The sequence below is a fragment of the Paraburkholderia sp. 35.1 genome (assembly GCF_050436525.1).
GTDB classification, from domain to species: Bacteria; Pseudomonadota; Gammaproteobacteria; order Burkholderiales; family Burkholderiaceae; genus Paraburkholderia; species Paraburkholderia tuberum.
Genome location: NZ_JBNDMJ010000001.1, coordinates 970,393 through 1,085,735, shown reverse-complemented (window position 1 = coordinate 1,085,735; position 115,343 = coordinate 970,393). Strand labels below are relative to the sequence as shown.

Sequence of the window (115,343 nt, the reverse complement as noted above, 5' to 3'; positions counted from 1 at the left end):
TGCGGCACCCATTGCCGCGTGATCGCGTCGAAACGGAACGCACAGCGCGCGAGATCGGCAAGCTGGGTTTCCGGCCGCAGGTGATAGCCGAGACCGACCGCGTCGCATTCGACCTGCGCGACGTTGCCGCGCGCATCGCGAAAGCGTACGCCAAGCACGCCGTCGTCCGGAGTGCCGAGAATTTCGAGCGGCTCGATGCCGTTTTCCACCCGCACGCCTGAGCGCTTCAACGCGCTCACGAGCGCGCGGCCCTTGCGCAATACGTCGACGCGCGCCAGCAATTTGGGCAGCGCGCGCAAGCGCGCACCGGTCTTCGACGTGTCGAGTACTGCCGCTACCCTGGCACCCGCCTGCACATACTGGTTCGCGACCAGATACAGCAATGGGCCGGTACCCATGAAAACGACCTGACGGCCAATCGCGCAGGCCTGCGACTTCAGCGCGATCTGCGCGGCACCGAGGCTGTAGGTACCGGCGAACTGCCAGCCTTTGACCGGCATCAACCGGTCGGTCGCGCCGGGGCACAGGATCAGCGCGTCGTAGCGCAACACGCTCGCGTGTCCTTCATGCACGATATGCAACTTGCCTTGCGCGACGTTCCACGCCAGCGTCTGCGGACGGTAATCGATCTGCGGGCGCAGTCGCTCGAAAGTTTGATGGAGGTTCTCCGCGCGCGCGGCTTCCGTGCCGTACAGCTTCGAATACGGCCGCGTGAAGCCATCGGGCTGACGCCGGTAGATCTGGCCGCCATCGCGCCTGCCTTCGTCGACGACGATCGGGCGGATGCCGGCCGCCAGCAGCGTTTGCGCGCAGCGCACCCCTGCAGGCCCTGCGCCGACGATTACGATGCGAGGTTCGGCCATTGCGCCTCCGGTTGCGTCGTGACGACGCGCATGCCTGCTTCGACCACCGTGGTGCAGGCGCGCAGCCGCTCGCCGTCCGCGGTCCATACCCAGCAGTCCTGACACGCGCCCATCAGGCAAAAGCCCGCGCGTTGTTCCGCGCCGAACTCGGACTGCCGCACATGCCGCACCGAGCACAGCATCGCAGTGAGCAGCGTGTCGCCGGCCAGCGCTTCGACCGGCGCGCCGTTGATCGTCAGTTCGACTTTGGCGCGAACCGTCTCGCCTACGCGTACGAATCTGCCGTTCATGCCGCGGCTCCTGCCATACCGTCGGGCGCGACATGAGCGTCGCTGCGATTGGTCAGCACGTGGCGCAGGAACTCGCGGGTGCGCGCCTCGCGCGGCGAGCCCAGCACCTGCTGCGCCGTGCCCTCCTCGATGATGAGTCCCGCGTGCAGAAAACACACCCGGTCTGCCACCTCACGCGCAAAGCCCATTTCGTGGGTGACCACCAGCATCGTCATGCCTTCCCGTGCGAGGGTGCGCATCACGCCGAGCACTTCGCCGACCAGTTCTGGATCGAGCGCCGAGGTCGGCTCGTCGAACAGGATCGCCTTCGGCTTCATCGCGAGCGAGCGCGCAATCGCCACCCGTTGCTGCTGCCCGCCCGAAAGCTGATGAGGATAGGCGTGCAGCTTGTGGCCGAGCCCCACCTTGTCGAGCAGTTCAGACGCTTCGCGTTGCGCGTCCGCGCGCGCGAGGCGCTTGACGTGCACCGGCCCTTCCATCACGTTCTCGAGCGCCGTACGGTGCGGGAACAGGTTGAAGCGCTGAAACACCATGCCGACCTGGGTGCGCAACTGGTTGATGTTACGCGCGCGCTGTTCGACGCGCTCGCCGAGCAGACGAATTTCGCCTTCGTCGTATGACTCCAGCGCGTTAATGCAGCGCAGCAGGGTTGACTTTCCCGAGCCCGACGCACCGATCAGGCAGACCACTTCGCCCTGGCGGACGTTGAGCGAAATGCCCTTGAGAACGGGTACGGTGCCAAAGCTCTTGTGCACATTCGTGATTTCGATCATCGCATCCTCACTTCGCACTTATCTCGCCCTGTGCCGACCGAAACGTCGTTCAAGCGTGCGGGTCATGCTCATCAGCGGCAAGCTCATCGCGAGATAGCCGAGCGCGACGAGCGTATATACCGTCAGATTCTGAAACGTCGACGACGCGATCAGTTGGCCTTCGCGCGTCATTTCGGCGACCGTGATGGTCGACGCGAGCGATGAATCCTTCAGCATCATCACGAGCGTGTTGCTGTACGGCGGCAGCGCGACCTTGATCGCCTGCGGCAGGATCACCCGTATCATCGTCTTCACGCGGCCCATGCCGATCGACTGCGCGGCTTCGTACTGGCCCGGATCGACTGCCTCGATACCCGCCCGGAAAATTTCCGCGACGTAAGTCGAGTAACCGAAACCAAGCCCAATGATGCTGGCTTGCAGCGCCGACACCTGGATGTGGATTTCCGGCAGCACGAAGTAGATGTAGAACAGCAGCACGATCATCGGCAGGCCGCGCACGACGTTGATCATCGTGCTCACACCGCGTACGACGAGGGGATAGCGCGACATCTTCAGCAATGCCCAGGTCAGGCCGAGCACGGTGCTCAACACCAGACAACCCAGCGTGATGACGATGCTCATCACCGCGCCTTGCAGCAAAATCGGTACAAAGTCGGCTATATCTTGCCAGTGCATGTCGTGCCTTCCATTGCTCTTCGTATTCGTTCAGTCCGCCGCGCCGCTGCGCGACGGACCTGGCAGAACGAGTCCCGCGTCGCCGCGGGCACGGCTCTTTTCACGCGAAGCCAATCAGCTCACCAGGTGCCACTTTTTGAGGATCGCGTCGAGCGTGCCGTCGGCCTTCATTTTCGTCAGCGCGTCGTTGATCTTCGCCATCAGCGCGCTGTTGCCCTTCTTCACCGCGATCGCGATGTCGAACTTTTCCATCGGCACATACGCGTCGTCTACCCGCGTCCCCGCCATCGCGCCCGCTGCTTCCTGGGCCTTCAGGATCGGATAGTCGTTGAAGCCCGCGACGATGCGGCCAAGCGCGACATCGCGCGTCATGTCGGCGGGGCTGTCGTACATCTTCACTTCGGTGAAGATGCCGAGTTTCTTCAACTGATCGCCGTAGTCGGTACCGGTCGGCGCCCCGACCGTCATGCCCTTCAGGTCCTGCACCGAGTGATAGACCGCCTTGTTCGTGTCCTTCACGATGATGCCTTCGCCAAACGCCGTCACCGGCTGCGAGAAATCGACCACTTCGGCGCGCTTCGGCGTCGGCGTCATGCCGGCAACGATGATGTCGATCTTGCCCGATACCACCGACTGGATCAGCGCCGAGAACGGCACCGCGTCGTACGACACGTTAAAATTTTCGCGCTTGCCGATCTCCTTGACGACATCCGGCATCAGGCCTTCGATCTGCTGTGTCTTCACGTTCATGAACGTGGTCGGCGCGCTCGACGGCGGCGAGCCGGCGGTGAGCGTCGCCGTTTCCGCAGCGTGGGCGGCGCCGAACATCATCGTCATCGCGAGGCCCGCGCCGGCGGCAAAGCGCTGCACAGTGTTGAAGCGGACGGCGGCTGCAGGCTGGAACATGAAACGCAACATGGGGATTTCCTCTGGGAATAGTGATTTTCAATCTATGCGCTGCCCGACCATCTAACGGTAGCGATCAGTCGATCCATTCAATGCAGTACATCCTGCAACCTGTAATACGCGCCGACGAGCGGCAGAAACCACGCGCGTCCAAAATGTCCTGGAATCGCGGGCCATTCGAGCGTTCGCCACGGATTGCGCGAGGCGGCGCCGAACATCACGTCGGCCATCAGACGACCCATGTGCACGGACATCTGCACACCGTGGCCGCTGTAGCCCATTGAATAGAACAGTCCTTCATGCTGGCCTGCGCGCGGCAGCCGGTCGGCCGTCATGTCGACGAGGCCGCCCCAGCAATAATCGATGCGCACGTCGGCCAGTTGCGGGAAATAGCGCGCGAGGCCATCACGCAGAATCCGCCCGCTTTTCTCGTCCGAACGCGGATTCGACATCGCGAAGCGCGCGCGGCCGCCGAACAGCAGACGCTCGTCCGGCGTCGCACGAAAATAGTTGCCGATGTTCAGCGTCGTCACATACGAGCGGCGCGTCGGCAACACCGCATCGAGGCGCGCCTTGCCCAGCGGCTCGGTTGCGACGATGAAGCTGCCGACGGGCGCGATGCGGCGCCGGAACCATTGCAGCGGACCGACCTGCGACGCACCGGTGGCAATCAGCACGCGCTCGGCGCGTACCGTCCCGAGCGGACACTGCACGTCGAACGCGTTGCCGCCGAGCGGCTTGAGGTTCGTCACCGGCGTGTTCTCGTAGATCTGCGCCCCACGCCGTGCGGCTGCCGTGCCGAGACCCACGCCGAATTTGCCCATGTGCATCTGCATGCCGTTGTGTTGCACGAGGCCGCCGAAAAAGCTGTCCGACCCGATCTCGTTGCGAATCTGCTCGGGCGGCACGAGTTCGACATCGGAATCGACTTCGCGCCGCAACACCTCGTACGACTTCGCGAGCGACGCGAAATGCTGCGGTTTCGCGGCGAGTTTGATCTTCCCGGAGTGGCGCAGATCGCAATCGATCTGCTCCTCCCCGATGATCGTTTTCACCGTTTCGACGGCGCCGGCATACGCACGGTAGAACTCGGACGCGCGTTCGCTGCCGATGCGCGCGGACAACGCGGCGTAGTCCTGCGCGACGCCCGTATTGCAATGGCCGCCGTTACGGCCCGATGCCTGCGCCGCGAGTCGGCCCGCCTCGAACACGATCACCGACATGCCACGTTTGGCCAGCTCCAACGCAGCCGACAGCCCGGTGAAGCCGCCGCCGACCACCGCAACGTCCACCCGCTGCGGTAGCGGACCCTGGGCGCCGCCGGTAAAGCGTGGCGCAGTGTCGAGCCAGTAGGAGTCGAGCTTCATCGTGATGCGTTCCTGTCGGTTGGTTGCGCCGCTTTCAGCGGCGCGCGGGAAGCGATGTCGTGAGAAGGCCGGACGTACGAATCAGAGGCCGAGCAGCGATGCCAGTTGCGGGATGCCCGACACTTCGTTGACGCCGTAATACGGGTTCAGCGGCTCGTGACTGCGGTTGACGAACGCCTTGTGTTTGATGCCCATGTCGTACGCGGTCATCAGGTCATAGCGGAAGCTCGACGACACATGCAGCACGTCTTCCGGATTGCAGTCCAGTTGCGAGAACATGTACTCGAAGGCTTTCTGCAGCGGCTTGTACGCCTGTGCCTGCTGGGCGGTGTAGACCTTGTGGAACGGCGCGCCGAGCTTGTCGACGTTGCTGTGGATCTGGTCGTTCGACGCATTCGACAGGATCACGAGCTTGTACTTCGAGGCCAGTCGCGACAGCCCTTCCGGCACGTCCGCGTGCGGGCCCCAGCTCGGCACGGCCTCGTAGATCTTCAGTGCGGTCGCTTCGTCGAACGGCACGCCGGTGCGTTCGCAGGTGCGGCGCACCGAGTTCACGACCACGTCGCGATAGGGCTTCCATGCGCCCAGCACTTCGTCGAGGCGGTAGCCACGGAAGAACTCGACAAACTCATCCATCTTCGCCTTGTCCAGCTTGTCGCCGTAAAGCTCGCGCGCGGTCTGGCCCATCTGGAAGTTGGTCAGCGTGCCATAGCAGTCGAAAGTGATGTACTTCGGCTCGAAATCGATCATGGTCAACATCCTGTCGTCGTGGCGAACCTGGTTGCAGGCTCGGGGTTCAGTTTCGGGTTGAATCAGTGCGGTTGATGCTTGCGTATATCAGGTGTAAAGCCGTGTTTCACAGCGTTTCGAAATCGATCAGCACGCTCTTGTGCCGCATGCTCGCCACCATCGCTTCGCGGCCGAGATCCTTGCCGATACCGGACTGGCCGAAGCCGCCCGTCGGAATGATCATGTCGCCGCTGCGGCCGTAACGGTTGATCCAGATGGTGCCCGCGGCGATGCGGCGCATCGCCCGCAGCGCCTGACCGATGTCGCTGCTATGGACCCCCGCCGCGAGACCGTAGATCGGATGCGCGGCGAGCGCGATGCCCTCTTCCTCGTCGGCGAATGTCTGTACCGTCAGCACCGGGCCGAATAGTTCCTCGCGCACGGCGGGGGTCTCTGAAGTCACATTGGCGAGCAGCGTCGGGCGGTGGAAATAGCCTGCGTCGGTGCCTTCGAAAAAGCCGCCGCCGAAGATCACTTCCGCGCCACTCTCGCGGCTCTGCCCGATCAGCGCTTCGATGCGTCGCGCCTGGGCGCCACTGATGATCGGCGAATAAGCGGTGCGGCTGTCCCACAGCGGGCCGGGCTCGATCGGCTGCAGTTGCCGTTGAATGGCGGCGATCAGCGGCTCGGCAATGCGCTCGTGCACGATCAGCCGCGTGCCGGCCACGCAGGCCTGGCCGCCGTTGGCCGTAAAGCCGCGGGCGACACAGCGCGCCGTATGCTCGAGGTCCCGCACATGTTCGAACACCAGTTGCGGGCTCTTGCCGCCGAGTTCCAGCGTGACGGGCTTGGTGCCGTGCATCGCGGCGTCGCTCATGATCGCGGCGCCCGTGCGGGTCGAACCGGTGAAGCTCATCTTCGAGATGCCTGGGTGACGCGTCAGCGCGGCGCCCGCCGTCGCTCCACGGCCATTCACCACGTTGAAGATGCCCGGAGGAATGCCGGCTTCGATGGCGAGTTCCGCGAGACGCAGCGTCGAGAACGGCGTCATTTCCGACGGTTTCATCACGACCGCGTTGCCCGCCGCGAGCGCGGGACCGCACTTCCATGAACACATCGACAGCGGAAAATTCCACGGTGTAATCGCACCGATCACACCGTACGGCTCCGATGCAACAAAACCGAGACTGTCGCGGCGCGTGGCCGCGATATCGCCACCGAGCTTGTCGGCCAGCTCCGCGAAGAAGCGGATCGCCTCCGCGGTGAACGGCACATCTGATGTATAGCTTTCCGTCACCGGACGCGTCGAGCTGACCGTTTCGAGTTGGGCGAGGCTCACCGCATCGCGATCGATCAGATCGGCCCAGCGGCTCAACACCTTCGCGCGCTCGCGCGGAGGGCGGGTGCCCCAGCCGCTCGTCTTCCATGCCGCTAGCGCATTGCTGACTGCGTGATCGACGGTGGCGTCCGAGGCGTCCGGCACATGGCCAAGCAGCGCGCCGTCCGACGGCCGGTGAACGGCGATCTGCGCTTCGCCCGCCGAATAGTACGCACCGCCAATGAAATGCCCCTGCGGCAACGGCACGGCTGAAGGATCGAAATCGAGTGACGGAGTGGACATGTCCGGCCTGATCAGTAGGTTCAAGTGTGTGGTGCCGCGTGCGCATACGCACTGATGACTGCGGCACCACTCGGCACTGCTGTTCGCCATCGCGACCGCCGAATGAACGAACATCGGATGAAGTTCATTTTAATGAACACGAAATGAAATACTAGTGGTCAAAAATAAACTGTGTGAAAAGTTCGTTGTGCGCTGCAATACATTGCGTGCCTCGGAGAGCACACCGCCGCACTGGTGGGCACGGGCCGCAAGCCCGCACGGCTGGGGCGCGCACGAGCGAGGCGACGCGACACGCCCGTTCCGTCGTGCAACGCAAAACCGAAAAGTGAATGAGAGAAAGGCGTTGACGTCAGCCGCCGTCCGTGCGAACCGGACGCGACGCGTCAGAGCGAGCGGGGAAAAGAGAGGGAAGACAGCGCCGCTTGCCACACGACATGCGGCTCCGGTACAACAAACAGATCAAAGATGAATGACGGGCGGCTGCGTGTTCATGATCCACAGCAAACGAGCAGTCTCTTCCTGCTTTCGTTACGCACGCTATGCGGCACCGTGCTCTTGAACTGGAAGCTGTCTCCCGCGCGCAGTTCGGAGCGCCGGTCGCCGACATTCAGCACGACCGTGCCTTCCAGCACCAGGCCCGCCTTCTCGCCGATGCCCACCAGCACCTCTTCGGAACCGGAGCCGGCCGGCAGCATGATGATCATCATCTGCAAATCGTGATCGCCATGCGGCGACAGCAATTCTTTCTGCATGCCGTTCTTGCCGACTTCGAACAGCGGCCGCTCGGCCGCCTTGCGCACGAAATCGCCGGTGATCGGGTCCGAGACCGCGTCGTCTTCTTCGAGCAGCGCGGTCAGCGGAACCTCCAACGCCAGGCGCAGGCGCTCGAGAATACGCACCGACGGATTGGCCTTGTTGCGCTCGACCTGACTGACGGTGCCGACCGACACGCCCGCGCGCATCGCCAGTTCGTTGATCGACAGACCCTGCGCGACGCGCAGCGCGCGCAGACGAGCGCCGACGTCGCCGGGACCGGGGTCGGCCGTGCGCTTCTTGCTGAGCTCGGTTCGCTGCATGTGTCTCCCGTTGATGACGCTGCGGCCGGCTGCCCATGTGCCGCCGGTGCGGTTGTTGTGCTGGGCGCGCACGGTCGCATCCGATGAGGCGCCAGCCGCTTCGTTACAATGAACGCCCGTTCAATTTTCAGCATTATATTGAATATAGCACCCGCGGGGTGAACGCCAAAAATACCTGTGCAATTGCGTTGCGCGTCGCTGCCGCCGTGAAGCAGACCCGACCACACACCGGCCCGAATAACAAAAAGATCGTCCTATGAAGCAGGCACCGGGAATGCCACAGTCTAGGCTGATCATGCCGCCAGCAGGAGTTTGCAGTGTCCGAATCAACCGTGAAGAAATCACTGACCTATCGCCGCTTCACTGCCGATGACATCGCCGCCGCGCACGGCCTCTCGGTTGCGGTGCGCTGGCCGCACCGCGCCGATGACTGGCGCTTCATGTACGACGCCGGCACCGGCTTCGTCGCCGAGGACAATGGCGCCGTGATCGGCACCGCGCTCTGCTGGAAATTCGGCGCGGACCGCGGCACGCTCGGCCTCGTGATCGTCTCGCCGGACGAACAGGGCCGCGGCATTGGCCGCAAGCTGATGGAACTGGTGCTCGAAGAACTGGGCAACCGCGTGACCTTCCTGCACGCAACGGTCGCGGGCAAGCCGCTTTACGAAAAGCTCGGCTTCGTCAGCTGCGGCGGACTCACCCAGCATCAGGGCGCGCTCGGCAGCGTGGCCGCTGTCGCGCCGCCGGCCGGCGAACAGTTGCGTGCCGCGAGGCCGGACGACACGCCGAAGCTGATCGAACTCGCGTCGCGCGCGAGCGGCTTCGACCGCAGCGCGACGATACCGGCGCTGCTCGAGTTCGCGCAAGCCGTGGTTCTCGAACGTGACGGCGAAGTGGTCGGTTTATCGCTGTTCCGTCCGTTCGGACGCGGCTACTCGGTTGGACCGGTGGTCGCGCAGCATGGGTCCGACGATCTGCGTGCCCGCGCACTGATTTCGTACTGGCTCGCGCAGCACGCCGGCGACTTCGTGCGGATCGACGTGCCGGACGACGCCGGCATCAACGATTGGTTGACCCATGTCGGCATGCCGCGCGTCGACTCGGTCGAAAAGATGGTGCGCAACGCGCCCGCCGACTTGCGCGAGGTGGCCCCCGACCCGGGTTGGCGCGCGTTCGGCATCATCAATCAGGCGATGGCGTAACCGCCGATGACCGTCCTCTACAAGGCCGATCCGGTGCGTGGAGCGCTATGGGCCGAGCGCTTCGCGCAGCTGGCGCCCAACGTGCCGTTCCGGGTGTGGCCGGACATCGGCGATCCCACGGCCGTGCGCTATCTGGTCGCGTGGCAACCGGGAGACCTCGCGCTCACGCTGCCGAATCTCGAAGTGGTGTTTTCGGTCGGTGCGGGAGTCGATCAACTGGATCTGTCGCAGATTCCGGCGCATCTGCCGGTGGTGCGGATGCTCGAGCCGGGCATCGTCGAAGGCATGGTCGAATATGTCACCGAGGCGGTGCTGGCGATTCACCGCGATCTGTTCGATTACGGGTTGCAGCAGCGGGCGCGCGTCTGGCAGCCGATGCCGTTGCGCGCCGCCGCGTCGCGTCGAATCGGCGTGCTCGGCCTCGGCATGCTTGGCCGCTCGGTACTGGAGCGTTTGCGGCTGTTCGGCTTCGCCTGCGCGGGCTGGAGCCGCTCGAAGCACGAGCTCGAAGGGATCGACTGCTATGCGGGCGAGGCCGGGCTCGATGAGTTGCTTGCCCGTGCCGACATCCTGATCTGTTTGCTGCCGCTCACGGACGCCACGCGCGGCCTGCTCAGCCGGCGGGTATTCGACATGCTGCCGCGAGGCGCGTCGCTGGTTCACGTCGGCCGCGGACCGCAACTCGTCGGCGCCGATCTGCTCGACGCGCTGCAACGCGGGCAGATTCACAGCGCGGTGCTCGATGTCACCGACCCGGAGCCGTTGCCCGCCGACCATCCGCTGTGGGCGCAACCGCGCGTGCGCATCACGCCGCATATCGCGAGCGCGACGCGGCCCGAACCGGCCGTCGATGCGGTACTGGAAAACCTGCGCCGCTATCGCAGCGGCGAGCGGATGAACGGCTTGATCGACCGGACGCGCGGCTACTGATACCCATGCGCGGCCCGCCCCCCGAACGCAACCCCATTTCGCCATCCGCGCGGCGTCAGCAGACGGCGCGCGATCACGGCAAGGAGAGAGATGTATGACCCGCAAATACCGCATTGCCGTGATTCCCGGCGACGGCATCGGCACCGAAGTGATGCCCGAAGGCCTGCGCGTGCTGGACGCCGCATGCAAACGCTTCGACATCGGCATCGACTACCGCCATATCGAATGGGCGTCGTGCGACTACTACGCGCAACACGGCCAGATGATGCCCGAGAACTGGAAGGCGCAACTGCAGGACTGCGATGCGATTCTGTTCGGCGCGGTCGGCTGGCCCGACAAGGTGCCCGACCATATTTCGCTGTGGGGCTCGCTCCTGAAGTTCCGCCGCGAATTCGACCAGTACGTGAACCTGCGCCCCGCGCGGCTGTTCGAAGGCGTGCCCTGCCCGCTCGCTAACCGCAAGCCGGGCGATATCGACTTCATGATCGTGCGCGAAAACACCGAAGGCGAGTATTCGTCGGTGGGCGGCACGATGTTCGAGGGCACCGAGCGCGAAGTCGTGATGCAGCAGTCGATCTTCACGCGCCACGGCACCGAGCGCGTGATGAAGTTCGCGTTCGACCTTGCACAGCGTCGAGCGAAGAAACTCACGGTTGCAACGAAGAGCAACGGTATCGCGATCAGCATGCCGTGGTGGGACGCCCGCGCCGATGAAATGGCCGCCCGCTACCCGGATGTGAAGATGGACCGTCAGCACATCGACATCCTGTGCGCGCGCTTCGTGCTGAACCCGGATCGCTTCGACGTGGTGGTCGCATCGAACCTGTTCGGCGACATCCTTTCCGATCTCGGGCCGGCGTGCACGGGGACGATCGGCATCGCGCCGTCGGGCAACCTGAATCCCGATCGGCGCTTTCCGTCGCTGTTCGAGCCGGTGCATGGCTCGGCGCCCGACATCGCCGGCAAGGGCATTGCCAATCCGGTCGCGATGATCTGGTCGGCCGCGATGATGCTCGACTTTCTCGGCCACGGCGCGGGTGTCGAGCGCGATGCGCACGACACCATCGTCGCCGCGATCACGCGGGTACTGAAGGAAGGCCCGCGCACGGGCGACCTGGGCGGCAGCGCATCGACCACGGAGGTCGGCGCGGCGATCGCGGCTCGGGTCGCCAAACCGTCCTGATCACTCACAGAGCAGGCTGCACTGACTGCCCGGCGCGCGTCGGGCGCTCTGCCGTCGCATGCCAACCGGCACGGAGACCTCATATGAGCACGAATCTCGAACAACAGGCCCGCGCGCTGATCCGCACGGAGAACTTCATCAACGGCGAGTGGGTCGCCGCCGCGAGCGGTCGGCGTTTCGCGGTCACTGATCCGGCGACCGGCAAGCTGATCGAGGAAGTTGCCGACAGCGGCCCCAGCGACGCGCGAGCGGCCACGGACGCCGCCGCTAAAGCGCTGCCCGCGTGGCGCGCGAGGCTGGCCAGCGAACGCGCGGCGGTACTGCACCGCTGGCACGCGTTGATCGTCGCGAATCGCGACGCCCTCGGTGCGTTGATCTCACTCGAACAAGGCAAGCCGCTCGCCGAAGGACGCGCCGAGGTGAACTATGGCGCGTCGTACGTCGCGTGGTTCGCCGACGAAGCCACCCGCATTTACGGCGACCTGATTCCGCAGCAGCAGCGCGGCAAACGGATGAGCGCGGTCAAGGAACCGATCGGGGTCGTCGCGGCCATCACGCCCTGGAATTTTCCGCTTGCAATGATCGCGCGCAAGATCGCACCCGCGCTCGCGGCGGGCTGCACGGTGGTCGCGAAACCCGCGGAAGACACGCCGCTCACCGCGATCGCACTGGTGATGCTGGCGCACGAGGCGGGCGTACCGAACGGCGTGCTCAACCTGATCTCGGCTTCGCGCGCGGCGGCGGCCGAGACGGTCGGCGACTGGCTCGCCGACAGCCGTGTCCGCAAGATCACGTTCACCGGATCGACACCCGTCGGCAAGCATCTCGCGCGCGAATCGGCGGGCACGCTGAAGAAGCTCTCGCTGGAGCTCGGCGGCAATGCGCCGTTCATCGTATTCGACGACGCCGACCTCGATGCCGCGGTCAATGGCCTGCTGGCCGCGAAATTCCGCAATGGCGGGCAGACCTGCGTGTGTCCGAACCGCGTCTTCGTGCAGCGCGGCGTATACGAACGTTTCTCCGCGCTGCTAAGCGCGAAAGTGGCCGAACTGCGGGTCGGACCCGCCAGCGACCCCGCCTCGCAGATCGGGCCCATGATCAATGAGCGCGCTGTGGACAAGATCGCTCGTCATGTCGAGGACGCGCTCGAGAACGGCGCGCTCGTGTTGACGGGCGGACGACGGCTCACCGAGCTGGGACCGCACTACTACGCGCCCACGGTGCTGGGTAACGCCACGTCGTCGATGGTGTTGTGCGGCGAGGAAACCTTCGGCCCGCTCGTGCCGCTGTTCCCATTCGACAGCGAGCAGGAAGCGGTGCAGGCCGCCAACGACACGCCGTTCGGGCTCGCCTCGTACTTCTACAGCGAGAACATGCGCCGTATCGAGCGTGTCTCGCGCGCGCTGGAAGCTGGCATCGTCGGTATCAACGAAGGCGCGCTCGCTTCAGAAGCGGCGCCGTTCGGCGGTGTGAAGGAATCCGGCTACGGTCGCGAAGGATCGAAGTATGGTCTCGATGACTATCTGTCGATCAAGTATCTGTGTCAGGGAGGTCTGGAGTAAACATGGAAGCCTATCCTATCGAAGTCGAATTTCCGGACCTCTCGGCGCACGCCGACGGCAATACCGGCATTGCATACGTGCACTCGTTCGACTCCGGCCAAGCCGGGCCGCACGTAATGATCAATGCGCTCACGCATGGCAACGAAGTGTGCGGCGCGATCACCGTCGACGCGTTGTTGCGCAGCGGCCTGCGCCCGCGCCGCGGCAAGCTCACGCTGTCGTTCGCGAACGTCGCCGCGTATGCGCGGTTCGATCCCGCGACACCAGACAAAGCGCGTTTCGTCGATCAGGACTTCAACCGCGTCTGGACCGCCGCGAAGCTCGACGATCTGGCGACCCGCTCGTCGGAACTCGATCGTGCGCGCGCGATGCGGCCGGTGATCGACACGGTGGATCTGCTGCTCGACCTGCATTCGATGCATGAAAAAAGCGCGCCGCTGATCGTCGCAGGGCCGCTGCACAAGGGGGCCGAACTGGCCGAGCGGCTCGGCACGCCCGCCACCGTGATTCAGGACGAAGGCCATCCCGAAGGCCGCCGGATGCGCGACTACGAGGGTTTCGGCGACGACACGAGTCCGAAGAATGCCCTGTTGATCGAATGCGGCCAGCACTGGGAAGCCAACGCGGTGACGGTTGCGCGCGACTGCACCGCGCGCTTTCTGTTGCTGTCGGGCATCGTCGACGCAGCCGACCTGCCGCCCGGCTGGATCGCGCCATTGCCCGACGAAATGCGCATCGTGCGCGTGACCGAACCGGTCGTCGCAAAGAGCATGGATTTCCGTTTCGCGGGTCCTTACACCGGCCTCGAGACGTTCGACAAGGCCGGCACCGTGATCGCATGGTCCGACGGTCAGCCGGTCTCGACTCCGTACGATGACTGCATGCTGGTGATGCCCTCGCTGCGCCAGTTGCGCGCCGGTGTCACCGTGGTCCGGCTAGGCCGGATCGAACGACGTATCGACCTCCGCTCACGACAACAGGAAACAGCGCAATGAAAGTTCAGCAGATCAGGCAAGCCGCGGAAGTCTCCGCACTGGAGGATTGGGGAACCGCGGGCCTGCCCGGTACCGAACCGTCGCGCGTATCGGGACGCCAGTACGTCATTCCCGGTCACGAAGCAATCGATACCGGCGTGTTCGAGTGCTCGCCCGGCACCTATCGGCGCTCCGTCAAGCAGGCGGAGGTGATGCATTTCATCAAGGGCAGCGGCACCTTCACGCCCGACGGAGAAGACACGGTCCGCTTCGCCGCCGGCGACACGCTATTTTTCCAAGCCAACACGGAAGGACTCTGGAACATCGATGAAACGCTGCGGAAGATCTATGTGATCTTCTGACAGCGTACGCACCCGGTATCCGGCTGCTCATGTCAATCATGGTTGCTCAAACATGCTAAGAATCGACGAAGTCCCGAATAGCGAGGGGTTCCCCGATCGCTGCGACGTAGCCGTGATCGGCGGCGGCATTATCGGCGTCAGCACCGCTTACGAGCTGGCACGGCGCGGCGTATCGGTCGTGCTGCTCGAAAAGGGCATCATTGGCGCGGAGCAGTCGGGGCGTAACTGGGGTTGGGTGCGTCAGCAGAACCGCGACCTTTACGAGTTGCCGCTCGCGATGCAGAGCCTGAAGCGTTGGGGCGAGTTGAGCGACGAACTTGGTGAGGACATCGGTTTTCGGCGCAGCGGCATTCTGTGCGGAAGCGAGCAGTCTGCCGATGTCGCCCAGTGGGAGGCATGGCTCGGCAAGGCGCGCGCGCTCGGCTTCGACAGTCAGCTGCTGTCGGCTCGAGAACTGGCCGCGCGCGTTCCGCATAGTCGGGCAAAGTGGGCGGGTGGCGTGTGGTCGCATTCCGATGGACGCGCGGAGCCGTCGCGAGCAGCGCCCGCCATCGCAAGAGGCGCGCAACGACTCGGCGCGCGCGTGCATCAGACCTGTGCGGTTCGCGGACTCGATAGCAGCGCGGGTCGAATCTCCGGCGTATGGACCGAGCGCGGCCGGATTGGCGCGAGCAGCGTCGTGCTGGCCGGCGGCGCGTGGAGCGCCCTGTTCTGCCGGCACCATGGGATCGATCTGCCGGCGGTCAATGTGATCGGCACCGCGCTGCGCACGGCGGAAGCGCCGGCCGTGATAGACGGGTGCTTCTCCGGCCCGAACTTCGCGATGCGGCGGCGGCTGGACGGCGGCTACACGATCGCGGTGCCAGGCTATGGACGCATGGAGATCGCGCCACAGAACCTGCGGCACGCGGTCAAGTTTCGCCAGATGTTCCGCAGCAAACTCAACAAGAAGCTCAAATTCCGGATCGCGCAACCTTTCTTCGGCGGCCCCGAAGGAAGTGCGGACTGGCGCCACGACGACATCTCTCCGTTCGAGGTGACGCGGGTTCTCAATCCTGCGCCCGATGCCGAGTGGCCGACCCGTGCACTGCAAAACGTTGCGACGGTCTTTCCCGAACTGTCGGGATTGCGTATCGCTCATGCGTGGGCTGGCGCGATCGACACGATGCCCGATCTGGTGCCGGTGATGTCACGCGTGGAGAGCAACCCGGGCCTTGTGATCGCTTCGGGGTTCAGCGGTCATGGATTCGGGCTGGGACCGGGAGCCGGCATGCTGGTTAGCCGCATCGTGACGGACGACGCGACTGGGATCGAGACACAGCCATATCGATTGACGCGCTTTAGCGATGGCACCCGGCTGGCGAAACCCGAGATGATGTAACGCCTGACGTCGCCCCGCGAAATCTCATGTTCCCGGCCCGATCGCGGGAAGATGCAGTTTCGACCGTTTCACCGCCATTCCTCAACCCCGGATAAGGCGAAGCGGCTTCCGTGCCAAACGACACTGCCAGTCGTTATGCTGTCGTACCTGCTTGCAGTCGAGAAACTCTAAGGCTTGCGATCGATGAACGATTGATCGCGCAATCGTGGCAAACACTGACCATCAGACCATTGCAGTTGAGTGCCGACCACGCTTGATCCAATCTGCGCCAGCGCATGACCGATGACACGCGGGAATCGGCTTGTAATATCCTGCTAAAAAGGTCATCCGCGAGCGGCTTTGGGCAACCCCAATCGACCTCGACGGAGCCCATGGGGGGAACAGCATGAAGGGCTTCCTTCTGGCGTTGGCTTGCGCGTGTGTGCTGTCGGCCGCCGCCGCGCAGGATTTATTGCCAGGCCCTGCGCCCGGAGCCCCGCTCGCCGCGACGGACTTCCTGGCCCTGGCCAGGCGAGTGGTCGACGCCGCTTCGCGTCCCGCTGCACCCTGGAACGGGCCACGCAAGGGGCCACCCGCGCAATCTGGAAAACACATCGCGGTCGTCGCCGAGGATTTGCGCAACGGCGGCATCCTCGGTGTGGTCGATGGTGTGCTGGAGGCGGCCAAGGTGATCGGCTGGCACGTGAGGATCTTCGATTCCGCGGGTGCGGCCGACCTGCGTCTGAAGATGCTCGCGAATGCGCTGGCAAGCCACCCCGACGGTCTGATCCTCGCCGGGGGCGACGCACGCGCGCTGCTCCCCGCACTGCGGCCGTTTGCCGAGAACAACATCCCGATCGTCGGCTGGCATGTCGCGGCCCGGGCCGGACCGGTGCCCGGCACGCCCGTGGCGATGAACGTGTCGACGGATCCGCTCGAGGTCGCGCGTGTGACCGCGCTGGCGGCCATCGTGCAGTCCGGCGGGCATGCGGGCGTCGTCATCTTCACCGATTCCAATTTCCGAATTGCGCACGGCAAGGCGGATGAAATGGCTGCCGTCGTTCGCGCGTGCAGTGGCTGTACCCTGCTTGAAGTGCGCGACGTGGCGATTTCGCGCAGCCGGGAACTGGTGCCGGGGACGACCCGCGCCCTGCTCGCGCGTTACGGCCCGCGCTGGAACTGTGCGCTGGCGATCAACGACATCTACTTCGACTACGCCGCCCCGGTGTTGACTCAGGCGGGAATGCCGAACGCTGCAATGATCATGCTGTCGGCTGGCGACGGCAGCGAGTCCGCCTTCCTGCGCATCCGCACCGGCACGTTCCAGACCGGCACCGTGGCCGAACCCCTGAATCTGCACGGCTGGCAACTGGTCGACGAAATGAACCGACTTTTCGCGGGCGTCGGCGTCACGGGTTACGTGACGCCGGTGCATCTCGTGACGGCGGACAACGTCGCCGCGGACGGCGGCGATCGTCTACTCTACGACCCTGACAACGGCTATCGCGACATTTATCGTCAGATCTGGCAACGACCGTGAAACTGCCTTTCCCACAATCGCTCACCGCTCAATTTGCGCTCGTTGTTTCGTGCCTGGCCGCGCTGGTGGTCGTCGTCGGAGCCACGACGATTTACTCGTTGACCGGTTCGGCCCAATCGATCCGTCAGCTGGCCGAAGAGCGGCTCACGCGCCTCGCGGATGCGCAGGATCTGGTACAGCACACGCTGACGATCGAACGCCTCGCGTTGCAGTTGTCTCGCGACGATACGATCGATGCCGTGCGCGAGACCCATCGGCATGTGCTCGAACAGCTGGCATCGTTCGACCGCCTGGTTGACCGCCTGGCCTCCGCGAGCGCAAGCGACGACCCAGGGGTCGACGCGCTGACGCTTTACCGGTCGAGCCAACGCTTTCGCAACATCGCCAACATCGAGGCGCAGGTGCGCGAGACCGCGCTCGGCCCCCGGGGTGCGCCGGCGGATGGGCAGCGGCCGGGCGTGTCGCTGACCAGCCTGGACAAGGACCTGCGCGGCGCGGCCGAGGCTCTGGCCGTCGCGGCGCAACGGCAGTCCGATTTTTTGACGCGCGACTACCGCGAAGCAGTCCAGGATCTGGCCGTTCGCGCAGATCGCACACGCAAATGGGTAGCGGGTGGAGTCGCGGTGAGCCTGCTGCTCACCTGGCTAATCGCCCGCGAATTCCTCGGGCGCCATGTCGTGGCGCGCCTGCGCCGCGTCAGTCACTTTCTGCGGCACGGCGATGCCGGACGCACGCAAGCCGGAGTCCCCGTGCACGGCGGCGACGAGATTGCCGATATGGCGCGCGCAGTCGAGCAGTTCCTTGAAGACCGGCGCCGGCGCCGCCAGGCCGAGGATGCGTTGAAGGAGCTCAACGCCGGACTCGAGGCGCGCGTCGCACAGCGCACGGCCGAACTCAGTACGGCGCTTGCGGGTCAGGCGGCCGAGATCGCCGAACGTCAGCACGCCGAAGATGCCGTCCGGGAAAGCGAGAACTTTCTTAACAGCATCGTCGAAAACATCCCGGACGCGATCTTCGTCAAGGAGGCCGCGACCTTGCGCTTCGTGCGCTGCAACAAGGCGGCGGAGCAACTTCTCGGCTACCGGCGCGAGGAGCTCCTCGGCCGGTCCGTCCACGATCTGTTTCCCGCGGAGGAGGCTGAATTCTTCGCGCTCAAGGATCGGGCCGTGCTGGAGTCGCATCACATGATCGACATACAGGAAGAGCCGGTTCATACGCGACATGGCGTGCGTCTGGTGCACACGATGAAGATCCCGATCGCCGATGTGCGCGGCGTGCCGCAGTTCCTGCTCGGCATCTCACGCGACATCACGGAGCACAAGCATGCCGAAGCGGAATTGCGGCGCTATCGCGAGCACCTCGAAGACATGATCCGCGAACGGACAGCGGAACTCGCCGTGGCCAAGGAACATGCAGATACGGCCAACCAGGCAAAAAGCGATTTTCTCGCGCACATGAGCCACGAACTGCGTACGCCGCTGAACGCGATTCTTGGTTACGCTCAGATCCTCACACGCGACACGACTCTCGATCAACAACAGATCGACGGACTCGCGGTCATCCAGCGCAGCGGCGAACACCTGCTGACGCTCATCGACGACATCCTGGATATAGCCAAGATCGAAGCTGGAAGAATGGAACTCAATCTTTCCGACGTTCCGCTCGAACAGTTCGTCTGCTTTGTCGCCGAGACGATGCGGGTCAAGGCAACGGAAAAGGGACTCGCCTTCGATTGCGACATGCCGCCCGATCTGCCCGCGGCTGTCCGGGTGGACGAAATACGGCTGCGTCAGGCGCTGCTCAACCTGCTTTCCAATGCGATCAGATTTACCGAGCAGGGGAGCGTGCATCTGAGCGTCGCTTTTACGCCGCCCGCGCGACTATGTTTCAAAGTGCAGGACACCGGCATTGGGATAGATGAAGGGCGCCTGGAGGAAATCTTCAGGCCTTTCGAGCAAGTGAGCGACGACCGGCATCGCTTTGGCGGCACGGGGCTCGGGCTCGCCATCAGCCGGCAACTCGTACGCCTGATGGGCGGCGAGATCCATATCGAGAGTCGCCGCGATATTGGCAGCGTCTTCTCGATCGAACTGGATGTCCAGGTGGTGGCGCCCCCGGCGGCTGTCGCCGCGTCCGGACGGATCGTGAGCGGCTACAAGGGGCCGCGCAAGGCTATCCTGGTCGCGGATGACGTGGCGGAGAACCGTGCCGTGATGGTCGATATGCTGGGTCCGCTCGGATTCGACATGGCGGAGGCTGGCAACGGATCCGAAGCTCTGGAGAAAGCCCGCACCCTGCATCCTGCGCTGGTCCTGATGGATGTGGTCATGCCCGGGATGGACGGGCTCGAAGCCACGCGTTGCCTGCGCCAGATGCCCGAGTTCCGGGATCTGCCCATCGTCGCAGTCTCCGCAAGCGCCTCGGGGACCGATGCGGCGCACAGTCTCGCGGCCGGCGCAAACGCTTTTCTTGCCAAACCGATCGAATTCGGCCGGCTATTGTCCCATGTCGCGTCGCTCATGAATGTCGAGTGGATCGACGAAGCGAGCAAGGCGCAAGTCACTGGCGCGGACCACACGGCTGTACCCGCTGCCGCTCCTTTTACCGCGCCCTTGATGGCACCGCCGCAGGGGGAGATCGAAGCGCTGCACTACCTGGCGCGACTCGGCGACATGCGTGCCATCGTGCAACACGCCCAACACTTGAGCGAGCTCGACGAGCGCTATCGACCCTTCGCGGACCACCTTTGCCGGTTGGCGAAGGCTTACCGGTCCAAGGCGATCCTCAGCTTCGTCGAGCAATATCTGGAAAGGAGGCTACCGCGGTGATTCGCGCCTCAGAACCTGCACCGCATCATCCTTCGTTTTCTACTCGACGATCATTCCGTGCCGGATCGCGTACCGGATCACCTCAGCGTTGTTGGAAAGCCCGAGTTTCTGCATCAACCGCATCTTGTGTGTACTGATCGTTTTCGCGCTGAGGGCACATGCCTGGGCAATTTCATTGATGCTCCTGCCTGCCGCGAGCATCTGCAGGACCTGGAATTCGCGGTCCGACAGTACTTCATGCGGCGGGACGTCGCCGCGCTGTGTATCGAACACCATCGCATCGACGAGCTTCGGATCGATGAAACGGCCGCCGTCCGCGAGCTTGCGGATTGCCGCGAGCAGCACCTCCGGGTCACTGTCCTTGGTCAGATATCCCGTTGCTCCCGCGCGCAGCGCGCGCGACGCGACCTGAGCCTCGTCGTGAATGCTCAGCACCAGCACCGGCAACGAAGGATGTTCCGCCCGTACCCTGCGGATCAGAGCGACGCCGCTGATGCCGGGCATCGTCATGTCGAGCAATAGAAGATCGAGCGCGCACGAGCGCAGCTTGTCGATCACTTCCGCTCCTTGCGCCGCTTCCGCCGCAACGACGATATCGCTCGTGGTCGCGATGATCTGTCTGAGTCCGCCACGGACTATCGCATGATCGTCCGCAATGAGTATCCTGATCATGTTCGAGCTCCGCCATCGAGCGGAATATGAATCGAAACCATGGTGCCCGCGCCCGGCGAGCTGTCGATCGAAAGCGATCCGCCGATCAGCCGCGCGCGCTCGTTCATGCCGAGCAGGCCATATGAATAGTTGCGACTCACCACTTGCTGATCGAAGCCGCATCCGTCGTCACGCACCTGCAGCAAGAGCTGTGAAGCCGTCGAAACAAGCGTCACCTCGACACGTGTGGCGGCGGCATGACGCGCGACGTTTGTCAGCGAAGCCTGGGCAATGCGGAACAGGGCCGTCGCATGGGCGTCGGACAGCGCGGGTTCGCCGCCTTCGATGCGCAATTCACACGCAATCGCATTGCGGCGGTTGAACTCGTCGACAAGCCATTCGAGCGCAGACACGATGCCGAAGTTAAGCGCCGCGGGCCGCAGGTGGCTCGCGACATTGCGCACCATCGAGATCGTGCCTTCGACCAGTTGGCGCATATCGTCGGCTTTTTTTGTCGCTTCCGCGTCGTGCGCGATGCGCATTTTGAGCAGAGACACGTCCATCTTGAGCGCGGTCAGCAATTGCCCCAGCTCGTCGTGAATTTCCATCGCAATGCGCTTTCTCTCCTCCTCGCGTATCGCCTCCATGTACGCGGACAGTTCGCGCTGCTGCTCGCGCGATTCGACGAGTTCCTGTTCCATCTGCTTGCGCCCCGTAATGTCATTCAGGCCCACATAGATCGCGGGAGAATCGTCGTAAGTCGCGGCGCGCGCCGTCGCCATCGCCCAGAACCGGGTACCGTCCTGGCGCCGGAACTGTATCTCCGTGTTGCGCAAGCCACCCTTGGTCCGCAGATGTTCGATCAGACGCTCGCGCTCGCCCCGCTCGGCGTAGAAATCCGCGATATTGGCGGACAAGCCTTCGTCCATGCCGAAGAGTTCGCGCAGCGGCGGGTTCGTGTACAGGATGTGCCCATCCGGCATCGAGGTGATGCATAGCGGCACGGGACTCGTTTCGACAATCGCGCGAAAGCGAGCCTCGCTTGCCTGCAGGCGCGCGTCCGCGCGCCGCCGCTCGTCGATCTGCGCCCGCAAGTTGGCGTTGGCGCGCGCCAGCTCTTCGGTGCGCAATGCGACACGTCGCTCCAGATCGTCGCGCGCTTGCGATAGCGCGGCCTCCGTTTCCTTGCGCACGGCGACTTCCGCCAGCAGTTGCCGGTTCTGCGCGAGAACCTGCTTGTGCATCACCCGCAGCTCGACGTGCACGCCAACGCGCGCGACCATCTCATCGACGCGCAATGGCTTGGTCACATAATCGACACCGCCCACCAGAAAGCCTTCGACGCGGTCCTCGTTGTCCATCAGCGAGGTCATGAATATGACGGCGATATCGCGCGTGCGCTCATCGCGCTTGAGGCGCCGACAGGTCTCGAAGCCGTCGATGCCCGGCATCTTCACGTCGAGCAGGATCACATCGGGCTGCGAGAAGGCTGCGCGCTCCAACGCTTCGATACCGTCGAGCGCCACCAGCACGCGAATGCCGCGCGCCTCGAGACTGTCGACAACCACGCCAAGATTCCCCGGCGTATCGTCGACGATCAGAATCGTGCCCGTATACGCGACCGGAGCGGCGAGATGGCTCATGATGCGGTGTTCCCTTCGAGATACCGCTCAGCGGGTTGCAGGATTCCGCTCCACCATGCGTCGAAAATGTCGAGCGCCATATATCCCCGCGAGTGCCGCCGTTGTGGTCGTCCTATTCTGCACTCGATGCCGGCGCCTGGTCCATCACGCCCGCTCCGGGTTTCAAACGTCCGATGAAACGGCGCGCCCCCTGGCCTCACAGCCGCCGCATGCGTGCCTGTAAGCAGTTGCGCGCCTGGCCGGCGTTGCCGTTCGCTAGTGCGACACCTCGCCCGCCACCGCGATCAGTCGGACCGTGCGCGGCAAGGTCAGTTCGTCGATGAGGTCGGCCACCTCGCACAGCGCGCGAAAGTCATACTCGTCGATCTGGTCCACGTGATTGCGCCGCAACTCGCGCATGGTTTCGCCCAGGCGCCTGAGCGCGTTGGTCGTGCTGTCTATCAACGGCCAGCAGTGCATCAAATACGCAAGCGATGTCACGCTGCGCGTCTCGCACCAGGTGTCGAACAGTCGCAGACATATCACGTCGATTTGCTCGATGACGTTTTCCCGTTCCGATAGATAGCCGATCATGTTGCATCAATTCGACATTGCATTTCGATGGCTCATCATCTACGAGCAGAAAGTGTGTCGCATTCAGCGCAGGCTGGAAAATCAGGGTGTGACTTCCTGATTCGCGTGTCAGGAAATCCTTAGTGTCATTCATGGCGAAAGCCCCCGCAGATGGGCAAGGACCCTTAAATGCCGTTCTACATGCTGCTCCGGTTCAGGAAGTCCTGACGGCTGAAACCAGTGATTCCTGAAACGACATTCCGGCCGGCGCCGATTGGACGCACGCACCGATCGCCATAGCATCGAATCATCGTGCATCGCGGGGAAAATCATGGCGGGCAACAGATCGCTGCGTTCTCAGGTCGAAAAACTCGTTGGCCCGACGGGGGGCCGAGGGGCGCGCGTGCGTCTGCTGAACCGCTCGCGCTCGGGTGAAACATGCCGGGTTTGCATTCAAATCGATCTGCCGACCGGGGCGTTTTCACTCTTCTTCTTTCGCCATGCCGACGGCGCATGGCACGTGTTTCCGCCGGGCCAGCGCCGTCCGGAAATGGGGATAGGCCGCATGGCGGCCTGAACGTTCAGCCAGCCGGGGAAACGCACATGCACGACGATGCTTCGAACACACTGCCGCAGGACGTGATAGAGCTGCGCGCTTGGCTCAACGACTGGTACGACCATGCATTCGCCGTAGGCTACGTCCATCCGCCCTTCACGCTCGATGAAGCGACAGCCGACCGGCTCGAAGGCTACTTCAAGGCGGGCCTGACGCCGGCCGAAGGCGCAATTTTGTTCTTTGGCGTCGTGCATTGAGAGGCGAGCGATGAAGGCGAAAGACGGTGAAGTCAATCAATGAAACATCACATTGTCGGGCGTTATCGCGGATTCGTCATCGAAGCGCACATGGAGCCGCGGACGGCCCGTTTGTCCGTTGGAATCGCGCTGACCTATCGCGTCACGTGGTCGTTGCGTAGAAGGACACGAAAACAGCACGTCACCGGTGACTTAGCCGATGTCGTTACCTACGAGTCGGAAAGTGTTGCTCTCACGTGCGTCGACCGCAAGGCTCGCGCTCTTATCGATGCCATGCTGGCGAATCAGGAAGCGTTAAAAACCGTGGGGCTGTAACCCTGATGCCTGGAAGGCCCGCGCCTCGCGCAGCGTCACGCGGACTCGAACGGTCATGCAAGAAAAACGGCTCGACTAGCCGCGGACATCCCTGCCGAGATACGCAGCGACCGCGCCTGTCACGGCGAAGCCAGGCAATTGCTCCGGCGACGCCAGATGCGCGGCGACGATCTCGCGATTATCGAGCCGCAGTTCGGGTCCCGGATACTGCCGCCCGGAAACCCCCATTCGGCGCGGTACGACGACTTCAGCAGCAACAGCGACTGACCGACGTAGATTGGGCGGATTCAACCGGTCGATGCAACGCAATGAACGCCGGATGAGCGGCTCTCGGTGCAGAGGAAAACATGAGCGGACCTACGAGTAGGCGATGGACCTGCTCATGGCCGCGGACTTCGATGTGAGAGCTAGTCAGGAAGATTGGAAAGCAATTGGTCGCGCTGGCCAAACGTATCGTTGCAGCTCGCTCCGACCGGTCGGCGAGTTACGATCCACATACGTTTTCGCCCCGGCGCCCGCGTACGAGAGAAAGGGCAGCTTCATCATCGGTTGTGAGCAGGTTTGCTCCCACGAGCCTTTCCCTACACACGGCTTTAGCCAGGCTCTGACCTCGCTTCTGCATGAGCCATCGGATAGGCCACACCCGCGCGGTCTGATCCGCGGACGCAGTTACCACCCGCTGGCCGTCCGGGCTGAAGGTGGCGGAGAAAACCGGTCCCTGATGTCCGGTGAGCTTCGCGATCACCTCGCCGGTCGCCGCGTCCCACACCCGCGCGGTCCCGTCCGCGGACGCGGTCACCACGCGCTGGCCGTCCGGGCTGAAGGCAGCGGAGAAAACCGGTCCCTGATGTCCGGTGAGCTTTGCGATCACCTCGCCGGTCGCCGCGTCCCACACCCGCGCGGTCCCGTCCGCGGACGCGGTCACCACGCGCTGGCCGTCCGGGCTGAAGGCGGCAGAGAAAACCGGTCCCTCATGCCCACCGAGCTGGGCGATCTGTTTGCCGGTGGCCGCGTCCCACACCCGCGCGGTCCTATCCGCGGACGCGGTCACCGCGCGCCGACCGTCCGGGCTGAAGGCGGCGGAATAAACCAGATCCTGGTGCCCGCTGAGCTGCGCGATCTGTTTGCCCGTGCTCGCGTCCCACACCCGCGCGGTCCCGTCCCGGGACGCGGTCACCACCCGCTGGCCGTCCGGGCTGTAGGCGACGGAATCAACCGGGCCCTGATGACCGCTGAGGAGCAAGATCTGTTTGCCGGTGGCCGCGTCCCACACCCGCGCGGTCCCATCCCACGACACGGTCACCAACCGCTGGCGGTCCGGGCTGAAGGCGGCGGAATCAACCGGGCCCTGATGACCGCTGAGGAGCAAGATCTGTTTGCCGGTGGCCGCGTCCCACACCCGCGCGGTCCCATCCGCGGACGCGGTCACCGCGCGCCGACCGTCCGGGCTGAAGGCGGCGGAATAAACCAGATCCTGGTGCCCGCTGAGCTGCGCGATCTGTTTGCCGGTGGCCGCGTCCCACACCCGCGCGGTCCGATCACGGGACGCGGTCACCACCCGCTGGCCGTCCGGGCTGAAGGCGGCGGAAATAACTGACCCTTGATGCCCTCTGAGCAGCAAGATGCCCATCGCCGCGTCCCATGCGCGCGCGGTCCTGTCACGGGACGCAGTCACCACCCGCTGACCGTCCGGGCTGAAGGCGGCGGAATTCACCGGCCCCTCGTGTCCGGTGAGCTGCACGATCACCTGGCCGGTCGCCACATCCCACACCCGCGCGGTCTTGTCATCGGACACGGTCACCACGCGCTGGCCGTCCGGGCTGAAGGCGGCGGCGCTCACCGGTCCGCGATGCCCAGTGAGCTGCACGATCGCCTGGCCGGTCGCCGCGTTCCACACCCGCGCGGTGTTGTCATCGGACGCTGTCGCCACGCGCTGGCCGTCCGGGCTGAAGGCGGCGGAGAAAACCGGTCCACGATGCCCTCTGAGCTGCGCGATGACCTGGCCGGTCGACGCATCCCACACCCGTGCGGTCTTGTCATCGGACGCGGTCACCACGCGCCGGCCGTCCGGGCTGAAGACCGCGGAGCTTACCGGTTCCCGATGCCCGGTGAGCTGTGCGATCACGTGCCCGGTCGCCGCATTCCACACCCGCGCTGTCCTGTCCGCGGACGCGGTCACCACGCGCCGGCCGTCCGGGCTGAAGGCGGCGGAGAAAACCGGTTTCAGATGCCCGCTGAGCTGCGCAATCTGTTTGCCCGTAGCCGCGTCCCACACCCGCGCGGTCCTGTCCGCGGACGCAGTCACCACGCGCCGGCCGTGCGGGCTGAAGGCGGCGGAATAAACCAGATCCTGATGCCCGCTGAGCTGCGCAATCTGTTTGCCCGTAGCCGCGTCCCATACCCGCGCGGTCCTGTCCGCGGACGCAGTCACCACCCGCTGGCCGTCCGGGCTGAAGGCGGCAGAATAGACAAGATTCTGATGGCCACTGAGCTGCGCAATCTGTTTACCCGTGGCCAGGTCCCACACCCGCGCTGTCCCATCCCAGGACGCGGTCACCACCCGCTTACCGTCCGGGCTGAAGACGGCGGAATCAACCGCATTCTGATGGCCGCCGAGCAACGCAATCTGCACTGATGCTTGCGCGCCACGCATAAGCTCAAGCTCTGCTTCTGCCGATCCCGGCGAGAGCCAACCGTTGCCCATCGCCAGCATCGCGAAGCGCATTGCGCGGTCATAATTTCCCGCGTCGTTCGCCGTTGTCGCGGCCGACGCCAACGCCAGGGAAGTCTGGCGTGCGACCGTCCGAGTCTGGTGAATGATCCACCCGGCAGTCACAACTAGAATGAATACGATTGCGCCAATCAGTACCTGGATGCGTCGCTGCGCGCCCTGTCCGTGCCCGCTCTTCGTTGACATGGGCTTGATCCTCAACGATTTGTTGCAACTGCGACTCGCGCTCCGCGCGTGCCACCTCGTTGCGCCCGCAGCAAGTCCATCGATAGGTAAGGTCGTCCGCGCCCAGCCGAAAGCAATTCGCACATGTCCAATTCGCAAAGAAATCGCTGGCCCGCACCGTCGCCCAGACGTCTGGGGGCTCCCGGTCGCATCGTCTCACGCCACACCACGCACTCGATTCCAGGAAACAGCACATCAGTGCGCACCAGTGTCCGCTGACAGGGGGGCGGATTCAACCGGTCGATGCAATAGTTCGATGAAATCGTTCAGCCGGTGTTTCGTAATCCAGGGTCTTCCTTGGGCGCTCGTTCCGCCTTGCAGGAGACGTCACTGATGAAATTGCTAAATGATCGCGTTAAACCATATGTTCGGTATCGCGCATGTTTCAGGTCCGGGTAAAGCACACTTCCGAGACAGCGAACGTCTATGATCACCGCAACCCAAAGAGGAGAAGCCTCGCGAAGCGAAACGCGTCGTAGTTGAGCAAGGCCAACGAATAATCGCCACATAGGCTCGGGTTGTTCGGAAAAGCGTGCACGACTCGCACCCCCAATCCCGTGCGGAGACAACTGATAGTTGTGGGCATGAACCCGGCAGCGCGGAAAGACTTCGTGCGCTTCCGGGTCATTCCGCTACGCAACGAAACGACACTCCGACGCTGGTGTACGTGTATCCATGTTCCTTCCGCGGTTCATATGGTCATCGATTTCAGCCGCGCAACCGAGCATGCGAGGGTAAAGAAAGATGGTAAAGGCGGCCGTCTCCAAAGCGTTGCGCGAATACGTTCCGTCACGATACGGCTGCCAGAGCATCTTGAGCAGTAACGCGGCAATCACCGCATCGACGTTGACGCAGTAAACGTTTCGCGAAACCCCCGCGTCGAACAGGCTTTGGACCAACGTCCGGTAAAAGTCGTGGAAGATGTTGTATTCGTCGCGCTCGGCGAACAATTGCCGCACGAACATTTCACGCGGGTCGTGATTGACGGGTTTATCCTTAAACACCGGATGATTCACGCCAGGGATTTTCTGGATGTCCAGGCTGCCGCTCGTTTTCTTGCTCGATTTGTATTTGGCGTAACTTTCGACGTACGTCATCGCTAGTGCTTTCAAATCCAGCCCGTGCGCAGGATTGCCCGGGTCAGTCAGTCCGCTATGCGCGAACTGGTCTAGCAGAAACGCAATTCCCTCAAATCCATTGCCGCCATGCGTGTAACCACTGTGCGTAAGGAAGCCGATTAACGCCTTGTTGAGTTGGACGCGCTCGGGGTCTTCGGGACCATCGGCAGAGACCGCACCTTTTGCACCCTGCGCGGAAATCGTTCCGGGTCCATTTGACAGCAGCAGACCGACCAGCAATTGGAAGGAAAACAAGTCGCTCGTGCCTGGCGACAATCCAAACAACGCGCTGAAGGCGGTTTCACCAAGCGAACGCTCCTCCAGGACTGTCTTCGTTTCGACGCCGCAGAAGCTGTCCGGACCGTGCTGGTCCGAGGGCACTGAAGCGCCTATCAGGGAGCCGAAAAGTTGTATCCACCACGGAAGGCTCTCAGCCGAAAGGCGTGAAATGCGTTTGCGCATGAGCGGTCCCCATGCGAGCGTCGCGCAAATGGCTGCCAATACGCCATCGGTAGTCGGCTCGCCGGGCAGGCTTTCAACATATTGCACGAATGTCGACTTCACGTCGCGAGCTTTGAGTCCCGCCAGGATTGCGCGGGCCCGCAAATCCGGTTCACTGCCGACGAACAGGTTGAGGTCGGTGACTTCGGCGCGCGAAAAGTCGAAACTCTCATCCATCGCGTTCTCGAGCTTCACCGGGGCAAAGGCGTCGATTAGAGCGCGGACCGCCTGGCGAGGCCCGGCTTGCCCTCGGGGCCCGATGATACTCGCCGCCGCTGCAAGGACAGTGTTTGGTGCATTACCGGCATCCCGTGCCGCCTGGGCAGCCCCAAGTGCGGGATGTCCATACAGGTTCAGGAACGCACTCACAGCGACATTGATTAGCGCGCGGTCGTTCATCCCGCCGGGTTCGTGGAGCAGCGCGAGGCTTACGTTTGTCTCAAGGGGGTACTGCGCCGCATCAAGCATCGAAACGCCGTAGAGACTGGTCACCTGCGACTTTGGGTCCATCTGCGACGCGCCAGAAGCATCCTTCATCGACTGTCGCGGTGGTACAGCTCCAACCTGTTTGTCGAGCGCGGCAATCTGGGCATCGTATGGGGCCGTGGCCTGCACGACAGGCAAATCGAGCGCCTGCGGCAGGCTCAATCCGCGGTGACTGCTAAACCACGGTTTTAATGCGAGGTTACCTTCCGGCTCGAAATCTGGCCTGCAGGCGTTTTCACGCATCACAGCCGTGAGTGCTGCGGGTATGTGCGCGATGTTCGTGACAAGCGCACCCTTTGCCGACACGGCCGGATTGTCCGGTGTGAACACGCTTGACACCCCGAATTTATCGAGAAACCATTGTTCTTTCGATGCGGCGTCGTCCGCGCCTCCGGACATAGCACCCGCGTGTCCGACAGCACGGGTCAGCTTTGACTTCCAGCGACCCACGACGCACGCAACCACCGGCTTCGTAAAGTTGGCGTCGAGCTCGTAGTAGCCGCCCGGTTCGACATAGAGAACGGCCGCCTTGCTTCGCGCGTCGTTTGCCAGGGCCGCAGCGAACTCGGGCGCCGCGAATTGAATGTAGACGTCTTTGCCACTTGAGATGGCTGTAGTCGTGCCCCATCCGGCCATCCGCAGGTAGGTTGCGATGGTAGTCGTGAAGTTGCCCGAGTTGGAAAACAAAGCAATCGAGCCACGCCGCAATGCCTCTTCAGGGTGGTCGCCGCCCAGCGCTCCCCCGATACGCACCTGGTTCCAGGCGTCAGCCACGCCGAGGCTGTTGCCGCCAAAAATGTCGACCCCGTTGGACTGACCCATCGCGCGGATTTCGCGCGAGTCACTGACGGCCAGCTTTTCGGTAACGATGAAAATCTTCTTCAGTTCCGGATTGACACGGATTAGCTCAGCCACGCCGTCCCGTGCAGCGGAAGGCGGCAGATAGATGACGCCGCAGTTGAACCGGTGACCATCGTTCAGGCCTTCAAGGACATTGTTGTAGACCGGCACGCTTCCAAGTGCCGTTTCCAGTACCTGTCCGCGCTTTCCCGGAGCCGTACCAAACACCACATTGCCACCGGAATAGGCATGACCGACGGGCGTGACATCGCTCGACTCGCCGCCCAGAATGTTGAGCACGCAAACGCGGTCGTCCTTTGTTGCAACTTGGGATAACGAACTAATTCCTACGAAGTATTTAAAATCGCCAATGCCCTGCTTGTACATAATGATTCTCCTCAGTCGATGAGATGCTCAGGCAGCCTGTTTGACCGCAATTCCCAGCTTCGCGGCAATCTGCTCACGGCCGCCTGCTTTCATCCATTGGTCAACCTGCTTCGCGTACAGGACCACCTCGCTCATGTCCGAGTCAAAGCCGAAGAAGGTGTACGGCAATCCCAGCGAATCGAGCGTGTCGCGCAATGCTCCCATTCCGCGAACCAGATTCGGACCGCCACGGCCGACCACCACATAGAGCGGCGTCGGGCCGTGCTGACTGAAGTGCTCGCGTAACGCGTCGGCCATTGCGCGAAATGTTTCGAAAATATCCGTGTTGTTCGACTTTCCACCAATGATGAACAGCACATTGCTCTGCTCAATCCAGTGCTTGAAGCAGATGCGGGCGACTTCCTTCATCTTTTCGTAGGGTGGGTTGCCGCCGAAGTCTGACGAGATGATGGCGTCGTCTCCGAGCATTTGCGTGACAAGGGAGTTCGCGCCGCCACCGAACGTCGGAGCGAGAATGCTGCCCTTCGCGTTAATGACGTAGACGTCGCTCTGCCCCTGATACGTGCGAAGCTGGTTGATTTCCTGTTCGAAGTCTGAATAGTCGACTGCGAAGAGATGCGCGGGCAGGTCAAGGCGCTGCCAGCGCGGGTCATCACGGTCGAAGCCGCATTTGAAGTCACAGGCGACGGGTGTCAGCCGTCCCTTGCTATCCTCGCGCATCCGGATTGGATTGAGTTCGAGGGTCGTCATTCCGAACCCGTGGTAGAGCTCCCATAACTTGGGGAGGTGCTGTACAAGCGGCGAGATAATCTGTTTGGGTGCGCCCAGCGTCGAAAGCGCGTTCGCCACGACGAACGCCTTGAGCCCGGTGAGCGGGTCAAACGGAATCTGCACGACTTGCGACTTGTCCAGTTCCTCGATGTCGACGCCACCGTGATGTGTGAGCGTCATCGTCGGTGCGCGGAAGTGTGTCGAGTCGGTAATCGAGAAATAGACCTCGTACTCGGCCGGCACACCCGCCTCAAAGGTCACACCGTTGGCTTTCGACACAGTATTGGCAACGTGATGTTCGACGAAGTAAAGACGCTCCTTCTCCTTCAAGGCGGTCGTCAGGTCAGTCGCGCGGCCAATCAGACCGGCCTTGCCCTTCTTGCCAACACCGCCCTTGAAAACCGGCTTGATGAAAATCATGCCGTGCTTTTTCAGCATCGCTCGAATCTGTTCTTCGCTAGCGTCCGGACCCAGAATCTCGGGCGTCGGAAAGCCCACGAACTGCAGCAATCTGGCGCCGTGCAACATACCGGTGACTTGCATGATGACCTCAGGAAGTGAGTTGGGAAGTCGGTGTCGTCGGGACAATATCCCTCACGGGGTCTTTGTCGAACCCGTAAAACGAGTGCGGGGTTGAGCACAGGATTGCCTCGACAATCGCGGGCGCAAGATGTAAGTCCAGCAACGCGGCAAGCGTCTGGCTGTAGTCCGTCGCATGTTCAAACTGCGTGTGTGGCCAGTCGCTACCCCACATCAGACGTTCGGCGCCAAATGCGTCTATGAGTTGGTCCGTGGCATCGCGCATGAAACTCGAGTCCGGCTCCGAGCACCGATAGGCGCCCGAAATCTTGACCCACACGCGGCCAGATGGGCCAAACTCCAACAGGTCGTTGAAGCCCGGGTCGCGTGTGCCGCTGTCCGGGTCAGGGCGGCCAAAATGGTCAACGACGACTGGCAAGCCCACATCCAGCAAAGTGTTGACGAGCGGCGCCAGGTCCGACCCCTCCCTGTGCAACTCAACATGCCAGCCTAGTTTTGATAACTGCCGCCAAAGCGTTACATATGGCGCCGAGCCCAGCTTGGGGAGCGTCTGTCCGACAAGGTTGAGACGCACGCCCGTCACACCCTGACAGTTCAGCCGCACCAGGTCGTCTTCTGAAATTTCGGGGGACACGACTGCTACACCTCGCAGCCGGCTAATGTCGCTGGTCAGCGCCTGTAAAAGATGGCTGTTATCGGTGCCGAGAAAGCTGGGCTGGACAAGGACGGCATTGCCAATATCGTTCTCGTCCAGAAGCTTCCGGTAGGCGTCCAGCGTTGCGTCATAGTCGGGTGCGTAGCGCCGTCCGTCCGCCAGCGGCAGAGTCCTGGCAAACACGTGCGCGTGCGTGTCAACGCGCGGCAGCCGTGGCCGCGCGATGGATGGGGCCTGAGTCATCGCTGGCTCCGGTGATGGTCAAGCGCTAATTCGGCGTCGGCGACCAGTTGTGAAGCCTGCTCGACGCCAGACGGCCGCAAGCGCTTGCCGCGCGTTTCGGGAAGCAACAACACGGCAACCATCGCCAGCCCGTACGCAATTGCGGCATCGATACCAATCGCTGCTCCCAGCGACATCGAATGACTCATGTACCCGACCAGCACCGGGAAACCCGCCGAGGCGATGCGACCGAAGTTGTAGCAAAAGCCGACGCCTGTCCCGCGCATGTCCGCAGGATAGAGTTCGTTGAAAAGTGCGCCCAGGCTGGCCGGGATGCCGGCGGCGAAAAAGCCTAGCGGGAAGCCCAGAACAAGCATCTGCGTGTTGCTCAAGGGAAGCATCACGTAGGCGAGCACGGTGACGATGCAAGAAAATGCAAAGAATGCGATGTTGCGACGCCGTCCGATACGGTCGAGCAGGTAAGCGCTCGCCATACAGCCGCACCAGAAAGCCACGATAACAACCGCAAGATACCCACCGGTGTTGAGGACCGACAGATGTCTTTCCTTGGAGAGGAAGGTCGGCAGCCAGGTCATGATGGCGTAGTACCCGCCGTGTGCGCCTGTGCCCAGAATCGCCCCGATAACGGTGGTCTTGATGACGCGCGGCTGGAATACTTGCGCGATTTGCCCCCACACAGAAACCACTGGTTCAGCGCGAGACGGCTCAACGCGCACAGGTTCGCGGAGATTGCGGCGGACGTAAAGGACGAGAAGCGCGGGCAGCAGGCCAGCACCGAACATGACACGCCACGCCGTGTCTGACGGCAACCACGAAAAAGCTGCGGCATACAACAGCACTGCGCCGGCCCAGCCGACAGCCCAGGCGCTCTGTACCGCGCCCATGGCCTTGCCGCGGTGTTCCGTCCGGATGGTCTCAGCCATCAACACGGCGCCTGCAGCCCACTCTCCGCCGAACCCGAACCCTTGCAGGGCCTTCAGGACCAGTAGTTGAGGAAAACTCTGGGCGAAGGCACAAAGGAAAGTGAATCCTGCAAACCAGAGAATCGTAATCTGCAGCGTCCGCACCCGACCAATCCTGTCGGACAAGGCGCCCGCCAGCCAGCCGCCCATCGCCGATGACACCAGTGTCACGCCGCTGATCGCGCCCGCCTGCGTGTGGTCGATGCCGTACGCTGCGATGATTGCGGGGATTGCCAGGGTAAACATCTGCACATCAAGGGCATCGAGGCCCCAACCCGCGAAACATCCCCAGAAGGTGTTTCGTTCGAGAGGTGTGCCTTGCTTGTACCAGGTGAACATCGCCGTCTCCAGGGTAAATTCATATATTCATGTATATGACTATATGTTTAGTTTAGGCGCTTCGACGAAGAAGTCATTGGGGATTTACCCTTGTTCCGGCAGATGTTGTACAGTGACTATTCCTGTGAACAACTATATGAATCATGGATATGCAGTCGTTCTCGGCCAGGCCAGACAGTCGATTGCCCCGATACCAGCAGCTACGCGATGACCTGGTGCGCCGCATCGCGGAGGGCGAATGGGCGCCAGAAAAGGCAATCGACACAGAGGCGGAGCTCAGCCTGTTTTATAACGTGTCGACCGGCACACTTCGGAAAGCCATTGATTTGCTGGTGGCCGACGGGGTGCTCACCCGCACCCAGGGAAAGGGGACCTTTGTCCGGCGCCCGCGCTTTGATTCGTCGTTGTTCCGCTTCTTCCGATTCAAGTCAGCTGACGGGAAGCCGGTCCGACCGACGGCGAAGGTGCTCAGCCGCGAGGTCGTCAAGCCAAACGAGACGATTCGCTCAACCTTGCAGATGAAGGCGACGGAGAAGGCTGTTCATCTCTCGCGGGTACGATTGATTGACGGACAACCCGTTTTGTCGGAAGAAATATGGCTACCTCGAAGCCGTTTCGAAGCGCTGGCGACTCTGCCCCTTGGTGGCTTCGAGGATTTGCTTTATCCGCTTTACGAGCGGCTTTGCCGCCAAATCGTCGCATCCGCAACCGAGATTCTGAACGTCGAACAGGCGACGGACGCTGATGCGGCGCTCCTGCATATCGACGTCGGCAGCCCGGTAATCCTTGTGCACCGTGTGGCATCCGATTTCGCCGGGACGCCTATTGAATGGCGCACCACGCGTGGTGCTGCTGCAGCGTTCCAGTATCAGGTCGATATTCGCTGACAACGCGACTTCCTCGCCGCGTTTGGTGCTGTCATAGGGACCGACAACGCGAACTGACTTTCTGTCACCCGGCAGGTCGCATTTTTCCTGCGACTTTCAGGCTCTACACCTCGTTCGCCGAATACATCACTGGTCGCCAGTTGCGGCCGCAGCTCGCTTGCGTGCGCTCGTCCGGGTTATACCTCATTGCAGCCCGACCTCAAACATACAAACATATACATGACTATATCAATCTGCTTGTTTTCGTCTGACTGACCGTTTTCGAAACGCCAGTCGAGCGGCAGCGGGCATGGAACTTGGAGCGAACATGTCTACGTCCGTAACACGTGAGCAGCAGGTAATGAAGAAAATGGCATGGCGGCTGATGCCGCTGCTGATTGTCATGTTTCTCATCGCATTCATCGACCGGCAGAACGTCGGCTTCGCGAAATTGGAAATGGTTCAGGCACTCGGCATGACGGAAGCCGCGTATGGCCTTGGAGCATCGCTGTTTTTCATTGGCTACCTGCTGTTCGAGGTGCCCAGCACACTGGCGCTACATCGGTTTGGGGCCCGGACGTGGCTCGCTCGCATCATGATTACGTGGGGCGTCGTTACAGTGCTAATGGCGTTCACCAGGTCCCTGCCAGCTTTTTACTCGTTTCGGTTTGCGCTGGGTGTTGCTGAAGCCGGGTTTTATCCAGGCGTCATTTACTACCTGACGCAGTGGTTTCCTCAAAGCTACCGGACACGTGTGCTTGGCCTTTTTACCCTCGGCAGTTCGCTGGCAAACATGCTTGGCGCGCTGGTCGGAGGGCTGCTCCTTTCCTTGGGCGGAACACTGGGACTGGCGGGTTGGCAATGGGTCTTCCTTGCCACCGGTCTTCCGGCAATACTGATTGCCTTCGTAGCGCTTAAATATCTACCGAGCTCCGTCGAGGAAGCGAACTTCCTTTCTCAGGATGAGAAGGACATTGTGGTCGCAGCGCTTGTGCGCGAAGCGTCCCCGGAAGCAAAGGAGTCCCGGCCATGGGCGGCATTGCTTGACCCGAAGGTTCTCATGTTCGCAGCAACCTACATGCTGATGTCGACGTCGCTCTACGGCGTGACGTACTGGCTGCCCACGTTGGTTAAGAGCTGGGGCGTTTCGTCGAGCGTCAATGGCCTGCTTAACATGATTCCGTGGGCACTCGCGGCTCTTCTCCTGCTTTGGCTTCCCGGGAAGCTCAAACGTGAACAGGTGGTGTTAAAAGCAATGGCCATAGTCGCCGGCATCGGCGTCGTATGCTTTGCATCGAGCCTCGTGTTGCCGACTGTATCGTTGCGCTTTATTGCTCTGTGTCTGGGCGGAGCTTGTATTCCCCTGCTGTACCCTTGCTTCTGGTCGCTCCCACCACGCTTCTTTTCTGGCGCTCGAGCCGCCGCAAGTGTCGCTGCCATCAACTGCATTGGAAACCTTGGAGGGTTCTTCGGACAGAACCTCATGCCGTACGTTGGCAAGGTAACCAACAGTCATGTAGCACCAATGCTCGTTCCGACTGCATGCCTGTTAGCTCTCGCAATCGGTACCATCATTGCGTGGACAGTCGGTGGGCATCGCAAGGCGGCGCTTGCGTCATCAACGGTTCCGCTTTGATGCGGGCCATGACACCCCCAAGCTATTTGCACAGACGCAATGTACCCTCGTTTGAGCCGCATCTTCGATTGATTGCAGACTGAGCGCGGTTCAACTTCGCGATGGTTTGAAGCCATCCGGCCCGGCTGGGGGTGCCGTTCCGGAGCAAGGCTCGAATCGACCGCTCATAGCCCTTTGCGCATCAGATAATCATGTGGATCTATACTGGGGCACCTGGAGGCTTCGATGGCTAATCAAGACAGACTGCATCCGCTACGTCCGCTCCTGAAGAATTGGGTTTGGGAGCATGGCCGAATCGGTACCCGATATCTGGACTGCACCGATGGCGAAATCAAGTTTGACGAAGGCAAGAAGTCGCGCTTCGCGGCCGAAGAATACATTTACGTGCCGCTCGAGAAGGATGCTGACGACGATGCGCCTGTGGAAGGTCCTGCGATCCAGGAAGCGGGGCTCGCCCGGTTTTTGAGGGCAGCGCAGTTAGGCAGGCCCGAGGAGGCCGGCACTATCGTAGAGGTCCAGCGCGCAGTGCAGGACTGCATGGAACTCGGCCTGTTCAGCGCATATCAGTTGAGCGCCCAGCAGGCCGCCGCACGCTATGCGCAAGAACCCATGTTCGAGGATGAAATCCGCGCTGCGGTTGTCGACGATATCCGACGTATCTACGCGGGCATGCGCGAGCAATTGGCGCTGTACGATTTCAGTGTGCTTTACGGCTTGCCCACGCCCCTGCTCATCAGCGAGGCGCCGTTCATCGACTGGCGCGTGCGCGCTAGTCCGGCCCTTCCGTTTGTCTCGCTTCCTCTTGGGCCATACTGCCTGCTGGTGGGTGCGCCGTCGGGCAGGAGCAGCCGAATTGGCCCCGTGGTCTGGAAGTCCGCCGCGGCAATGGGCCCGTTGAAGGACCACAACCGCCAAATCGCGGAGCACGCACGGTTGTGGCTGGTGGCGACCACGGATGACCAACTCGTCGCGGTACAAAGCCGCTTTGCTGATGCCAGGAGCCCCAAGCCAGAGGATGCGAGGCCCTGACTGAAGTCGGCGGGAAACGCGTTGAATCGTTCGTGCTTCTGGAGACGATTTACGGACGTCCGCTCCCTGAAGCCACGAGTGTCACGCTCGGTCGATATCCGCGCGGCCTTCATAAGCAGCGCAATACACCCGCGAGCAGGGGTCGGCCCCGTCAAGCCCCCCGTCGCGCGTGCCAGCCTCTGAAAGTCGCGATCGCGTATCCTGGCAGGTCAGTCCTTAGCCCACGCCGCAGCCATGGCGACGGCAAAGTCCCGATAGGATCTCGGTTGCCGTCCCAGCAGCGTCGCCAGACGCTCGACGTCCACGCTGGACGCGACCGCGCCGTCCTGCTGATACCGGCCCATCATGAGCCGCATGTCGTATGCGAGCCAGGCAGGAGCAACCGACTTGAGGCGCTGCTCAAGGACGTCGAGATCGTCGCCACCGTAGCGGACGGGACGTCCCAGCGCCTTGGCCCAGATCGAAACCACGGTCTGCGCATTGATCACGTCAGGACCGACGAGTTCGTACGTCTCGCCCGGCAGCGGGTTTGAGCCACGCTCGCGGCGCAGCAGTTCGCGCGCGGCAGCCTCGCCGATATCACGGACGTCGACCATGGAAATGCCTTTCGCGCCAATTGGCATGCCGTAGACGCCGTGCGAAAGCAGCGGGTCTTTCTGCCGGACGTCGTTCTGGATGAAATACGCGGGGCGCAGCACTGTCACCGGCAGGTCGAGGTGTTCGATCATGCGCTCGACCGTATGTTTGCCGGTGAAGTGCGGCACGTCGACGTATTCGGCGCCCTTGAACACCGACAGATAAACCACGCCTTTCACACCCGCTTCCCGTGCGACGCTCAGGGTCTGCGCCATTCGGCCAAGGGACTTCGAAAGACGATTCCTAAGTCGAGGCAGATTATTTTTCAAGCGCCGTGTTAGGCGGCTTAGACTTCGATTGCCATGCTGATCTATGACGCCTTCGGTCAATTCGTCCCCTGTGCTTCTCGTCATGCAATTGCTTCTTCAACGGAGATTCTCCGTCAGCACGTCGGATATCTATCTAGTGGTCTGCGTCAAACGGATTGCATCTTATTCAGCTTGGTGCGGGCACGCGTGACTTTCGCCAGAATGTCGGAAGCTTTAGCGGTCCAGATGAAGGGTTTTGGATCACCATTGTGCTTTTCAATGTACTGCTCGATCGTGCTGACCAACTCGGGTACCGAGCGAAAGGCTGACCGCCGTAGCTGGTTCTCGGACAGATCACGAAAGAAGCGTTCGACCATATTGAGCCAGGAAGCGCTGGTGGGCGTGAAATGCATGTGAAATCGTGGGTGCTTGGCCAGCCACGCCTTCACCTCGGGATGCTTATGAGTGGCGTAGTTGTCGGCAATCAAATGTAGTTCCTTACCCTTGGGGGGGCTGCGATCGATCTTGCGCAGGAAGCCCAGCCATTCTTGATGACGATGCTTCGTCTGGCACTGGCCAATGATGCTGCCATCGAGCGTGTTCATCGCGGCGAACAACGTCGTCACACCATTGCGCTTGTAATCGTGCGTCATCGTCTGACCTCGACCTCGCTTCATCGGCAAGCCAGGCTGGGTCCGGTCCAGAGCCTGAATCTGGGACTTCTCGTCACAACTGAACACCAGTGCGTGCTCAGGTGGATCGAGATAAAGGCCGACGATGTCCTCCAGCTTCTCGGCAAAGTGCTTGTCGTTCGAGACTTTGAAGGTTTCTATCCGATGCGGCTTGAGTCCATGCGCCTGCCAGATGCGCCTCACGCTCGCCTCGCTGACGCCGGCCACTGCCGCCATGCTGCGCGTACTCCAATGCGTCGCGTTATCGGGACGCTGCTGCATGGTCATCGCCACGATGGCCTTGACCTTGCGCGCAGAGATCTTCGGCTTGCGCCCGGGTCGCGTCTCGTCCCGCTCGATCCCCGCCACACCGTCCGCGATGAAGCGCGCTCGCCAGCGCGCCACCGTGCCTCGCCAGATACCCAACTGCACACCGATCTCTTTGTCTGTGTGGCCCAGTGCCGCGAGCAATATCATCTTGGCACGCTCGGCCAGTCGTACCGGAACCCTCCGCCCAGCCGCCCACGTTTCCAATTGTTTGCGCTGGCCTTCGCTCAGCTCAACTTTTGCCGCGATTCTCATGGGTTCTCCCTCATCACCTGGAAGGAGACTCGCAAATCGCGATTAAGTTGCATTATTTACGACGCACTACACTAGATAAGTCCGGACAGATTCCCCAATTTCTGGCGCATGCGTTCGATGTAGTCGTTAGCACCGCTGAAACCCTCGGCGTTCAGTGCGCTGGTCGACGCCATCAACGATGAAGCCACCAGCTTCTACAAAAGTACGGCTTCGTGCCGCTTACCGATGAACCGCTCACGCTGTTCCTGCCGGTAACGGGCCGCATCGGCGAACCCGCAAGCCGCGACGATGCCGCTCGCGGCGTGTTACCGGGCCGGGCGGCTGAAAGCGCCCGGCCACCCGGCTGATCGCCAATCAACCTCCTTTGTAGGCCGAATGATCCGAGGCCCACTGGGTCGGTGCCCCCGAAGCGGCCGAGCCCGATTTCACGCCACCGTAGCCACTGGGCGCCTGCTGCTGGGCCGCCACGCTCGCCAGCGTAGCCTGGATGTGCGCCGGGTAGTGCGCGTCACCGTGGTTGCGGCCGTAGCCCGCCTGCTGCAGTTGGACGAGTTCTGCGCGCACCTGCTCGCGCGTCAGGGGACCGTTGTTGTGAGCGGACGCAACCGTGGGCAGAGCGAGGACCGACACGAGCGCGAGAACGGGGATGAATGCTTTAGCCATGATGAATCTCCAATTGCGAGCGTCAGAAACAGAAAACACTGGGTTAGCGAAACAACGACCGCCGGGGCGGAAGCCTGAGTGCCAAGTCGTTGAAGTCAGTTTATCTGTTTACTATCAACTTACACGCACCTTTCGCCCCAACTGTTTGTTTCCGCGTCTGCAACGTCACTAGGCGTCTATCCGCACAAAAACGCCTGAACGGAATGGCGGTTAGCAGTTCGACATCAAGTTTGACGGGTTAATGCCGTATACAAACATCATGTGTGATTTGTTTATCAATCGTGTGTTGGCGCTTGCGCTGCTCGCTTCCTTCTTCTTGCGCCTTGCGCATGCCTCGTCATCGGCTTCCCATTTAATTTATCCATGTTCAATAACCTAAGTATCCGTGTCCGCCTGGCGCTGGCGATGGCTTTTCTCGCCGTGCTGCTGGTCCTTGGCGGCGTCATGGGCATCGCCAGCGTGTCGATGTGCAACAACGATTTGAAGGAGCTGTATTCCAGCCGGCTGGCTTCTTCCGAGGCGCTCGGTCGGGCAAACGTAGCACTATCGAGGACGCGCCTCTGGCTGCTTCTCATCGCGCTTGATCCGGCCAGTCCGGACGTACCCCAACGAGTGCAGATCGCCCGGGATCTGCTCGCTGAGTCGAAGCAGGCGTGGGACGCGTATCGCGCGCTGCCGTTCTCCGGACCCGAGGAGGCGAGCCGCGCGGCCGACGTGAACGCGAAGCGCGACGCGTACGTCGCAAATGGCCTGGAACCGATGTTCAGCGCGATCGCCGCCCACGATACGGCGAAGCTCACCGATGTCGCCGTGCACACACCGCAGTCGCTGTTCAGCGATTTCACCGGCGGCACATATTCACTGGGCCAGATGCAGATCACGGCTGCCCGCGCGACGTTTGAGACCTCGCAGGCCCGCTTCCACGGGTTCATCGGCGTAGCCCTCGCCGGTATGCTGATGGCGCTCGGTGCGGCGGCACTGGCCTGGTGGTCGCTGCAGCGCGCGATCGGCACGCCCCTTGCCCAGGCACTGGGCCATTTCAGGGCGATTGCCGATGGTGACCTGACCTCGCGCGTCGAGGTTCGCACGCGCGACGAGATGGGGCAGTTGATGACCGGCCTGCAGGCGATGCAAAGCAAACTGGTTCAGACGATCAGTGTCGTGCGAGACGGTTCCCGGTCGATCGATACCGCCGCACAGGAGATATCGGCCGGCAACCTGGACTTGTCGCAACGGACCGAAGAGCAGGCCGCCTCGCTGGAGGAAACTGCCTCGTCCATGGAGGAGCTGACGTCGACGGTCCGCCAGAACGCCGACAACGCGAAGCAGGCAACCGCGCTGGCCAGTACGACGTCGGGTATCGCGCAACGCGGCGGGGAAGTGATCGGGCGCGTGGTCGAGACGATGCACGGGATCTCCGACAGCTCAGCCAAGGTGGCCGAGATCATCAGCGTGATTGAAGGCATCGCGTTCCAGACCAACATCCTCGCGCTCAATGCCGCGGTCGAGGCGGCCCGCGCTGGTGAACAGGGGCGGGGTTTTGCTGTCGTGGCCGGGGAGGTCCGCACGCTCGCTCAGCGCAGCGCCACGGCGGCCAAAGAGATCAAGGAGTTGATCGGCGAATCGGTAACCCGGGTAGATGCCGGCTCGAAGCTCGTCGAGGAAGCTGGCAGCACGATTAATGAAATTGTTCGGTCGGTGCAGCGCGTGACCGACATCATGAGCGAGATCGCGGCAGCATCGGAAGAACAGAGCACCGGCATCGGGCAGGTCAATACGGCCGTCACGCAGATGGACGAGGCGACCCAGCAAAACGCCGCGCTGGTCGAGGAAGCCTCGGCCGCGGCGCAGTCGCTGGCCCAACAGGCCCAAGCGTTGCGTGACGCAGTGGCAGTCTTCAAGGTTGCCGACCGGGACGCCTCCGCGTCACGCGTGATGGCTCCGCGGAGCGAACCGCGTCGGCCGGCACCGAAGGCTCGCGCGTCACGTCCTCCAGCGTTGAAAAAGCTGGAGACGGCGCCCCTGGTTACCGCAGACACGACCACACTGGTTGCGACCGGCAGCAGTCCGGAGCACTGGCAGGCATTCTGAGCGGATCTGAAAATTGGACAATGCGAACGACGCGCTTCACCGAATGTGCAAACTTGTGACCGCCAACACGAGGGAAATGAGCGTGCTTGGCGCGCGGGCGATGGTTCTCGGCACGTTTCTTGATGCAGCCTCACCACACCTGACGACGCAGCAGCGCGCCAAGGTCGCCACGTCATTCCGGCAGGGCATTGAAGAAGCCATGTCCCTGATGGACGACGTGCCCCTGCCCGCGGAATATCATTCGGCGATGCTCGAACTCACCAATGTCATCCTCGCCATACTCGGCCCAAGCCGGGCCTCGCCCCTTTGAGCGAGCCGGAACGGCCGCTTTTGAATGGGATGAAGACGTTCTCAAAAATTCGCCGAAGGGGTGATCTGCTGGGTCGCCTCGAAACACTGTGGCCCAGGCAGTCCGCAATCTTCGACGACACCTCCGGTGAGGGATGAACTCTTCGTCGATTGCGCTTGATCAGGCGCCGAACAGATCGAGTCGCGCGGGCACTTCGGTCAGGGAGTTGAAAAAACACCCGCTACTTAAGCTCTTCGAAAGGAAACGCGGTGAGGAAATCAAAGTCGCACCCTGCCGCGGCAGAGAGCACGTGATCGTGATAGAGCCGCTGGTAACCGCGCGCATACATCCCTTGCGCCGGACGAATCTCAGCGGCACGACGCGCCAGTTCGACCTCGTCGACCAGTAGATCGATCCGCTTGTCCCGCGCCGAGAGCCGGATCCGATCGCCGTTGCGCACCACTGCCAGCGGGCCACCGAGCGCCGCTTCTGGCGTCACGTGAAGCACGATGGTCCCGTACGCCGTGCCCGACATGCGCGCATCGGAAATCCTCACCATGTCCTTCACCCCCGCCCGCGCAAGTTTCTGCGGGATCGGCAGATAGCCGGCCTCGGGCATGCCTGAAGCACTGCGCGGCCCCGCGTTCTGCAATACGAGAACGTCGTCCGCGCGAACGTCCAGACCGGGGTCGTCGATGCGCGCGGCCAGATCTTCGAGCGAGGTAAATACCACGGCACGCCCTTCGTGTTCGAGCAGTTCGGGAGTAGCGGCGGCGCGCTTCAGAACCGCACCGCCGGGCGCCAGACTCCCGTTCAGAACAATCAGCCCGCCATCGGGACTGACCGGTTTCTCCGTCGAGCGGATCACGGCCGTATCGATCGGATCGGCAAGCGGCCTGTTCAAACGCTCCTCGAGACTCTGCCCGGCGATATCGCGACAAGTCAGATCGAGTTGGGGCATCAGTCCGCGCAGAACGCCCTCCAGCCCGCCGGCTGCATGGAAATCCTCCATGTAACCGTTGCCTACCGGCTTGAGATCCACGAGTACGGGCGTTTCATCAGACAGCCGGTTGAACTCGTCGTAATCGATCTTCAGTCCGATACGACCGGCAATCGCCGCCAGATGAATCACGGCGTTGGTCGAACCGGAGACCGCGAGCAGCACCCGCAAGGCATTGCGCACCGACGCAGGCGTCACGATCTCGGCCGGTTTCGGTCCGCCATTGAGGGCCATGCGCGCAACCAGCGCTCCGGTTTCTTCGCAATTGCGCAGACGATCCGCGTGCACGGCCGGAATCGCCGCCGAACCGGGCAGCATCATGCCCAGCGTTTCCGCGATCAGCGCCATGGTCGACGCCGTGCCCATGACCGCACACGTTCCCGCCGTGACCGCCAGACGCCCCTCCACTTGCCTGATCTCCTGCGCCGAGACTTTCCCCGCGCGGAAATTCGACCAGAAGCGCCGGCAGTCCGTGCACGCGCCAAGCCGCTCGCCGCGATGTCGCCCGGTCATCATCGGACCGGCCACCACCATTGCGGCGGGCCGCTCCGCGGAGATCGCGCCCATCAACATCGCCGGCACGGTTTTGTCGCATCCGCCGAGCATCACCACTGCATCCATCGGCTGGGCACGAATCATTTCCTCGACGGCCATCGCCATCAGATTGCGATAGACCAGCGAAGTCGGCGAAAGGAAGACCTCGCCAAGCGACATCACCGGAAATACGATCGGCAATGCGCCCGCCGCGAGCACGCCGCGTTCGATCGCCTTGATCATTTCGGGAAAGTGGCGATGGCAGTTATTGAAACCGCTCTCCGAGGTGCAGATCCCGACGATCGGCTTGTCGAGCGATTCACCGGTGTAGCCCATCGAATTGGCAAACGACCGGCGCAGATAGCGCGCGAAATCTTGATCACCGTAGTTCGTCAGGCCATTGTCGAGGCCACGCGGTTTTTGATTCATTTCCAGTTCCTTACGATCAGCGATGCAGCGCGGATATAGCGAAAGAAAACGTCAGATGAAACCAGGAGCGAGGCGGCCTCCGACCTCGATAAGTCTAAACGACGCCTATCATCCAGATACCGCCCGGCGCCGCACGCGTGACGGGATGGGCGGGGACTCACGCACTGAACGTGTTCGACGGTCGATCCCGGTTTGGGAGGTCACATGTCATCGCTACGCGCAAACGAGCTGCTCCATTCGAAGGAAGGGTTCCGTCTGCATGGCCAGGACCTCGACTGCTGGCGCCGCTGGGGGCCTTATCTGAGTGACCGGCAGTGGGGCACCGTTCGCGAAGACTACAGCGACTGCGGAACCGCATGGGAGTATTTCCCCCACGAGCATGCGCGCAGCCGCATGTACCGCTGGGGCGAGGACGGCATTGCCGGATTCGGCAACGACCCACTCGACTGGTGCGTGTCGCTCGCGCTCTGGAACGGGCGCGACCCCATCCTGAAGGAGCGGCTGTTTGGCTTGACCAATGCGCAAGGCAATCACGGCGAGGACGTGAAGGAGCTTTACTTCTACGTCGATGGCACGCCGACACACTCGTACATGAAGATGCTGTACAAATACCCCCACGATGCGTACCCGTATCAGGACCTGATCGAGGAAAACGGCCGGCGCGGCGCCGATCAGCCCGAATACGAAATCCTCGATACGGGCGTGTTCGACAACGATCGCTATTTCGACGTCTGGATCGAGTACGCGAAGCACACACCCGACGACATCGTGATGCGCGTAACCGTCGAAAATCGCGCGGATCAGCACGCGCCACTCCATGTGCTGCCGCTCTTCTGGGCGCGCAACCGCTGGGCGTGGTCAGGCAAACCCGGCAAGCCGTCGCTCACGCTCGAGCCGGCGTCCGCCGAGGGCGCGCGCGTGATCGCGCACAATCCCGCGCTGGGCACGATGATCGTCACGGCCTCGGCGCCGCAGCCGATCGAATGGCTGTTCTGCGAAAACGAAACCAACGTCCGCCGCCTTTTCGGCATCGCCGGCGCAGGCCCGTTCAAGGATGGCTTCAACGATTACCTCGTCGATGGCGAGGAGCAGGCAATACGCCACGACGCTGGCACCCGCGCCGCCGCGCATGTGGCCCTGTCGCTCGCGCCGCACGAGCGCGCGGTGCTGTATCTGCGCTGGCGTCCGGCGGCACTACCGGGCATCACGCGCGACGACGTGCCGCTCGACTTCGAAGCGCTGTTCGCGCGCCGGATCGCGGAGGCCGATGAGTTCTACGCCGCGCTCCAGCACGACATCAGCGACGCCGACGCGCGGCTCGTGCAACGCCAGGCGCTCGCCGGCATGCTATGGACGAAGCAGTATTACCAGTTCGACGTGACGCGCTGGCACGACGGCGACCCCGGTCAGCCGAAGCCGCCGAAAGGACGCCGGCACGGGCGCAACGCCGACTGGCGGCATATGTGCAACGGCGACGTCGTTTCGATGCCGGACAAGTGGGAGTACCCGTGGTACGCGTCCTGGGATCTCGCGTTTCATGCCGCCGCGTTCGCGATGGTGGACCCCGACTTCGCGAAGAAACAGCTGCTGTTGCTCGTGAAGGAACGGTACATGCATCCGAACGGGCAGTTGCCCGCCTACGAATGGGCATTCGGCGACGCGAATCCGCCCGTTCATGCATGGGCGACGTGGCGCGTGTACGAACTCGACCGCGAAGTCACGGGCGTCGGTGACCACAAGTTTCTCGAGGTGATGTTCCACAAGTTGCTGCTGAACTTTTCGTGGTGGGTCAACCGCAAGGATGCAGAGGACCGCAACATCTTCCAGGGCGGCTTTCTCGGGCTAGACAACGTCGGCATCTTCGACCGCTCTTCCCCGCTACCGACGGGCGGCCGCATCGACCAGGCGGACGGCACCGCCTGGATGGCCTCGTATGCGCTCGACCTGATGCAGATCGGACTCGAGCTCGCGATGACGAACAACGCGTACGTCGAAATCGCGGTGAAGTTTTTCGAGCATTTCCTGTATATCGCAGAAGCCGTCGGTTGCAGCGAAGGTTGCAGAACTGGGCTATGGGACGGACACGACGAATTCTTTTATGACGTACTGCATCTTCCAGACGGAACCCGTGTGCCGATGCGCGTTCGCTCGATCGTCGGCCTGATTCCGTTGTTCGCCGTGCATGTGCTCGAAGAACGCATATACGGCCACCTGCCGGGCCTGCGAGAACGGCTCGCGTGGTTTCTCGATCACCGGCCCAATCTGGCCAAACTCGTATCGCGTTGGACCGAACCCGGCAAAGGCAACACCACGCTGCTCTCGCTACTGCGCGGATACCGGATGACGGCACTGCTGCGCCGCGCGCTCGACGAAGACGAATTTCTGTCCGATCACGGCGTGCGCGCGCTGTCACGCGTGCATCGCGATACACCGTACGAGTTCGATCATGGCGGCGCGCATGTCTGCATCGCGTATCAGCCGGCCGAATCGGATTCGCGCGTATTCGGCGGCAATTCGAACTGGCGCGGGCCTGTGTGGATGCCCGTCAACTATCTGCTGATCGAATCGCTGTATGAATTCCATCGCTACTACGGCGACGAATTCCGCATCGAATATCCAACGGGATCGGGCAACCGGTGCTCGCTCAGCGAGATCGCCGACGGTCTCGCGCGGCGTGTCACTACCCTCTTTCTCAAGGACGAGCACGGCGTGCGGCCCGTGATGGCGGCTTATCCGCAGTTGCAGGCCGACCCGCGCTCGTCTGATCTCGTGCTGTTTCACGAGTACTTTCACGGCGACAGCGGACGTGGCGTCGGCGCTTCGCACCAGACCGGCTGGAGCGGTCTCGTCGCGCTGCTGCTTCAGCCGCGTCTGATGAAGCTGGCCCACGTGGCGGCCGATGTCACTGCCGAAAACGCGCCGGCAGGCGCGCCCGTCGTCGAAGACGCGCTGCCCGCGATGGCGCGATAGACAGGCATCGAAAATCCGCAATCGATCGAGACGCGATTCCCGAAACTCTATGTCCTCGACCTATCGGACCAAAGTCTGATTGACCGACCTGAAGGTCACGTGCATCGTCAAAGGCGAACCGCGAACGTTTCGGCCTCCGCTGCCGCATGAATCGTAGGAAGAGCGCAAACATGGACTGGAACCGCTGGTACAGCTTGAAGAGTTACCTCAGATCTTCCCTGTGGACGGTACCGCTCGTCGCGGTGGCGATCTATGCCGTGGTAAAGCCGCTCACTGAAATGCTGGGAAGGTGGATGATCGGACACGACATTCTCGATCCGAAAACCGGCCTTTTTGCGCTGTCCATGACTGGAGCGCGGTCACTTGTCGGCGACATCGTTTCCGCTGACCTGGCGTTTCTGGTGTTTACCTTCGGTTCGCTGCTCGTCGCAATCCAGGTCGCTGGCGGTCAATATACCCCGCGGATCATCGCGACGACCTTGCTGCGCGATAACGTGATCCGCAGCATCTCGGGATTGTTCGTATTCACGCTTCTGTTCGCCAACAGAACCCTGGGCTGGATGGGTGATAGCGAGGTGCACCAGCTTCAGGTATTCATTGCAGCGCTATTCGGATTCGCGTCTGTCGTCGCATTCCTTTTCCTGATTGATTATGCGGCGAAATGCCTGCGTCCAGTAAGCCTCGTGGCTCGGGTTGGGGAGCATGGGATCGCGGTCATCGAAAGCGTCTATCCCGACCCCGCGACGGGCCGGACCACCCCGCCGAGACTCGGCCACGAGCGAGGCGTCCCGGGCCGCATTGTTCGCCATAGCGGTACATCCGGCATCGTTCTGGCCGTGAATCTCGAAAGACTTGTCGCCAAGGCGAGGCGCACTAACTCGGTTATCGAATTCGTGCCGCAAGTCGGCGACTTTGTCGCGGTGGACGAACCCTTGTTTTACTTGTACGGAGACTCTGACGCAATCGATGAAAACCGGCTGCGTACACTGGTTGCGTTCGGGACTGAACGCACGATGGAACAGGATCCTATGTTCGCGTTTCGCATCCTTGTTGATATTGCGCTGAAAGCGTTGTCGGCTGCGATCAACGATCCAACAACGGCCGTGTTGGCCATCGATCAGTTGCAGCGGCTATTGCGTGTAGTCGGAAAACGGTCTTTGTACACCGAAGAGATAACGGATAAGTCCGGACTTGTGCGCGTCATCTATCGAACCCCGAACTGGGAAGATTTCGTGCATATCAGTTTCCGCGAGATACGTCAGTACGGCGCGGGCAGCATTCAGATCGCGCGGCGTCAGCGCGCGGCGATAGAGAATCTCCTTCAGTGCTTGCCGGAGCATCGTCACGACGCCTTGCGTGTCGAGCTGACCCTGCTGGACCGTGCGATCGGCTCGAAGCATCCATTTCCGGAGGACCTGGCGCTGGCCCGTATCCCCGACTCGCAAGGGCTTGGAGGCTCGGAAAGCTCGACAGCAAGGCAACCTGTCCTTTGAGAGGCAAACCATGCGAAAACTCATCATGGGCATCGTTGAATTCCGGGAGAAAATGCTGCCGCAATACGTGCAGCAGTTCAGCAAACTCGCGCTCGCGCAGACACCTGATGCGCTCTTCATAACGTGCTCGGACAGCCGGGTCGTGCCGGATCTGCTTGCATCGACCCATCCCGGCGATCTCTTTACGATGCGCAACGTGGGCAATCTGATACCACCGGCGACTGCGGAGGGCGTCTCTACCGGAGATCTTTCCGAGGCAAGCGCGATCGAATATGCCGTGCTGGTGTTGAAAGTCGCGAATATTGTCGTGTGTGGACATTCGGAGTGCGGCGCGATGAAGGCCGTGTTCTCCAGGCACGCCAAGCTGAAATCACCAAACCTCGATAAATGGCTATGCCACGCCAACAACGCAGCGTTTCGCCTCGAACAGGAAGGTCCGCTCGACGACAGCTTGAAAGCACACGATCAATTGTCGCAACTCAACGTACTCGTGCAACTCGAGCACCTGATGACCTACCCGATCGTCCGCCAGCAGGTCACTGCCGGGGCACTCGTATTGAGCGGCTGGTGGTTCGACATCGCGACGGGCGCCATGTACGCCTATGAGCGCACGAGCCGCTCATTCGCAGTCATCGATCGCACAATGGCTGATCGGATGATTGCGCGCCTTACCGCACGGGCGAGGTGACGGGTTGCGAAGTCCGCGACGGGACCGGCATGTCGCTAGCGACCAATGCAATCCCTGTGTCGCGATGCAGACGGCAAGTTCTGTTTCAATGTTCGCTCCGGCCATCAACGGGCATTCAGCTAAAATCCAGCGTGTCTGCTTACAGGCATACATCAGCCATTGCGGTTAACGCGCGACTGCACACCTGAAGAATCGGGTCTTATCTGTCAGAGGCCAGAATCCTGGAAGTGTTCTCAATGTGCACGGGCCGTGGCGTTCTGATTCCGTACAGGCACATCACGCTGCCGCACAGCAGGAGCACCGCAGCGGTCATGATGGAAAGATGCATACCTTGCATAAATGCATCAGGACGGGTATCGCGTACGAAAAACCCGAACACCGCCACCCCGAGCATGCCGCCTACCTGCCTCGCCGAGTTGAGCACTCCTGACGCGATACCCGAGCGGGAAGCATCCACGGATGACAGCGTGACGTTTGTCATGGTCGGCACCATTAAGGCAATGCCGCTTGCGGCTATGAGCATTGGCACGACCAGCATCCAGTACGAGCCGTCTATGCGAACCGGCAACAGCAGCAGATAACCCGACGCGGCAATCAGCATGCCGGCAATCATGAGTTTCTTTGCGCCGACGCGGTTGAGCAGCCGACCCGCCAGGATATTCACTGCCATCAGAACGACGGTCATGGGCAAAAACGCGAGGCCGGTCCACTGAGCTGATAACTGCTGCTCTATCTGAAAGAAGAGACTAAAAACAAAGATCAAACCGTAGTAGGCAAAGTTCACGATGACGCCGGCGGCCGAGGCTGCGGAGAACGTAGTCGTTCGAAAAAGAGCCAATGGGAGCATGGGTGCCGTATGGCGTGACTCAAGCCACAGAAACGCCCAGGCGGCAACAACTGAGAACTGTAGCGCACCATAGACCAACGGATGATGCCATCCAAACCGGGCCGCTTCCGTGAGGCACACGGTCAGAGCGACGAGCGCCAGAATGGCCGCCACCTGGCCGGCAAGGTCAATGCTTCGGCTATGCGCCCGTGCGGCTGTCGCCGCATGACGGAGAGTAAGGCTCACGCCTGCAATTCCGATCGGCAGGTTAATCAGAAAAATGCTGCGCCAGCCCACGTGAGTCACCAGCAGCCCACCTAGCACAGGTCCTGCTGCAAGTGCAATTCCGCCTGCAGCTCCCCACCAGCCCACCGCTCGGCCTCTTTGCTCCGTATCAGGGAACGCCTGGCGCAGCATAGCCAGCGAATTGGGCACCAACAGCGCAGCGCCCATGCCCTGTACGACGCGTGCAGCCACAAGAATCGGCAACGAGTACGCGATCCCACATGCAATCGATGCCACAGTAAAGACGGCGAATCCAGCAGTGAAGATTCGCTTTGCGCCGAAGCGATCACCTAAGGCGCCCGTGGTGAGAAGCAGCGACGCGAATGCCAGCGTGTACGCGTTGACAACCCATTGCAGGCCGGTCACGTCCGTGGTGAAACGGGCTCGCAAAGCGTCAAGAGCGACGTTGACAACGCTGACATCAAGCAAAACAACGACAAAGCCCAGCCCTGCGGCGGCGAGAGTGCCGCGTTGATCGCGGCTCATAGACATGCTCATCTGGAATCACCCTTATCGACTGAACGAGTCTCATGGTAGGCATGTCGCCTTTGTGCGAATATTCCCCAAAACCGCACACCATCCTTGAGAAATTGCACAGATGTTCGATTGGGAAAATATTCGTCATTTCCTGGCTGTCGCCCGCATTGGTACGTTGTCAGGGGCCGCGCGCGATCTGAAGGTTGATCACGCGACGGTGAGCCGACGCTTGAGCGCACTCGAGGACGAGGTCAAGACGCGCCTTGTCGAACGGCTCCCCAGGGCCTGCAAACTCACTCTCGCTGGACAGCGCGTGTTCGAACTGGCGCAGGGAATGGAAGAGAACGCGTACGCGATTGAACGGTTCCTTGATGCCAGCCTTTCCCCGCTAAGCGGAAAAGTCACGCTGAGCGCACCGCCGGTACTAGTGGCCAGTTTTCTGGTGAAGCATCTGGCGGAATTCCGGCTTGCAAATCCCGGCGTCCAGTTGTCTGTTTCTGGCCAGGCACGACAGGTTTCCCTTAGCCGAAGGGAGGCGGATATCGCCTTAAGGCTGGTCCGTCCGGAGGAAGCGACCAGCGTCGTACGCAAGCTAGGGCGTATGCCGTTCGACCTATACGCGAGCAGGGACTATCCGCACCTGCACAATCCATCTGCATGGGAGTTCATCGTCTACGATGCCGGATTCGCGGACATGCCACAGCAGAAGTGGTTGATGAGCGTTGCAAGAGGACGACCTATTGCTTGCGAAATCAGCGATATCACGGGCCACCTTGCAGCGACCCGAGCAGGCGCCGGCGTGGCTGGCCTCCCGTGCTTCCTGGCAGATACCGATGCGAATCTACAACGCGTCGCATACGACGGCGAACGGTTTTCGCGTGATATCTGGATGGCTGTGCATCGGGATTTGCGGCGTTCGCCGCAAGTACGGGCAGTGATGGACTTTCTGCTGAAAATCGTGGCGGAACATTCCGCCTTTACGATAAGCGGTTAGACGGCGGATGCCAAATGTAGGTAGACGCACAACCTGAGAATCTAGGACCCGTAAGTTGAGAAATTTATGGGTCTTTTTTTAATAGGATACACATTTGGGCGATTCTCAGACGTGCAGAGCTCTAAGTCAGACGATGTTCGCGACCTAGAGGCTCGATGCCCATGCTCGTGAGTCGCTCAATCAGCTCCTCGAAGATTTCTCCTTGCGCAGACACCACGTCGACGCGAAGCATCGCCAGAAGGTCCAGCCCGCGCGCACGACTCGCCGCGACGTTGAAACGCTGGTCATAGGCGTTCCCTGAAAGCGCGTGGCAGCGCTCGGGGTCGGCCACCCTCGACAGGAACATGATGTCGCGCTCACGGTTGGGTGGGCGTTTTTCAACAGGGAGCCTCCGGCCCCTTCACGCGCCTGATTCCAAGATAACGAGTCAAATATGACCTCTTAAGTGAAATATTGGCCCATATCTGACCGTTTTCAACATCGCACTGGTGTCCACATGAGGGATGTCGTACAGTGGTCAAATATGACGCATTAACACGTTAAGGGTTCAGATATGACCGATAAACCAAAAACAGCGGCGACACCCAAACCTTCCGGCCGCTTCACCGAAAGTCCGATGCCCTTACCGGTCGAGCGTGCGCTGGTTGCTGCCGGAGATGACCTTGCGCTGGCCCGCCGACGCCGGGGGCTTTCTACGTCATCCATGGCGGAGCGGGCGGGCATCTCAAAAAAGACGCTCTACCGGCTGGAACAGGGCGACCCCGGAGTGTCGTGGGGCGCTGTGGTTCGGGTCCTGAACATCCTGAACCTCCTCCCCGAGTTCAACAAGGCCCTGAACACCACCAATGATGCGCTCGGCCTAGCGCTCATGAACAAGGCGGTAGCCAAACGCATCCGGGTACGCAAAACCAACCCGGACAGTGGAGCCCTGTAATGGCAACGACAAAAAAAGCAAAAACCAGCACAACGCGGACGCTGCTCGTCTATCTGGGCGATACGGGACTGGAAGTGGGCGAACTGCAATTTTCCAGACAGGGGCAAAAAGAGGTCTCGGCGTTCCGGTACTCCCCCGCCTGGCTCAGTAATCCAGATTGCTTCGCACTGTCTCCGGACCTCCCCCTGAGCACCGACTTTCAATACCGCACGGGAAGCAAGGAGACTTCTACCTTTGCGGGTGCCATTGCCGATACTGAGCCTGATGGCTGGGGACGCCGTGTCATTAACCGCGCCCATGCCCAACGGCGCAAGGCTGAAAAAGACGCCGGCCGAGACGCCGGTTCCGCACAGCTGTCAGACCTGGACTATTTGCTGGGGGTGCTGGATTCCAGCCGCATTGGCGCACTGCGCTTTAGGGACAATGCCGACAGCCCCTTCCTCGATGTGCCCCATGACGACAACTTGCCTGAAGGAACTCACGAGGTCCCGCTGCAGACCTTGATTCAGGCGTCGAAAGCGGTCGAATCCGGCAAGGAAACGGCGACGGACCTCGCGTATCTGAAAGGGCGCGGCACCTCGCTCGGCGGTATGCGACCCAAAGCAACGGTCCTGAAGCCCGACGGCACCCTGACCATCGCCAAGTTTCCGAGCGTGAGTGATACGCGTGACGTGGCGCGCGGTGAGGTGCTGGCGCTGTTGCTCGCGAAAGAGGCGGGCCTGAATGCATCCGAGGCCGAAGTCATCATGTCTGGCACCCAGGCTGTCGCGCTTATCGTGCGGTTTGACCGACCCCGGGCTGGCGGTCGCATCCCTTACCTGTCTGCGGCCTCGCTGCTGCAGCTGGATTCCAGGGAAGATGGCGCATACACGCAGATTGCGGAGGCCATTGACCGGTTCTCCCCGAGACCCCTCGAAGACAAGCAGGAGCTTTGGGCGCGCATCTGCTTCAGCATGCTCATCACCAACGTGGATGACCACATGCACAACCACGGCTTCCTGCACAGCGGCGGGGGTCAGTGGCGGCTCGCCCCGCTGTTTGACGTGAACCCGTTTCCCGACAAGGAACCCATCCTGAAAACCGCCGTGACCGAAGCGACCGGTGAAACCGGAGATATCCAGGAGGCGCTGGATGCAGCGGCATACTTTGGCGTGTCCGATGACGACGCTCATGCAATCCTGACCCGGATGATGGCTGCCCTGAACGACTGGAAACGACTCGCCCGGTCCCCGGCCGTGGGAATGGGTGATGATGAAATCGACAAGGTCGCGCCCGCTTTTGAGAACGACAACTGGGATACGGTAGCGTCCTTTCTGGAACAATAAACCGGCCAATCGGACCGTCTGGTCAGGCGTCGCCGGCGTGGCATTCGATTGGCGGGGTAGTAACATATGAAATGTTATTTCTGAACGGCGATTCTGCGAAACGCCAATGCCATTTCCGATGGGAACCCGTTTGGTTTTCGAATCCGGCATTTTGAGGTCGCCGACGCCAGCGTGGCAAATTCTCGATTTATGGCTGTGCGTGTCTCAGCTTATTCGTCGTGGACCGGCGTAACCCGTTGATTCGAAAGGATGCAAATTCTCGCGTTTTGGTTGCTCCAAAACCAAGGGCCGCCGCCTACGATCGAAATAGTACGGCTGGCACGGCAGATAGCCCATGCCACAGCTATCGGGTTCTTGTCCCGGCGTCTGTTCGCGCGCGGAAAGCAGCCTGTCAGAGATACTGGCCGATGGACTGCTTCGGGTCGGGAGTGTGAGTTCGCGATGCCGGAAGCTGTCGCCCGGCTGCTCGACGCCGCTACCGTCGGCAATCCGTCACATTGCCGACGTAGAATCCAGCCCGCCCCAAGGTCGGCATTGGCCAACTATGCAAAGTCGTTGATTATGGAAAGTAGCCGAGCCGATTGCCGACAAGGCCCGGCAAACAAGGGGCCGGCAGCAGGCGGTTCAGCTGGGAACTCGACATAATTTCAGCGTTGATCTGGAGTAACGGTTCCATTTCAGGGGACCGTTATGAAGCCAACGAGTTTGCACGAAGCCAGGGCCCGGTCTTGTAGACTGGCAGCCACAACACGGAGTAATCAACTCCGCATAGTCGGTTTGTTCTTGCGACAGAATTTCGAGCGGCGCGCAGTCGATCCGAGAAAGCTGCGCCCTGACGATATTCGTCGGTTCCTTTCGTCACAGTTAGGGGCCGGAGGCTCGGCCTCCTATGCTTCTCAACTGGCTTGTACCTTACGCAGTTATTTGCGTTACCGGGCGACGTGCGGCGACCAGGTCTGCAAGCTCAGCGCCGTCATCCTGAATCCCGTCCATTGGAAGCTCGCATCGCTGCCACGCGCGCTCGCGCCAGAGGAAGTTGAGTACCTCCTGGGCGCGGTTGCAGGCGCTCGCCGCTGGCCGAAGCGTAGCGTAGCTATGCGATTGTCCGTCTGGCGCTGGACATGGGGCTGCGTTCTGCCGAAATCGCGCAACTCATGATCAGCGACGTCGACTGGCGCGCAGGCACAGCGACGTTGAGGGGCACAAAGTCGCTGCGGCAGGACGTACTACGCTGCCGATGGAAACCGGGCAGGCACTCGCTGACTATCTGCAACGTGAGCGTCCGATGAGCGGCCATCCGGCGATCTTCGTCCGGCAGGTGGCGGGGGTCGGATTCAACCGGTGGATGCAACACACTGAAGACTGCGCAAGCGGGAATTTCTCGATGAGATGCAACGCGTTGTGCCCTGGTTGAAGCTGATTGCGCTAATCGAGCCGCACTATCCCACGAACAAAACCGGTCGGCCGCCGTTCCCGATTGCAACGATGCTGCAGATTCATTTCATGCAACAATGGTTCGGTCTATCAGACCCTGCTGTGGAAGAGGCACTCTATGACGTGCCGCTTTATCGAGAGTTCGCGGGTCTCGACGGCGGGATGGTTCGCTTGCCGGATGAAAGCACGATTCTCCGGTTCCGCCACCTGCTGGAAACGCACGGACTGGCGGCGCAAATGCTGGCGCTGGTCAATGAAATCCTGACGGAGAAAGGCCTGATGCTTAAGGCTGGGTCGGCAGTCGACGCCACCCTGATTGCCGCGCCCAGTTCGACAAAGAATGGCTCCGGCACGCGCGATCCGGAAATGCAATCCACGCCGAAAGGTGGCAACTGGTACTTCGGGATGAAAATGCATGTCGGCGTGGACGCCGACTCGGGCCTGGTCCATACGGTCATTGGAACGGCGGCCAATGTTCACGACATCACCGTAGCCCAGGCGTTGCTGCATGGTGAGGAAACGGACGTGTATGCGGACGCCGGTTATCAGGGTATCGAAAAGCGTTGTGAGACTAACGCGGTTCGTTGGCATGTGGCGATGCGACCGGCAAAGCGCAGGAAACTGGATCTGAGCGACTCGTTGGACGCGATCTGTGATCAGATCGAGCGCCTGAAGGCGGATATTCGGGCCAAGGTCGAACACCCGTTTCGCATCCTCAAGCGACAGTTCGGTTACATGAAGACCCGCTATCGTGGTTTGATGAAGAACACCGCCCAGATCACTACGCTGTTTGCTTTGGGCAATTTATGGATGGCGCGTAGAGCTTTGCGCAAAGCTTGAAACACCGGGCCGATGAAGATCACATGTCGGGTTGGAGCGCTCCGGCGCGCGGAAAGACCATGGCAATCAACTCGCCAACAAAGATCTGAAGGCCGAGGCTGCGCTTGATGTGAAAGGTAATGCTTCAAAAGCGGGTTGTGCAGACCTTCCTTAAGCGACATTCGCGCGCATCGGCGACGTCCTGTATGTGGCTCGAGGATACAAGTTGACTGATCGATCGCGGGCAGCAACTGCGCTGTCGCGCAGTGTTGATCCGGGAAGGATCAACAGCGAAACATGCCCGCGAAAACTAACAGGATGGATCGGTAAAGGCGAGCTCGACTAACGTTGCGAGCATCATGGCAGCCGCGTTTGCGGGAGGCGGCTCGACCTTTGCGGGGCGGTAGATTACATCGCCTGCGGCGATGCCTTGTCCGCTCAAAGCGCATATACCCGATCGATTCGCTGTAGCAAGGCGCCAAAGCTGTTCGCCGTACTTGCAACATCGAGGGTCGCTCCACGATACCGTGGCCGTTCGTGGACTGGGTCGATCGAGCAGCGCGATCGCAACGTCGCCATTCTTGACCGGCAGACGGCTCGATCCACCCGAATCAACTATATTCCTGACCCGAGCCGTCAATTGTTGCGCGCATCCCAAATCGAGTTGGCCGACTGTGCGCTGCCATGCAGTGTCGGCCGTCACGCATTGATCCATGGCAGTACTCCCGTCAAAAGCGAGGTGGCGCTCAGCTCAGCCGTATCTTCGGCTGCACGAAACCGTTAATCCGCTCGGCAGTCCACAGCATCATAGCCTTGCCGAAACCGTGCAAAGCCTGCTGATGTTGTCGATAGAGCATGGCGTGACTGAGCTGCGCGAATCGGCCCTTGATAAACCCGCCGCGGAAGAATCCGAACTGCCCGAGCGTCCCAAAAGCGTTGTAGTCGCTCAGCGACACGAGCGCGCCGAAGTCGTGAAATGCAAAGTCGGGCAATGATCCCCCGCCGAGCCAGTCCGGCAAGTGCTTCGCGAGGTGTTGTGCCTGTTGCGTGGCGACTTGCGCCGTGGGTGCGAAAGGGCGTTCATTGCCGGCGAGCGTCAACGTCGAGCAGTCGCCGAGGGCGAATAGTGTGTCGTCGTCCTGTGCCTGCAGGGTTGGCCTGACGGCGATCTGATTGGAACGATTGCTCTCGATCCCATCCAGTTTGCTTAGAAAATCAGAGGCCTTGACGCCCGCCGCCCATACCATCAAATCCGCCGGTTGCTTGCTGCCGTCGCCCAACCGGAGTCCATCGGGTTCGGCGGCGGTCACTCGCGTGCCCGTTCGTACCGAGAAGCCGATATGCCGTAACTGTGCCTCGCTGGACTCCGACACCGCCGGCGGAAATGCCGCCAGTACGCGCGGTGCGCTTTCATAAAGGGTGAGCTGCAGACGTGAGCGGATGCCGGGGTCGCCGTAACTCGACGCCACTTCGAGCAAGCGACTCAACTCCGCAGCCAGTTCGACGCCGGTCGCTCCGGCGCCGACGATAGACACGCGCAACGGGCTATTCGTCACAACGCTCCGGAATATACGGATTCGCAATGCTTCGTTGAAGACTTCAGCCTGTGCCTGGCTGTCAATGAAATGGCAATGATCAAGTACGCCTGGTGTGCCGAAGTCGTTGGCGCGACTCCCTAACGCAAGAATCAGCACATCGTATTCGACCGCGCGCGGCCCGATCACGACCTCCCCCGACGGCGAACGCAGCGCAGCCAGCTTCACGACGCGCGCATTGCGGTCCAGGCCTTCCATTTCGCCTGGCTGATAGTTGAAGCCGTGGTCGCGGGCGTGGGCGAGATAGATGACCTGCTGTTGCTGGACATCGCGAGTGCCTGCCGCGATGGTGTGCAGCATGGGCTTCCAGATATGGGTTGCACTTTTGTCGATTAACGTAACCTGACCGCGGCGGCCAAGCGTGTTGCCCAGCCTGGTCGCGAGCAGAAGTCCAGCGATGCCGCCGCCGCCGATGACGATCCGGGTCATTTGGCGCATCGTCAAATGTCTCTCTTGCATGATCTCCTACTCCCGTCCGCGTTTTACAATACTGGACAGTATCGTTATCAAGGTCACCGCCCACGTCAACGAAAAGAAACTGTACGGTTTAGGTATGGCAAGATCGCAGCATTGAGAGTCGTAGGCCAGCGGCTTGGACGGGATGCTCATCGACATGGCTTGTTCGTGCGTGATCGTCATCGGGGCGAGTCTCCACCTCAGAAATTCAGCCCGATCGCGACCGCTTGTGTATCGATGAGAACGGGTGAATGAAGTGCGCGGTGACTCTACGTCCAGTACTTGAAACTGGTCACGCTTCGCTCGTAGCCAGTCATGCTACGGCGCTCGCGTCGAATGCGCACGGGAGAGTTGTATTCTTCTAGCATTTGCGTGGCGGGGCGCGGCCTTGCGTCGGGACATGCGCCTTCCATTCGGAACGGTCGGCGACGGTAGCAACAGGCGAGGGCTCGGCGTTCTCTGGACTCTCTGCGGCCAGGCATTCGAGCGGCAATTGCGCATTCGCACCGACGACGAGAATGGCCTGCATCAGACCGGGCGTTCGAGACGCACACATTGCGGCAATTGCCACAATACACGCGGCAACGATATAGCCTGCCCGAATGCGAGGTAATCTGATCGTGTGCATCTTGCGTTCTCCATCACGCGCGAAAGAAAGTCACACAGCGCGTTTTTAATTGACCAACAACGATAAATGTCTGACGGTTCAGGTTGTATTGCGTGATCAGGTTCGCCATACGCGGCGGGAACTTGAGATGCACTGAAACGGCAGGAAAACGCCTGCGATATTCGATGACCGAGTGCGTCAACTGTCCGAGAACGAGATCGGTTACGCAGTGAGCGCGGAGTCTTCCGCGCGCGCGGGTGTGGGCGTCGCGTGCTTCGGCTTCGGCATCGTCGAGGTCGGCCAGGATCCTCTTGCACTTCTGGTAGTAGCGCTCGCCGGGTTCCGTCAGCGATACCCGACGTGTCGTGCGTTGCAGGAGCCTCGTCTGCAGCTGGTCTTCGAGTGCCAAGACGGCACGCGATACGTTCCCCTTGCTGCAACTCATATGCTCCGCAACGACGCTGAAGCTTCCCGCCTCGACTGCTCCGGAGAAGATGCGCATGCTCATGAACTTGTCCATGGAACCGTTCACCTCGTGCTGTCTGATTCGGGTCGCTCTTCAGCGGAATGAGACTTTCCGACTTGGAAGAACGATAGACCGAGGCGAACGATTGAACCATCCCTACATTGGGATCGTCGCTTAATCCATGTGGTCAGGCCGGCGATACGTTGGTATAGGTGTCGATCTTGCTGCGCAGACTGTCGCCAGCCAGCGGCATTTTGCCGGCTCGGTAGCCTGTCGCGTCGAACAGGTCCAGTCATGGCAGAGAGAGGATATCAATGCCACCGCGCCATTCCGACCATTGAGTTCGCGATGCCGGAAGCTGTCGCCCGGCTGCTCGACGCCGCTACCGTCGGCAATCCATCACATTGCCGACGTAGAATCCAGCCCGCCCCAAGATCGGCATTGGCCGAGGAGTCCGCGTTGAGTATCCGGCGGGTCACGAAGTGGAGCAGTCGTTCGAATGAGCGCTCGAAAATGCGGTCGAGCGGCAGAAACTGAGCCGGCTTCTGCCACAGCGTGGTCTATGGTTAGCACAACCCCACATACAACGCCCGCGCAATAGGTAGCGCGGTGAAAAGCGGACGTGTACGTCGATCTCAACGCGGGTCTTTCAGTATTCGCAGACATTTCTTCGGTCGAGAATCTGCGAGCGCAAGGTGGGATCAGCAAGGTGCTGCGTGCCCGGCGAGTGATCTTCGCGTCGCGGTACATCCGCGATGTACCGCGGCACGGTCTGGGTGGCCCGCAAGTAAGAACCGGCATCTTCGACGTCAGCTCGTCGCGCCGAAGTACACGGGTTGGCCGAAATGCTGATTGCGTGGCTCGTCGATTACCTGGCGGAACTGCCCGTAGCTGAGCGCCCGCTGGTCGATCGACTGGATCTGGATCGCGTTGCCGTCAACCAGACGTTCGCCTTCGATGCGCCCGACCTGTATCTGCGCTTCGAGCGGATCAAGCACGGCATCGGCAGCCTGCCTGTCACTGTCGAAATGACGCTGGGCATACAGAGCGCGCTCGACGTTCTCGTGCCAGTCGCCGCCTCAATTCCGCCAAGCATGAAGCCACGAACTTCTACATTTGGGAATCAGAGGACGCAGCCAAGGCGTTCTTCACCGATGAGTTGCTCGACCGGGTCACCGGTCTCTACGGGGTACGACCTGATGTCGAGTTCGTGCAGATTGCCACGTTGGTGGAAAACGTTCGAGCATGACGTCGTCTAGTGTCGTGGGTAGAGAAACGCGAGCTTGTCTACACCATGATGAATCCGTGCCGCATGCCGAGCATCACCGCTTCGGTGCGGTTGGTCGCACCGAGTTTGCCGAAGATCGACGAGAGGTGGAATTTCACCGTGTTGTCCGAGATGTCGAGGTGCCGCGCGATCTCCTTGTTGCCGAGTCCGTCGGCGAGCATCGCCAGCACTTCGATCTCCCGTAACGTCAAAGCTTCGAACGGTTCGCCGGATCCCTTCTGGCGCGACGGTCTTGTTTCGGCCAGCAGCCTTGCGAGGATGTCGGGCGTCAGCACGCAAAGGCCTGCGGCGACGGCTTCGATGGACACGACGATTTCAGCCGGCATCGCGTTGCGCGGCAGGATAGCCACCGCATCGGCGGGCAACGCATCGAAGATCCAGTCGCTGTCCGGGTCGTCGCTCAACAGGACGAGCGACGGCGACACGGGCGAGAGTTCGAGTAGCGTCTTGAGCGCATCGCTCGCCTCCGGCGCGATGTCGGCGACGACCACATCCGGCACCGATCCGGCGAGGCAATCGACGAGCTTTTCGGCGTCGGGCGCGCTACCCAGGAACTCAAGTGCCGGGTTCGCCTCGACAAGCGCTTGCAGGCTTGCGCGCTCTTGCCACGATGCCGCAATCACTACGACCCGTAAAGGCGCCCTCCGTATCGTCTGTCCATCCGACATTTGGTCGCTTCCCGGACGTCACCTGCACGAATTCCGTTGGGGCCGTTCGCCCACCGTTATCGAACACGCGTGGCGTTCGCCGCCTCGGATCAAGGCGATGTGCAACTGCTGCCCGATGCTTGCGGAGCCCAGCGCCGCACTCACGTCACCCATGTCGCGGCAAGGCTTGCCGTCCAGTTCGATCAGTACATCGCCTATCAGCACGCCCGCCTGCTCCGCAGGGCCGCCCGGTGCAAGCGAATTGATCAGCAATCCACTGCTGAACGACAGGTTCATTTTATTGACCCAGGCGTCCAGCAGGCCGACCCGCTGCGTGCCGACACCAAGGTAGCCCCGCGAGACGCGCCCTTTAGCCAACAGTTCATCGGTGACGCGCTCCACGGTCATCCCCGGAATCACGATGCCGGCGCCGCGCATCAGTGCCGAGGTGCAGATGCCGATGACCTGCCCGCGCATGTCCGCGAGGGCCGCCCCGGAGAAACCCGGGCGCAGACCGCCGTCCAGTCGCACGAACGCATCGAGTTGTCCGCCTTTCCACGTGCGCCAAGGACCACCTATGCTGCCGATCACGCCAAAATCGGCGCTGACGCCGGAATCGTCCGCACGTGCGACAGCGAGCGCAAGATGACCCGGCTTCAGTGAGTGGGCGTCGCCGGAACCGATCGGGTCGAGGTCCACGCCGTCCAGTTTCAGCACGCCGACGTCGGACCCCAGATCCAGGCCCGCGAGGACTGCGGCGACGGTACGGCCGTCGGTCAAAGTGACTTCGATGCCGTCCTCACGCCTGAGCGTGTGTGCAGCCGTCACAACGACGCCACGTCGCCAGATTACGCCACTCGACGGCATGCGATGTCGGCCGTGTACTGCGACGACACTCCGCCCGACTCGCGCGACGATGTCTGCCAGATTGTCCGAGAGATCCATCAAAGGATTTCCGCTCGAGGATGTGGTTTCCATTTCAAGCCCCTTCAATTGCGTGTGACCTGCCAGTGCTTCGCGTCGACGTTTGCTCGCCTGTCCAGCTAGCGTTATGACGACGGGTTCACAATGACAGAACGACGGGGGGCGCACACCACCCAAATGGGTAGCCGGGTGGATGCAATGCGGACTTCACGATGCAACGAGTCTGGTCTGCGACCAGCACGTCCCTCATCAAACTGCGGTTAGCGCCGCCCGCTACGGCCCCATACATAGCGAACCCACCGCTGCCAGCGGCTTTGCGGTGGAGCGGGCGCGTGGCGCGCAGTCTGCGCTTCGCAGTCGCGCTGGACGGACTTCTGAACCTGTTCGTGGATCTGCCTCAAACTCATGCCGCCTGGGCCTTTCAGTTTGTCGGGATCGGTAGCAGGATCGCCATCGGGATCGTCTGTCATGAGAGTCGCCTGTTTGTGATGAGGCGACTTGATCTTGATACAGATGTTCAGTAGCAGCAAGTTGGACGCGGCTCGCCGAGCGGCGCGTAGTCCGACAGTCCTTGCCCGCGTGCCGTTCGTGAAGTAGATTTTTCTAATGAGGTTCGAACTGGGAGGGACGGCCATGGAACTGAGCGTGGAACGGGTCGAGGTTTGGGCAGCTACCATCGACGATAAACCGGGAGGCCTTGCGAAGGTCTTAAGCGTCTTGCGGGATGCTGGTGTCGACTTGCAGTTCGTCGTGGCACGTCGAACGCCAGAGGCAGCGGGTAAGGGAGTCGTGTTTGTCGCTCCGCTACAGGGAGAAAGTGCGATCCGTGCCGCCACACAGGCGGGGTTCAGCGTCACCCCGAGCCTTCACTCCGTCCGTGTAATGGGTCTGGACCAGTTGGGCATCATCGCGCAATTGACCCAGATGTTGGCGGATGGGGGGATCAACCTTCGCGGCGTCTCGGCCGCTGTACTTGGCACGCAGTTCATTGCGTATCTCGCGGTCGACTCGTTGGACGATGCCGAAAAGGCGATTGACCTTCTACAAAGGGCCTGAAGTACCCGTACCGGACTGCAAACCGGCTTGGCTCTTGCTGACGAGGCAAGCGGGCCACTCTGTCTGACACGACTGCCGTCGACCATCTCAAATCCGTTGCGACAAAGCCGAGCGGCCATTTGAATGGCGAACGAAGCGCCGGGCATGGCGGCGAATCCCGATGCCGGTAGGAGGTCGACAGTGATGAAGACACCGACGACCCGAAGGCGGGTGCTTTGGGCGCTCTCGCTTTGCATTGTCGCGACTTGCATGGCAGTTGGCGGGGCATTGCTGTTCGAGCTGTCGGTGGTCGGCCGTGCCGTGAGCGATTTCCGCCGGGACGCGGCCCTGGCGCAAGGGGGCATCGCAAGTGGCGAGCCGGCTACGCCCGAGGAGCGCATGAACCCGCCCTATCTGAAGCGATACGGGTTGGACCGTAACCTGTACAAGGACATTCACGGAAACTTTTCGCCAACGGGTGCTGACTGGCGCCAATGGGGGCTGCGAACCAAGGTCGCAGCCACTGTGTTGTGGCTGGGTCACGATCCACCGGGAACGTGGTGGACCTACGTTCAGATCAAGTGCGTTGACCGGTTTCCTCAAGCTCACGCCGACAGCGAGCCGATCGTCGATGTTGCCGACGCTTGCCTCGGCGAGCCGCATTGATCGTCCCGTTGGTCACTTCCGGTCATCGGAACGGCCAGCGCCGAGTGCCTCGAGCAACGGCCGGAGGGCATCCAGTTCCGCGCCGAAGCCGCTCCAGTCTCCCGCCTTCAGTCGCTCGATGGCGCGGTCATAGTGGACAAGTGCCTCTCTCGCGCGAGCGTCCACGGTGCCTCGGGCCGGCGATGCCGCTTGTGCGGTCTCACTGAAAAGCGCCGCCAGCGCCTCATCCAGAGTGTTCTCCATCACCACACGGTCCCCATAGGCGGCAATCACCCGCTTCAACTCCGGCAACTGACCGGACGCCGCGCGCAAATAGAGCGGCGAAACGTAGAGGATCGAGTTCTCGATCGGCACGACCACGAGATGACCGCGAATGACGCGTGAGCCCATCTGGTTCCACAACGAGATCTGCTGCGAGATCTCGGTATTCTGCTGAATCCGCGCTTCGATCTGAAACGGCCCATAGATCAGCTTGTCCTTGGGAAAGGTGTACACGACGAGCTTGCCGTACCCGGGCGCATCGCATCGCGCCGCCAGCCAGGCAATCATGTTCTCGCGCTTGCTCGGCACCATCGGCAGCATGAGGATGAACTCGGCGCGTGCGTCGCCGGGGAGTCGCATGATCGTGTAATACGGCGGCATCGTGCTGGCGGTGCTTCCGCCATCCATTCCGACCAGCTCCTGGGGAAACTGCCACAGATCCTCGCGGTTGTAGAAGATCTCCGGCGCATCCATATGATAGGCGCGGTAGAGCTGCGCCTGGATCAGGAACAGATCTTCGGGATAGCGGATATGCTTTCGCAGCTCCGGTGGCATCACGTCCAAAGGCTTGAACAAACCCGGGAAGATGCGCTCGTATGTGCGCAGGAGCGGATCGGCGGGATCGCTGACGTAGAAATCGACCGTGCCGTTATATGCATCGACCACGACCTTGACGGCGTTTCGGATGTAATTGGCGCCGTCGCCAAAACCCGGCCGGGAGTAAGGAAACCACCGGCTGACGGTGTACGCGTCCTGGATCCAGAACAGGCGCCCATTGCTTGCGACGACATAGGGGTCATGATCGAGAGTCAGGAATGGCGCGATCGTACGCACGCGGTCCTGAATGTTGCGATGAAGCAGGATCCGGCTCTTGTCTGTGATATAGCCGCTCAGCAGGATGTTCGGATCGTCGAGCTGCCAGGCGAACAAACTGCGGCGTGCCACACTGCCGATGCTGACGCCATCGCGCCCGCTATACGTCGTGTAGGCATTAGTCGGCCGTTGGGGAAAGTCGAACTCCGCTACGTTGCCGTCCACGATGACGTAGTCCTGGCGCCCTTCGCCGAAATAAAGACGTGGTTCGCGAATGGCCGGGCCGCCGCTGGAGACTGGCGGAATATCGTGCAGATAGAAAAACGGTAAGCCTTCGGTGGATTTCTCGGTGACTGGCGACATCACGACGCCGATGCCGTGAGTAAAGATAAGGTGCAGGTTCACCCAGGTTTGGGCGTTGGTCGGAAGCATTGCCGGTTCCAGTTCACGCGCCGACAGCATTACCTGTCTGTATCCGGCGTCAAGCTGATAGCGGTCGATGTCCACTGAAATAAATTTGTAGTAAGTCCTGATCTCCTGCAACTGTGCATAGGTATCCATCAGCGGTTGCACATCCCATAGCCGGATGTTGTCGATGGTCGCCCGATTGGCCTGCAGCGAATCGAGAGTCAGTCCCTGCTCGGCCTCAAACGGTTTAACCTCGATCTTTGCGAGGCCGTAAGCCTGTCGCGTTAGCGCGATAGCGTGCTCGATATAGGGTGTTTCCAGTTTCAGCTCGCTCGGTTTGACATAGAAGCGCTGAAACAGCGATGGATAGATCACAGCGAATACAAACGAACTGCCGAATACGAGCAGCGCGAGAACGACGGGTTGCAGATGGCTCCGCCGGCGCATGTTGATCCAAAGGGCAACGGATGACGCCGCGGCAAGGCCGACAAGCATCCACAGGACCGGCAACTCGACGTGGACATCGGTATAGCTGGCGCCGACCACGACGCCGTTGTCGCCATAGAGCAGCAGAAAGCGGTCGAGCCACCACGACCAGGCCTTCACCGCAAAGAACAAACCGAGCAGTGCCGAACCATGAGTGAGGGGGGCGGCCGAGAGCGTGCGTGGTGGCCGCTCCAGCGCGATGTCACCGCGCAACCCGTAGACAGCACCTGCCACGATCGCGCTCCAGAAGATTAGCTGCAGCAGCCAGTTCTTGAGCGCGACATACGCGGGGAGCGAGAACAGATAAAAGCCGATATCCCTGTCAAAGATCGGATCGCGTTCGCCAACAGGGACCTGATAAATGAAGCGAAGCGCGAGGTCCCAGCTCGAGACTTCGCTAGCGGCAATAACCAACCCCAGGACGACCGCGGCGCAGGCAATACTGGAGCGCCAGGGAACGTGCGGCGCGATCAGTTCAGACAATTCAACGGCAACTTCAGTCGGACCCGATCGACCAACAGATTGCGCTCGCAAGACATCGACGCGCCTCGCGTAACGATGCGCCAAAATGCCCGACAGCCATATCGCGCACGCCGAGACTGCGAACACCGCGGCAAACAGCAGCGCTCTCGCGCAGAGGATGGTCCAGAAAACGCCACCATAGCCGATCGAAGAGAACCAGAGCCAGTTGACCAGGATGCCGGTGATGCGTCCGACGACAAGCAGGCCAACGATGACGACCGTCACCGTGATTGCATAACGTCTCAGGCGCACGCCGGACTTCACTTCAGACCGCATGGTCTCTCCTGTGCTGGCCGTCGCCCTGCCCTGCTGCGATTGCGATCCGGGTTCGGATGGCTACATTAATTCAAGCTATCTGAAGCCGCTCCACGAACCATGACGAAAGACGCTTGTGGACGTGGCGCGAGTCAAAACGGACAGTGCCCGGCGCAGCGATGCGGCAATTATGCCAAAGTTCATCCATCGCAATCGACGCTCGACGTCGAACTCTCGTTGCAGGTGTCGACGGCGGCGGCACGCGCTTTGCTGCGTTGAAACGGTTCAGTTCATCTCACGAAAATGGACCCCTATCATGAAGCTCTACTATTCGCCTGGTGCCTGCAGCCTCGCCGACCATATCGCAATGCATGAGGCCGATCTCACTTTCGAAAGGATTCGCGTCGACTTGAAGTCCAAGGAGACCGAGACTGGGGAGCAGTTCAACCGGATCAATCCAAAGAGTTACGTCCCAACCCTCGAAATGGATGATGGTCAACGGCTTACCGAGAATATCGCGATTCTTTCGTGGGTCGCGCAGCGCAAGCCTGCCCTTGCGCCGAATAGCGAACCCGGCAGCCTGCGCCTGCTCGAGATGCTCGCGTTCATTTCGACGGAAATCCACAAACAGTTCAGCCGCGTTTTCAAGCCCACTTCGGATGCTGAAGCAACGGCAGCGCGCGAAAAGCTCGGTCAACGCTTCCAGTTGATCGCCACCATGTTCAAGGGCGAATACCTGTTCGGCAGCGAAGCGAGTGTTGCGGACGCCTATCTGTTCACGATGCTGCTCTGGGCCAAAAAGGTAGGCATCGAAGTGCCGGAGAAATTGCGAAACTTCGCCGAACTGATGCGCGCGCGTCCGGCCGTCCAGCTTGCCATGAAGCACGAGGGACTCGACTGATGAAATGCAGATCCTCGCCGCGCGCACCTTTAGCTGGATGATTCGTGTGCGTTCGGGCTCGCTCAATGCAGTGTGGCGAGTGCGGCCCGGATACGCATCCCCTGCTCTTCGGAGACGAGCCGATCGAGCACTTCCGCGAAATGGGGGTGATGCATACCGGAATGGAGGTACTGCCACCGGTAGGCATGATGGAAATTCGCTTCGATCGACACGGCTTCTGCCTCGACGACGGCACGCCCGCAGTTTGCGATGAAATACCGCGAGTCCGCTGTCGCCTGCCCGCGCAAAATGCCATCGACCGCAATCATCAGGTCGATGAACTCGTTGACCGCTTTGTCGCGCGCCGCATCTGTCAGCGTAGCGTCGTGCCGCTTCCATTCCAGTTCATCGAGAATGGCGTGCTGACTTTCTTCCTTCCAGTGGTAAAGAAATACATCCTTGAACAGCTCGGATAACTGATCGTCAGGATGAATGCTCTGGCGGTAGTGAATTTGCGAGAACAGTTCAATATGCAGCGTCATGGCCAGCACCGCCCAGGTGCTCTTGCCGAGGACCACGGCGGCAAGCGCATCGGGATCGACGTCGAAGCGGTAACCCGCGGGCAGCGTTTCGCCGATCATTTTTTCGATGCGGCGAAACAGCGCCTGGTGTTTAAGCTCTTCGTCGCTGAAACGCACGAGCGCTTCGAGCGCCACCTGATCGCCGAGCCAGTAGTCGCGGCTCACTTCCAGCACCTTGGCGTTAATGAAGCGCTCGACGAGCCCGAACACGTTCGCGTATGTGCGCCCCTGAATCTGGCTGACGAACCGCTTCTCAGCCTCCGAGAGCATGATGAAATCCGGCACCAGCGAGAGCCCGTCCGGCAAATACTTCTGGGACATGTCGAAGGTACGGCCTCCAATCACGTCACGGTCGATGTCCCAACTGACCATCTTCGAAGCGCGAATGCATCGGGCGTAGCGATCGCGATCGGACAGCTGCAATATTGCGTTCATGGAAGTTCTCCCAATATGGACCGCCACGCGGTCTAGCGTTGAGTGTCAATTCACCGGGCAGAGCCAGTCGAATGATCTGGCTTTCCGGCACGCTCAATTTACGATTGGGAGTCTTGAAGTTCTATGATCGAGTCGCCGGACGATATGACTGAAACGCCGTTTCGTCACGTTGGTCGCACAGCTCGACAATTGAGTGGGTAGAGACAGCGCGGCGCGTCACGGCAGGCATCACTGATCCCGCAGTGCGGCAACGCCAGGCGTAGGTTGCGCGTGCTGCGCTGATGTGGCCACGCCGTTCGACTTTCCTTTGCTCTTGCGCCAGCCGGCCGGCGGCATGCCGAATTCGCGTCTGAACGCGCGACTGAATGCGGCTTCCGACTCATAGCCAATCTGTTCCGCAACGGCGTTGAGCGGCTTGCTACCGATCAGAAGTTCGTGCGCCGCAATCTGCATGCGCCATCTCGCGAGGTATTGCATGGGCGGCTGCCCCAGAAGATCGGTAAAGCGTTGCGCCAACGCGGAACGCGACAGGCCCACTTTGCGCGCAAGTTCCTCGACGGTCCACGCATGCGCCGCCTGCGCATGAAGCAGCGAGAGCGCGCGTCCAACGTAGCGGTCACGCACGCCGGCGAGCCACCCGGTCTGGTTATCAGGTAGCGCTTCAATACAGCTACGGATTGCTTCGACAAACAGCAGTTCCGATAGCCTGGCAAGCACGATCGTGCCGCCCGCGCGCGAGTCGGCCGCTTCCGCGGCAGCAAGTTTGAGAGACGACTCGAGCCATGCCGCACGCGGATCCTGGCGCATGTCGATCTTGAACAGTCGCGGCAGCGATGAGAGCAGCGGATTGCTCAAAGTATCGTCGCAGGCCAGAAAGCCGCACACGATGCGCGTCACAGCGCCCCCGCCGCCATAGGACAGCGTCATCACTTCACCGGGTGCTGTCGCCATCTGCCCGGCCAGTAGCGAGTCCGACGGCACAGGGGAGATATCGATCGCGCTGCCGATGATGTGCGTTTCACCCTGAGGCACCACGATCAGTTCGCCGGCATGGACGTGAATCGCCGAACCGGGATCGTCGGCCAGCGTCGCCCAGCAACTCCCCTCTATGATCAGATGATAAGAAACGACGCGCTCGGAAGGCGGCAAGTAAGCGCCGCAGAGCGATGCATCGGTGCGACCGATCAGACACCACGGCGCGGTGAGTGTCCCGTTCAGAAACACGGCGCCGCTCAGACGAACAGCGCGCAGAACCTCAGAGACTGCATCCATGGATGGCTCGCGTGAAATGCGATTTCCCGGGCGAGAAACCTGGCCGCCGTTCATTCTTCAGGATGGCCAAGGGCTCCATGTTATACCCGCAACCTCACTTGATGACAATTCCCTTACTGACGTTTTTCGCGAGGCTTATGAAGCGCTTTGCGGGTCCGTTGAAGACTCGCGCCTGGCAAAAAGCGCACCACGGAACGTGCGCTTCGCCAGGATGACAGGACGAACTTTGTGGACGCCCGCACTGCGCACGCGATGCATCGGCAAGAAGTGGACGATCGGACAAGAAAGATCGACGCACGGGCAGGACGGCAATGGCTTGCCGCGGGCAGAGTTCATGACAGGAAGGAACATCACGGATCGGCGTCATCCGTACTTCGCCAACAAGCCTTCCTCGGACTCTGGAAACCTGGCGCGTCACCCAACTTGCACGAATCGGTTCAAGCACAGCAACTGACCGCTTCGCGCAGACACAGTAGCGTGAGACACCGATGAAACGCCTGATAAGCCGTGCGATGTACCACCCGATCATTGCGCTATCCGTTTTCTATCTGGCCGACGTTATGCATCACGTCGATTACAGCATCGCTGGTGCATTGCTGGTTCTGACCGCGAAAACGATCTCGCGGGTTTCAAGTCTGTTCGACAAGGGATAGAGCTGCGATGCGAAGCGTTCGTCGATCAACGTCCGAGCGCGGCGCTGCAATTCAGCATTGGCATAAGAGACACTGGGTGCGATCGGCAAATCAACGAACAGAGGCCATAAAAAAGGCCTGTTCGTGATGCAAATGCACGAACATGATCGATAGAATTTCCTCTAGCACGTTACACACGGTCCCGCGTCCGATATCTGTCGGACCGCTTTCTCACATCGGATCTCCGGTTAATTCAGCATGGCACGGCTTGCACGGCACTACGTCCCCGATCAACCGCAGCACGTTATCTTGCAGGGACTCGCGGGGCCCGCTTTCATGGACGAAGGAGACTACCTGTACTTCCTCGCCTGCGTGACAGACGCAGCGCGCGTCGCCGATCTGGCGGTCCATGCGTGGGTGCTCATGCCTGATGCGGTACAGTTCCTCGTCACGCCTTCGTACGAGTCGAGCGTCGCCATGGCAATGCAGGCGGTTGGCCGTCGCTATGCCGAGACCTTCAACCGCCGCCATGGACGCCGCGGTGCGGTATGGCGTGGCGAGTACCGGTCGACAGTGATTGAGCCCGACCGGTATTTCCTGCTCGCGAGCCAGGTCATCGATCAGGCGCCGGTGCGCAATGGCCTGGCGGCCGAGCCGGGAAACTACCCGTGGTCGAGCTGCGCGCACCACATCGGGCTGCGTGTCGATAGGTTCATCAAGGACCATCCACTGTACCGGGCGCTCGGCAATACGCCGTTCGAGCGCCACCAGGCTTATCGCGATCTGGGCGCACAGCCTGTTGACGAACGCGAGATCAATAACCTGATGCAGTCGACGCTCAACGGCTGGGTGCTCGGCAGCCCCGCGTATTGCGAATGGGCGGCGCAGACAGCCAATCGGCGCTTGATGCCACTGCTGCTGCGCGACCGGCCGTCCACGGTTCGCACCACACGCTCGCTCGTACACGTGGGCTGAGCAAAGAACGATCGAGCTTCGCGAGATTACACGACCGCGCCGACACCGCTCGTCGCGCGAGGCCCTGCATTTCACGCACAACACATTGCCGCTCGCGTCTGCGCGAATCCCTCGCGATAGCGAGCGGCGAGGTGTGTGGCCGTGCGCCGCAGCAACGTGCGGTCGATCGTGAGGCATGGAGCATTGCTCGCGAAAGTGCCTCGATCCCGACGCTGCCCGGCACGCACGCTGGCTCCCACGTCGCGGCAAACGCGGACTGTTTGCTCGTGTCGTTCGCGCGCGCCGGATGGAAGAAGTTCACCCGCGGCAAGCCGCACGCCAGCGCGACGATCCGTCCGTGCAGGCTGCTTCCCGCGTAGGCCGTGGCGTCTGCGATCAGTGCGCAGATGTCCCATATCTCCAGCGAACGGAAGAGTTGCGTACGTGAGACCTTCATCCGTGCCGCAATCCGCTCGTAGCAGGCCATATCGTCATGCCAGGGCGCCGCACCCGCTCGAAAGAACACAATACCAAGCCCGCTCTCGTTCGACACGCGATCGAGCTCGCGCGCAAGCACACCGAGCGTTCCGTCGTCGCCGAAATCCGCACTGAACTGCACGGCGACATACCCCTCGGGAAACGCCCTTTGCAAATCCGCCACGCCGCTTCGTTCCTTGCACGCGCGAATGTTCGTGCCGAACAGCTCCGTCACCATCACCGCCGGATCCGGCACGAGCCGCGCGAGAATGCCTGCTGCGGCGAGCCCGTTCTGGGTGTGGATGTCACGCACGCTGACGTCGTCGGCTTGCGCGAGCTTCGACAGGACTTCTGCGCGCATCCCGGGATCGAGTCGCTCCACATCGACGCCGCCGGCCGCTTGATAAGTGACGCTCGACGCACAGGGAAACATCTCGCGAGACGTCATGTAGGGGGCAAGCGCATCGAGACCCGTCAGCGCACGTGCCCACGCGCGTCGCTCGTCGTTGTGCGTTTCCAGTCGCGCGATGATCTTCTGTGCCTGGTCCCACGGCAGCAGCATCACCGCCGCCTCCCAGTCGCCGCAAGTCAGGATCTCGCCGCCTGCGTGCACGATATGCACACGGTCCTTGCCGCGTTCGGCGGCCAGTTGCGCGAGCGCCTGAACAGCGTGGCCGCCGTGGACGCGCAGGTCGCGCTCCGCGAGCCCGGCGAAGATCACGTCGTCGCACGCAAGCAGTTTTGCGACGACGTGAGGGAACAGCAGGTCACCCAGGTTGTGGCGATCGAAGGCGCCGAACACCACGACCGCATCATGTTTTCCTGTGTCTCGCATCATGATTCGGGCCCCGACCTCCCTCGGTACGAAGTCGCCGCTTGTCGCGCCACGCCTCCACCTGCCAGGCGGTCAGTCCAGGCAGAAAGACGATGATGTCACGAATACGGCGCGCACCCGCGAGCGCGAGGCAAAGCTGCGGATGGAAACCAAGCACCGTGCCGATCAGCAGAAATCCACCTTCCTGAACGCCGAGTGCGCCAGGCACAAAGAACACGACGCTACTGAGCGCCTGGATGAGCGACTCGAGTACGACTGCCTGCAGGAAACCTGCTTTTGCCGACAGGAAATAGAGCGCGAGCCATAGCTCGAGCGCCGTTCCGATGCATTGGAGTGATTGCCAGATGAGCAGGTAACGGATGATGACGCCGGGCTGATGCCAGAGCTCACTGATCGATTGATCGATGCGCACCGACTCGCCGACGAGCGAGCGGAACTTGCCGCTCGTGATGCGATTGAAAAGTTTCGTGAGCCGCGCGAACGGACTCGCTCGCTGCACGAACGAAAACGCCAGGAGCAGAACCGCCAGAATGGCGATGCCGCCTCCGAGCCTGGCTGCGAGGTGCAACGCCCTGGAGCCGGCATGGGCGATCAGATAGCCGATGGCCGCGATGGCGAACAGCATTTCGCTGATGAGCGTGAGCTGGAGGTCGACGACGAGGCTCGCCATGGCCGGGGCAGGCTCCATGCCCCGTTTGCGCATCATGCGAAACGTCACGACTTCACCGCCCACTCGGGCAACGGGCAACATGCCGTTCACGGACTCCCGAATCCAGACGAGACGCAGTACGGCGAACAGCTTCGGGCGTGCCGCGTCGCGCATCAGCATTTGCCAATTCCTTGCGTTGGCGAGCATCGGCAGAATGTGGACCATCCCTGCAAGCGCGAGCCCGGCGCCGGCCGCGCGCATCAAACCGAGCACCTTCTGCGCGTCGGCGTGCCAGACGAGCCAGACCGCGATGGCCAGGCCAGCAAGTGCGGCAGCCCGGGCGAGATATTTCATAAGCTGGCGCGAGCGTAGTGTCAGTCGCTTTGAAGCGGCAGCAATAGACTTTTGCGTCCACTTCGGACATCGAGGCGCAGCTGCGACTCTCCCGATAACTTTTCACCGAGAATCTGGCATATCGCACCACGGGCCCCTAATCGAGCTGTCGCATAACTCGTTCCCCGCGCGGAGAGAATGGTGGTGTGATTAGCGACCGTGACGAAGTCCCCGCTGCGCGCTGCCGTGCTCAGCGACAGTCACTGGCGAAGCTGTTCGTACACACGATTGCCGAGCGGCGGCGCAGGCGGCCACCCAACGTGTATAGGTCGTCAGATACGTTGTCTGTGCACCGGTCAGCGGACCCGTGCGAACGCTCGCAGCACGGCGTCGCCGCGCGGCGTCACGCGAGGTAACCGGAAGCCCGGCCCAGTTGGCTCATTCGCAATCAACTGCAGTTCGCGGAGCGCGCCAAGCTCTGCCCGATCCGAATCAATTCGTTCAGGCGCATCCTTCAACAGCAGCAACGTGGCCACTTCGTGCGGGCTCAACATGTCGTTTACCTCACGGCGGGAACGAAGGAACGGATGACCAGATCCGGCCACGGCTGCATCGGCAGCACGCGAATACCGGACCCGGCAGGATTGGTGGAAGCTCGTCGCCTATCGGGTTGACGAGCGACGTGTGCGAGGCGGACCTCGTCGTTCCGCCGTGTCAGGCGTCGCCTTTTCGACGCGCTCGAGAAAGGCACGGACCATTTCTCCGACCTGTGCCTCGGCGACGGACACGCCGTCCGGCTGCACTTCCGGCGGCACGGCCGCGCGCATCATCGTATCGACGCCCGTTGCGCAGGCCGGCAGGCCAGCGGGCCTGGTGTCCTCGTGGAGCTCACGCTCGTCGTCGTGATCGCCGCCGGCGTGGCACGGTCTGATTGTTTCAGACGCGATATCCATCCAGCCGCGGGTGTATCCGGCGAACTGCAGGGTAAGCCAAGGCATCACATCCGCTTGACGTCTGAGGAACTGTTCAGGCGTCTGGGCGCGCAATACGCTTTCCCAGTGCAGCGCGGCACCCGTGACCGCGGACCTGTATGTATCCACGTTCAGCCGTATCAGCGCGCAATAACCGGCGAGGAACTGGTTGGGCAGTTGCGACACGTCGGTCGGAACGGATAGGGTAAATGGCATCTGTTTTGGGCTGCTCACGGAATATCTCTCAGGTTCTCGCGGACACGGCGATCGCTGCCACTGCGATTCGTGAAGGTCGTTCCCATACCGGGCCGTTGGCCAGGCAGACTGTCTGAAGCCGTCTTAGAGCCGTCATTCTAACTTTGTTAAGTCGCACTACGATTTTTACGAGCCAGGGAGTTTCCCCAATATGTGGGAAATTGACGCCTGTGATGAGTGGCGGCGACCATGGTCATTGATAGCAAACCCCTCGCGCCCCGCACGACGCGACGGGAACACCGCGCGGCGCGTTGCGAGCCTCGTCATGCAAACGTTACGACGCAGCAAACAGAACCTCAACCGCCGACGTGAAAGCTCCGCTGAAACGTCGCCCGAGGAGCCCATTACAATGGACGCTATCCAACATACGAATGCGACCTGCCGTGCATCTTCCCTCGCGCCGTCGAGCGCAAAAACGAACAGCCCCGTCAGCCTGGATCGCCGCATGCGTCGCGCTTCTTTTGTTGTCGCCACCCATCCTTGCCCAGGACGAAAAGCCCGGTATCGCCTTTTCCTCGTTCGAGCCCGGCGCATCGCTGCCCGCGGGCTGGAAGAACCTGCCGGTCGTGCGCGGCAAGCCCATCACGCAATACACGCTCGTTCACGACGACCACACCACTGTGCTGCAGGCGGACGCGAACCGCTCTGCTTCCGCGCTGATGCATGAGGGTGATATCGACCTCGCTCGCACTCCCGTCGTGGCATGGCGCTGGAAAGCGGATAGACCGATCGAAGGCGCCGATAACCGCGTGGCGTCGAAGGAAGACGCGCCAGCGCGGCTGGTGTTCACGTTTGCCGGAGACAAGAGCAAGCTGTCGCTTTTCGACCGGGCGAAGATGGGGCTGGCCAAGCAACTGAGTGGCGAAGATCTGCCCTATGCCACGTTGATGTACGTGTGGTCGACCACCGCCGCGCCGGGTACCGTCATTGCCAACCCTCACACGAACCGCGTACAGATGATCGTGGTCTCCGGTCTGCCTGGCGATGCGGGTCAGTGGCAAAGCCTGCGCCGCAATATCGTGCAAGACTATGAGCGGGTCTTTCACGAGCCGCCAGGACGAATCACAGGCTACGGGCTGCTGACCGATACCGACAATACCGGTGCCACGACACGCGCCTGGTACGGAGACATCCAGTTCCTTCCCGGGCCTTGATCACCGGGTGCCATCGAGTTGATCGCGCCCGTCGGCGCGGCGTGGCCGGCTGTGTGTCCCGCGCGCTTTACCCGTGCCGATGCGCGTCCGCAGGCCAATGCCGTTCATGCGTACCCCATCGTGGTTCCGCCGGCTGCATGCCCTCTTCCACGAACGCGTCGACGGACTACGTATCGACGAACTCGTTTCGCGCCTTGCGGCGTTTGGCGACCTGGAAGTCCCGTTCCGCCACCTGAATCGCCTTGATGTTCAGCCGGTGCGCGAGCGCCGCGTCACGAAGATCGGGGGAATGGCCACGACCGCAGCCGCGCTGCGGGCCGAGACGATGGTTGCCGCGCGGGAACGCGCGTTGCTCGATGTGCATCGTCAACACGGAATGCATAACGGAGACACCCATGGGCTGCGCGTTTTTCGCGGCCGAACGGCGCGACCAGCGGGGCGAGCGTCTATGTCCCGGTCGCGGACGAGATCGACTATCCCGCCGATCTGGAGGCCGCGCGCAACCGCCGGCAACGCAGACGTACGTGGCAAGCGTTCAGTTGTGGGAGAAAAGCGATGTCCATTCAGGAATATGCGCCGTATCGCGGCTGCAATATCGAGGTGAACGTTACGCTATCGAAGACGCATTGGCTCGGTGGCAAATATCGCCGTTATCGCGTGTCATGGACCGTGACGTTGCCCGGCAATCCGGAACAGGAACTGCTGAGTTTTCCGGAACAGTTCGATTTTCTGACCGAGCATGAAGCGTTCAAGTATGGAGAAAATCGGGCGCACACCTTTGTCGATTCGATGTTGTCGACGCCTTCTCAAAGGCGCAGGTTCCGCGACGCGGTCGCTCGGCCCGCAACGCGCCAGGACGTTTTTTAATGGCTCGCGCCGGCGCGCCCTTTCGGAGCGGTATGGCGCGGAAAGGTAAATACAATGCGACGCATGGCCGGTTTATCGTTGACGTTTTTTCGACGCAGGAGAAACATCGCACGAGATCGGAGCAGCCCCGTCCATTCCGCTGCCCCCATGTGTCGCGCTGCGCGCGGTAATCAGGAAAACAATGTCGTGGCTGATCATGCGGCGGCATCTTCCATTACTGCCCTCCTGGCGGAGTCTGAATCAAGGCTGGTCGCGTCATCAACTCCCTTGCGGGTGACCCGCGGAAACGAGGTGCGAGTTGCGCCAATCCGAGCGAGCACGCATGCGGGACTCCCATGAGCCGGTAGCCGCCGGGCTTCGAAGCACGTCCTGGACGCCGACGCTCAGCGGCTCGCTGCTCGCGCTCGTGTTCTGGTGGCAGTCACTGACGCCGACACTGATTCCGCGGTCGTGGGGAACGCAAACCGTGGTCGGCGCGTTCTGTCTGGCCATCGGCTATGGGATAGGCACATTGCTCGGCCGCGGCGTGCATCGGCTGCTGGAGCGATGGGGGCGCGTGGCCGGCAGCGAGATCCGACGGCGCAGCTGGATCGTTCTGGCAGCGGCGTGGCTCATTGCACTATTCGTTGGCTCGAAGCTATGGCTCGGCTGGCAGAACGAGCAGCGTAGTTTCATGGGGATGGCGCCGATCGCCTGGTTCGACGCCGTGCTGGTGAGCGTCCTGTCGCCGTTGAGCGCGGTGTTGCTGGTAGTCATCGGGCGATTGACGGCGCGCGGTGTCGCCGCAGTCAAGCAGGTCGTCCAGGGTCACGTGCCCCCGATCGTTTCGGTGCCGGCGACAGCGCTGCTCGTCATCGTGATTGGCATGGCGCTCGGTCGCGGAGTGGCCTTTCCCGCCCTCACCACGGTCTCCAACTTCGTCCACGGGCGGGTGAACGAGAACACGACCGAAGGAATCGTGGCCCCCACGTCGCCGGCGGTGTCGGGCGGCAGCACGTCGTTCGTCGCATGGGACACCTTGGGCCGCATGGGGCGCGGCTTCGTGGCGACAGCGACAAACAAGCAAGAGCTTGCGAAGTTCCACGGGACTGATGCGAGACTGGTCGATCCGGTGAGGGTCTACGTGGGAGTGCGTTCCGCGGACTCCCTCGAGCAGCGTGCGCAGATTGCGGTGCGCGAGCTCGAGCGCGCGGGCGGGTTCGAGCGGAAAGTGCTGGTCGTGTGGATACCCACCGGCACGGGCTGGATAGTCCCCAAAGCCGCGGCTTCGCTGGAGCAACTGCACAGTGGCGACACGGCGATCGTGGCGATCCAATACTCTTTCCTGCCTAGCCGACTCGCGATTTTCATGGATGCTGGTCTCGCGAACGAGGCGGGTATCACGCTCTTCAACGCGGTTCGCGCCCGATGGTCGATGCTCCCGCCGAAACGACGGCCAAAGCTCGTTCTGTTCGGCAAGAGTCTCGGCGCCGCAGGGGTGGAAGCGCCTTTCGTCGGGAAAGACGCCTCTGCCTCGGTGGCCAACATGATGGCCCGAACGGATGGCGTGCTGATCGTCGGCGCCAAACAAAGCAACCCGATCCATTCGCAACTCACTCGCGAGCGCGATAGCGGGTCGCCCTTCTGGCAGCCGATCTTCAATGGGGGGCGTTCGGTACGGTTCTTGAACCGCGATCCGCATCAGGTGGCATTGGACGCCGACTGGCCGGCCCCGCGAATCGTGTACCTTCAGCATCCGGCCGATCCGGCCGTGTTCTGGAGTGCCAGTGCGTTCTGGTGGCCGCCCGAATGGCTGGCTCGGCCACGTGGCTTCGACGTGCCTGACGCCATGCATTGGTTTCCCATCGTTTCGGGCGTGCAGGCGGTGGGCGATCTGATTCACCAACTCGGCGTGCCGGCGGGTTTTGGTCACAACTACTCGTCGGAGGACTACGTCAACGGCTGGGCCAGCGTGGTGCCTCCCGAGGGCTGGACGCACGCCGATACCGAACGACTGGCCCGGTTCCTCGACCAGATTGCCGGCGATGAATCAGAGCCGTGACCGAGCGGAAGGCGAACGGATTGGGGCAGTGCCGTTGCAGCTTGCGGCGCGCACCGCAGAACACGGTCTGGCTAACGCCAGGCTCGTGTGAACTCGCCGACCACGCGCGCCAGATGCGCCTGCATCGCCGTGCGCGCGGCGTACGCGACCGGCTCGTCCGAACCCGCGGCTTTTCTGTCCGGCATGCCGATCCGCCGCGCGAAGTTCGCCAGCTATACGCTGGCCGGCCTGCTCACTGCGATCGGCGGCCTATTCCTGACGTTCTTCACCGACACCGGCGAAGCGAGCCTCGGCAGCGCCAACTCGTACACGCTGTTTTCGATCGCCGCAGTGGTGATCGGCGGCGTGTCGCTGCTCGGCGGCAAGGGCAGCGCGATTGGCGCGATCTTCGGCGCATTCGCGTTTCGCTCGATCGGCGACCTGCTGTTCGTGTTCAACGTCGATGCGCTGTGGCAGCCGCTATTCCAGGGTGTGATTCTTCTGCTCGCTGTCGCGATCGGCGCATGCGGGCTGTTCAAGGTACGCAACCGTCTGGAGTGGTTTCAATGAGCCACGTTTCAGCGACCAGTCGGACCACGTTCGTGTCGAGGCTCACGCGCAGAATCGACAAACCGATCGTGATCGCGTTCGCGTGCATCGTCGCGCTGCTGCTCGTCGGCGGGATGTATTCGCGCAACTTCACGTCGCCGGAGTACATCCTGCTGCAACTGAAGGTCGGCGCGTTCCTCGGCATCATCGCGACCGGCCTGATGATGGTGATCCTGCTCGGCCACATCGACCTGTCGCTGCCGTGGACCATCACCGTCGGCGCAATGATGGCGTGCGCGGTAGCGGGGCACGGCGAACTCGGACGGATCCTCGCGATACCGGTCGGGATTGATTGCGGCGTGCTGATCGGCGTCGTCAACGGCATCCTCGTTGCGCTGCTGCGCATTCCGTCGATGATCGCAACGCTCGCGACCAATGCGGTCGCACAGGGCATCATGATCGTCTATACCGGCGGATCGTCGCCGCAGGATTCCGCGCCACAGGTGATGCGATGGCTCGCGGCGGGCTGGCTCGTACCGGGCGTGCCGAATGCCGTCGCGCTATGGCTCGTGATCGGCGGCGCCACGGTGTTCCTGTTGTCGCGTACGACCTTCGGCCGCACGCGTACGCGATCGGCAATACCGAACGCGCGGCGTATCTGTCCGGCATCAATACGCGGCTCGTGACCGTGGCCGCATTCGCCGTGTGCAGCGCGTTCGCGGCGTTCGGCGGCGTATTGCTCGCCGGTTATGCATCGAAGGCAGCGCAGTCGATGGGCGATGCCTACCTGTTGCCGGCGATCGCGGCAGTCGTGCTCGGCGGCACATCGATTCTGGGTGGACGAGGTTCATACCTCGGCACCGTGGCTGGCGCGATCCTCATCACGCTGCTGCAGTCGATCCTTTCAGTCGCGCAGATGCCCGAGGCGGGACGTCAGATCATCTATGGCGCGGTGATAGCGGCAATGTTGCTGCTGTATGGGCGCAGCAAGCGGGAAGCGTAGGTTTGAGTCGATCCGCTGGCGCGTCCTCCCGGCCCACCAACGGCAACGGCTCCGAGCCTCTCGACTACCCTGCCAAGCGCAAGCTCATCCATGAGCATCCACCCACGCGCGCGCCCAATCCAGGCCTGCATGGTGGGCTTCCTCCTCGCTATCGAATAGTCCCAGAATGCCTGATGCTTCGATCAGCTTTCCGCCTCGCGTAATGGTTCCGCTCGCCGCATAGCGCTCCGGTTGCAGGATGCCTTCGCCTTCCTGCTGAAGGATGGCATGCCCCCACAACGTGTACCCGTCGTAGTCGATCGTTTCCATTAGCGCACGACCCTGACGGATGCGGCGCGAGTCGTCACTCGAAGCATGTTCGCGCGTGCCTCTGGTGGATTCCAGACCTCAGCGTAGTCCGATGTGTGCGCGCCCGTGCAAGGCGTCATGATCAGAACCGTGAATCCTGTCTTTTTCAAGATTTCTCCTTTCCAGCGATTTTCTTCAGCGGCTCGTCGCAACTGTCACTTTGTCCGGCACATCCAGCATCCCTGCCGAAGCAGGTCGGAAATTCAGGCAAACGCAGCGAGTCAGCTGCGATGCAGTATGGCCGAGTGTGTCATTCACCGCTTTGAGTCCGTTTCGATTGCCGCAGCGCGGAAAAGACGCCTGGGCATTGAGACCTCACTTGCGGGGAGCTATCGCGGAGACTGGTCGTTCGCTCGCCGCGGTCGACGAGCATTTCGCGCTGGTCGGCGCGGGTTGAAGATGTGACATTGTATCGTCAGCCTGCGGGAGTCCTGATAGTCGCCCCCGATAGCGTCACATCCGCTGAATATGTGTGCCGCGAAACGAGTCGACGAAGGAACGTTTCGTGCGAGCGCTACAGCATCCCTGGTTTCCCGACGGTCAGGCGAATGCACTCTTCCCCCGACAGGGGCACCGCGCCCCGCGCCGCACAAGGTAGTACGCACGCTGCCTCGTCGCAGGCCGCCCGCTCGTGGGCCGCCGATCTGCGGCCGGGGCTGGCAAGTCTCGGCTGCGATAACGATCCCAGCGGGATCGCCACCTATTCACTCGCGGGCGCGTGGTACGGCTACGACCTGCTGTGGACCTGCGTGCTGTCGTATCCGTCGATGGTCGCGTTGCAGCTGGTCTCGACGCGTGTCGCCGCCGTCACTGGACATGGCCTGACCGCGAACATGCGCGCGCACTATTCGCCGGTGTTCTTCTATTTGGCGGTGGCGCGGTTCGTGATTGCCAATACGCTGAATATCGCCGTCAATGTGATGGCGATGGCCGCGGTCGTGCAACGCTTCGCTCATGGGCCGCTTTGGTTGCTTGCCCTCGCATGCGGTTGCACCTCGATTGCGTTGCAGTGGTTCATTCCCTATGCGCGCTATGCGCAGGTGCTCAAATGGTTGATGCTGCCGATGCTCGCGTATGCCGGCGTGCTGCTGATCGTCGATGTGCCTTGGCACACGGTCGCGCTGCGCTCGCTCGTGCCGCACGTCGAGTGGAAAGAAGATTTCGTCACGATGCTGATGGCCGTACTCGGTACGACGATGAGTCCCTATCTGCTTTTTTCGCAGGCCGAGCAGGAAGCACAGGAAGAACATCGACAGCACGAACAGCACGCGGCGCGAGGCGATCGACGTTCGTCAGAGCAGCTTCGCCGGGCGCGCATGCAGACCTTGACGCGCACCGCGCTATCGAGCGTGGCCGCATTGTGCATCATGATTGCGGCTGCGGCGACGCTGCATGGTGCACAGACGCGGCCCGGCGAGCCCATGGAGCTTTCCAGGGTGCTCGAATCGCTAGTGGATGGCTACGCCGGCACACTGCTTGGGCTTGCACTGATCGGCTCAGCGCTGCTCGCACTACCTTCGCTTGGGGGTTCCGCTGCGCAAGCGGTCGCGAGTTCGTTCGACTGGCCCCATGGCCAACGGCGTGATCGGCGCATTGCTGTTCTGCTCGTTGCGCTCGCGGGGCTCGGGACGCTGCTTGGCGTTGCGCTCGGCCTATGGCACGTCGACCCTGTCAAGGCGCTGTACTGGAGCGCCATCGTCAACGGTATGACGATTACGCCCGTGCTGGTGCTTCTGGTGCTGCTGAGTGCGAAACGAGAAGCGGTCGGCGAAATCGTCGCGCACTGGTCGTTACGCGCGCTCTGCTGGCTCGCGACCCTGATCACCGGTGTGGTCGTGGTCGCGCACTTCGTGCTCGAAGTGGCGGAGCGCGTGTCCTGATGAACCCCTCACGCCCGATTTGCACCGCAGACGCGCGGGCTACCTCACGCTTTTGAGATGTTCAGCGAGGCGAGCGAACATCGCGTCACACCATCGGTATGCCCGGACAGCCCGATGCCACCACGCTCTCGCGGACCGATCGTGGCGAACAGGTTCGCCTTGGTACGCTCGGCGTGATGGAACAGCTCGCTGTCCACACCTGGATCCGCGAAGTATTGCTGCACGAAGCCGATCAGTTCCAGATTGGAGTCGCGGCTGACAGTCGCAAAACCGATCAGCCGTTCGAGCAGCGCACGGCTCGACAACTCACTCATCGCCGGGCACTCCGTAGCTCGGCGCCGCGGTTGGATTCAACGCGCGTGCGATGTAGTCCCGCATCTGCGGCCGATACGCTTGCCAAAGCGCGGCAAGTTTGCCGATCGGATCGTCGTCGGCCCAATCGACACGCAGATCGACGATCGGCCAGACGTGTGTAGCGACGATCTTCAGAGCCGCCGAATGCACGGGCCCTGCTTCTCCGCCAGCTTCGACGGCCGCATGCATCGCGTGCAGCAGACGATCGGCGAGCACGCCTTGTGCGCTCTCGAACGCTTTCACCATCGCGTCGATCACCGGCTTGCCGGCGAGCAGATTGCCCGCTGCCACACACTGATTTCCCGCGACGGCGTGATGCACGCCGAGTGCTTCCTTGCCGGTGAACATCGCGGTTCGCCCCTCACTGTCGACCACCGTCACCTGCCGGTATTCGCCCCATTCGCTCGCGCCTAGCGCCCGTTCGAGCGCCGTATCCGCCGCGATACGCCCACTTTCAAGCAGATCGAGAATCTGCGGCCCGAGCGCGGGCTGCGTCACGTTCTGCGTCGCCACCGCACCGACGCCCGCGCGCGCCCACGGACACCTCGCACCCACCGCAATGCTCGACGAACTGATCGCGATACCAAGCTGACCGGTCTTGCCACAACGTCCGACGATCGAGAATGTCATGGGTAGCTCCTCACGCCTGAGATGGCTTCCAGTTGTCCGGAATCACGGCGATCACGTCGATTTCCATCAGCCATTGCGGCTGGCCGAGCGCGCTGACGCACAGCCCCGTCGAAATCGGATACACGCCCTTCAGCCACTTGCCGACTTCCTGGTACACCGGCTCGCGATAACGAGGATCAGTGATGTAAGTCGTCGTCTTGACGATATGCGACAGGTCGCTGCCGGCTTCCTCGAGAAGTTGCTTGACGTTCTTCATCGCCTGCTCGGCCTGCGCGCCCGGATCGCCGAGACCGACCAGGTTGCCGTCGAAATCCGTACCGACCTGGCCGCGCACATAGACCGTATTGCCCGCGCGAACCGCTTGGCAAAGATCGTTATCGAGCGACTGGTTCGGGTACGTATCCTTCGTATTGAACATGCGGATGCGGGTATGCGTAGGCATCAGTTCACTCCCACTTCTTTGGTCTTCGGCGCGTGCGATTCGTCGCACGCGGTATCGGTCGGATTCGCGCCGTGCACGCCGCGCGCGTCCTGCCGACGCTGCGACGCGTCGCGATACGCGAGGTATTTGCGCTGCGTGACGATGTGATCGGCGATGTGCTTTGCGTCGTGCCAGACGCCCCAGATAAACGACGACGCGCGCCGCGACAACCAAGGCAAGCCGAGGAAATACACGCCCGGTTCCTTGGATACACCGCGCTGATGCTGCGGCTTGCCCTTATCGTCGAATGCGTTCACGTGCAGCCAGCTGAAATCGACGGCGTAGCCGGTGGCCCAAATGATCGTGCTCACACCCGCCTTCTTCAGATCCAGTTCCGGGAGCGGATGCGTCACGCACTCCGGGTCGGGTGGAATCAGGCGTGCGTCGGGGTCTTCCGGCAGGTCCACGCCGTTGCGCTCGACGTAGTCGTCGGCTGCGTCCAGTAGCGACCTCAGGTTTTCGTCGCCACGCGTCAGATTGGCGGCGAGGTCCTGTTCGAAGATCGCGACGCCATTCGCGAACGATTTCGTCGTGCCGACCAGCGTCATGCCCTGATGAGCGAGCCTGCGAAAATCGATGGTCTGGCCGCCATACGCGCCGCTGACGGCAATGGTCACATGCTCGCGTCCCGGCACGGCGACTTCCTTGTCCCATTCGCCGAGTACACCCAGCCACCAGCAGAAATCGCGACCGCGATAGGCGCGCGGCGGACGGTCATGCGCACCCACGGACAGATAAACCTTGCGGCCCGCGCGTTGCAGTTCGTCCGCGATCTGCACGCCGGACGACCCCGCGCCAACCACGAGCACCGCGCCTTCGGGCAGCTGCGCCGGGTTCCGATAGTGGGCCGAATGAAGCTGCGTGAGCTCGACGTCCTGTGGCGCGATGGGGGGAATGACGGGCCGCTGGAACGGCCCCGTCGCAACGACCACGCGACGGGCTTCGATCGTGCCATCGGACGTTGCGACTGTAAATCCTGCCCGGCCCTTCAGACGCTCGACGCTCGTGACTTCGACGCCCGTGCGGATCGGCGCATCGAACTTGCGCGCATAGGCCTCGAAGTAATCGGCGACCTGATCCTTGGCGGCGAACCCATCAGGATCGAGTCCTTCGAACTCCATATTAGGGAAGCGGTCGTGCCAGGCGGGACCATTGGCGACCAGTGAATCCCAGCGGCAGGTACGCCAGCGTTCGGCAATGCGGTCGCGCTCCAGCACGAGATGGGGTACGCCGAGTTTGCTCAGGTGTTCGCTCATTGCCACGCCCGCCTGACCCGCGCCTATGACCAGCGTGTCGATCGACAATTTTTCAGCCGACATGGCCTTCTCCTTCTGAAAAGCGCTCTGGATTCAGGTCACACTCTCTCTTCGGTCGGACAGAATGTACGCCGCGCGGCGGGCAACAAAAACTATATTTTAAAAATGCTTTGCATCGTTTTTCGCTATGCAATCGACAATTGGCAAGCGACAATCGGTTCGACCGAACACGGAGCAACTGATGGACGGCAACTCGATACGCTACTCGTTGCGTCAGCTCAGGTATTTTGTCGTCACGGCCGAGACGCTTTCGTTCACCGCCGCGGCAAAGCGCCTGCACATTTCGCAGCCGTCTATCTCGACGTCGCTCGCGGATCTGGAGGAATCGTTCGGCGTCCAACTGTTCATCCGCCATCACGCCAGCGGGCTGTCGCTCACGCAACCGGGCCGCGATCTGCTCGGCCACGCTCGCAATCTGCTTCAGAACGCCGAAGAATTGCAGCTGACCGCGAAGGAAATCGACGGCGGCATGTCGGGCTCCATCTCGCTGGGCTGCATGGTGTCGCTGGCCCCGCCGCTGATGCCAGGCATCATCAGCCGCTTCGTGCGGGACTATCCGGCGGTCACCTTCCGTACGACGGAAGCGCATCAGGACACGCTTTTGAGCGGCCTGCGCGACGGCTCGCTCGATATCGCGCTGACCTACAGCCTCGATATCGCCGATGGAATCGCGTTTACCCCGCTGCTTTCGCTGCCACCGTATGTCATCCTGCCTAAAACACACAGGCTTGCACGGGCCCGCAAAGTGTCGCTGGCCGATCTGCTGCCCGAGCCCTATGTGATGCTGGACCTTCCGCATAGCCGCGAGTACTTCTCCGCGCTGTTCGACGCAGTCGGCAGCCGCCCTACCGCGGCTTTCCGGTCGTCACAGCCTGAAGTGGTGCGTGGCATGGTTGCCAACGGCTTGGGTTACAGCATACTCAACTTCCCGCTGAAGTCGACCCGGACAGTGGACGGCGAAGACTTCGTGATTAAACATTTCAAGGAAAGCGTCAATGCGACGACGCTTGGCATCGCACTATCGGGCGCCGTCAAGCCGCGCGAGGTTGTGAAGCGCTTCTCGGCATTCTGTGAAACGTATATTCGGCGCCTCCACATCGCTTAGCGGCCCGGAAAGCCTCTCGGCATAGGCTTGAGCTATGCACTGCATGCAAAAACAATATTTTACCTAGCAATTTGGATTGTTAGATTGGTGCTCATCGGATGCACACACTGATGGGGGGCCCCCTATGTCAGCCATTCTTCAGTCGACGGACACTGAGCTCGACATCGTTCGCGCCCTGCGCGAGAACTGCGAGCGTCCGTTCGGGGATGCGCACGCAATGCCGCCGGCCGTCTACACGTCGGAGGCGTTTCTCGCGCTCGAACGGCGCGACGTGTTTCGCAACGAGTGGTTGTGCGTGGGCCGCGCGAGCGCGCTCGCACAGAGCGGCGACTATCTGACCGCGCAAATCGACGACCAGCCGGTGTTCGTGCTGCGCGATGCGAGCGGTGCGTTGCGCGCATTCTCGAATGTTTGCCTGCACCGGATGTCGGTATTGCTTGAAGGGCGCGGCAACGTGCGCCGGATCGTGTGCCCCTATCACGCATGGAACTACACGCTCGATGGTTCGCTCGCGGGCGCGCCGTTGATGGATCGGCAGCCGGGCTTTTGCATGGAACAATACAAGCTGCCTGCCGTGCGCTGCGAGACGTGGCAAGGCTGGATCTACGTAACGCTCAACGCGCATGCGCCTTCGGTGGAATCACATTTGTCCGGGCTGACGAAGCTGATCGAGCCGTACGGCATGAGCAACTACGTCGAGACCTTCCACGAAGAGCACGTGTGGGACACCAACTGGAAGATCCTCGCGGAAAATTTCATGGAGAGCTACCACTTGCCGATGCTGCATCGCGCAACGGTCGGGCCGCACTCGAAGCTCGAAGAAATGGAATGTCCGCCGGGCTTGCCCGCGTTCAACTATCACTGGATCACCAAGGAAGCGTCGCTGCCGATCGGCAACGCGCATCCCAGCAATACACGTCTGCAAGGGCACTGGCGCCGTACCACCGCGCTGCTGGCGATCTACCCGACACACCTGATCACGCTGACGCCCGGCTACTTCTGGTATCTGATCCTGCAGCCGCGGGGCGTCGGCCGCGTGCATATCCGCTTCGGCGGCGGCCTCGCACCGGATTTCGTCGACGATCCGCGGGCCGCCGATTACATGGCTACGCTGAAGACGCTGCTCGACGAAGTCAACGCCGAGGACCGGCGCGGCGTCGAGGCCGTATTTCGCGGCGTGCACGCGCCACTCGCGAAGCCTGGCCATCTGAGCCCTCTGGAACGGCCGAATTACGACTTCGCCCGCTATCTGGCGGGACGCCTGGGCGCGAAGTGATTTGCCGCCCCACGTGGACCGCCAACACTCTGCCGAGTTACCCATGTCAAGCCAACCATTTATTTCGTTCGACGGCGTCAGCAAGTCATACGACGGCGTGCATAGCGTCGTCGAGGGACTCGATCTCGATGTCGCGCACGGTGAATTCGTTTCGCTGCTCGGTCCGTCCGGTTCCGGCAAGACCACGACACTGATGATGCTCGCGGGATTCGAAGCGCCGACGCGCGGTGAAATCCGCCTCGCCGGCAAGCGTCTGGACGACAAGCCGCCGCATCGGCGCGATATCGGCATGGTGTTTCAGAACTATGCGCTGTTCCCGCACATGACGATTGCCGAGAATGTCGCGTTTCCGCTGTCGGTGCGCAAGATAAGCCGTAGCGAACAGAAAACGCGCGTGACGCGCGTGCTGGACATGGTGGAGTTATCGCATCTGGCGGGGCGGCGTCCGTCGCAACTGTCGGGTGGTCAGCAGCAGCGCGTTGCGCTTGCCCGCGCGCTGGTTTTCGAGCCGAGCGTGGTGCTGATGGACGAGCCGCTTGGCGCGCTCGACAAGCGCCTGCGTGAAACCATGCAATACGAAATCATGCGGCTGCATCGCGAACTGTCGCTGACGATCGTCTACGTGACCCACGACCAGAACGAAGCGTTGACGATGTCGGACCGCGTCGCCGTGTTTTCCGATGGACGCATCCAGCAGGCCGCCGCACCGACCGAACTCTACGAAAACGCGGCGAATGCGTTCGTTGCCAATTTCGTCGGCGAGAACAATGGACTGACCGGTCGCGTCGATTCGGACGGCGGGGAATGGGCTGCGATGCAGCTGGCCGATGGCAGCACTGTGCGCGGACGCCCGGGCGCGGGGCTCGCGTCGGGCGACACGGCGGTGCTGGCGCTGCGTCCCGAGCGCGCGCACATCGCGGCGACGCCGGACGCCGTGCAGGAAGCGACCCGGCAGAACATGAACGTCGTGCACGCGCTCGTCGAGGAACTCGTCTACTGCGGCGATCATCATCGCGTGCATTTGAAGCTCGGTCATGGCGAAAGCATGGTGGTCAAGCTGCCGAACACACAGCACCATGATCTGCCCGCACTGGGCCGTCAGACCGCCGTGACCTGGCGGCGCGACGACTGCAAGGTGCTGCCCGTCATGGCGCCCGCGCCGCATTCCGCCGCCGCGTCCGGCGGCGCCGACTATTCCACTATTGCCGTTCCCTCGTCCGCCTCGCCACTTATCGCAGGAGCCAACTAGAAATGAAGACCACACTCTCGTCCTTCCGGACCACCATCGCGGCGTGCGCGCTCGGGGTGTTTGCCGCGGCCACGGTTCACGCGGCCGAAACGATTTCCGTCGTCACCTTTGGCGGTGCGTATGAAGCTGCCGCGAAAAAGGCATGGTTCGAACCGTTCACCGCGAAAACCGGCGACCAGTTCTCCACCGAGTCCTACGATGGCGGCCTCGCCAAGCTGCAAGCGATGGAACAGTCGAAGAACCCGACCTGGGATCTGATCGACCTCGAAACCAACGACGAGATCACCGCGTGCGACGAAGGCCTCATCGCCAAGTTCGACAAGAAGTTGCTCGGCAACACCAGTGACTTCCTGCCGGGCTCGATCAGTGATTGCGCCGTCGCGGCGATGGTATGGTCCACCGTCTATGCGTATGACACCAGCAAGCTGAAATCTGCGCCGACCACCATCAACGATTTCTTCGACCTCAGCAAGTACCCCGGCAAGCGCGGCATGCGCAAGTCGCCGAAGGTCGCGATGGAATGGGCCTTAATCGCCGATGGCGTGGCACCCAAGGACGTGTACAAGACCCTCTCCACGCCTGCTGGCGTCGACCGCGCGTTCAAGAAGCTCGACACCATCAAGCCGAGCATCGTCTGGTGGGAGGCGGGTGCGCAGGCGCCGCAACTGCTCGCCGACGGCGCGGTCGTGATGACGCAGGCGTACAACGGCCGCATCGACGACGCCGTGCACAAGGACAAGAAGCCCTTCAAGATCGTCTGGGATGCACAGGTGTACGACTACGAATGGTGGGCCGTGGTCAACGGTGCGAAGCATGCCGACGCGGCGCGGAAGTTCATCGTCGCATCCTCGACGCCGCAGGCCTATGCGGACCTGTCGAAGTACATCGCGTACGCGCCGCCGCGCAAGGACGCCATTCCGCTGATCGACAAGGCGCGTCTGAACGATCTGCCGACGGCGCCGGAGAACTTCAAACGCCCGCTGCAAATCAACGCGACGTTCTGGGCCGACAACGCGGATGCGATCAACAAGCGGTTCCAGAACTGGCTGACGCAGTAGCGCCAGATCGAACGAACGTCACCCGGGAGATCGAGCACGATGAATACGCCGCTGCCATCCACTGCCTCTTTTGGCCGCGATCCGCAGGCCGCGAACCGCGAGTCGTTCCGCGCCGCGCGCCGCAAGGCCGCGATGCGCGCGTTGCTGCTGGCTTTGCCGTTGCTCATCTTTCTGCTGGTGACGTTCGTCGCGCCGATCGCGAGCCTGCTCGCGCGCAGCGTGCGAAACCCTGAAGTGCGCGCCGGCATGCCGCAATTGAGCACGGCGCTGGCCGGATGGGACGGTGCGGGCGTACCCGGCGAACCGGCCTTTGCCGCACTCGCGCACGACCTGAAGGACGCCAGCGAATCCGGCCAGCTCGGCAATATCGCGCGACGCATGAACTTCTCTCAACCAGAGTTCCGCAGCCTGCTGTTCAAGACGGCGCGTGCCACACGTTCGCAAACGCCCGCGCAATGGAAGCCCGCCCTGATCGAGCTGGATGAACGCTGGAACACACCGGAAACCTGGCGACTCCTCAAGCGTGCGTCGATCTCGCCCACGCCCGACTATTTGCTGAACGCCGTCGACGCGCAAGTCGCGCCCGATGGCTCGGTGACGTCCGTCGCGGCGGACAGCGCCATCTTCCGCGCGGCCTTCGGACGCACGGTCACGATCAGTGCGACGGTCACGCTGCTGTGCCTGGTGCTGGGTTATCCCGTGGCGTATCTGCTCGCGACATTGCCGGAGGACCAGAGCAACCGGCTGATCCTCTTCGTGATCGTACCGTTCTGGACATCGCTGCTGGTGCGGACCACCGCGTGGTATGTGCTGCTGCAACCAGGTGGTGTGATCAACAGCGCGTTGCTCCGCTTTGGGCTCATCAATCATCCGTTGTCGCTGATTTTCAATCGTACGGGTGTGTTGATCGGCATGACGCACATCCTGCTGCCATACATGATCCTCGCGATCTTTTCGGTGATGAAAGGTGTCCCGCCCGTGTACATGCGCGCGGCGAAATCCCTCGGCGCGCATCCGGCTGTGGCCTTCGTGCGAGTGTATATTCCGCAAACGCTGCCGGGTGTCGGCGCGGGATGTTTTCTCGTGTTCGTGCTCGCGCTCGGTTATTACATCACCCCCGCCCTGCTAGGCGGCGCCGGCGACGAAATGATCAGCCAGCTGATCGCGTCGCAGACCAACGATCAGCTCAACTGGGGACTCGCGGGTGCGTTGTCGTGCTATCTGATCGCATTCACGGCGGTGTTCTATTTCATCTTCAACCGGCTGGTCGGTATCGACCGCTTGCGCTTCGGCTAACGCGCCGCGCAACCGACGCTAATGGGTTGTCGCTCCTTCGTATGGTTGATCAACAGGCAGACTCAGATGAAAGACGGACGAACCCGGCTACTCTCGGAACGCATCGCGGGCGCGGGACTACGCGTGCATTGCGCGCTCATTTTCTTTTTCCTCGTCGCGCCGATCCTCGCGATCGTGCCGCTGTCGTTCAACTCCGGCTCGTTCTTCTCCTACCCGATGCAGGGCTTCTCGCTGCGCTGGTACGCGCAGGCGCTGAGTTCGCCGGACTGGCAACGCGCGTTGGCGAACAGCATCGGCATCGGCGCGGCGTCGACGCTGATCGCGACGGTGCTCGGCACGCTCGCCGCGCTCGGCTTGAGCCGCACGCAGTTTCCTTACCGCTCGATCATCATGCCGATCATCGTGTCGCCGATGATCGTGCCTATCGTTGTCGTCGCGGCAGGGTTTTATCTGGTCTTTTCGCCGCTCGGCCTGGTCAATTCGTATCTCGGCGTCGTGCTTGCGCATGCCGCGCTCGGTACGCCCTTCGTGGTGATCACCGTGACGGCTTCGCTTCTTTCGTTCGATCAAAGCCTGCTTCGCGCTGCGTCGGGGCTGGGCGCGCAGCCGTGGGTCGTGTTTCGTCGCGTCACGCTCCCACTGATCACGCCCGCCGTCGCAACGGGCAGTGTGTTCGCATTCGCGACGTCGTTCGACGAAGTGATCGTCATTCTGTTCATTGGCGGCCCCGAGCAGCGCACCGTGCCGCGGCAGATGTGGAGTGGCATCCGTGACCAGATCGACCCGTCGATCCTTGCCGTGGCCACACTGCTGATGGCGTTCGCCATCGCCCTGTTCGCCTGCATGAACTGGTTGCGAAAGCGCGCAGCGGCGGCCAGCCGCTCGTTTGGCTGAGCCGACGGTTGTGCCAGCGTGCTGCCGTGGACATGCGACTTGATGACCTCCCTGTAACTGTCGACCGTTGCCAGCCTCGTTGCGGCAAAGCCGGAACCCTTGGCGCGGTCCGTCCTTGGCTGTTAGTTGCGCTTTTAAAAAGAAAAATATTGAGCGCCTGACTGTGTGGCGATATGCTTCGCATCGCTGCTCAACCACATGCAACGACCGAGGGTCGCGAAGGAAACGACAAAATGCGATTGCGACGCATCACCGCACGACGCTCACCAGTGCATGGCATGGGACTGTTTGCCCTGCAGCCGATCGCCCCGGGCGAACGGGTGATCGAGTACAAGGGGGAAGTGACCAGCTGGCGGCGCGCCGCCGCCCGTCAGCGAGCCGACGCGGGCCACACCTTCGTGTTTGGGCTGTCCAGCGGACGAGTGATCGACGGCAGCCGCGGCGGCAACAGCGCCCGCTTTCTGAACCATGCGTGCGCCCCCAACTGCGAGGCCATCGAGACGGGCGACCGGGTGTTCATTCATGCGCTCGCCACGATCGCACCCGGGGAGGAGCTTTTCATCAATTACGGTCTGTCAGTGGACGGCGCGGTCACCGACGACATTCGCGCCCAGTACGCGTGTCATTGCGGCGCGCCGGCATGTCGTCGAACCATGCTGGGAAATGACGGACAGTCGTCGTAGTCCTGCCGTCGCGCAGACGCTTCGATGAGCGATTCCTGCGGCGGTTCATCCGACGCGCCTGCCGCGTCTGTGGTGCGCGTCGATGTCTGGAACATGGCCTCGGCGTCGATCGCCGCATGGTCGCCCCCTCGCGCTGCGTCGCGTTTCAAGGTACAACGTCACAGCGCGAACAGCCGCCCAAGCTGAGGCTCGCAATCTCCCACGCCGGCGAGCCGCAACGCGTGCCACGCCATCGCGTAGTTGCTCGATATCACCGGCTTGCCCATCGCCGCCTCCAGCTCCGGAATCAACCCGGCGATGCGCAAGCTCGTGCACGATACGAAAATCGCGTCCACGTCACGATTGCGCGCAAGTCGCTCAACACCGGTTCGCAACGACGCCGCGTCGATCCGCGCCACTTCGTTATCGTTCGCATGCTCGAACGACGCCATGCGCGTAATGCCGTGACCACGCGACTCGATATAGTCGCGCATGTATTCGTTGATCGAACGCACATAGGGAGTAAGCAGGGCCGTACGTTGGACGCCTAGTGCGCGAAGCGCCGCCAGCGCCGCGGTGATCGGCGTAGTGCACGCGGCGTCCGCACGCGCTTCGCGAATCCGCGCGAACACCTTTTCCTCCCCAATCACCATCGACGCGGACGTGCAGCCAAACGCCACCACATCGATACGCTCGGCCGGACGGATCAGCGCGACCGCCGGTGCAATACGGTCCTCCATTTCCGCTAGCCGTTCGGGCGTGATGTCCGCCGAGTTATACACACGGCTTTCGTAGAACGCCACGCCGTCCTGCGTCAGCAAGCCCCGCCACTCATGCTCGATCGTATGATCGGTGGCGAGCACCACGAGCCCAATCGCGGCACGCCGGCAGACGCCGTCGTCCAGCGTGAAATCGAGCTTCGTGTACACGTCGTCATGCGGTGCAATCGCACTCATTTCGGAGTCGTCCTGTCATGTCGCGTTCGCCGCTCGCGAGTCTCTGTCGTCACTGCCTCTTAAAGGTAGGGGATTGCCGGCGCCTTTGTGTAATGGTTTATACGCAAATACCCTATACCGTCCAACGCACACCGGCTTCTATCATGAAAGAGGCGCTTTAGTGTCAGCGCTCCGGTGAAACCAGCAGTCACGCCGTTGACCTGGTGGGTATGAATCACACACGCAATCGCCCCATTTCCGTCCGCTTTCCGATGTCACCGGTATACCCGTGTGGCGGATCGTCCGATCCCTCTCACAATAAGGAGTCTCTAACATGTTTGCTCAGACGATTGGCTGGTCCGGTGCAAAGCGGGGCTCGCGGCAAACGGCCTTTGCGGGCATGGCGGCCGCCGTGGCCCTGCTTGTCGGCGTGGCTCCCGGTTCGGCGCTAAGCCAGGGCGCCACCATCAAGATCGGCGTGCCCGTTCCGCTGTCGGGCAGCAGTGCCAATGCCGGCACGGATATTGTCAATGGCGCGAAGCTCGCCGCCGCCAGAATCAACGCGGCCGGTGGCGTGCTCGGCAAGCAGATCGAGCTGGTGCCCGAGGACGACGCCTGTGATGCGCAGACCGCGGTGCAGGCGGCACAGAAACTCGTCGATGCGGGCGTTGTCGCGGTAGCGGGCGGATATTGCTCAAGCGCGGCGCTGCCGGAATCGACAACTTTTCATCGCGCCGGGATTCCCTACGTGCTGGATGCGTCGACGAATCCGCAACTGACCGAGATGGGGTACGACAACGTGTTCCGCACGATCGGCCGTGACGACCAGCAGGGCCCATTCGCGGCAAGCTTCATGAAAGACGTTCTGCACGCGAAGCGCGTGGCGGTGATCGACGACAACACGACCTATTCCAAAGGCCTCGCCCAGAACACCGTGCAAGCCCTGAAGAAGGACGGTGTCGATGTCGTGTACGCCAATTCGATCACCCCCGGACAGATGGACTATTCACCGACGCTCACGCGGGTCTCCTCACTGAAGCCTGACGTGATCTACTACACAGGCTATTTCTCCGAAGCCGGCCTGCTGGTCAAGGAGGCGCGGCAACTGGGTCTGAAAATGACCTTCATGGGCGGCGACGCCACCAATGACCCCACCCTGATGAAGACGGCCGGTCCCGCCGCCGACGGCATGATCATCACGACGGCACCGCTTGCGCAGTTCCTGAGCGGCGCGCACGCGTACGTCGACGACTATATGAAGGCTTACGGGCAAGCGCCGGGACCGTACTCGGTCTATGAATACGACGCTGTCGGAGTCACGGCCAAAGCCATCGCGGACGCAAAATCGGCCCAGCCTGCCGCGATCACCGCGGCTCTGCACAAGATCTCGAACTACCCGGGCGCGACCGGAACGATTTCCTTCAATGCGAAGGGGGACCGCAGTAAAGCGGTGTACATCACCATCATCGTGCACAACGACAAGTTCGAGCCCTACCAGCGGCAGGAAGCGAACGGGCATTGGGTGGCGATGAAGTAGGCGTCATTGCACGCGCCGCCCCGTCATGAGCGACTTCTTCCAGTTCGTCATCGAAGGGCTGACGACCGGCTCGTTCTATGCCCTCGTCGCCCTCGGCTACACGATGGTCTACGGCATCATCCGGCTGATCAACTTCGCTCATGGCGACCTGTTCATGGTCGGCGCGTTCATCGGCTGGACCGGTCTGATGGTTCTTGCATCCGCGCATCTGCCGCTCGCGCTGGCGCTGCTGATCGCCCTTGTGGCCGCCATGACGGTCACAGGCGCGCTCGGCCTGCTGATCGAGCGGCTCGCGTATCAGCCGTTGCTGCGCGCGCCGCGGCTGTCGATTCTGATTACGGCGCTGGGCGTCTCGCTGGCGCTGCAAAATGGGGTGCTGCTGATCTACGGCGCGGGCTTTCGCACCTATCCGCACGTGCTGAGCCAGGCCGGCTTCGAACTCCACGGCGTGCAGATCACCTTCGCGCAGATCGGCATCATCGTGACGAGCCTGGCCCTGATGCTGGCACTGTATTTCTTCGTTCACCACACTTTCCTCGGCACCGCGATGCGCGCGCTGGCAATCGATCAGGACGCCGCGCGTCTGATGGGCATCGACGTCGAACGCCTGATCCAGCTCACCTTTCTGCTCGGGTCGGTGCTGGCCGCCGTGGCGGGCGTCATGGAAGGTCTTTACTACACGCAGATCAATTTCTTCATGGGCTTCGTGCTAGGCCTGCGCGCGTTCACCGCCGCCGTGCTCGGCGGCATCGGCAACATCCCGGGCGCGATGGCGGGCGGCATCCTGATTGGCTTGCTCGAAGCCTTCGGCGCGGGCTATGTTTCTTCGCAATGGACCGACGTGTTCGTCTTCGGCGTGCTGATCGCCGTGCTGGTGATCAAGCCGACCGGGCTGTTCGGCGAACGCGTTGTCGAGAGAATGTAGTCCATGAGCGCCAGTCAGGCTTCCGCGCGTTGGGCCAAGCCTCTCGGCGGTGCGCTGCTGGCCGCCGCCGTGGCGCTGCCTGCGGTCGTCAGCAACTATGTCGTCGATGTCGGCCTGACCATCGTCACCTATTCGATCCTGGGTCTTGGGCTGAACATCGTAGTCGGTTATGCCGGGTTGCTCGATCTGGGCTACGCGGCCTTCTTCGCGATCGGCGCATACACGACAGCATTGCTGGAAACCCTGCTGCACTTCTCGTTCTGGGAGACGCTGCCGTTCAGTCTGGCGTTCGCCGGGGTATCGGGCATCGTCATCGGCTATCCCACCCTGCGCCTGCGCAGCGACTATCTGGCGATCGTCACGCTGGGGTTCGGCGAAATCACGCGTATCGTCGCCACCAACCTCGACATCACGGGCGGCCCGAACGGCATCTTCGGCATCGCGAGCCCGAGCCTGTTCGGTTTCGAGATCAGTTCGCCGCTAGCGCTCTACGAACTGGGCATGGCGTTCCTCGTGCTGGTGCTCGGGTTCGCCATCCGGCTCGGCCAGTCGCGGCTGGGCCGCGCCTGGACCAGCATCCGCGAGGACGAGGCAGCTGCCGAGGCCGTCGGCGTGCCGACGCTGCGCGTCAAGCTGCTCGCCTATGTGATGGGCGCGCTGATCGGCGGGCTGGGCGGCAGCCTGTTCGCCGCCCGCTTCGGCACCATCGATCCGACCGGCTTCACCTATCTGCAGTCCGTCACGATCCTGATTGTCGTCGTGCTCGGCGGCCGGGGCAGCATTCCCGGTGTGCTCCTCGGCGCCATCATCGTCGCCGGCCTGCCGGAGATCCTGCGGTTTCTCAACCTCTGGCGCATCTTCGCTTTCGCGATCGGGCTCGTGATCCTGATGCTGCTAAGGCCACAGGGGTTGTGGCCAGCGCCGTTGCGCCGCGTCGCGCCGGCGCGCAAGGGCGCTGACGCCGATCGCGTCGCTGTGCCCGATCACGCCGTCACCGATGAGGTCCTGCTGGAGGTGCGCGACATGCAGCGCCGCTTCGGTGGCGTGCTGGCGGTCGGCGGTGTCAGCTTCATGGTGCGAAGCGGCGAGATCGTGAGCCTGATCGGTCCGAACGGCGCCGGCAAGACCACCGTGTTCAACTGCCTGACCGGCGTCATCCGCCCGACTGGCGGCCAGATCGTCTGGTGCGGGGAACGGCTTGCCGGCGGCGCGCCTCATCGCATCGTCCATCAAGGCATGGCGCGCACCTTCCAGGGCATCCGCCTGTTCGGCCACATGACGGCCTTCGAAAACGTCCTGACCGGCATGGACCATCGGCTTCGGACACCGCTCGCAGCCGAGCTTCTGGCGTTGCCGTCCGCGCGCGCCGAGGCGGCGGACCATTCCACCGAAGGCCTGCGCTGGCTCGCCTTCGTCGGTCTTGCCGGCAGGGCGGGCGAGCGCGCCGCCGATCTGCCCTACGGCGACCAACGCAGGCTGGAGATCGCCCGTGCGCTCGCCAGCAGCCCTCGCCTGCTGCTGCTCGATGAGCCGGCTGCAGGCATGAACCCGACCGAGAAACGCGCGCTGATGGAACTGATCCGGCGGATCCGGGATCATGGCGTGACGGTGCTGCTGATCGAGCACGACATGATGCTGGTGATGGGCGTGTCGGACCGGATCATCGTGATGGACCACGGCGTCATCATCGCCGAGGGCCAGCCCGCCGCGATCCAGGCGGACCCGCGGGTGATCGATGCCTATCTCGGCACAGCCGGAAAGGACGAGGCGAGCGACGATACTGCCGGGGAGAAATCGCTGTGGGACTCCTAGAAATCCGCGATCTGCGTGTGAGCTATGGGACTGTCGAAGTGCTGCACGGCATCTCGCTGGACGTCGCGGAGGGCGAGATCGTCGCGTTGCTCGGCAGCAACGGCGCGGGAAAAACGACCACGCTGCGGGCGATTTCCGGATTGATCCGGCCGCGCGCGGGCGACATTGCGATGGCTGGCCAGCGCCTGACGGGCTTGCGCGCACACCAGATCGTGGCGCTGGGTCTGGGTCATGTGCCAGAGGGGCGGCGCATTTTCGGGGCGCTGACGGTGGAGGAAAATCTGCATCTCGGCGGCTATCTGATCCGGCGCGACAGTGCGGCATTGCAACAGCGAAGGGATCAGCTCTATGCGACGTTCCCCCGGCTCGGCGAGCGACGCAGCCAGCTGGCTGGCACGCTCAGCGGCGGCGAACAGCAGATGCTGGCGATTGCCCGAGCCTTGATGCTGCGCCCGCGTATCGTGGTGCTGGACGAACCGTCGATGGGACTCGCGCCGAAGCTGGTCCGCGCGATCTTCGGCATGATCGCCGACATCTGCCGCGAAGGCACCTCGATTCTCCTCGTCGAGCAGAACGCCCGCCAGGCGCTGCGGATCGCTCATCGGGCTTACGTGCTGGAAAGCGGGCACATTGCGCTCGCGGGGTCCGCCCGCGAGCTGGCTCAGGATAGCCGGGTCCGCGCTGCCTATCTGGGCGGCAGTGCCAGCTCGGCAGAGTAACCCGCCAACTGGGCAATCGACCTTGGCTGAAACGGGTCAGACGTCATGGAGGCAAAACATGTCAGAGATCGATAAGGAAAAGGTCGTTGCAGTGCTGCGTCGCCCGAGCGATGACGACGCCGCCTCGTCGCGGCACGGCGCCGGCCTGAGTTCGACGGAGAATGCATCATGCTGAATTATCCTGCTGCCTATCAGTCCACCAAAGGCTCAGCGCTCGACGTCGACAAGACGTTCTATCAGCGCATCGCCTCACAGCACGACACCCGCACGCTGGTCGAATCGATCGTCGTGCCGATCCGCTCGGGGCAAGCGTGGACCGTGCCGGCCGGCCACGTGTTTCGCATTGTCACGATCGAAGGCCCGCAGGTTGCCGACCTGAACATGTGGAACCGGCACAACCCGCGCGAGCGCATGTGGGCGTCGCGCACGCGCCAGTTGCAGCAGGCGCACGTGAGCACGTTCGACCGTCTGTGGTCGACGCTGCCATTCCTGCGTCCGATGGTGACCATCACGGACGACAGTCTCGCAGGCTACGGCGTCGACGAGCACGGCGGCCGTGTCCACGATCTGCTCGGCACGCGCTGCGACCCCTACGTGAACCGCATGCTGACCGGCGAGGATTTTCATTTTCACTGCCACTCCAACCTGACGCGCGCCATCGCCCCGTATGGATTGACTGAGTACGACGTCCACGACGTGCTCAACGTGTTCCAGTGCACCGGCCTGAATCTCGAAGACAAATACTTCATGAAGGCGTGTCCGGCAAAGAAAGGCGATTACCTCGAATTCTTCGCGGAGATCGACCTGCTGTGCGCGCTGTCGACCTGTCCGGGCGGCGATCTGTCAGTGCCGATGTGGGGACCCGACGCGCGCGATCCGCTGGAAGTGTGCCGGCCGCTTGGCGTCGAGGTCTGGCAACTCGCGCCACGGATGCTGGATGGGTGGACGCCGCCGGCCGTGGCTGCCTACAAAGGGCAGCACGGAATGGTGCTGAATCAGCCGCAATGGAAGTGAGACTGGCGCCTCCTGTCCAGCAGGAATCGATGGTGGCGCAGCACAAAAGCCGGAGCGAGACCGCGCCGCCTTGAATGCCCGCCGGCCCCCTTGTATCTGAGGACATCATGAAAGTTGTCGTGCTCGGTGGCGGGGTAGTCGGTGTGACAACCGCGTACCAGTTGCAGAAGGATGGCCATGAGGTCGTGATCGTCGAGCGGCAGCCTTTAGTCGCATCGGAAACCAGTTGGGGTAACGCGGGCATGATCGCGCCCGGGCATTCCTTTGTCTGGTCCTCGCCCAAAGCGCCGATGATTCTGCTCAAATCGCTGGTGCTGAAAGATCAGGCGTTGCGCTTCAAGTTCTCGGCGGATCCCAGGCTTTACAGCTGGTCGTGGCGTTTCCTGATGGAATGCACATCAGAGAAGGCACGCCGCAATACTCTGCTCAAGCATCGGCTTGCCGCGTACTCGCAACGCGTGCTACAGAATGTGATCGCCGAGGACGCCATTGAATACGATCGAAATGACCGCGGAATTCTGTATTTTCATCGCACTCAGGAAGCGCAGGATCGCGGAGTCGAACACATGAAGCTGCTGGAATCCGATGGGCAAGTCATCAGGGTTCTCAGCCGCGATCAGGTCGTCGCACTCGACCCGTCGCTGGCTTCGGCAAAAGACAGGATAGCGGGTGCCATTTACTGCCCGACCGATGAGACCGGAGACCCTGCGAAGTTCACCCGCGCCCTTGCGGAAAAGATTGTCGCGCGTGGCGGTACGCTTCTGACGGACACCACCATCGACGGCTTCGAAACCGCTGGGCAGGATGTGGTGGGCATAAGAACGAGTCGAGGCCTTGTAAAAGCCGACGCGTATGTGCTCGCCCTTGGCCCCTATAGTCCGGTTCTCGGCCGACAGATCGGCATCGATCTTCCGATCTATCCGATCAAGGGATACTCCCTCACGATTCCGATCGATGGCCGGCCCATGCCTCCCTCGGTCGCAGTGGTCGACGAGCACAACCTGGTCGCAATCTCGCGCTTCGGCGACCGGATCCGGGTCACCGCGACGGCGGAGTTTGCCGGCTACGACACGAGCCATAAGCCTTCTGATTTTGCGTTTATGAAGAGCGTGACACAAGAACTCTACCCGGCCGGCGCCAACTACGATCGCGCCGAAATGTGGGCCGGTCTCAGGCCGATGACGCCGACGAACCTGCCGTTTCTTGGGCGCAGGAAGTATCGCAATCTTTATCTGAATACCGGTCACGGTCATATCGGCTGGACCATGTCACACGGATCGGCTCGAATCACGGCCGACCTGATCACGGGACGAACCCCGGCGATTCCGATGGTGGGGCTGCTTTGCGACTGATGGCGACGCGTTTTGCAGCCAAAACATGGGGCCCAGCCGAACGATGCCGGCAAACTATTGCATCGACCGGTCGAATCCGCCGCGCATGACCCGTCGGTACACGTCGCGCTCAAAGAATTGCGACTTCGAGACGCGTTATCGCGCGTCGGTCGCGATGTGTGACGGCATTGAAGTATCGGGAGACATTCCACCCTGATCTGTCAGACCGTTCGGCTCAGTATGGCATCATGAAGACGGAATTAAGCGCAGGCGGAAACGCGGCAGCATGAAAACGCTGGCACGGCGAATGCCATCGGCAACGTAAACGCCGATTTCCTGATTGACGCAAAAAAAACCTATATAGAATCGCAAGATGAACTCGAAGAATAGAACGGATGCAATGAAAATATTCGCATCCACCGTATGTTTAGTTTTGTTTTCTATATGGATAGTTTCTCTTAGAAAGGAAATAAACGCCGACGATGTCGTGTCATTCTCCCAAGCGAAAGATCTTATTGAGTTTGGCAGCCTGAGAGGATGGACTTACCCCGGTGCGCCATCGTTTTTTCCAGATATATTGCTATCAATACCATTTGAAATCCTCGCTCGAACTCCGTATTTTTTTCATCTGGTGACGGCGCCCGTTCAAGTACTGATATTTGTATTTGCATGCAGCCTTCTAACATCGAAGGAACGCCCTTTCGCCCAAACATACACAAATCTAACGATATCGTTAATCGCTATCGCGGTGAGCGGCCTGCTGGTGATCGGAAAAGACTTTTATTTTCTGATTGAAACGGCCTTTAGCTTCGAACATCACGGCTTCGCAGCGGTGCTAGCCGTAATTCTATATTTCTACGTAAAAAGCCATTTCAAGCTCACCGTCCTGAACAGTGCCGCCTTGGTAATCGTGGTTTTTTTGCTGGGCATATCAGATCTTTATTTCGTTCTCTGGTTTGGAGCACTGTTGGCATCAGAGGCCATATTCGGCGAGAGAAAAAAATTTCTCGCCTTTACTGTGGCCTTCTCCGCTTTGGCAATATTTATCTTTGTTGTCTCGCTTGAAATTAATTCCTCGCTGGCCATTCAGGCTAAAAATTCCGCGACCGAGGATTATGCGGATAAACTTAGAAATGTATTTCATATTGCCATAATTTTGTTTTTCATGATTTCTATTTTTATAAAAACAAAATCGTTCAAATATAGCAAATCACTGTGCATAGCCGCCATTTTTTCGATCGCCGTGGTCTGTGCCGCCGGATTGATTCATAACACATATGAATTTCGCTATCTATCAATAACCTACATAATTTCTGCCTGGATGTTTCATGATCTGATAGATCGCTCAATTAAGATTAAAAATGTCGTTGCCCTGACGTCGATAATATTTCTGGTCGCGCTCGTGGCAGCGCCGAAGATCCCGCAAAACGAAAACTTTCAGCGAGAAATTGATTGCCTGTCTCGCCAAGGGATAAGTGGCAGCACGGTTTATGCAGAGTATTGGCCGGCGAAGATCGTATTCGAAGGAACAAATAGAGTTTTTAACTTGATACAGATCGATCGAGATTTAAACGAGACGAGCTGGAATTACAACTCAAGATGGAAATCACTGCACAACGACAATGGGGTCTCTTATTACCTGACCGACCATTTAAGTCATAATGCCACACAACATTTGATCGACATTAAAGGCTCTGAACTGCTTTGTGACGGAAAGATCGTTACCGTAAAAGCGCAACAGTAGGATCTGACGGTGACCGTCACACCAGGTCTCGACTTTTGCATCTTAGCCAGGCTTCCTCAAGCGCATCTGCAATTGCGGCCGAGTTGAGCGCCGCGTCAAGAGAATCGAATCTTCGGCTTGACCACACGGGTCAATTGTCGCCGCGAACGTCCTTCATCAAGGCCTTTTTGATTTGATCGGGCGCCATGGGTTGCCGGGCAGTCTGTCAGGATCGCTCTCTCCCTACGTAAGCTCATATTACAATGCCGGGCCAAAAACGCTGCCCGGTACGGCGGCACACAGACCCAAAAGCTCAATGGCGACCCAGCTTTCGAATCCCACGTCGCTCGCCTCAGCCTCCGATAAACCTGCCGCCGCGCGCATCGCATCACTGGACTGGCTGCTCCCCTTCCACGCGCTGGTCTGGACGCTGGCCGCCTGGCTCGCGCGCGGCAATCTCGACATCCAGGGCGACATGGTCGAGACCTATGTCTGGGGCATCGAGTGGCAGGCCGGTTACGCGAAGCACCCGCCGCTTTCGTCGTGGGTCGCAGCGGCCTGGTTCAGCGTGTTCCCGCACACCGATCTCGCCTATTTCGCGCTGTCGGCGGTGAACGTGCTGGTCGGCCTGGCCGGGATCGTCGCGCTCGCCGGGCGCTTCGTGCCGCGCCAGATCGCGATCATCGCCGGGCTTGCGATGGCGGTCTCGCCGCTTTACTCGAATCTCGCCATCAAATTCAATCCGAACTCGATCCTGCTGTCGGTCTGGCCGTGGACCGCCTACTTTTTCGTCCGCTACGCGCAGCCGGGCAGCCGCCTCGCGCGCAGCGGCGCGGCGCTCGGTCTCGGGGCGTGCGCGGCGCTTGCCGTGCTGGGCAAGTACTTCACGATCGTGCTGCTGCTCGGGCTGTTGCTGGCATTGCTCGCGCGTCCCGCATGGCGTGCGCGCCTCGTCAGCGTCGATTCGCTGCTCGCGGTGGCGGCGGGAGTCGCCGTGCTGGCCCCGCACGTACACTGGATGATGGTTAATCATTTCCCGACGCTCGAGTATGCCGCGCAACGCACCGGCGGCACGCTTCTCGCCGCGGTCGGGCGCTTTGGCATCTACACGCTCGCGCAGATCGGCTATCTCGCGCTCAGTTTCGTTTTCGTGCTGTTGATGGTGCGCACGCGCGGGGCTGCGCGGCTCATGGCGCTGAGCGTTGTTCGGAGCGCGTCGTACCCGGATCTCTGGTGGCTCGCGCTGGGGCCACTGTTCGCGGTGGGCCTGCTGTCCGTGATCGGCAAGACGCAGATGGCCTCGGTCTGGGGCATGGCGCAGTGGTTCGCAATGGTGCCGCTCTGGCTTGCCGTGCTCGTGCAAGCCCGCTTCGAGTTCGCGCCGCAGCGTGCCATACGCGTCATGGCGGTGTACTGGGCGCTGGTGCTCGCGGTATCGGCAGTGGTCGGCTACACAGGGGCGCGGCGCAATTCCGACGACGCGGCCGAGCCGCGCGCGGAACTCGCGGCAGCCGCGCAGGCGGTGTGGTACGAACGCACCAGCCAGCCGCTGTCGATCGTGGCGGGCTCGACGCATGAGGCCGCTTCGATGGTGTTCTATGACGGCGACCGCGCCCGCTTCTGGGATCTCGACTGGCCGGCGGCAACGCCCTGGCTCACATCCGCCGATTTCGCGCGCCAGGGCTCGCTGATTGTGTGCCGTGGCGACGACTCGGGCTGCATCGCGACGGCATCGTCGCTAAGCCATGCAGCGCCGATTGCGCTCGAGGTGAGCAAGACCGCATGGGGACGGGAGCTGCCTGCGCGTCCCTACCAACTGTTCGTGATCGTGCCGCAGTCGTGAGCCACGCGCCCATCATGCCGTACCGCGGCCGGCCGCTCGTCGTCGATCTCGACGGCACGCTGGTGCGCTCCGACGTTCTGATCGAGTGCGTGTAGGCCTATCTGAAAGCCTCGCCGCTGCGCTGCTGGCAACTGCTGGTCTGGCTGCTGCATGGTGGCAAAGCGGGCCGAAGGCGCGGCTCGCGGCCGGCCGTGCGCTCGTGCTTGCAACGCCACGCACTAGCGTTATGCGCAGGCCATCGCAGATCGCCTGGGCTGCTTCGACGAGGTCCATGCGACCGAGGGTGAGGTCAACCTGTCGGCAAGGCGCAAGCGTGATGGCCTCGACTGCCTCTCAGGGGAAGATCGGCTCGTAACCTAACCGAGCGAGTGGAAAGAGGTACCATGAGTACGCCGTCGAACGCCAAGCTCATCCGTACCTGAGCGTGTAACGTCTCTCTGGCTAGAGATCCTGCCATGATCCTGTATCACACCGTCCCCGATTCGTCGGTCATCGAAATATCCGTCGAAGGCAAAATCACCGACCACGAACTGCGCGAAGCCATCGAGCGCATGCGTGGTGATCTTGAACTGAACGGTAAGACCCGCGTGCTCGAACGCATCGAGCATTTCAGCGGCATCGAGCCGAAGGCGCTATGGACCGACCTGACGCTCGGCGTCTCCGTCGCCCGCAAGGTCACGCGCGCCGCCGTGGTGGCCGACGCGGGCTGGATTCGCGCCTCGATGCATTTGGCCCGGTTCTTCTCGAAGGCTGAAATCAAGGCGTTCCTCGTCAACGAGCTGGAACAGGCGCGAGCCTGGATCAACGCCTGAACGTCGTCTCCAGCCGGCCGCATCGGGCGGAGGCCGGCCAGTTGGAGCCGCACGACTCAACATCAGAACTGTTACTGCCGAATCAAGGACACGGAGCGCAACGATCCTATGATGGAATGAGGCCGCGCGACACGCGCGGGAAAGCGCTAAAACATGTAGGAAAACAGGAGAAGAGGAGCACATGACGAAGCGAGTGATCGTGACCGGCGGCAGCGGCCTGGCCGGAAAATGGGTAGTCCAGAACCTGGTCGAGCACGGCTACGAGGTGATGAATCTTGACCGCGTGCCGATGGCGGCGCGCACGGCGCGCACGTTGATTACGGACATCACCGATGCGGGCCAGGTATTCAATGCGCTGGCATCGAGCACCGCGCCGGGAGAATTCGCCGACGACCTCGAACCAAAGCCGATCGACGCGATTGTGCATTTTGCGGCGATCCCTCGTATCATGATCACGCCCGACAACGAGGTCTACCGGATCAACGTGATGGGCACGTACAACATCCTCGACGCAGCGTCGAAGCTTGGCATCCGCAAGGTGATCGTGGCATCGAGCGAAACCACATACGGTATGGTGTTCGCGCACCGGGATCGCAGTCCAGAGTACTTCCCGCTCGACGAGGAATACCCGGTGAACCCGATGGACAGCTACGCGACGTCGAAGGTGATCAACGAAGTGACAGCGAAGGCGTTCCACGCGCGCACCGGCTCTGACATTTACTGCTTTCGTATTGGCAACGTGCTCGAACCCAACGACTACGCGAAGTTTCCGGCGTGGCTCAAGGATCCAGCACTGCGCAAGAGGATTGCGTGGAGCTATATCGACGGGCGCGATCTCGCGAACGCGTGCCGGCTTGCCATCGAAAAGGATGGCCTCGGCTTTCAGGTCATGAATGTCGCGGCCGACGACGTGTCGTCCGACGTACCTACCGCGGAACTGCTCCGACGCTACTACCCCGGCGTGCCGCTCAAAAAGCAACTCGGCGAGTTCGAGACCCTGCTCAGCAACGAGAAGCTCAAGCGCCTTCTTGGGTGGAACCAGCAACACTACTGGCGCGACGAAGCGAAAAAGGGCGTCCAGTAAGCATGGCGGGCCGGCCCCCGGCCGGCCAATCACGCCGTGCGAGTCTTCATGGACTGCTTTGAGGCGTGCCGCCACCCCGAACGCGGACCGACAACGAAGCCAATGGCTCGCCTTCACGGCTGTCAGCGCTGGCGCCTGCGTCGCTTATCCGCCGTCGGTGTTGCTACGTTCAGCCGCCGGTCAGCGAGTAGTCGTTTGCAGCACGTCGCGCGCGGTGCTTAGCATGCCGTCGGCGATCTTTCCGGAATCGACCTTGTAGCTGCCGTCACGCAGGGCGGCCTTGACCGACTCGACCTTCGCCGTGTCGATATCCGAATCGCTGGACGTGTGCATCGCGGACACTGATGAGAGATTAACCGTCGAATTCTGCGCGGCGGCAGCGCTGACCTGGTGCGCGGACTCGACGGCATCCTTCGCATCGCTGTTGATCGTTGCGCGTTGCGGACCGTTCTGCGAAGCCGCGAGCGGAAAATTGCTGGATTCAATCTTCATGGTGTGTGTTCCCCACTGGTTGAGTCCTTTAACGGTTCAGCGTTTGAAATCTTCACCCTGGCGTGGGAAGCGGAACCGTATCCACGTTTCGCCGCGAGCCGCTAAGCCTTGCCGGGCGGCCACTCAAGCCGCCTGCAGCAAATTGCAACAAAGTGTGAGCAATACCACACAACGGCAATAAACTGATCGAAGCGTCGACCCGCGCCGAATCAAAGGCGCAGGTATGCTTGAGAACGCGACGCCGCACCCCATTTTGCTTGCTGTGAACAAACGTACCCGCCGCCCCTTGGAGCCTCGATGGCCCTTTCCGCCAAGTCGCGATGTCACTGGTCGCGCCTTTGGCGATCTCGTCGCGCTTCAATATTGCGGCGCAGACGTGTGGCTCTGGCGATGCCGATGCGGCGGCCATGTGACTTCCGCCCTGAAGACGGTAGAGAGCGGTGCAGTGCGTGATTGCGGCTGCCGTGAGCAGCGTAGCGTGTGGCGGTCGCGACCGGGCTCACCTGCGCTGAAGAGCGGCGAGGTTTTCGGCCAGCTGACGACCGAGCGGTACGCTGGCGATGGATTGTGGGTTTGCCGGTGCGACTGCGGTGGTGAGGCGACAGTTAGCGCCGGACGCTTGCGAATGGGCAAGGCGCGCTCGTGCGGCAGGTGCCTCGTCGCTTCGACTCACCGAGTGGCGTAGCGCCGGAACGGAAAATGTTCGTTCGACTCAGGTCAAGCGATCTACACTGCAATTCAACGAATAAGAAAAGATCGCCAGCCTTGGCTGGGTCTGGACGATCGTATTCCGATTTCGCTTTGATTTCGCTTTGATCAAGCGTAGTCCGTACATGCTCCCCTTTCTGTCTGGAGGCGGTCATGAAAAAGGAGAGAAAGACAGCACGGCAAATTCTGTCCGGGAACCCTCGGGAGGTTATCTCAGTGGGCCCCGACGACACGGTGCTGAACGCGTTGCAGTTGATGGCCGACAAGGACGTGACGACGGTGCTGGTGCTGCAGGGCAGCAATCTGGTTGGCGTGCTGTCTCAGCGCGACTACGCCCGCAAGGTCGAGGTGCTTGGCCGCAACGCCGCGAACACCAGGGTTGGCGACATCATGACCACCCAGGTGCTTTATGTGACGCCCGAGCATACCTGCGATCAATGCCTCGCGTCGATGCATACCCGGCGGATCCGGCACCTGCCTGTGATCGAATCCGGGCGCGTCATCGGCGTGCTTTCCGACAGTGACGTGCTGGAGGAACTCCTGCAGGAGGACGAGCATTTCATCAGGATTCTCGAGGACGACATGCTCCATCTGACCATTGATACCGGTGGCGCCTATTAGAAAGTCGCGCTCGAATCAGGCGAGGTGAAACGTGAGCACGCAATCAACCGCGGGGGCGCTTTCACCGGCCATCCTTTCCCGTTCGTCCGGCAAAGTGGCGTCGGCGCGCGATGCCGTGCGCCTGATCCGCGACGGCGATACGGTCGCGACGGGTGGCTTCGTCGGCATCGGCTTCGCCGAAGACATCGCCATTGCCATCGAGGAACTCTGTACGGCGCATGACGAGGATACGTTAGTCACCCTCCCAAAGCCCGCCAACCTCACGCTAGTCTATGCGGCCGGCCAGGGAGACGGCAAGGAACGCGGACTGAACCACCTGGCGACGCCGGGACTCGTCAAGCGCGTCATCGGCGGACACTGGGGCCTCGTGCCGAAGCTACAGCAGCTTGCGGTGGATAACCAGATCGAGGCGTATAACCTGCCGCAGGGCGTGATCAGCCACCTGTTTCGCGACATTGCGGCCGGCAAGCCAGGCCATCTCTCCCGGGTCGGCCTCGGCACCTTCGTCGATCCGCGCTTCGGTGGTGGCAAACTGAACGAGCGCACCACCGAGAATCTGGTCGAGTTGATGCGGATCGGCGACGAGGAATATCTGTTCTACAAGGCCTTCCCGATCAACGTCGCGATCGTGCGCGGCACCACTGCCGACCCGGAAGGCAATGTGACGATGGAGCGCGAAGCCCTGACACTGGAGGCTCTCGCGATCGCCATGGCCGCGCACAACTGCCGCGGCCTCGTGATCGTGCAGGTGGAGCGCATCGCCGAAAGCGGCTCGCTCAATCCGCGACAGGTCAAGATCCCCGGCGTGCTGGTCGATTGCGTCGTGCTGGCGCCGCCCGAGAACCACCAGCAGACCTTTGCCACACCATACAGTCCGGCGTACGCCGGCGAAATCCGGGTCCCCGCGAGCAGTGTGGCGCCGATGCCGATGAGTGAGCGCAAGGTGGTCGCGCGACGCGCGGCAATGGAACTCCAGCCAAACAGCGTGGTGAATCTCGGGATCGGCATGCCCGAAGGCATCGCCAGCGTCGCCAACGAGGAAAGGATCCTCGACCTGATGACGCTGACCACCGAGCCCGGCGTCATCGGCGGCATTCCGGCGGGAGGCTTGAACTTCGGCGCGGCGACCAATGCGCAGGCGATCATCGATCAGCCCGCCCAGTTCGATTTCTATGACGGCGGCGGGCTCGACGTCGCCTTTCTTGGCCTCGCCCAGGCCGATCGCATGGGAAACCTCAATGTGTCGAGATTCGGGCCGCGCCTGCCCGGCGCCGGAGGCTTCATCAACATTAGCCAGAATGCCAGGAAAGTCGTGTTCGTCGGCACTTTCATGGCGGGCCACAGCCAGATTTCGGTCGTCGACGGCAAGCTGCATATCCACCGTGACGGCACGGCCAGGAAATTCATCGAGGAAGTCGAGCATCGCACGTTCTCTGGCCCGTATGCGGCGGCAATGGGCAAGCCGGTCCTCTACATCACCGAGCGTTGCGTGTTCGAGCTGGGCGCCGAGGGCATGGAACTCATCGAGATTGCACCGGGCGTCGATCTGGAGCGCGATATTCTGGCCAGGATGGACTTCGCACCGATCCTGCGTTCGCCGACGCAGATGGACGAGCGGATTTTCCTGCCTGAACCGATGGGCCTGCGCTCGAATGTTTTGCGACTGCCGCTGGAAGCGCGCTTCATCTACGACGACGACAAGAACATCATGTTTCTCAATTTCGCGCGCCTCGAGGTGAAGCGTCCCGACGACATCGCGGCGATCCGGGCTCAGGTATGCCGCGTCTGCGAACCACTGGACCACAAGGTTTATGCAGTGGTGAACTACGAGGGTTTCGTGTTGGACCCCGCGCTGGAGGACGCGTACGTCGAAATGGTCGAGGATATGGTGCAGCGCTACTATGTCGGCGTAACGCGCTTCACTACCAGCGCTTTCATGCGCGCCAAGCTGGGTGGCGCCCTTACGCGGCGCGGGCTGTCACCTTATGTCTATGAGACGGAGGCGGAAGCGCAGGCCTACCTGCGCGAACAGTCGTCAAACCGCTGAATCCGGCTTGCATCGTGATCGCGGCACCGAAGGCCGAGTGCGCCCGCGCCGGGTTCTGTCGGACCCTCGATGTCAGTGCCCTGCCAGCCAGCGCAACTGAGGCCCCGGATATCCCGCGACCCACGTGCCGTTCGCGCTGAAATCCCACGTCGGACCGAAGCTCGCCGGCTCGAGCAACTGGATGTCCGTGAGTCCGCTCGAACTGGCCACCGCCGTGCCCGAACCGACACCCGCCGCCGCCCCCGACGATTGGCTGTTCCAGAACACGTTCGCCGCGATCCGGCCGCTGTTGGTGCCCGCGATACCGCCCTCCGTCGAGTTCGCGCCCGCCGTGAGCCTGGACGCGGCATACGACTGGCGGATGAAGCCCGTATTGCTGCCGACAAGTCCGCCGACAGTCGCGCCGCCGTTCAGGAATTCGTAGGCATACGATCGGGTGATGGCGCCATGGTTCGTGCCGACGAGTCCGCCGACCGTGCTTTGCGCACCACCCGATGCGGGGGCGATCGCGAAAGACTGATCGATGCGGCCATCGTTGAGCCCGACCAGCCCACCGATCTGACCCACGCCGATGATGTTTACGCCCGCCCACGAGCGCTCGATGCGCCCAAAGTTCTCGCCGACCAGACCGCCGGCCACTGTGCTCGTGTTGCCCGGGGCACCGATGGCGCCCGTTGCGCCGACGTTCACCATGTATCCGTAGTTGATGCCGGCCAGCAAGCCGACCGTTTCTCCCGAGGACGTCGCGGTGCCTTCCGCGAGCGTGAAATTGCGCACGACGCCGCTTTTGCCGATCACGCCGAAGAGTCCGGTATCGGCCGTGCTTGAGAGACGCAGATCCGCGGGGAGATGCCCCATGCCGTCGAACTGACCGGTGAACGGATTCGCGGCGGTGCCGATGCCTCCGAACTCCGGCGCACCCGCGAATTCCAGCCCCCTGCTGCCCAACGCATAGTTGCCGGAGAGGTTGTTATTCACCGCGCTCAGGTCCGTCATGGAGTTGACGAGCTGATAGGCCGTGAACTGCGTGACGAGCCCAGTAAACGGCGCGGGGTGCCACGATACGTTGGTGTACACCGTGCCGGGCGTGTAGCTGCCGTTCATGTCGTACAGGCCGGTGACGATGCCCATGCTTCGCGACCAGTCGACCGTGCCCTGGTTGGTCAGACTGCCGCCGTTGTCGAAACCATAGGTGTCGGCGGACAGCGTGAGCGAGCCTGTGCCCCTATTGGCGATGGTCGCCTGCGGTGCGATCGTCAGCGAGTGCGCCGCGTCGAGCGTCAGGGAGGAGGCTCCGCGCCAGCGCACGCTCGCTTCGATCGCGATGTCTCCCTCGCCGGTCGCCCCGAGCTTGCCGTCCGCGCCGTTCGCGAGCACGGAGATGGACGCGCCGTTGCTCAGACTTGCGCCGAGCGTGTTGGCGGTCGGGACGTCCGCGGTGAAGTCCCCCGTGGTGATGTTCCATGCTTTCGCCCGCACCTCCGCGCCGCCGACCTTGACGTCCTTGCCGGACATGTCAAGCGTGCCGCCGCTGCCGTCCGCGTTACGCGCGCTGATCTGCGCCCCGCGCGCATCGACGTTGCCGGAGTTGACGACGACCCCGTTGACGGTGGTGTTCGCGACGAGCCAGACGTGGCCGTCGCGCGTCGCGGTGCCGGTGGCGCGCAGGGCGCCCGAATGACCCGCGAGCGCGAAGATATTGCCGTCGGCCGCCTGCACGTTGATGATCGCCGCCCGTACCGTGCCTGAGTTCGTCACCGTGCCGCCGCTTCCCACCTCCACGAAGACTTGTTGAAAGTTGCCGTCGAAGAGCCGGACCTGACGGCCTGCGACGAGTTCGGCATTGCCGTTCGGCGCATCGATCGTCCCTGCGTTCGTGACCTTGCTGGCCGATATCAGGAACACGTCCCCACCCGACGAACTGATCTTGCCGAGATTGACTACATCCGCCGTGGAACTGCCTGTGTAAGCCGAGCCACCGAACCCGGGCGGGTTGAGAAAGACGTCGTTGGGGACGTCGAGCGTCGACGCGACGAAACGCCCTCCCGTCGACACCACGCCGCCTGGCCCGATGAGCACGCCATGCGGATTGACGAGGTAGATGCTGCCGGTGCCCTTCAGCGTGCCGTAGATCGCCGACACATCGTTACCCGTCACGCGATTGAGTGTCGCGCCCGTGCCGTTGTTGATCGACACCGTGCGGCACGATCCGATCGAAAAACTGTTCCATTCGATGATGCCGCGCGAGCCCGCTTGCGTGATGCTCATGCCGGCATCGTTCTGAGTGATGCTTCCCGAGCCGGCGACGAAATGCCCGCCTTGCGGCACGGTACCGGCCGCGTACGCGACGTGCGTCGTGGAAAGTCCGGTCAGCGAAATGACGATGGCAAATGAAATTCGCACGCTTGCATGACCGCGTTGCGATGGACGTCGCCGCAGCAGAGATGGCCTTCGAGTGCTCATACATCCCCCTTCCACGCTCGCGCGAAACGGCTGCCAACGACCCGTGGAGCCGACCGGAAACGCGTGAGTCGCCGCGTATGAAGATTAGCAGTTCGTCTCGTCGCCACTTAACGACCGTGGCTGATTTGGTCGATATTTCGGCCCGAAATGTTGTTGCGCGACCGGGACGGGATTACCGTCGCCTTCCATCTTGATAACGATTTCAATGCAAGTTTGAAATACCTTTATTACGGGAGGTTATTAAGTCACTGGTTTCAAGCGCGGTCGACCATCGTCAAGCGCCCGTGCGGCGGGCCTTGCAGCCTGGCGGCACCGCCCGCACCCGTATTTGCGATCGAGCAGCGCGAACCTTGCTGGGCAACAGCCGCAACGCGACATTTCGGTATACTCGCGAGCTTTCCCAAAAACGATTATTCGCGGCCCTCCTCCCGCGCAGCGACCGCCGTTTCATAGGCGTGCCGCCCTCGCGCGACAAGCGTGCCCGCCCCGCTCTCCATGTCCGATCTCTCCACGCCGTTCGGCGCGCCCCGCCGTCTCGTCAACATCAATCCGAAGCCGCTTTCCGTCGCGTTCGCGCTGGTCGTGCTCGGCGCGATCTATCTCGCGCAGACCGTCAGCGTGAAACAGGCCGCGCTGTACGTCCTCGGCGCGCTGCTCGGCGTCACGCTCTATCACGCCGCGTTCGGCTTCACGTCCGCATGGCGCGTGTTCATCGCCGACGGCCGCGGCGCCGGCCTGCGCGCGCAGATGCTGATGCTCGCGATCGGCGTGCTGCTGTTCTTCCCGGCGCTTTCCGCCGGCACGCTATTCGGTCATCCGGTCGTCGGTGAAGTGTCGCCCGTCGGCACGTCGGTCCTGATCGGCGCGTTCATGTTCGGCATCGGCATGCAGCTCGGCGGCGGCTGCGCCTCCGGCACGCTGTATACGGTCGGCGGCGGCAGCACACGGATGGTGGTCACGCTGATCGCGTTCATCATCGGCTCGGTGATCGGCACCGCGCACATGCCGTTCTGGTCCGCGCTGCCGCATCTGCCGCCGATCTCGCTCGTGCAGACGCTCGGCGTCGGCCCGGCGATCGCGCTGAACCTCGTGGTGTTCGCGGCCATCGCCGCGCTGACCGTGCTGATCGAAAAGCGCCGTCACGGCCGTCTCGTCAGCGGCGTGGAGCGCGCCCCGAACGCATCGCCGTGGCTGCATGGACCGTGGCCGCTCCTCACCGGCGGCGTCGTGCTCGCGATCCTCAACTTCGTGACGCTCGCGCTGTCGGGCCATCCGTGGGGCATCACGTCGGCGTTCGCGCTGTGGGGCGCGAAGGCGTTCTCCGCGATGGGCGTCGACGTCGCGAGCTGGCATGTGTGGAGCACCGGCCCGAACGCGGCCGCCCTTGCCGCACCGATCAGCCACGACGCGAAGTCGGTCATGGACATCGGCATCGTGATCGGCGCGATGGTTGCCGCTTCGCTGGCCGGCCGCTATGCGCCGGTGTGGCGTCTGCCGCTG

100 protein-coding genes and 5 pseudogenes (2 of these 105 only partly in view) are annotated in these 115,343 nt (G+C 61.9%); 57 read left to right on the top strand and 48 right to left on the bottom strand.

Annotated elements, in window-relative coordinates:
* From OKW27_RS05230 to OKW27_RS05190, 9 genes are all read right to left on the bottom strand, one after another.
* Positions 1–863 carry the 5' portion of an NAD(P)/FAD-dependent oxidoreductase gene (locus OKW27_RS05230; protein WP_184068216.1) on the bottom strand. 514 nt of this gene lie to the left of the window's left edge, so only the first 863 of its 1,377 coding nucleotides appear in the window; its start codon is at positions 861–863; its stop codon lies beyond the left edge, outside the window.
* Positions 842–1,153 carry a (2Fe-2S)-binding protein gene (locus tag OKW27_RS05225; protein WP_184044624.1) on the bottom strand — a complete coding sequence of 104 codons (312 nt, stop codon included), beginning with the start codon at positions 1,151–1,153 and terminating at the stop codon, positions 842–844. The genes OKW27_RS05230 and OKW27_RS05225 overlap by 22 nt, the downstream gene beginning before the upstream one ends.
* The gene (locus OKW27_RS05220; protein ID WP_184005824.1) at positions 1,150–1,926 is read right to left on the bottom strand and encodes an amino acid ABC transporter ATP-binding protein; all 777 of its coding nucleotides are present in this window, start codon (positions 1,924–1,926) and stop codon (positions 1,150–1,152) included. The genes OKW27_RS05225 and OKW27_RS05220 overlap by 4 nt, the downstream gene beginning before the upstream one ends.
* 18 nt (positions 1,927–1,944) lie before the next feature.
* Positions 1,945–2,601 (bottom strand): amino acid ABC transporter permease, encoded by a 657-nt coding sequence (locus OKW27_RS05215; RefSeq protein ID WP_018422365.1) that lies wholly within the window; start codon positions 2,599–2,601, stop codon positions 1,945–1,947.
* A 114-nt stretch (positions 2,602–2,715) separates the two neighbouring features.
* A complete protein-coding gene (locus OKW27_RS05210; RefSeq protein WP_090811104.1) occupies positions 2,716–3,519 on the bottom strand; it encodes an ABC transporter substrate-binding protein in 804 nt (267 codons plus the stop codon).
* Between the two features lie 77 nt (positions 3,520–3,596).
* Entirely contained in the window at positions 3,597–4,874 is a 1,278-nt protein-coding gene (locus OKW27_RS05205) for an NAD(P)/FAD-dependent oxidoreductase (RefSeq protein WP_429332755.1), read from the bottom strand.
* Positions 4,875–4,955: 81 nt separating this feature from the next.
* On the bottom strand, positions 4,956–5,624 hold the full coding sequence (locus OKW27_RS05200; RefSeq protein WP_184044635.1) for a haloacid dehalogenase type II: 669 nt from the start codon (positions 5,622–5,624) through the stop codon (positions 4,956–4,958).
* A 106-nt stretch (positions 5,625–5,730) separates the two neighbouring features.
* Positions 5,731–7,224: an aldehyde dehydrogenase family protein gene (locus tag OKW27_RS05195; protein ID WP_429332754.1), complete on the bottom strand. Its 1,494-nt coding sequence runs from the start codon at positions 7,222–7,224 to the stop codon at positions 5,731–5,733.
* Positions 7,225–7,712: 488 nt separating this feature from the next.
* Positions 7,713–8,300, bottom strand: coding sequence for a helix-turn-helix domain-containing protein (locus OKW27_RS05190; protein WP_429332753.1), 588 nt, complete (start codon positions 8,298–8,300; stop codon positions 7,713–7,715).
* A gap of 317 nt (positions 8,301–8,617) precedes the next feature.
* On the opposite strand from OKW27_RS05190, the gene OKW27_RS05185 reads away from it, so the two are divergent.
* The 9 genes from OKW27_RS05185 to OKW27_RS05145 all read left to right on the top strand — a co-directional run bounded on the left by OKW27_RS05185 (position 8,618) and on the right by OKW27_RS05145 (position 20,241).
* Positions 8,618–9,502, top strand: a complete 885-nt coding sequence (locus OKW27_RS05185) for a GNAT family N-acetyltransferase (protein ID WP_429332752.1) — start codon at positions 8,618–8,620, stop codon at positions 9,500–9,502.
* 6 nt (positions 9,503–9,508) lie between these two features.
* Positions 9,509–10,432: a 2-hydroxyacid dehydrogenase gene (locus OKW27_RS05180; protein ID WP_090811096.1), complete on the top strand. Its 924-nt coding sequence runs from the start codon at positions 9,509–9,511 to the stop codon at positions 10,430–10,432.
* A gap of 94 nt (positions 10,433–10,526) precedes the next feature.
* Positions 10,527–11,615, top strand: a complete 1,089-nt coding sequence (locus tag OKW27_RS05175; protein WP_429332751.1) for a tartrate dehydrogenase — start codon at positions 10,527–10,529, stop codon at positions 11,613–11,615.
* An 83-nt stretch (positions 11,616–11,698) separates the two neighbouring features.
* Complete coding sequence (locus OKW27_RS05170; RefSeq protein ID WP_429332750.1) at positions 11,699–13,177, top strand: NAD-dependent succinate-semialdehyde dehydrogenase; 1,479 nt, start codon at positions 11,699–11,701, stop codon at positions 13,175–13,177.
* 2 nt (positions 13,178–13,179) lie between these two features.
* The gene (locus OKW27_RS05165; RefSeq protein WP_429332749.1) at positions 13,180–14,172 is read left to right on the top strand and encodes a M14 family metallopeptidase; all 993 of its coding nucleotides are present in this window, start codon (positions 13,180–13,182) and stop codon (positions 14,170–14,172) included.
* Entirely contained in the window at positions 14,169–14,513 is a 345-nt protein-coding gene (locus OKW27_RS05160; RefSeq protein WP_018422376.1) for a cupin domain-containing protein, read from the top strand. Before OKW27_RS05165 ends, OKW27_RS05160 begins: the two co-directional genes overlap by 4 nt.
* A gap of 52 nt (positions 14,514–14,565) precedes the next feature.
* Entirely contained in the window at positions 14,566–15,894 is a 1,329-nt protein-coding gene (locus OKW27_RS05155; RefSeq protein ID WP_429332748.1) for an NAD(P)/FAD-dependent oxidoreductase, read from the top strand.
* A gap of 385 nt (positions 15,895–16,279) precedes the next feature.
* Positions 16,280–17,413 (top strand): substrate-binding domain-containing protein, encoded by a 1,134-nt coding sequence (locus tag OKW27_RS05150; RefSeq protein ID WP_429332747.1) that lies wholly within the window; start codon positions 16,280–16,282, stop codon positions 17,411–17,413.
* Positions 17,410–20,241: an ATP-binding protein gene (locus OKW27_RS05145; RefSeq protein WP_429332746.1), complete on the top strand. Its 2,832-nt coding sequence runs from the start codon at positions 17,410–17,412 to the stop codon at positions 20,239–20,241. The genes OKW27_RS05150 and OKW27_RS05145 overlap by 4 nt, the downstream gene beginning before the upstream one ends.
* A 39-nt stretch (positions 20,242–20,280) precedes the next feature.
* On the opposite strand, the gene OKW27_RS05140 is transcribed toward OKW27_RS05145, so the two are convergent.
* From OKW27_RS05140 to OKW27_RS05130, 3 genes are all read right to left on the bottom strand, one after another.
* Positions 20,281–20,913 (bottom strand): response regulator, encoded by a 633-nt coding sequence (locus OKW27_RS05140; protein ID WP_090811083.1) that lies wholly within the window; start codon positions 20,911–20,913, stop codon positions 20,281–20,283.
* Complete coding sequence (locus OKW27_RS05135; RefSeq protein WP_090811081.1) at positions 20,910–22,535, bottom strand: response regulator; 1,626 nt, start codon at positions 22,533–22,535, stop codon at positions 20,910–20,912. The genes OKW27_RS05140 and OKW27_RS05135 overlap by 4 nt, the downstream gene beginning before the upstream one ends.
* Before the next feature lie 255 nt (positions 22,536–22,790).
* Positions 22,791–23,108: a hypothetical protein gene (locus OKW27_RS05130; RefSeq protein WP_429332745.1), complete on the bottom strand. Its 318-nt coding sequence runs from the start codon at positions 23,106–23,108 to the stop codon at positions 22,791–22,793.
* A 310-nt stretch (positions 23,109–23,418) separates the two neighbouring features.
* Between OKW27_RS05130 and OKW27_RS05125 the strand changes: the two genes are divergently transcribed.
* Genes OKW27_RS05125 through OKW27_RS05115 form a run of 3 tightly spaced genes read left to right on the top strand, consistent with a single transcriptional unit; the run spans position 23,419 to position 24,215 of the window.
* Positions 23,419–23,664: a hypothetical protein gene (locus OKW27_RS05125; RefSeq protein ID WP_090811078.1), complete on the top strand. Its 246-nt coding sequence runs from the start codon at positions 23,419–23,421 to the stop codon at positions 23,662–23,664.
* A gap of 26 nt (positions 23,665–23,690) precedes the next feature.
* On the top strand, positions 23,691–23,900 hold the full coding sequence (locus tag OKW27_RS05120; protein WP_090811076.1) for a hypothetical protein: 210 nt from the start codon (positions 23,691–23,693) through the stop codon (positions 23,898–23,900).
* A 39-nt stretch (positions 23,901–23,939) separates the two neighbouring features.
* Positions 23,940–24,215 carry a hypothetical protein gene (locus OKW27_RS05115; protein ID WP_262420048.1) on the top strand — a complete coding sequence of 92 codons (276 nt, stop codon included), beginning with the start codon at positions 23,940–23,942 and terminating at the stop codon, positions 24,213–24,215.
* A gap of 75 nt (positions 24,216–24,290) precedes the next feature.
* On the opposite strand, the pseudogene OKW27_RS05110 reads toward OKW27_RS05115, so the two are convergent.
* The 6 genes and pseudogenes from OKW27_RS05110 to OKW27_RS05085 all read right to left on the bottom strand — a co-directional run.
* Positions 24,291–24,493 (bottom strand): annotated as a pseudogene (locus OKW27_RS05110) (NUDIX hydrolase); the annotation flags it as partial.
* Positions 24,494–24,699: 206 nt separating this feature from the next.
* Positions 24,700–27,132: a WD40 repeat domain-containing protein gene (locus tag OKW27_RS05105; protein WP_429332744.1), complete on the bottom strand. Its 2,433-nt coding sequence runs from the start codon at positions 27,130–27,132 to the stop codon at positions 24,700–24,702.
* 671 nt (positions 27,133–27,803) lie between these two features.
* Entirely contained in the window at positions 27,804–30,503 is a 2,700-nt protein-coding gene (locus OKW27_RS05100; RefSeq protein ID WP_429332743.1) for a CoA-binding protein, read from the bottom strand.
* Positions 30,504–30,530: 27 nt separating this feature from the next.
* Entirely contained in the window at positions 30,531–31,817 is a 1,287-nt protein-coding gene (locus OKW27_RS05095; RefSeq protein WP_090811071.1) for an ATP citrate lyase citrate-binding domain-containing protein, read from the bottom strand.
* A gap of 7 nt (positions 31,818–31,824) precedes the next feature.
* Complete coding sequence (locus tag OKW27_RS05090; protein WP_429332742.1) at positions 31,825–32,712, bottom strand: amidohydrolase family protein; 888 nt, start codon at positions 32,710–32,712, stop codon at positions 31,825–31,827.
* The gene (locus OKW27_RS05085) at positions 32,709–34,013 is read right to left on the bottom strand and encodes an MFS transporter (RefSeq protein WP_184068270.1); all 1,305 of its coding nucleotides are present in this window, start codon (positions 34,011–34,013) and stop codon (positions 32,709–32,711) included. The genes OKW27_RS05090 and OKW27_RS05085 overlap by 4 nt, the downstream gene beginning before the upstream one ends.
* Positions 34,014–34,156: 143 nt before the next feature.
* Here OKW27_RS05085 and OKW27_RS05080 point away from each other — a divergent pair, with 143 nt between their 5' ends.
* From OKW27_RS05080 to OKW27_RS05070, 3 genes are all read left to right on the top strand, one after another.
* Entirely contained in the window at positions 34,157–34,900 is a 744-nt protein-coding gene (locus OKW27_RS05080) for a GntR family transcriptional regulator (RefSeq protein WP_184068273.1), read from the top strand.
* Between the two features lie 307 nt (positions 34,901–35,207).
* Positions 35,208–36,515 carry an MFS transporter gene (locus OKW27_RS05075; protein ID WP_090811874.1) on the top strand — a complete coding sequence of 436 codons (1,308 nt, stop codon included), beginning with the start codon at positions 35,208–35,210 and terminating at the stop codon, positions 36,513–36,515.
* 225 nt (positions 36,516–36,740) lie between these two features.
* Entirely contained in the window at positions 36,741–37,544 is an 804-nt protein-coding gene (locus OKW27_RS05070) for a hypothetical protein (protein ID WP_429332741.1), read from the top strand.
* 209 nt (positions 37,545–37,753) lie between these two features.
* Here OKW27_RS05070 and OKW27_RS05065 read toward each other — a convergent pair whose 3' ends face one another.
* From OKW27_RS05065 to OKW27_RS05055, 3 genes are all read right to left on the bottom strand, one after another.
* Entirely contained in the window at positions 37,754–38,395 is a 642-nt protein-coding gene (locus OKW27_RS05065; protein WP_429332740.1) for an NmrA family NAD(P)-binding protein, read from the bottom strand.
* Positions 38,396–38,595: 200 nt separating this feature from the next.
* Positions 38,596–39,681, bottom strand: coding sequence for an IS630 family transposase (locus tag OKW27_RS05060; RefSeq protein ID WP_429332739.1), 1,086 nt, complete (start codon positions 39,679–39,681; stop codon positions 38,596–38,598).
* Positions 39,682–40,035: 354 nt separating this feature from the next.
* Positions 40,036–40,344 carry a DUF4148 domain-containing protein gene (locus tag OKW27_RS05055; protein ID WP_090811061.1) on the bottom strand — a complete coding sequence of 103 codons (309 nt, stop codon included), beginning with the start codon at positions 40,342–40,344 and terminating at the stop codon, positions 40,036–40,038.
* 363 nt (positions 40,345–40,707) lie between these two features.
* On the opposite strand from OKW27_RS05055, the gene OKW27_RS05050 reads away from it, so the two are divergent.
* A complete protein-coding gene (locus OKW27_RS05050) occupies positions 40,708–42,435 on the top strand; it encodes a methyl-accepting chemotaxis protein (protein WP_429332738.1) in 1,728 nt (575 codons plus the stop codon).
* Between the two features lie 13 nt (positions 42,436–42,448).
* The gene (locus OKW27_RS05045) at positions 42,449–42,745 is read left to right on the top strand and encodes a hypothetical protein (protein ID WP_090811057.1); all 297 of its coding nucleotides are present in this window, start codon (positions 42,449–42,451) and stop codon (positions 42,743–42,745) included.
* Between the two features lie 220 nt (positions 42,746–42,965).
* On the opposite strand, the gene OKW27_RS05040 is transcribed toward OKW27_RS05045, so the two are convergent.
* Entirely contained in the window at positions 42,966–44,687 is a 1,722-nt protein-coding gene (locus OKW27_RS05040; protein ID WP_429332737.1) for a dihydroxy-acid dehydratase, read from the bottom strand.
* Positions 44,688–44,891: 204 nt separating this feature from the next.
* Here OKW27_RS05040 and OKW27_RS05035 point away from each other — a divergent pair, with 204 nt between their 5' ends.
* The 3 genes from OKW27_RS05035 to OKW27_RS05025 all read left to right on the top strand — a co-directional run bounded on the left by OKW27_RS05035 (position 44,892) and on the right by OKW27_RS05025 (position 49,838).
* Positions 44,892–47,657 (top strand): MGH1-like glycoside hydrolase domain-containing protein, encoded by a 2,766-nt coding sequence (locus OKW27_RS05035; protein WP_429332736.1) that lies wholly within the window; start codon positions 44,892–44,894, stop codon positions 47,655–47,657.
* A 170-nt stretch (positions 47,658–47,827) separates the two neighbouring features.
* Entirely contained in the window at positions 47,828–49,150 is a 1,323-nt protein-coding gene (locus OKW27_RS05030; RefSeq protein WP_429332735.1) for a DUF2254 domain-containing protein, read from the top strand.
* Between the two features lie 10 nt (positions 49,151–49,160).
* Complete coding sequence (locus OKW27_RS05025; RefSeq protein ID WP_090811049.1) at positions 49,161–49,838, top strand: carbonic anhydrase; 678 nt, start codon at positions 49,161–49,163, stop codon at positions 49,836–49,838.
* Between the two features lie 199 nt (positions 49,839–50,037).
* Here the strand turns inward: OKW27_RS05025 and OKW27_RS05020 are convergent, their stop codons facing one another.
* Positions 50,038–51,435, bottom strand: a complete 1,398-nt coding sequence (locus OKW27_RS05020) for an MFS transporter (protein ID WP_429332734.1) — start codon at positions 51,433–51,435, stop codon at positions 50,038–50,040.
* Between the two features lie 112 nt (positions 51,436–51,547).
* Between OKW27_RS05020 and OKW27_RS05015 the strand changes: the two genes are divergently transcribed.
* Entirely contained in the window at positions 51,548–52,420 is an 873-nt protein-coding gene (locus tag OKW27_RS05015; RefSeq protein ID WP_187613438.1) for a LysR family transcriptional regulator, read from the top strand.
* A gap of 121 nt (positions 52,421–52,541) precedes the next feature.
* Here OKW27_RS05015 and OKW27_RS05010 read toward each other — a convergent pair whose 3' ends face one another.
* Entirely contained in the window at positions 52,542–52,766 is a 225-nt protein-coding gene (locus OKW27_RS05010; protein ID WP_167368781.1) for a hypothetical protein, read from the bottom strand.
* 207 nt (positions 52,767–52,973) lie between these two features.
* Between OKW27_RS05010 and OKW27_RS05005 the strand changes: the two genes are divergently transcribed.
* From OKW27_RS05005 to OKW27_RS04990, 4 genes are all read left to right on the top strand, one after another.
* The gene (locus OKW27_RS05005) at positions 52,974–53,354 is read left to right on the top strand and encodes a helix-turn-helix domain-containing protein (RefSeq protein WP_429332733.1); all 381 of its coding nucleotides are present in this window, start codon (positions 52,974–52,976) and stop codon (positions 53,352–53,354) included.
* On the top strand, positions 53,354–54,679 hold the full coding sequence (locus tag OKW27_RS05000; protein WP_429332732.1) for a type II toxin-antitoxin system HipA family toxin: 1,326 nt from the start codon (positions 53,354–53,356) through the stop codon (positions 54,677–54,679). Before OKW27_RS05005 ends, OKW27_RS05000 begins: the two co-directional genes overlap by 1 nt.
* 1,121 nt (positions 54,680–55,800) lie before the next feature.
* The gene (locus OKW27_RS04995; protein ID WP_429332731.1) at positions 55,801–55,968 is read left to right on the top strand and encodes a hypothetical protein; all 168 of its coding nucleotides are present in this window, start codon (positions 55,801–55,803) and stop codon (positions 55,966–55,968) included.
* A 73-nt stretch (positions 55,969–56,041) separates the two neighbouring features.
* The gene (locus OKW27_RS04990) at positions 56,042–56,953 is read left to right on the top strand and encodes an IS5 family transposase (RefSeq protein ID WP_429332852.1); all 912 of its coding nucleotides are present in this window, start codon (positions 56,042–56,044) and stop codon (positions 56,951–56,953) included.
* Positions 56,954–57,242: 289 nt separating this feature from the next.
* On the opposite strand, the gene OKW27_RS04985 is transcribed toward OKW27_RS04990, so the two are convergent.
* From OKW27_RS04985 to OKW27_RS04950, 8 genes are all read right to left on the bottom strand, one after another.
* Positions 57,243–57,647 carry a DUF3331 domain-containing protein gene (locus tag OKW27_RS04985; protein ID WP_244144742.1) on the bottom strand — a complete coding sequence of 135 codons (405 nt, stop codon included), beginning with the start codon at positions 57,645–57,647 and terminating at the stop codon, positions 57,243–57,245.
* Positions 57,648–57,678: 31 nt separating this feature from the next.
* Positions 57,679–58,965 (bottom strand): NAD(P)/FAD-dependent oxidoreductase, encoded by a 1,287-nt coding sequence (locus tag OKW27_RS04980; protein WP_429332851.1) that lies wholly within the window; start codon positions 58,963–58,965, stop codon positions 57,679–57,681.
* Positions 58,966–59,344: 379 nt separating this feature from the next.
* Positions 59,345–59,611, bottom strand: a complete 267-nt coding sequence (locus OKW27_RS04975; protein WP_244144741.1) for a hypothetical protein — start codon at positions 59,609–59,611, stop codon at positions 59,345–59,347.
* A 13-nt stretch (positions 59,612–59,624) separates the two neighbouring features.
* A complete protein-coding gene (locus tag OKW27_RS04970; protein WP_429332730.1) occupies positions 59,625–60,110 on the bottom strand; it encodes a LysR family transcriptional regulator in 486 nt (161 codons plus the stop codon).
* A gap of 755 nt (positions 60,111–60,865) precedes the next feature.
* Positions 60,866–61,054, bottom strand: coding sequence for a hypothetical protein (locus OKW27_RS04965; protein ID WP_429332729.1), 189 nt, complete (start codon positions 61,052–61,054; stop codon positions 60,866–60,868).
* 289 nt (positions 61,055–61,343) lie between these two features.
* Complete coding sequence (locus OKW27_RS04960; RefSeq protein ID WP_429332728.1) at positions 61,344–62,012, bottom strand: LuxR C-terminal-related transcriptional regulator; 669 nt, start codon at positions 62,010–62,012, stop codon at positions 61,344–61,346.
* A gap of 18 nt (positions 62,013–62,030) precedes the next feature.
* Complete coding sequence (locus tag OKW27_RS04955; protein WP_429332850.1) at positions 62,031–62,936, bottom strand: S1C family serine protease; 906 nt, start codon at positions 62,934–62,936, stop codon at positions 62,031–62,033.
* A 239-nt stretch (positions 62,937–63,175) separates the two neighbouring features.
* Positions 63,176–63,385: a hypothetical protein gene (locus tag OKW27_RS04950; RefSeq protein ID WP_084754273.1), complete on the bottom strand. Its 210-nt coding sequence runs from the start codon at positions 63,383–63,385 to the stop codon at positions 63,176–63,178.
* Between the two features lie 163 nt (positions 63,386–63,548).
* Here OKW27_RS04950 and OKW27_RS04945 point away from each other — a divergent pair, with 163 nt between their 5' ends.
* The gene (locus OKW27_RS04945; protein WP_184044736.1) at positions 63,549–63,971 is read left to right on the top strand and encodes an ACT domain-containing protein; all 423 of its coding nucleotides are present in this window, start codon (positions 63,549–63,551) and stop codon (positions 63,969–63,971) included.
* A gap of 123 nt (positions 63,972–64,094) precedes the next feature.
* Positions 64,095–64,616, top strand: coding sequence for a hypothetical protein (locus OKW27_RS04940; protein ID WP_429332727.1), 522 nt, complete (start codon positions 64,095–64,097; stop codon positions 64,614–64,616).
* A gap of 12 nt (positions 64,617–64,628) precedes the next feature.
* Here the strand turns inward: OKW27_RS04940 and OKW27_RS04935 are convergent, their stop codons facing one another.
* Positions 64,629–67,382 carry a UPF0182 family protein gene (locus OKW27_RS04935; RefSeq protein WP_429332726.1) on the bottom strand — a complete coding sequence of 918 codons (2,754 nt, stop codon included), beginning with the start codon at positions 67,380–67,382 and terminating at the stop codon, positions 64,629–64,631.
* 295 nt (positions 67,383–67,677) lie between these two features.
* Here OKW27_RS04935 and OKW27_RS04930 point away from each other — a divergent pair, with 295 nt between their 5' ends.
* Positions 67,678–68,262 carry a glutathione binding-like protein gene (locus OKW27_RS04930; RefSeq protein WP_090811025.1) on the top strand — a complete coding sequence of 195 codons (585 nt, stop codon included), beginning with the start codon at positions 67,678–67,680 and terminating at the stop codon, positions 68,260–68,262.
* A gap of 62 nt (positions 68,263–68,324) precedes the next feature.
* On the opposite strand, the gene OKW27_RS04925 is transcribed toward OKW27_RS04930, so the two are convergent.
* Entirely contained in the window at positions 68,325–69,257 is a 933-nt protein-coding gene (locus OKW27_RS04925) for a hypothetical protein (RefSeq protein ID WP_429332849.1), read from the bottom strand.
* Positions 69,258–69,485: 228 nt separating this feature from the next.
* The gene (locus tag OKW27_RS04920) at positions 69,486–70,529 is read right to left on the bottom strand and encodes an AraC family transcriptional regulator (RefSeq protein WP_429332725.1); all 1,044 of its coding nucleotides are present in this window, start codon (positions 70,527–70,529) and stop codon (positions 69,486–69,488) included.
* Positions 70,530–71,017: 488 nt separating this feature from the next.
* On the opposite strand from OKW27_RS04920, the gene OKW27_RS04915 reads away from it, so the two are divergent.
* Positions 71,018–71,182, top strand: a complete 165-nt coding sequence (locus tag OKW27_RS04915; protein ID WP_167368794.1) for a hypothetical protein — start codon at positions 71,018–71,020, stop codon at positions 71,180–71,182.
* A 237-nt stretch (positions 71,183–71,419) separates the two neighbouring features.
* Entirely contained in the window at positions 71,420–72,136 is a 717-nt protein-coding gene (locus tag OKW27_RS04910) for a transposase (RefSeq protein ID WP_429332724.1), read from the top strand.
* 361 nt (positions 72,137–72,497) lie between these two features.
* Here the strand turns inward: OKW27_RS04910 and OKW27_RS04905 are convergent.
* The 4 genes and pseudogenes from OKW27_RS04905 to OKW27_RS04890 form a co-directional block, all read right to left on the bottom strand.
* A pseudogene (locus OKW27_RS04905) lies at positions 72,498–72,953 on the bottom strand (polysaccharide pyruvyl transferase family protein); the annotation flags it as partial.
* A gap of 451 nt (positions 72,954–73,404) precedes the next feature.
* Positions 73,405–74,430, bottom strand: coding sequence for a lysylphosphatidylglycerol synthase domain-containing protein (locus tag OKW27_RS04900; RefSeq protein WP_429332723.1), 1,026 nt, complete (start codon positions 74,428–74,430; stop codon positions 73,405–73,407).
* 335 nt (positions 74,431–74,765) lie between these two features.
* Positions 74,766–74,963, bottom strand: coding sequence for a hypothetical protein (locus tag OKW27_RS04895; protein ID WP_184068456.1), 198 nt, complete (start codon positions 74,961–74,963; stop codon positions 74,766–74,768).
* 108 nt (positions 74,964–75,071) lie between these two features.
* Positions 75,072–75,614: a phasin family protein gene (locus tag OKW27_RS04890; RefSeq protein WP_429332722.1), complete on the bottom strand. Its 543-nt coding sequence runs from the start codon at positions 75,612–75,614 to the stop codon at positions 75,072–75,074.
* 404 nt (positions 75,615–76,018) lie between these two features.
* Between OKW27_RS04890 and OKW27_RS04885 the strand changes: the two genes are divergently transcribed.
* Positions 76,019–76,789, top strand: a complete 771-nt coding sequence (locus tag OKW27_RS04885) for a DUF3047 domain-containing protein (RefSeq protein ID WP_316252003.1) — start codon at positions 76,019–76,021, stop codon at positions 76,787–76,789.
* Positions 76,790–76,955: 166 nt separating this feature from the next.
* Here the strand turns inward: OKW27_RS04885 and OKW27_RS04880 are convergent, their stop codons facing one another.
* Positions 76,956–77,186: a hypothetical protein gene (locus OKW27_RS04880; protein WP_429332721.1), complete on the bottom strand. Its 231-nt coding sequence runs from the start codon at positions 77,184–77,186 to the stop codon at positions 76,956–76,958.
* Positions 77,187–77,344: 158 nt separating this feature from the next.
* On the opposite strand from OKW27_RS04880, the gene OKW27_RS04875 reads away from it, so the two are divergent.
* The 4 genes and pseudogenes from OKW27_RS04875 (at position 77,345) to OKW27_RS04860 (ending at position 81,228) form a co-directional block, all read left to right on the top strand.
* Positions 77,345–77,656 (top strand): hypothetical protein, encoded by a 312-nt coding sequence (locus tag OKW27_RS04875; RefSeq protein WP_090811007.1) that lies wholly within the window; start codon positions 77,345–77,347, stop codon positions 77,654–77,656.
* Between the two features lie 322 nt (positions 77,657–77,978).
* Positions 77,979–79,697, top strand: coding sequence for an alpha/beta hydrolase (locus OKW27_RS04870; RefSeq protein WP_429332720.1), 1,719 nt, complete (start codon positions 77,979–77,981; stop codon positions 79,695–79,697).
* An 87-nt stretch (positions 79,698–79,784) separates the two neighbouring features.
* A complete protein-coding gene (locus OKW27_RS04865; RefSeq protein WP_429332719.1) occupies positions 79,785–80,246 on the top strand; it encodes an ABC transporter permease in 462 nt (153 codons plus the stop codon).
* Positions 80,243–81,228 (top strand): annotated as a pseudogene (locus tag OKW27_RS04860) (ABC transporter permease). Before OKW27_RS04865 ends, OKW27_RS04860 begins: the two are co-directional and overlap by 4 nt.
* Positions 81,229–81,312: 84 nt before the next feature.
* Here OKW27_RS04860 and OKW27_RS04855 read toward each other — a convergent pair.
* Positions 81,313–81,537, bottom strand: coding sequence for a hypothetical protein (locus OKW27_RS04855; RefSeq protein ID WP_018422453.1), 225 nt, complete (start codon positions 81,535–81,537; stop codon positions 81,313–81,315).
* Positions 81,538–82,124: 587 nt separating this feature from the next.
* Between OKW27_RS04855 and OKW27_RS04850 the strand changes: the two genes are divergently transcribed.
* A complete protein-coding gene (locus tag OKW27_RS04850) occupies positions 82,125–83,456 on the top strand; it encodes an NRAMP family divalent metal transporter (RefSeq protein WP_429332718.1) in 1,332 nt (443 codons plus the stop codon).
* Between the two features lie 86 nt (positions 83,457–83,542).
* Here OKW27_RS04850 and OKW27_RS04845 read toward each other — a convergent pair.
* The 4 genes and pseudogenes from OKW27_RS04845 to OKW27_RS04830 all read right to left on the bottom strand — a co-directional run.
* A pseudogene (locus OKW27_RS04845) lies at positions 83,543–83,770 on the bottom strand (acetylornithine deacetylase); the annotation flags it as partial.
* On the bottom strand, positions 83,763–84,440 hold the full coding sequence (locus tag OKW27_RS04840; protein WP_429332717.1) for a DUF1028 domain-containing protein: 678 nt from the start codon (positions 84,438–84,440) through the stop codon (positions 83,763–83,765). The pseudogene OKW27_RS04845 and the gene OKW27_RS04840, both read right to left, overlap by 8 nt.
* A 10-nt stretch (positions 84,441–84,450) precedes the next feature.
* Entirely contained in the window at positions 84,451–84,882 is a 432-nt protein-coding gene (locus OKW27_RS04835; RefSeq protein ID WP_184068482.1) for a RidA family protein, read from the bottom strand.
* A complete protein-coding gene (locus tag OKW27_RS04830) occupies positions 84,882–86,240 on the bottom strand; it encodes a flavin-containing monooxygenase (protein WP_429332716.1) in 1,359 nt (452 codons plus the stop codon). Before OKW27_RS04830 ends, OKW27_RS04835 begins: the two co-directional genes overlap by 1 nt.
* A gap of 178 nt (positions 86,241–86,418) precedes the next feature.
* Here OKW27_RS04830 and OKW27_RS04825 point away from each other — a divergent pair, with 178 nt between their 5' ends.
* From OKW27_RS04825 to OKW27_RS04795, 7 genes are all read left to right on the top strand, one after another.
* A complete protein-coding gene (locus tag OKW27_RS04825) occupies positions 86,419–87,342 on the top strand; it encodes a LysR substrate-binding domain-containing protein (RefSeq protein ID WP_429332715.1) in 924 nt (307 codons plus the stop codon).
* Between the two features lie 124 nt (positions 87,343–87,466).
* Complete coding sequence (locus OKW27_RS04820) at positions 87,467–88,618, top strand: SRPBCC family protein (protein WP_429332714.1); 1,152 nt, start codon at positions 87,467–87,469, stop codon at positions 88,616–88,618.
* 43 nt (positions 88,619–88,661) lie between these two features.
* Positions 88,662–89,867, top strand: coding sequence for an ABC transporter ATP-binding protein (locus tag OKW27_RS04815; RefSeq protein ID WP_429332713.1), 1,206 nt, complete (start codon positions 88,662–88,664; stop codon positions 89,865–89,867).
* Positions 89,868–89,869: 2 nt separating this feature from the next.
* Positions 89,870–90,925, top strand: coding sequence for an ABC transporter substrate-binding protein (locus OKW27_RS04810; RefSeq protein WP_429332712.1), 1,056 nt, complete (start codon positions 89,870–89,872; stop codon positions 90,923–90,925).
* A 39-nt stretch (positions 90,926–90,964) separates the two neighbouring features.
* Positions 90,965–92,221: an ABC transporter permease gene (locus tag OKW27_RS04805; RefSeq protein WP_429332711.1), complete on the top strand. Its 1,257-nt coding sequence runs from the start codon at positions 90,965–90,967 to the stop codon at positions 92,219–92,221.
* A gap of 66 nt (positions 92,222–92,287) precedes the next feature.
* Complete coding sequence (locus OKW27_RS04800) at positions 92,288–93,115, top strand: ABC transporter permease (RefSeq protein WP_429332710.1); 828 nt, start codon at positions 92,288–92,290, stop codon at positions 93,113–93,115.
* A 233-nt stretch (positions 93,116–93,348) separates the two neighbouring features.
* Complete coding sequence (locus tag OKW27_RS04795) at positions 93,349–93,798, top strand: SET domain-containing protein (protein ID WP_090811862.1); 450 nt, start codon at positions 93,349–93,351, stop codon at positions 93,796–93,798.
* 158 nt (positions 93,799–93,956) lie between these two features.
* Here the strand turns inward: OKW27_RS04795 and OKW27_RS04790 are convergent, their stop codons facing one another.
* The gene (locus tag OKW27_RS04790) at positions 93,957–94,733 is read right to left on the bottom strand and encodes a maleate cis-trans isomerase family protein (protein WP_429332709.1); all 777 of its coding nucleotides are present in this window, start codon (positions 94,731–94,733) and stop codon (positions 93,957–93,959) included.
* Between the two features lie 313 nt (positions 94,734–95,046).
* Here OKW27_RS04790 and OKW27_RS04785 point away from each other — a divergent pair, with 313 nt between their 5' ends.
* The 11 genes and pseudogenes from OKW27_RS04785 (at position 95,047) to OKW27_RS04735 (ending at position 107,512) form a co-directional block, all read left to right on the top strand.
* Entirely contained in the window at positions 95,047–96,249 is a 1,203-nt protein-coding gene (locus OKW27_RS04785) for a branched-chain amino acid ABC transporter substrate-binding protein (RefSeq protein ID WP_429332708.1), read from the top strand.
* A 25-nt stretch (positions 96,250–96,274) separates the two neighbouring features.
* Positions 96,275–97,174, top strand: coding sequence for a branched-chain amino acid ABC transporter permease (locus tag OKW27_RS04780; RefSeq protein WP_018422469.1), 900 nt, complete (start codon positions 96,275–96,277; stop codon positions 97,172–97,174).
* 3 nt (positions 97,175–97,177) lie between these two features.
* Entirely contained in the window at positions 97,178–98,986 is a 1,809-nt protein-coding gene (locus OKW27_RS04775; RefSeq protein WP_429332707.1) for an ABC transporter permease subunit, read from the top strand.
* Entirely contained in the window at positions 98,974–99,705 is a 732-nt protein-coding gene (locus OKW27_RS04770) for an ABC transporter ATP-binding protein (protein ID WP_090810981.1), read from the top strand. Before OKW27_RS04775 ends, OKW27_RS04770 begins: the two co-directional genes overlap by 13 nt.
* A gap of 168 nt (positions 99,706–99,873) precedes the next feature.
* Positions 99,874–100,719: an urea carboxylase-associated family protein gene (locus tag OKW27_RS04765; protein ID WP_429332706.1), complete on the top strand. Its 846-nt coding sequence runs from the start codon at positions 99,874–99,876 to the stop codon at positions 100,717–100,719.
* Positions 100,720–100,826: 107 nt separating this feature from the next.
* Positions 100,827–102,071 carry a D-amino acid dehydrogenase gene (locus tag OKW27_RS04760; RefSeq protein ID WP_429332705.1) on the top strand — a complete coding sequence of 415 codons (1,245 nt, stop codon included), beginning with the start codon at positions 100,827–100,829 and terminating at the stop codon, positions 102,069–102,071.
* A gap of 466 nt (positions 102,072–102,537) precedes the next feature.
* Positions 102,538–103,794: a hypothetical protein gene (locus OKW27_RS04755; RefSeq protein ID WP_429332704.1), complete on the top strand. Its 1,257-nt coding sequence runs from the start codon at positions 102,538–102,540 to the stop codon at positions 103,792–103,794.
* Between the two features lie 295 nt (positions 103,795–104,089).
* On the top strand, positions 104,090–105,616 hold the full coding sequence (locus OKW27_RS04750) for a glycosyltransferase family 39 protein (protein ID WP_429332703.1): 1,527 nt from the start codon (positions 104,090–104,092) through the stop codon (positions 105,614–105,616).
* Positions 105,617–105,630: 14 nt separating this feature from the next.
* Positions 105,631–105,958: pseudogene (locus tag OKW27_RS04745) on the top strand (UbiA family prenyltransferase); the annotation flags it as partial.
* A 113-nt stretch (positions 105,959–106,071) separates the two neighbouring features.
* Positions 106,072–106,428 carry an STAS/SEC14 domain-containing protein gene (locus OKW27_RS04740; protein WP_429332702.1) on the top strand — a complete coding sequence of 119 codons (357 nt, stop codon included), beginning with the start codon at positions 106,072–106,074 and terminating at the stop codon, positions 106,426–106,428.
* A 181-nt stretch (positions 106,429–106,609) separates the two neighbouring features.
* Entirely contained in the window at positions 106,610–107,512 is a 903-nt protein-coding gene (locus tag OKW27_RS04735; RefSeq protein ID WP_429332701.1) for an NAD-dependent epimerase/dehydratase family protein, read from the top strand.
* Positions 107,513–107,692: 180 nt separating this feature from the next.
* On the opposite strand, the gene flgM is transcribed toward OKW27_RS04735, so the two are convergent.
* Positions 107,693–108,004 (bottom strand): flagellar biosynthesis anti-sigma factor FlgM, encoded by a 312-nt coding sequence (flgM, locus tag OKW27_RS04730; RefSeq protein WP_429332700.1) that lies wholly within the window; start codon positions 108,002–108,004, stop codon positions 107,693–107,695.
* Between the two features lie 861 nt (positions 108,005–108,865).
* Here flgM and OKW27_RS04725 point away from each other — a divergent pair.
* A complete protein-coding gene (locus OKW27_RS04725) occupies positions 108,866–109,333 on the top strand; it encodes a CBS domain-containing protein (protein WP_184005654.1) in 468 nt (155 codons plus the stop codon).
* A gap of 31 nt (positions 109,334–109,364) precedes the next feature.
* Positions 109,365–111,380, top strand: coding sequence for an acyl CoA:acetate/3-ketoacid CoA transferase (locus tag OKW27_RS04720; protein ID WP_187613397.1), 2,016 nt, complete (start codon positions 109,365–109,367; stop codon positions 111,378–111,380).
* A 72-nt stretch (positions 111,381–111,452) separates the two neighbouring features.
* Here the strand turns inward: OKW27_RS04720 and OKW27_RS04715 are convergent, their stop codons facing one another.
* The gene (locus OKW27_RS04715; RefSeq protein WP_429332699.1) at positions 111,453–113,783 is read right to left on the bottom strand and encodes a filamentous hemagglutinin N-terminal domain-containing protein; all 2,331 of its coding nucleotides are present in this window, start codon (positions 113,781–113,783) and stop codon (positions 111,453–111,455) included.
* Between the two features lie 555 nt (positions 113,784–114,338).
* Here OKW27_RS04715 and OKW27_RS04710 point away from each other — a divergent pair.
* Positions 114,339–115,343: the 5' portion of a YeeE/YedE family protein gene (locus tag OKW27_RS04710; protein ID WP_429332698.1), read on the top strand. Its footprint extends 219 nt past the window's final position; the window shows 1,005 of its 1,224 coding nt (coding positions 1–1,005); its start codon is at positions 114,339–114,341; the stop codon falls past the right edge of the window.

Excerpts from the sequence above, each read along its gene's own strand:
- OKW27_RS05195 (WP_429332754.1), bottom strand. The coding sequence starts at position 7,224 with ATGTCCACTCCGTCACTCGATTTCGATCCTTCAGCCGTGCCGTTGCCG.
- OKW27_RS04835 (WP_184068482.1), bottom strand. The coding sequence starts at position 84,882 with ATGCCTACGCATACCCGCATCCGCATGTTCAATACGAAGGATACGTAC.
- OKW27_RS05135 (WP_090811081.1), bottom strand. The coding sequence starts at position 22,535 with ATGAGCCATCTCGCCGCTCCGGTCGCGTATACGGGCACGATTCTGATC.
- OKW27_RS04925 (WP_429332849.1), bottom strand. The coding sequence starts at position 69,257 with ATGAACGCAATATTGCAGCTGTCCGATCGCGATCGCTACGCCCGATGC.
- OKW27_RS05190 (WP_429332753.1), bottom strand. The coding sequence starts at position 8,300 with ATGCAGCGAACCGAGCTCAGCAAGAAGCGCACGGCCGACCCCGGTCCC.
- OKW27_RS04915 (WP_167368794.1), top strand. The coding sequence starts at position 71,018 with ATGAAACGCCTGATAAGCCGTGCGATGTACCACCCGATCATTGCGCTA.
- OKW27_RS05115 (WP_262420048.1), top strand. The coding sequence starts at position 23,940 with ATGAAACATCACATTGTCGGGCGTTATCGCGGATTCGTCATCGAAGCG.
- OKW27_RS04725 (WP_184005654.1), top strand. The coding sequence starts at position 108,866 with ATGAAAAAGGAGAGAAAGACAGCACGGCAAATTCTGTCCGGGAACCCT.
- OKW27_RS05035 (WP_429332736.1), top strand. The coding sequence starts at position 44,892 with ATGTCATCGCTACGCGCAAACGAGCTGCTCCATTCGAAGGAAGGGTTC.
- OKW27_RS04855 (WP_018422453.1), bottom strand. The coding sequence starts at position 81,537 with ATGGAAACGATCGACTACGACGGGTACACGTTGTGGGGGCATGCCATC.
- OKW27_RS05225 (WP_184044624.1), bottom strand. The coding sequence starts at position 1,153 with ATGAACGGCAGATTCGTACGCGTAGGCGAGACGGTTCGCGCCAAAGTC.
- OKW27_RS05140 (WP_090811083.1), bottom strand. The coding sequence starts at position 20,913 with ATGATCAGGATACTCATTGCGGACGATCATGCGATAGTCCGTGGCGGA.
- OKW27_RS05105 (WP_429332744.1), bottom strand. The coding sequence starts at position 27,132 with ATGTCAACGAAGAGCGGGCACGGACAGGGCGCGCAGCGACGCATCCAG.
- OKW27_RS05170 (WP_429332750.1), top strand. The coding sequence starts at position 11,699 with ATGAGCACGAATCTCGAACAACAGGCCCGCGCGCTGATCCGCACGGAG.
- OKW27_RS05220 (WP_184005824.1), bottom strand. The coding sequence starts at position 1,926 with ATGATCGAAATCACGAATGTGCACAAGAGCTTTGGCACCGTACCCGTT.
- OKW27_RS05205 (WP_429332755.1), bottom strand. The coding sequence starts at position 4,874 with ATGAAGCTCGACTCCTACTGGCTCGACACTGCGCCACGCTTTACCGGC.
- OKW27_RS04870 (WP_429332720.1), top strand. The coding sequence starts at position 77,979 with ATGCGGGACTCCCATGAGCCGGTAGCCGCCGGGCTTCGAAGCACGTCC.
- OKW27_RS04970 (WP_429332730.1), bottom strand. The coding sequence starts at position 60,110 with ATGGACAAGTTCATGAGCATGCGCATCTTCTCCGGAGCAGTCGAGGCG.
- OKW27_RS04910 (WP_429332724.1), top strand. The coding sequence starts at position 71,420 with ATGGCACGGCTTGCACGGCACTACGTCCCCGATCAACCGCAGCACGTT.
- OKW27_RS04805 (WP_429332711.1), top strand. The coding sequence starts at position 90,965 with ATGAATACGCCGCTGCCATCCACTGCCTCTTTTGGCCGCGATCCGCAG.
- OKW27_RS04930 (WP_090811025.1), top strand. The coding sequence starts at position 67,678 with ATGAAGCTCTACTATTCGCCTGGTGCCTGCAGCCTCGCCGACCATATC.
- OKW27_RS05130 (WP_429332745.1), bottom strand. The coding sequence starts at position 23,108 with ATGATCGGCTATCTATCGGAACGGGAAAACGTCATCGAGCAAATCGAC.
- OKW27_RS05015 (WP_187613438.1), top strand. The coding sequence starts at position 51,548 with ATGTTCGATTGGGAAAATATTCGTCATTTCCTGGCTGTCGCCCGCATT.
- OKW27_RS04775 (WP_429332707.1), top strand. The coding sequence starts at position 97,178 with ATGAGCGCCAGTCAGGCTTCCGCGCGTTGGGCCAAGCCTCTCGGCGGT.
- OKW27_RS05095 (WP_090811071.1), bottom strand. The coding sequence starts at position 31,817 with ATGCAAGTCACCGGTATGTTGCACGGCGCCAGATTGCTGCAGTTCGTG.
- OKW27_RS05160 (WP_018422376.1), top strand. The coding sequence starts at position 14,169 with ATGAAAGTTCAGCAGATCAGGCAAGCCGCGGAAGTCTCCGCACTGGAG.
- OKW27_RS04800 (WP_429332710.1), top strand. The coding sequence starts at position 92,288 with ATGAAAGACGGACGAACCCGGCTACTCTCGGAACGCATCGCGGGCGCG.
- OKW27_RS05175 (WP_429332751.1), top strand. The coding sequence starts at position 10,527 with ATGACCCGCAAATACCGCATTGCCGTGATTCCCGGCGACGGCATCGGC.
- OKW27_RS04780 (WP_018422469.1), top strand. The coding sequence starts at position 96,275 with ATGAGCGACTTCTTCCAGTTCGTCATCGAAGGGCTGACGACCGGCTCG.
- OKW27_RS04795 (WP_090811862.1), top strand. The coding sequence starts at position 93,349 with ATGCGATTGCGACGCATCACCGCACGACGCTCACCAGTGCATGGCATG.
- OKW27_RS04760 (WP_429332705.1), top strand. The coding sequence starts at position 100,827 with ATGAAAGTTGTCGTGCTCGGTGGCGGGGTAGTCGGTGTGACAACCGCG.
- OKW27_RS05165 (WP_429332749.1), top strand. The coding sequence starts at position 13,180 with ATGGAAGCCTATCCTATCGAAGTCGAATTTCCGGACCTCTCGGCGCAC.
- OKW27_RS04940 (WP_429332727.1), top strand. The coding sequence starts at position 64,095 with ATGGCGAACGAAGCGCCGGGCATGGCGGCGAATCCCGATGCCGGTAGG.
- OKW27_RS04850 (WP_429332718.1), top strand. The coding sequence starts at position 82,125 with ATGCACTCTTCCCCCGACAGGGGCACCGCGCCCCGCGCCGCACAAGGT.
- OKW27_RS05180 (WP_090811096.1), top strand. The coding sequence starts at position 9,509 with ATGACCGTCCTCTACAAGGCCGATCCGGTGCGTGGAGCGCTATGGGCC.
- OKW27_RS04820 (WP_429332714.1), top strand. The coding sequence starts at position 87,467 with ATGTCAGCCATTCTTCAGTCGACGGACACTGAGCTCGACATCGTTCGC.
- OKW27_RS04895 (WP_184068456.1), bottom strand. The coding sequence starts at position 74,963 with ATGTTGAGCCCGCACGAAGTGGCCACGTTGCTGCTGTTGAAGGATGCG.
- OKW27_RS04765 (WP_429332706.1), top strand. The coding sequence starts at position 99,874 with ATGCTGAATTATCCTGCTGCCTATCAGTCCACCAAAGGCTCAGCGCTC.
- OKW27_RS04935 (WP_429332726.1), bottom strand. The coding sequence starts at position 67,382 with ATGCGGTCTGAAGTGAAGTCCGGCGTGCGCCTGAGACGTTATGCAATC.
- OKW27_RS04920 (WP_429332725.1), bottom strand. The coding sequence starts at position 70,529 with ATGGATGCAGTCTCTGAGGTTCTGCGCGCTGTTCGTCTGAGCGGCGCC.
- OKW27_RS05075 (WP_090811874.1), top strand. The coding sequence starts at position 35,208 with ATGTCTACGTCCGTAACACGTGAGCAGCAGGTAATGAAGAAAATGGCA.
- OKW27_RS04985 (WP_244144742.1), bottom strand. The coding sequence starts at position 57,647 with ATGGATCAATGCGTGACGGCCGACACTGCATGGCAGCGCACAGTCGGC.
- OKW27_RS05030 (WP_429332735.1), top strand. The coding sequence starts at position 47,828 with ATGGACTGGAACCGCTGGTACAGCTTGAAGAGTTACCTCAGATCTTCC.
- OKW27_RS04790 (WP_429332709.1), bottom strand. The coding sequence starts at position 94,733 with ATGAGTGCGATTGCACCGCATGACGACGTGTACACGAAGCTCGATTTC.
- OKW27_RS05060 (WP_429332739.1), bottom strand. The coding sequence starts at position 39,681 with ATGAGAATCGCGGCAAAAGTTGAGCTGAGCGAAGGCCAGCGCAAACAA.
- OKW27_RS05085 (WP_184068270.1), bottom strand. The coding sequence starts at position 34,013 with ATGTTCACCTGGTACAAGCAAGGCACACCTCTCGAACGAAACACCTTC.
- OKW27_RS04960 (WP_429332728.1), bottom strand. The coding sequence starts at position 62,012 with ATGTCGGATGGACAGACGATACGGAGGGCGCCTTTACGGGTCGTAGTG.
- OKW27_RS04980 (WP_429332851.1), bottom strand. The coding sequence starts at position 58,965 with ATGCGCCAAATGACCCGGATCGTCATCGGCGGCGGCGGCATCGCTGGA.
- OKW27_RS04740 (WP_429332702.1), top strand. The coding sequence starts at position 106,072 with ATGATCCTGTATCACACCGTCCCCGATTCGTCGGTCATCGAAATATCC.
- OKW27_RS05150 (WP_429332747.1), top strand. The coding sequence starts at position 16,280 with ATGAAGGGCTTCCTTCTGGCGTTGGCTTGCGCGTGTGTGCTGTCGGCC.
- OKW27_RS05055 (WP_090811061.1), bottom strand. The coding sequence starts at position 40,344 with ATGGCTAAAGCATTCATCCCCGTTCTCGCGCTCGTGTCGGTCCTCGCT.
- OKW27_RS05100 (WP_429332743.1), bottom strand. The coding sequence starts at position 30,503 with ATGTACAAGCAGGGCATTGGCGATTTTAAATACTTCGTAGGAATTAGT.
- OKW27_RS05200 (WP_184044635.1), bottom strand. The coding sequence starts at position 5,624 with ATGATCGATTTCGAGCCGAAGTACATCACTTTCGACTGCTATGGCACG.
- OKW27_RS04815 (WP_429332713.1), top strand. The coding sequence starts at position 88,662 with ATGTCAAGCCAACCATTTATTTCGTTCGACGGCGTCAGCAAGTCATAC.
- OKW27_RS04975 (WP_244144741.1), bottom strand. The coding sequence starts at position 59,611 with ATGCACACGATCAGATTACCTCGCATTCGGGCAGGCTATATCGTTGCC.
- OKW27_RS04750 (WP_429332703.1), top strand. The coding sequence starts at position 104,090 with ATGGCGACCCAGCTTTCGAATCCCACGTCGCTCGCCTCAGCCTCCGAT.
- OKW27_RS05025 (WP_090811049.1), top strand. The coding sequence starts at position 49,161 with ATGCGAAAACTCATCATGGGCATCGTTGAATTCCGGGAGAAAATGCTG.
- OKW27_RS05155 (WP_429332748.1), top strand. The coding sequence starts at position 14,566 with ATGCTAAGAATCGACGAAGTCCCGAATAGCGAGGGGTTCCCCGATCGC.
- OKW27_RS05020 (WP_429332734.1), bottom strand. The coding sequence starts at position 51,435 with ATGAGCCGCGATCAACGCGGCACTCTCGCCGCCGCAGGGCTGGGCTTT.
- OKW27_RS05125 (WP_090811078.1), top strand. The coding sequence starts at position 23,419 with ATGGCGGGCAACAGATCGCTGCGTTCTCAGGTCGAAAAACTCGTTGGC.
- OKW27_RS04880 (WP_429332721.1), bottom strand. The coding sequence starts at position 77,186 with ATGGGTGTCTCCGTTATGCATTCCGTGTTGACGATGCACATCGAGCAA.
- OKW27_RS05050 (WP_429332738.1), top strand. The coding sequence starts at position 40,708 with ATGTTCAATAACCTAAGTATCCGTGTCCGCCTGGCGCTGGCGATGGCT.
- OKW27_RS05000 (WP_429332732.1), top strand. The coding sequence starts at position 53,354 with ATGGCAACGACAAAAAAAGCAAAAACCAGCACAACGCGGACGCTGCTC.
- OKW27_RS04830 (WP_429332716.1), bottom strand. The coding sequence starts at position 86,240 with ATGTCGGCTGAAAAATTGTCGATCGACACGCTGGTCATAGGCGCGGGT.
- flgM (WP_429332700.1), bottom strand. The coding sequence starts at position 108,004 with ATGAAGATTGAATCCAGCAATTTTCCGCTCGCGGCTTCGCAGAACGGT.
- OKW27_RS04955 (WP_429332850.1), bottom strand. The coding sequence starts at position 62,936 with ATGGATCTCTCGGACAATCTGGCAGACATCGTCGCGCGAGTCGGGCGG.
- OKW27_RS05065 (WP_429332740.1), bottom strand. The coding sequence starts at position 38,395 with ATGGCGCAGACCCTGAGCGTCGCACGGGAAGCGGGTGTGAAAGGCGTG.
- OKW27_RS04995 (WP_429332731.1), top strand. The coding sequence starts at position 55,801 with ATGGGGCTGCGTTCTGCCGAAATCGCGCAACTCATGATCAGCGACGTC.
- OKW27_RS04840 (WP_429332717.1), bottom strand. The coding sequence starts at position 84,440 with ATGACATTCTCGATCGTCGGACGTTGTGGCAAGACCGGTCAGCTTGGT.
- OKW27_RS05070 (WP_429332741.1), top strand. The coding sequence starts at position 36,741 with ATGGCTAATCAAGACAGACTGCATCCGCTACGTCCGCTCCTGAAGAAT.
- OKW27_RS04810 (WP_429332712.1), top strand. The coding sequence starts at position 89,870 with ATGAAGACCACACTCTCGTCCTTCCGGACCACCATCGCGGCGTGCGCG.
- OKW27_RS05120 (WP_090811076.1), top strand. The coding sequence starts at position 23,691 with ATGCACGACGATGCTTCGAACACACTGCCGCAGGACGTGATAGAGCTG.
- OKW27_RS04825 (WP_429332715.1), top strand. The coding sequence starts at position 86,419 with ATGGACGGCAACTCGATACGCTACTCGTTGCGTCAGCTCAGGTATTTT.
- OKW27_RS05090 (WP_429332742.1), bottom strand. The coding sequence starts at position 32,712 with ATGACTCAGGCCCCATCCATCGCGCGGCCACGGCTGCCGCGCGTTGAC.
- OKW27_RS05210 (WP_090811104.1), bottom strand. The coding sequence starts at position 3,519 with ATGTTGCGTTTCATGTTCCAGCCTGCAGCCGCCGTCCGCTTCAACACT.
- OKW27_RS05040 (WP_429332737.1), bottom strand. The coding sequence starts at position 44,687 with ATGAATCAAAAACCGCGTGGCCTCGACAATGGCCTGACGAACTACGGT.
- OKW27_RS05215 (WP_018422365.1), bottom strand. The coding sequence starts at position 2,601 with ATGCACTGGCAAGATATAGCCGACTTTGTACCGATTTTGCTGCAAGGC.
- OKW27_RS05080 (WP_184068273.1), top strand. The coding sequence starts at position 34,157 with ATGGATATGCAGTCGTTCTCGGCCAGGCCAGACAGTCGATTGCCCCGA.
- OKW27_RS04950 (WP_084754273.1), bottom strand. The coding sequence starts at position 63,385 with ATGACAGACGATCCCGATGGCGATCCTGCTACCGATCCCGACAAACTG.
- OKW27_RS05005 (WP_429332733.1), top strand. The coding sequence starts at position 52,974 with ATGACCGATAAACCAAAAACAGCGGCGACACCCAAACCTTCCGGCCGC.
- OKW27_RS04735 (WP_429332701.1), top strand. The coding sequence starts at position 106,610 with ATGACGAAGCGAGTGATCGTGACCGGCGGCAGCGGCCTGGCCGGAAAA.
- OKW27_RS04900 (WP_429332723.1), bottom strand. The coding sequence starts at position 74,430 with ATGAAATATCTCGCCCGGGCTGCCGCACTTGCTGGCCTGGCCATCGCG.
- OKW27_RS04785 (WP_429332708.1), top strand. The coding sequence starts at position 95,047 with ATGTTTGCTCAGACGATTGGCTGGTCCGGTGCAAAGCGGGGCTCGCGG.
- OKW27_RS05010 (WP_167368781.1), bottom strand. The coding sequence starts at position 52,766 with ATGTTCCTGTCGAGGGTGGCCGACCCCGAGCGCTGCCACGCGCTTTCA.
- OKW27_RS04945 (WP_184044736.1), top strand. The coding sequence starts at position 63,549 with ATGGAACTGAGCGTGGAACGGGTCGAGGTTTGGGCAGCTACCATCGAC.
- OKW27_RS04875 (WP_090811007.1), top strand. The coding sequence starts at position 77,345 with ATGTCCATTCAGGAATATGCGCCGTATCGCGGCTGCAATATCGAGGTG.